This is a genomic window from Streptomyces sp. NPDC030021, from assembly GCF_055574035.1.
This window is the reverse complement of the sequence record NZ_JBVIAH010000012.1, coordinates 166,425-252,611: the sequence shown is the minus strand read 5'-3', so window position 1 is coordinate 252,611 and position 86,187 is coordinate 166,425. Positions and strand designations below refer to the sequence as shown.

Annotated in this window: 88 protein-coding genes and 2 pseudogenes (1 of these 90 cut by a window edge); 39 read left to right on the top strand and 51 right to left on the bottom strand. The window is 72.3% G+C overall.

Annotated features, from left to right (window positions below):
• Positions 1–1,461, bottom strand: a 1,461-nt coding sequence (locus ACZ4YL_RS24430) for a glycosyltransferase 87 family protein (RefSeq protein WP_468119315.1), incomplete at its 3' end; no start/stop codon positions are given.
• A 112-nt stretch (positions 1,462–1,573) separates the two neighbouring features.
• On the opposite strand from ACZ4YL_RS24430, the gene ACZ4YL_RS24425 reads away from it, so the two are divergent.
• Positions 1,574–2,716, top strand: coding sequence for a molybdopterin-dependent oxidoreductase (locus ACZ4YL_RS24425; RefSeq protein ID WP_468119314.1), 1,143 nt, complete (start codon positions 1,574–1,576; stop codon positions 2,714–2,716).
• Positions 2,716–3,126, top strand: coding sequence for a hypothetical protein (locus ACZ4YL_RS24420; RefSeq protein ID WP_468119312.1), 411 nt, complete (start codon positions 2,716–2,718; stop codon positions 3,124–3,126). The genes ACZ4YL_RS24425 and ACZ4YL_RS24420 overlap by 1 nt, the downstream gene beginning before the upstream one ends.
• A gap of 66 nt (positions 3,127–3,192) precedes the next feature.
• Here the strand turns inward: ACZ4YL_RS24420 and ACZ4YL_RS24415 are convergent, their stop codons facing one another.
• The 3 genes from ACZ4YL_RS24415 to ACZ4YL_RS24405 are packed head-to-tail and all read right to left on the bottom strand — an operon-like array spanning position 3,193 to position 5,194.
• Positions 3,193–3,849, bottom strand: coding sequence for a class I SAM-dependent methyltransferase (locus tag ACZ4YL_RS24415; RefSeq protein WP_468119310.1), 657 nt, complete (start codon positions 3,847–3,849; stop codon positions 3,193–3,195).
• On the bottom strand, positions 3,846–4,466 hold the full coding sequence (locus tag ACZ4YL_RS24410) for a TIGR04282 family arsenosugar biosynthesis glycosyltransferase (RefSeq protein ID WP_468119309.1): 621 nt from the start codon (positions 4,464–4,466) through the stop codon (positions 3,846–3,848). The genes ACZ4YL_RS24415 and ACZ4YL_RS24410 overlap by 4 nt, the downstream gene beginning before the upstream one ends.
• Positions 4,463–5,194: a glycosyltransferase family 2 protein gene (locus tag ACZ4YL_RS24405; protein WP_468119307.1), complete on the bottom strand. Its 732-nt coding sequence runs from the start codon at positions 5,192–5,194 to the stop codon at positions 4,463–4,465. Before ACZ4YL_RS24405 ends, ACZ4YL_RS24410 begins: the two co-directional genes overlap by 4 nt.
• A gap of 114 nt (positions 5,195–5,308) precedes the next feature.
• Between ACZ4YL_RS24405 and ACZ4YL_RS24400 the strand changes: the two genes are divergently transcribed.
• Both ACZ4YL_RS24400 and ACZ4YL_RS24395 read left to right on the top strand, forming a co-directional pair.
• Positions 5,309–6,121 (top strand): response regulator transcription factor, encoded by an 813-nt coding sequence (locus ACZ4YL_RS24400; RefSeq protein WP_468119305.1) that lies wholly within the window; start codon positions 5,309–5,311, stop codon positions 6,119–6,121.
• Complete coding sequence (locus ACZ4YL_RS24395; protein ID WP_468119303.1) at positions 6,114–7,226, top strand: sensor histidine kinase; 1,113 nt, start codon at positions 6,114–6,116, stop codon at positions 7,224–7,226. Before ACZ4YL_RS24400 ends, ACZ4YL_RS24395 begins: the two co-directional genes overlap by 8 nt.
• Positions 7,227–7,279: 53 nt before the next feature.
• Here the strand turns inward: ACZ4YL_RS24395 and ACZ4YL_RS24390 are convergent, their stop codons facing one another.
• Complete coding sequence (locus ACZ4YL_RS24390; RefSeq protein ID WP_468119302.1) at positions 7,280–8,221, bottom strand: LysR family transcriptional regulator; 942 nt, start codon at positions 8,219–8,221, stop codon at positions 7,280–7,282.
• A 133-nt stretch (positions 8,222–8,354) separates the two neighbouring features.
• Here ACZ4YL_RS24390 and ACZ4YL_RS24385 point away from each other — a divergent pair, with 133 nt between their 5' ends.
• Entirely contained in the window at positions 8,355–8,819 is a 465-nt protein-coding gene (locus ACZ4YL_RS24385) for a cupin domain-containing protein (RefSeq protein ID WP_468119300.1), read from the top strand.
• 57 nt (positions 8,820–8,876) lie between these two features.
• Here ACZ4YL_RS24385 and ACZ4YL_RS24380 read toward each other — a convergent pair whose 3' ends face one another.
• From ACZ4YL_RS24380 to ACZ4YL_RS24370, 3 genes are all read right to left on the bottom strand, one after another.
• On the bottom strand, positions 8,877–9,473 hold the full coding sequence (locus ACZ4YL_RS24380; protein WP_468119298.1) for a hypothetical protein: 597 nt from the start codon (positions 9,471–9,473) through the stop codon (positions 8,877–8,879).
• A 108-nt stretch (positions 9,474–9,581) separates the two neighbouring features.
• Positions 9,582–10,628 carry an NAD-dependent epimerase/dehydratase family protein gene (locus ACZ4YL_RS24375; RefSeq protein ID WP_468119297.1) on the bottom strand — a complete coding sequence of 349 codons (1,047 nt, stop codon included), beginning with the start codon at positions 10,626–10,628 and terminating at the stop codon, positions 9,582–9,584.
• A 96-nt stretch (positions 10,629–10,724) separates the two neighbouring features.
• Complete coding sequence (locus ACZ4YL_RS24370; RefSeq protein ID WP_468119295.1) at positions 10,725–12,128, bottom strand: serine hydrolase domain-containing protein; 1,404 nt, start codon at positions 12,126–12,128, stop codon at positions 10,725–10,727.
• A 280-nt stretch (positions 12,129–12,408) separates the two neighbouring features.
• Between ACZ4YL_RS24370 and ACZ4YL_RS24365 the strand changes: the two genes are divergently transcribed.
• Positions 12,409–12,729: a DUF6400 family protein gene (locus tag ACZ4YL_RS24365; protein WP_468119293.1), complete on the top strand. Its 321-nt coding sequence runs from the start codon at positions 12,409–12,411 to the stop codon at positions 12,727–12,729.
• Positions 12,716–12,973, top strand: coding sequence for a hypothetical protein (locus tag ACZ4YL_RS24360; RefSeq protein ID WP_468119291.1), 258 nt, complete (start codon positions 12,716–12,718; stop codon positions 12,971–12,973). The genes ACZ4YL_RS24365 and ACZ4YL_RS24360 overlap by 14 nt, the downstream gene beginning before the upstream one ends.
• A 15-nt stretch (positions 12,974–12,988) precedes the next feature.
• Here ACZ4YL_RS24360 and ACZ4YL_RS24355 read toward each other — a convergent pair whose 3' ends face one another.
• From ACZ4YL_RS24355 to ACZ4YL_RS24345, 3 genes are all read right to left on the bottom strand, one after another.
• Positions 12,989–13,786 (bottom strand): 3-hydroxybutyrate dehydrogenase, encoded by a 798-nt coding sequence (locus ACZ4YL_RS24355; RefSeq protein WP_468119290.1) that lies wholly within the window; start codon positions 13,784–13,786, stop codon positions 12,989–12,991.
• 159 nt (positions 13,787–13,945) lie between these two features.
• Positions 13,946–14,644 carry an HAD family hydrolase gene (locus tag ACZ4YL_RS24350; RefSeq protein WP_468119288.1) on the bottom strand — a complete coding sequence of 233 codons (699 nt, stop codon included), beginning with the start codon at positions 14,642–14,644 and terminating at the stop codon, positions 13,946–13,948.
• A gap of 53 nt (positions 14,645–14,697) precedes the next feature.
• Positions 14,698–16,110: a L,D-transpeptidase gene (locus ACZ4YL_RS24345; RefSeq protein WP_468119286.1), complete on the bottom strand. Its 1,413-nt coding sequence runs from the start codon at positions 16,108–16,110 to the stop codon at positions 14,698–14,700.
• A gap of 218 nt (positions 16,111–16,328) precedes the next feature.
• Between ACZ4YL_RS24345 and ACZ4YL_RS24340 the strand changes: the two genes are divergently transcribed.
• The 5 genes and pseudogenes from ACZ4YL_RS24340 to ACZ4YL_RS24320 form a co-directional block, all read left to right on the top strand.
• On the top strand, positions 16,329–16,835 hold the full coding sequence (locus ACZ4YL_RS24340; RefSeq protein ID WP_468119284.1) for a GNAT family N-acetyltransferase: 507 nt from the start codon (positions 16,329–16,331) through the stop codon (positions 16,833–16,835).
• A 65-nt stretch (positions 16,836–16,900) separates the two neighbouring features.
• Entirely contained in the window at positions 16,901–17,449 is a 549-nt protein-coding gene (locus ACZ4YL_RS24335) for a GNAT family N-acetyltransferase (protein ID WP_468119282.1), read from the top strand.
• A 439-nt stretch (positions 17,450–17,888) separates the two neighbouring features.
• Positions 17,889–18,326 (top strand): hypothetical protein, encoded by a 438-nt coding sequence (locus tag ACZ4YL_RS24330; protein ID WP_468119280.1) that lies wholly within the window; start codon positions 17,889–17,891, stop codon positions 18,324–18,326.
• 106 nt (positions 18,327–18,432) lie between these two features.
• Positions 18,433–19,068 (top strand): VOC family protein, encoded by a 636-nt coding sequence (locus ACZ4YL_RS24325; protein WP_468119279.1) that lies wholly within the window; start codon positions 18,433–18,435, stop codon positions 19,066–19,068.
• Positions 19,069–19,207: 139 nt separating this feature from the next.
• Positions 19,208–19,675 (top strand): annotated as a pseudogene (locus tag ACZ4YL_RS24320) (IS5 family transposase); the annotation flags it as partial.
• Between the two features lie 247 nt (positions 19,676–19,922).
• Here ACZ4YL_RS24320 and ACZ4YL_RS24315 read toward each other — a convergent pair.
• Positions 19,923–20,393, bottom strand: coding sequence for a hypothetical protein (locus tag ACZ4YL_RS24315; RefSeq protein WP_468119277.1), 471 nt, complete (start codon positions 20,391–20,393; stop codon positions 19,923–19,925).
• Between the two features lie 185 nt (positions 20,394–20,578).
• On the opposite strand from ACZ4YL_RS24315, the pseudogene ACZ4YL_RS24310 reads away from it, so the two are divergent.
• A pseudogene (locus ACZ4YL_RS24310) lies at positions 20,579–21,559 on the top strand (NAD-dependent epimerase/dehydratase family protein); the annotation flags it as partial.
• Positions 21,545–21,841: a CPCC family cysteine-rich protein gene (locus tag ACZ4YL_RS24305; RefSeq protein WP_468119333.1), complete on the top strand. Its 297-nt coding sequence runs from the start codon at positions 21,545–21,547 to the stop codon at positions 21,839–21,841. The pseudogene ACZ4YL_RS24310 and the gene ACZ4YL_RS24305, both read left to right, overlap by 15 nt.
• 18 nt (positions 21,842–21,859) lie before the next feature.
• Here ACZ4YL_RS24305 and ACZ4YL_RS24300 read toward each other — a convergent pair whose 3' ends face one another.
• The gene (locus ACZ4YL_RS24300) at positions 21,860–22,537 is read right to left on the bottom strand and encodes a MerR family transcriptional regulator (protein ID WP_468119276.1); all 678 of its coding nucleotides are present in this window, start codon (positions 22,535–22,537) and stop codon (positions 21,860–21,862) included.
• Between the two features lie 90 nt (positions 22,538–22,627).
• Between ACZ4YL_RS24300 and ACZ4YL_RS24295 the strand changes: the two genes are divergently transcribed.
• Positions 22,628–23,143: a DUF4188 domain-containing protein gene (locus ACZ4YL_RS24295; protein WP_468119275.1), complete on the top strand. Its 516-nt coding sequence runs from the start codon at positions 22,628–22,630 to the stop codon at positions 23,141–23,143.
• An 18-nt stretch (positions 23,144–23,161) separates the two neighbouring features.
• Here the strand turns inward: ACZ4YL_RS24295 and ACZ4YL_RS24290 are convergent, their stop codons facing one another.
• The 3 genes from ACZ4YL_RS24290 to ACZ4YL_RS24280 all read right to left on the bottom strand — a co-directional run bounded on the left by ACZ4YL_RS24290 (position 23,162) and on the right by ACZ4YL_RS24280 (position 27,332).
• Positions 23,162–24,004, bottom strand: coding sequence for a class I SAM-dependent methyltransferase (locus tag ACZ4YL_RS24290; RefSeq protein WP_468119274.1), 843 nt, complete (start codon positions 24,002–24,004; stop codon positions 23,162–23,164).
• Positions 24,005–24,126: 122 nt separating this feature from the next.
• Positions 24,127–26,178 carry a prolyl oligopeptidase family serine peptidase gene (locus ACZ4YL_RS24285; protein WP_468119272.1) on the bottom strand — a complete coding sequence of 684 codons (2,052 nt, stop codon included), beginning with the start codon at positions 26,176–26,178 and terminating at the stop codon, positions 24,127–24,129.
• A gap of 71 nt (positions 26,179–26,249) precedes the next feature.
• A complete protein-coding gene (locus ACZ4YL_RS24280; protein WP_468119270.1) occupies positions 26,250–27,332 on the bottom strand; it encodes an AI-2E family transporter in 1,083 nt (360 codons plus the stop codon).
• Between the two features lie 132 nt (positions 27,333–27,464).
• On the opposite strand from ACZ4YL_RS24280, the gene ACZ4YL_RS24275 reads away from it, so the two are divergent.
• Entirely contained in the window at positions 27,465–28,757 is a 1,293-nt protein-coding gene (locus ACZ4YL_RS24275) for an MFS transporter (RefSeq protein ID WP_468119269.1), read from the top strand.
• A gap of 13 nt (positions 28,758–28,770) precedes the next feature.
• On the opposite strand, the gene ACZ4YL_RS24270 is transcribed toward ACZ4YL_RS24275, so the two are convergent.
• Complete coding sequence (locus ACZ4YL_RS24270) at positions 28,771–30,111, bottom strand: DUF2252 domain-containing protein (RefSeq protein ID WP_468119267.1); 1,341 nt, start codon at positions 30,109–30,111, stop codon at positions 28,771–28,773.
• Between the two features lie 93 nt (positions 30,112–30,204).
• Positions 30,205–30,378, bottom strand: coding sequence for a hypothetical protein (locus ACZ4YL_RS24265; RefSeq protein ID WP_301373390.1), 174 nt, complete (start codon positions 30,376–30,378; stop codon positions 30,205–30,207).
• Positions 30,379–30,966: 588 nt separating this feature from the next.
• Between ACZ4YL_RS24265 and ACZ4YL_RS24260 the strand changes: the two genes are divergently transcribed.
• A complete protein-coding gene (locus ACZ4YL_RS24260; RefSeq protein WP_468119265.1) occupies positions 30,967–32,376 on the top strand; it encodes a nucleobase:cation symporter-2 family protein in 1,410 nt (469 codons plus the stop codon).
• 86 nt (positions 32,377–32,462) lie between these two features.
• Here the strand turns inward: ACZ4YL_RS24260 and ACZ4YL_RS24255 are convergent, their stop codons facing one another.
• The 3 genes from ACZ4YL_RS24255 to ACZ4YL_RS24245 all read right to left on the bottom strand — a co-directional run bounded on the left by ACZ4YL_RS24255 (position 32,463) and on the right by ACZ4YL_RS24245 (position 36,208).
• Complete coding sequence (locus tag ACZ4YL_RS24255; protein ID WP_468119263.1) at positions 32,463–33,185, bottom strand: helix-turn-helix domain-containing protein; 723 nt, start codon at positions 33,183–33,185, stop codon at positions 32,463–32,465.
• Between the two features lie 278 nt (positions 33,186–33,463).
• Entirely contained in the window at positions 33,464–34,969 is a 1,506-nt protein-coding gene (locus ACZ4YL_RS24250) for an alpha/beta hydrolase (RefSeq protein WP_468119262.1), read from the bottom strand.
• Positions 34,970–35,248: 279 nt separating this feature from the next.
• Positions 35,249–36,208 carry an aldo/keto reductase gene (locus tag ACZ4YL_RS24245; RefSeq protein ID WP_468119260.1) on the bottom strand — a complete coding sequence of 320 codons (960 nt, stop codon included), beginning with the start codon at positions 36,206–36,208 and terminating at the stop codon, positions 35,249–35,251.
• A gap of 114 nt (positions 36,209–36,322) precedes the next feature.
• Between ACZ4YL_RS24245 and ACZ4YL_RS24240 the strand changes: the two genes are divergently transcribed.
• Positions 36,323–37,282, top strand: a complete 960-nt coding sequence (locus ACZ4YL_RS24240; protein ID WP_468119259.1) for an endonuclease/exonuclease/phosphatase family protein — start codon at positions 36,323–36,325, stop codon at positions 37,280–37,282.
• Here ACZ4YL_RS24240 and ACZ4YL_RS24235 read toward each other — a convergent pair.
• The 3 genes from ACZ4YL_RS24235 to ACZ4YL_RS24225 form a co-directional block, all read right to left on the bottom strand.
• Positions 37,266–38,801 (bottom strand): hypothetical protein, encoded by a 1,536-nt coding sequence (locus ACZ4YL_RS24235; protein ID WP_468119257.1) that lies wholly within the window; start codon positions 38,799–38,801, stop codon positions 37,266–37,268. The genes ACZ4YL_RS24240 and ACZ4YL_RS24235 overlap by 17 nt on opposite strands.
• On the bottom strand, positions 38,794–42,561 hold the full coding sequence (locus ACZ4YL_RS24230) for a bifunctional glycosyltransferase/CDP-glycerol:glycerophosphate glycerophosphotransferase (protein ID WP_468119331.1): 3,768 nt from the start codon (positions 42,559–42,561) through the stop codon (positions 38,794–38,796). Before ACZ4YL_RS24230 ends, ACZ4YL_RS24235 begins: the two co-directional genes overlap by 8 nt.
• Positions 42,562–42,920: 359 nt before the next feature.
• Positions 42,921–44,066 (bottom strand): hypothetical protein, encoded by a 1,146-nt coding sequence (locus tag ACZ4YL_RS24225; RefSeq protein WP_468119256.1) that lies wholly within the window; start codon positions 44,064–44,066, stop codon positions 42,921–42,923.
• A 321-nt stretch (positions 44,067–44,387) separates the two neighbouring features.
• On the opposite strand from ACZ4YL_RS24225, the gene ACZ4YL_RS24220 reads away from it, so the two are divergent.
• The 3 genes from ACZ4YL_RS24220 to ACZ4YL_RS24210 are packed head-to-tail and all read left to right on the top strand — an operon-like array spanning position 44,388 to position 46,774.
• Positions 44,388–45,593 carry a sensor histidine kinase gene (locus tag ACZ4YL_RS24220; protein WP_468119255.1) on the top strand — a complete coding sequence of 402 codons (1,206 nt, stop codon included), beginning with the start codon at positions 44,388–44,390 and terminating at the stop codon, positions 45,591–45,593.
• A complete protein-coding gene (locus ACZ4YL_RS24215) occupies positions 45,590–46,255 on the top strand; it encodes a response regulator (protein WP_468119254.1) in 666 nt (221 codons plus the stop codon). Before ACZ4YL_RS24220 ends, ACZ4YL_RS24215 begins: the two co-directional genes overlap by 4 nt.
• A 45-nt stretch (positions 46,256–46,300) precedes the next feature.
• Complete coding sequence (locus ACZ4YL_RS24210) at positions 46,301–46,774, top strand: NUDIX hydrolase (RefSeq protein WP_468119252.1); 474 nt, start codon at positions 46,301–46,303, stop codon at positions 46,772–46,774.
• 107 nt (positions 46,775–46,881) lie between these two features.
• Here ACZ4YL_RS24210 and ACZ4YL_RS24205 read toward each other — a convergent pair whose 3' ends face one another.
• The 4 genes from ACZ4YL_RS24205 to ACZ4YL_RS24190 all read right to left on the bottom strand — a co-directional run bounded on the left by ACZ4YL_RS24205 (position 46,882) and on the right by ACZ4YL_RS24190 (position 52,261).
• A complete protein-coding gene (locus ACZ4YL_RS24205; protein WP_468119250.1) occupies positions 46,882–47,490 on the bottom strand; it encodes a DUF6529 family protein in 609 nt (202 codons plus the stop codon).
• 121 nt (positions 47,491–47,611) lie between these two features.
• Positions 47,612–51,238 carry a WD40 repeat domain-containing serine/threonine protein kinase gene (locus ACZ4YL_RS24200; RefSeq protein ID WP_468119248.1) on the bottom strand — a complete coding sequence of 1,209 codons (3,627 nt, stop codon included), beginning with the start codon at positions 51,236–51,238 and terminating at the stop codon, positions 47,612–47,614.
• A gap of 101 nt (positions 51,239–51,339) precedes the next feature.
• Positions 51,340–51,705 (bottom strand): ArsR/SmtB family transcription factor, encoded by a 366-nt coding sequence (locus tag ACZ4YL_RS24195; protein ID WP_468119329.1) that lies wholly within the window; start codon positions 51,703–51,705, stop codon positions 51,340–51,342.
• Positions 51,706–51,886: 181 nt separating this feature from the next.
• On the bottom strand, positions 51,887–52,261 hold the full coding sequence (locus tag ACZ4YL_RS24190; RefSeq protein WP_389115120.1) for a hypothetical protein: 375 nt from the start codon (positions 52,259–52,261) through the stop codon (positions 51,887–51,889).
• A 297-nt stretch (positions 52,262–52,558) separates the two neighbouring features.
• Here ACZ4YL_RS24190 and ACZ4YL_RS24185 point away from each other — a divergent pair, with 297 nt between their 5' ends.
• Positions 52,559–52,834 carry an SHOCT domain-containing protein gene (locus ACZ4YL_RS24185; protein WP_468119246.1) on the top strand — a complete coding sequence of 92 codons (276 nt, stop codon included), beginning with the start codon at positions 52,559–52,561 and terminating at the stop codon, positions 52,832–52,834.
• Here the strand turns inward: ACZ4YL_RS24185 and ACZ4YL_RS24180 are convergent.
• Both ACZ4YL_RS24180 and ACZ4YL_RS24175 read right to left on the bottom strand, forming a co-directional pair.
• Complete coding sequence (locus tag ACZ4YL_RS24180) at positions 52,815–53,033, bottom strand: hypothetical protein (protein ID WP_468119245.1); 219 nt, start codon at positions 53,031–53,033, stop codon at positions 52,815–52,817. The two genes, ACZ4YL_RS24185 and ACZ4YL_RS24180, sit on opposite strands and share 20 nt — an antisense overlap.
• A gap of 110 nt (positions 53,034–53,143) precedes the next feature.
• Positions 53,144–54,127, bottom strand: a complete 984-nt coding sequence (locus ACZ4YL_RS24175) for an ArsR/SmtB family transcription factor (RefSeq protein ID WP_468119327.1) — start codon at positions 54,125–54,127, stop codon at positions 53,144–53,146.
• A gap of 112 nt (positions 54,128–54,239) precedes the next feature.
• Here ACZ4YL_RS24175 and ACZ4YL_RS24170 point away from each other — a divergent pair, with 112 nt between their 5' ends.
• Positions 54,240–55,142, top strand: coding sequence for an oxidoreductase (locus tag ACZ4YL_RS24170; protein ID WP_468119243.1), 903 nt, complete (start codon positions 54,240–54,242; stop codon positions 55,140–55,142).
• Between the two features lie 144 nt (positions 55,143–55,286).
• On the top strand, positions 55,287–56,318 hold the full coding sequence (locus ACZ4YL_RS24165) for a hypothetical protein (protein ID WP_468119241.1): 1,032 nt from the start codon (positions 55,287–55,289) through the stop codon (positions 56,316–56,318).
• A 166-nt stretch (positions 56,319–56,484) separates the two neighbouring features.
• Here the strand turns inward: ACZ4YL_RS24165 and ACZ4YL_RS24160 are convergent, their stop codons facing one another.
• From ACZ4YL_RS24160 to ACZ4YL_RS24150, 3 genes are all read right to left on the bottom strand, one after another.
• Positions 56,485–56,811, bottom strand: coding sequence for a hypothetical protein (locus ACZ4YL_RS24160; RefSeq protein ID WP_468119239.1), 327 nt, complete (start codon positions 56,809–56,811; stop codon positions 56,485–56,487).
• A gap of 126 nt (positions 56,812–56,937) precedes the next feature.
• Positions 56,938–57,186: a hypothetical protein gene (locus tag ACZ4YL_RS24155; protein ID WP_301373347.1), complete on the bottom strand. Its 249-nt coding sequence runs from the start codon at positions 57,184–57,186 to the stop codon at positions 56,938–56,940.
• Between the two features lie 36 nt (positions 57,187–57,222).
• A complete protein-coding gene (locus ACZ4YL_RS24150) occupies positions 57,223–57,729 on the bottom strand; it encodes a hypothetical protein (RefSeq protein ID WP_468119237.1) in 507 nt (168 codons plus the stop codon).
• A 229-nt stretch (positions 57,730–57,958) separates the two neighbouring features.
• Here ACZ4YL_RS24150 and ACZ4YL_RS24145 point away from each other — a divergent pair, with 229 nt between their 5' ends.
• Complete coding sequence (locus tag ACZ4YL_RS24145; RefSeq protein WP_468119235.1) at positions 57,959–58,825, top strand: S1 family peptidase; 867 nt, start codon at positions 57,959–57,961, stop codon at positions 58,823–58,825.
• A 68-nt stretch (positions 58,826–58,893) separates the two neighbouring features.
• Positions 58,894–59,277 carry a toxin Doc gene (locus ACZ4YL_RS24140; RefSeq protein WP_373039895.1) on the top strand — a complete coding sequence of 128 codons (384 nt, stop codon included), beginning with the start codon at positions 58,894–58,896 and terminating at the stop codon, positions 59,275–59,277.
• Between the two features lie 11 nt (positions 59,278–59,288).
• Here the strand turns inward: ACZ4YL_RS24140 and ACZ4YL_RS24135 are convergent, their stop codons facing one another.
• The 10 genes from ACZ4YL_RS24135 to ACZ4YL_RS24090 all read right to left on the bottom strand — a co-directional run bounded on the left by ACZ4YL_RS24135 (position 59,289) and on the right by ACZ4YL_RS24090 (position 66,993).
• Positions 59,289–59,675 carry a hypothetical protein gene (locus ACZ4YL_RS24135; RefSeq protein WP_468119233.1) on the bottom strand — a complete coding sequence of 129 codons (387 nt, stop codon included), beginning with the start codon at positions 59,673–59,675 and terminating at the stop codon, positions 59,289–59,291.
• Positions 59,676–59,986: 311 nt separating this feature from the next.
• Positions 59,987–60,904 carry a MurR/RpiR family transcriptional regulator gene (locus tag ACZ4YL_RS24130; RefSeq protein ID WP_468119231.1) on the bottom strand — a complete coding sequence of 306 codons (918 nt, stop codon included), beginning with the start codon at positions 60,902–60,904 and terminating at the stop codon, positions 59,987–59,989.
• 66 nt (positions 60,905–60,970) lie between these two features.
• Positions 60,971–61,603, bottom strand: coding sequence for an NADPH-dependent FMN reductase (locus ACZ4YL_RS24125; protein WP_468119326.1), 633 nt, complete (start codon positions 61,601–61,603; stop codon positions 60,971–60,973).
• 159 nt (positions 61,604–61,762) lie between these two features.
• Complete coding sequence (locus ACZ4YL_RS24120; RefSeq protein ID WP_030384553.1) at positions 61,763–62,104, bottom strand: TcmI family type II polyketide cyclase; 342 nt, start codon at positions 62,102–62,104, stop codon at positions 61,763–61,765.
• A gap of 20 nt (positions 62,105–62,124) precedes the next feature.
• Positions 62,125–62,604 (bottom strand): SRPBCC family protein, encoded by a 480-nt coding sequence (locus tag ACZ4YL_RS24115; RefSeq protein ID WP_468119229.1) that lies wholly within the window; start codon positions 62,602–62,604, stop codon positions 62,125–62,127.
• A 1-nt stretch (position 62,605) separates the two neighbouring features.
• A complete protein-coding gene (locus ACZ4YL_RS24110) occupies positions 62,606–62,860 on the bottom strand; it encodes an acyl carrier protein (protein WP_030725715.1) in 255 nt (84 codons plus the stop codon).
• Between the two features lie 18 nt (positions 62,861–62,878).
• On the bottom strand, positions 62,879–64,105 hold the full coding sequence (locus ACZ4YL_RS24105; protein WP_468119227.1) for a beta-ketoacyl synthase N-terminal-like domain-containing protein: 1,227 nt from the start codon (positions 64,103–64,105) through the stop codon (positions 62,879–62,881).
• The gene (locus tag ACZ4YL_RS24100; protein ID WP_468119226.1) at positions 64,102–65,373 is read right to left on the bottom strand and encodes a beta-ketoacyl-[acyl-carrier-protein] synthase family protein; all 1,272 of its coding nucleotides are present in this window, start codon (positions 65,371–65,373) and stop codon (positions 64,102–64,104) included. Before ACZ4YL_RS24100 ends, ACZ4YL_RS24105 begins: the two co-directional genes overlap by 4 nt.
• Entirely contained in the window at positions 65,370–65,813 is a 444-nt protein-coding gene (locus ACZ4YL_RS24095) for a cupin domain-containing protein (RefSeq protein ID WP_468119224.1), read from the bottom strand. The genes ACZ4YL_RS24100 and ACZ4YL_RS24095 overlap by 4 nt, the downstream gene beginning before the upstream one ends.
• Before the next feature lie 82 nt (positions 65,814–65,895).
• Positions 65,896–66,993 (bottom strand): SchA/CurD-like domain-containing protein, encoded by a 1,098-nt coding sequence (locus ACZ4YL_RS24090; RefSeq protein ID WP_468119222.1) that lies wholly within the window; start codon positions 66,991–66,993, stop codon positions 65,896–65,898.
• Positions 66,994–67,269: 276 nt separating this feature from the next.
• Between ACZ4YL_RS24090 and ACZ4YL_RS24085 the strand changes: the two genes are divergently transcribed.
• On the top strand, positions 67,270–68,901 hold the full coding sequence (locus ACZ4YL_RS24085; RefSeq protein ID WP_468119220.1) for an FAD-dependent oxidoreductase: 1,632 nt from the start codon (positions 67,270–67,272) through the stop codon (positions 68,899–68,901).
• Between the two features lie 50 nt (positions 68,902–68,951).
• Here ACZ4YL_RS24085 and ACZ4YL_RS24080 read toward each other — a convergent pair whose 3' ends face one another.
• Complete coding sequence (locus ACZ4YL_RS24080) at positions 68,952–69,161, bottom strand: acyl-CoA carboxylase epsilon subunit (protein WP_390800598.1); 210 nt, start codon at positions 69,159–69,161, stop codon at positions 68,952–68,954.
• 218 nt (positions 69,162–69,379) lie between these two features.
• Here ACZ4YL_RS24080 and ACZ4YL_RS24075 point away from each other — a divergent pair, with 218 nt between their 5' ends.
• From ACZ4YL_RS24075 to ACZ4YL_RS24060, 4 genes are all read left to right on the top strand, one after another.
• Positions 69,380–69,601, top strand: a complete 222-nt coding sequence (locus ACZ4YL_RS24075) for a hypothetical protein (RefSeq protein ID WP_468119218.1) — start codon at positions 69,380–69,382, stop codon at positions 69,599–69,601.
• A 366-nt stretch (positions 69,602–69,967) separates the two neighbouring features.
• Positions 69,968–71,398: a glycoside hydrolase family 16 protein gene (locus ACZ4YL_RS24070; protein ID WP_468119217.1), complete on the top strand. Its 1,431-nt coding sequence runs from the start codon at positions 69,968–69,970 to the stop codon at positions 71,396–71,398.
• Positions 71,399–71,527: 129 nt separating this feature from the next.
• Positions 71,528–72,052 (top strand): pyridoxamine 5'-phosphate oxidase family protein, encoded by a 525-nt coding sequence (locus ACZ4YL_RS24065; RefSeq protein WP_468119215.1) that lies wholly within the window; start codon positions 71,528–71,530, stop codon positions 72,050–72,052.
• 88 nt (positions 72,053–72,140) lie between these two features.
• On the top strand, positions 72,141–72,977 hold the full coding sequence (locus tag ACZ4YL_RS24060) for a class II glutamine amidotransferase (protein ID WP_468119213.1): 837 nt from the start codon (positions 72,141–72,143) through the stop codon (positions 72,975–72,977).
• Positions 72,978–72,996: 19 nt separating this feature from the next.
• Here the strand turns inward: ACZ4YL_RS24060 and ACZ4YL_RS24055 are convergent, their stop codons facing one another.
• Entirely contained in the window at positions 72,997–73,449 is a 453-nt protein-coding gene (locus ACZ4YL_RS24055; RefSeq protein WP_468119334.1) for an MBL fold metallo-hydrolase, read from the bottom strand.
• On the opposite strand from ACZ4YL_RS24055, the gene ACZ4YL_RS24050 reads away from it, so the two are divergent.
• Both ACZ4YL_RS24050 and ACZ4YL_RS24045 read left to right on the top strand, forming a co-directional pair.
• Positions 73,433–73,819 carry a MarR family winged helix-turn-helix transcriptional regulator gene (locus ACZ4YL_RS24050; RefSeq protein WP_468119211.1) on the top strand — a complete coding sequence of 129 codons (387 nt, stop codon included), beginning with the start codon at positions 73,433–73,435 and terminating at the stop codon, positions 73,817–73,819. The two genes, ACZ4YL_RS24055 and ACZ4YL_RS24050, sit on opposite strands and share 17 nt — an antisense overlap.
• Before the next feature lie 89 nt (positions 73,820–73,908).
• A complete protein-coding gene (locus tag ACZ4YL_RS24045) occupies positions 73,909–74,967 on the top strand; it encodes a LacI family DNA-binding transcriptional regulator (protein WP_468119209.1) in 1,059 nt (352 codons plus the stop codon).
• A 72-nt stretch (positions 74,968–75,039) separates the two neighbouring features.
• Here the strand turns inward: ACZ4YL_RS24045 and ACZ4YL_RS24040 are convergent, their stop codons facing one another.
• Positions 75,040–75,702, bottom strand: a complete 663-nt coding sequence (locus tag ACZ4YL_RS24040) for a DUF4360 domain-containing protein (RefSeq protein WP_468119207.1) — start codon at positions 75,700–75,702, stop codon at positions 75,040–75,042.
• A 262-nt stretch (positions 75,703–75,964) separates the two neighbouring features.
• On the opposite strand from ACZ4YL_RS24040, the gene ACZ4YL_RS24035 reads away from it, so the two are divergent.
• Positions 75,965–77,845 (top strand): galactose oxidase-like domain-containing protein, encoded by a 1,881-nt coding sequence (locus ACZ4YL_RS24035; RefSeq protein WP_468119205.1) that lies wholly within the window; start codon positions 75,965–75,967, stop codon positions 77,843–77,845.
• Here ACZ4YL_RS24035 and ACZ4YL_RS24030 read toward each other — a convergent pair.
• Both ACZ4YL_RS24030 and ACZ4YL_RS24025 read right to left on the bottom strand, forming a co-directional pair.
• The gene (locus tag ACZ4YL_RS24030) at positions 77,842–78,459 is read right to left on the bottom strand and encodes a HutD/Ves family protein (protein WP_468119204.1); all 618 of its coding nucleotides are present in this window, start codon (positions 78,457–78,459) and stop codon (positions 77,842–77,844) included. The genes ACZ4YL_RS24035 and ACZ4YL_RS24030 overlap by 4 nt on opposite strands.
• A gap of 5 nt (positions 78,460–78,464) precedes the next feature.
• On the bottom strand, positions 78,465–78,902 hold the full coding sequence (locus ACZ4YL_RS24025; RefSeq protein ID WP_033225812.1) for a MarR family winged helix-turn-helix transcriptional regulator: 438 nt from the start codon (positions 78,900–78,902) through the stop codon (positions 78,465–78,467).
• Between the two features lie 154 nt (positions 78,903–79,056).
• Between ACZ4YL_RS24025 and ACZ4YL_RS24020 the strand changes: the two genes are divergently transcribed.
• Positions 79,057–80,577 (top strand): MFS transporter, encoded by a 1,521-nt coding sequence (locus ACZ4YL_RS24020; RefSeq protein WP_468119202.1) that lies wholly within the window; start codon positions 79,057–79,059, stop codon positions 80,575–80,577.
• Between the two features lie 98 nt (positions 80,578–80,675).
• Entirely contained in the window at positions 80,676–81,194 is a 519-nt protein-coding gene (locus ACZ4YL_RS24015) for a mycothiol transferase (RefSeq protein ID WP_468119200.1), read from the top strand.
• A 78-nt stretch (positions 81,195–81,272) separates the two neighbouring features.
• On the opposite strand, the gene ACZ4YL_RS24010 is transcribed toward ACZ4YL_RS24015, so the two are convergent.
• Both ACZ4YL_RS24010 and ACZ4YL_RS24005 read right to left on the bottom strand, forming a co-directional pair.
• Positions 81,273–81,623: a hypothetical protein gene (locus ACZ4YL_RS24010; RefSeq protein WP_468119198.1), complete on the bottom strand. Its 351-nt coding sequence runs from the start codon at positions 81,621–81,623 to the stop codon at positions 81,273–81,275.
• Between the two features lie 213 nt (positions 81,624–81,836).
• Positions 81,837–83,198, bottom strand: coding sequence for an FAD-dependent oxidoreductase (locus tag ACZ4YL_RS24005; RefSeq protein WP_468119196.1), 1,362 nt, complete (start codon positions 83,196–83,198; stop codon positions 81,837–81,839).
• A gap of 208 nt (positions 83,199–83,406) precedes the next feature.
• Between ACZ4YL_RS24005 and ACZ4YL_RS24000 the strand changes: the two genes are divergently transcribed.
• The 3 genes from ACZ4YL_RS24000 to ACZ4YL_RS23990 all read left to right on the top strand — a co-directional run bounded on the left by ACZ4YL_RS24000 (position 83,407) and on the right by ACZ4YL_RS23990 (position 85,239).
• The gene (locus ACZ4YL_RS24000; protein ID WP_030384532.1) at positions 83,407–83,598 is read left to right on the top strand and encodes a DUF5302 domain-containing protein; all 192 of its coding nucleotides are present in this window, start codon (positions 83,407–83,409) and stop codon (positions 83,596–83,598) included.
• A gap of 167 nt (positions 83,599–83,765) precedes the next feature.
• Positions 83,766–84,179: a rodlin gene (locus tag ACZ4YL_RS23995; protein WP_468119194.1), complete on the top strand. Its 414-nt coding sequence runs from the start codon at positions 83,766–83,768 to the stop codon at positions 84,177–84,179.
• Between the two features lie 145 nt (positions 84,180–84,324).
• Positions 84,325–85,239 (top strand): glycoside hydrolase family 19 protein, encoded by a 915-nt coding sequence (locus tag ACZ4YL_RS23990; RefSeq protein WP_468119192.1) that lies wholly within the window; start codon positions 84,325–84,327, stop codon positions 85,237–85,239.
• 36 nt (positions 85,240–85,275) lie between these two features.
• On the opposite strand, the gene ACZ4YL_RS23985 is transcribed toward ACZ4YL_RS23990, so the two are convergent.
• Positions 85,276–86,187, bottom strand: partial view of a helix-turn-helix transcriptional regulator gene (locus ACZ4YL_RS23985; RefSeq protein ID WP_468119190.1) — the final stretch only. The gene runs 1,857 nt beyond the window's last position; only the last 912 of its 2,769 coding nucleotides appear in the window; its start codon lies off the right edge, out of view; the stop codon is at positions 85,276–85,278.

The window sequence follows — 86,187 nt, the reverse complement described above, 5'->3', positions numbered from 1 at the left end:
CCCCCCCCCCCCCCCCCCCCCCCCCCCCCCCCCCCCCCCCCCCCCCCCCCCCCCCCCCCCCCCCCCCCCCCCCCCCCCCCCCCCCCCCCCCCCCCGCCGCCGGACCGCCGGGGCCGCCAGGATGACGAGGACCGCGGCGCCGTACGCGGTTGCGCTCAGCGCCGGCCGGTGGCCGAAGACCGGTGCGAGGAGGTAGACGGCCGCGCCCGCGAGGGCGACGCCGAGCCATTCCCAGCGTCCGTCCAGGGCCACGAGGGCGATCAGGAGCAGGGCGTACCAGGAGTAGCCGGGGGTGAGGAGCGCGAAGGCCCACCCGGTGACCAGGAGGGCGCCGCTCCACGGGCGCCGGGGGTCGCCGCGCCGCATCACGTACAGGGACACGCCCGCCATGGCGGCGAGGAGCACCGGGAGCGCCCAGCTGTCGGGCAGGAGGAGGCGGAGCAGGGCGTAGCGGGAGCCGGCGGAGGGGTCGTCGTAGCCCTCCTCGTCCACGTAGCCGCCGAGGTAGCCGAGGACGGAGTCGTGCGAGAGGAGGACGTAGGGCAGGTAGGCGAGCAGGGTGAAGGCAGCGGCGGGGACCAGGACGGCGGCCGCGTCGCGGACCCGGCGCACCCCGGACAGCGCGCCGGGCAGGACGACGGCGGGCATCAGTTTGGTGGCGACGGCGGCGCCGAGGACCAGGCCTCCGGCCGCCCGGCGGCCGAGGCCGCGCCCCGCGACGAGACCGAGACCGATCACGGCGAGCAGCACGCCCAGTACGTCCACGTGCGCGTTGTTCACGGCTTCGATCGGTACGGCGGGACACCAGGCCCAGTACGCGGCGCGGCGCAGGTCCTGGCCCCGGCGGCGCAGGATCAGCAGCAGCGCGCCCGTCACGCCGAGGGAGAGGAGGCCGGCGCCGGTCTGGAGCGGCTTGTGCCGGGCTCCGTGCGGGGAGAGCTGGTCGACCGCCAGGAAGTACGCCTCGGCGACGGGCGGGTAGATGGTGTGCACGGCGGGCCGGTTGATGCGGGTGCAGTGCGGGACGGGGCCGCCGCCGGGAAGCGGGGCGCGGTCCGGGCCCACGCAGGCGGCGCCCGTGGGAAAGAGCCAGGGGTCGCGCAGCCGGGCCGGTCCCGGGTCCTGCGGGGCGTGGTCGTACGGGGAGATGCCGGCCGACTGGACCCGCCCGTCCCAGGCGTAGCGGTAGGAGTCGGTGCTGGTCCGGGGCGGCGCCACCAGCCCGGTCGCGGCGACGGCGAGGGCCCCGGCGAGGAGCAGGGGCACGACGCGGGCGGCCGGGACCCTGCGCAGGGCGAGCAGGGCGAGGGCGAACAGCGCCCAGCAGGCCGCGTACCGGAGGAACAGCCCCGCGGCGTCGGTGAAGTAGCCGTCGTGGCGGATGGTGAGGACGAGGGCGGCGGTCAGGGCGGCGAGGGCCGCGAGTGCGGTCGGGACGGTCGGGACGGTGCGCGGTTTCACCCCCGCAGCGTTCCAGCATCGGGTCCGGAAGTGGCGTGCGCCGTCCCGCACGTCCGCATTCCGTAAGGTGTTCAAACCGCCCTCCGCGGCGTCGGCGGGGTGTCATGGGCTCATGCGCTTCACTCCGCCCCCGGGCCCGCCGATCACGTTCACGGCGCGGCTGCACGACGCCCGTACCGCGACGGTGATCGGCCGCCTGCTCGGGCTCGCCATCGTCGTCTGTTTCGCCACCGGTGTGCTCAGCCACTTCCTCCAGCACCCGCCGGCCTGGCTCGCCGACCGGCTGCCGAGCCGCCCGTACTGGGGCTACCGGTTCACCCAGGGCCTGCACGTGGCCTCGGGCACCGCCGCGGTCCCGCTGCTGCTCGCCAAGCTGTGGACGGTCTACCCGCGGCTCTTCGCGTGGCCGCCGGTACGGTCCGTGCGGCACGCGCTGGAACGCCTCTCGGTGGCCGTGCTCGTCGCCGCCGCGGTCTTCCAGCTGTTCACCGGGCTGCTGAACACGTTCCAGTGGTACCCCTGGCCGTTCTCGTTCGTGCCCGTGCACTACGCCGTCGCCTGGCTCCTGCTGGGAGCGCTGCTGCTGCACGTCGCCGTTCAATGGCCGCGGATCCGCGACCACTTCACCCGCCGCTCCCCCGGCACCCTGGCGCTGCCCGAGGCCGACGGGCCGGACCGGCGGCAGCTGCTGGCGGCCGTCGCGGCGGGGGTCGGCGCGGTCACGCTGACCACCGTCGGGCAGTCCGTCACCGCGCTCGGTCCGCTGGAGCTGTTCGCTCCGCGCAGCCCGGCCCACGGTCCGCAGGGGCTGCCGGTGAACCGTACGGCCGCCGCGGCGCGCGTCACCGCGGCCTCGCTGGACGGCTGGCGGCTGACCCTGGCCGGGCCGCGCCCGGCCACCCTCACGCTGGCGGAGCTGCGCGCGCTCCCGCAGCACGAGGTGACCCTGCCGATCGCCTGCGTGGAGGGCTGGAGCAAGTCCGCCCGGTGGACGGGGGTACGGGTACGTGACCTGCTGGAGCGGGCCGGAGGGGGACCGGACGCACGCTGCCGGGTGGTGTCGCTGGAAGTGGCGGGCGCGTACCGGGTGATGGAGATGGGCCGCCTGTACGCGCAGGACCCGCTCACCCTGCTGGCGCTGCGCCTGAACGGTGAGGTGCTGTCCCTGGACCACGGCTACCCGGCGCGGATCATCGCCCCGAACCGGCCGGGCGTGCTCCAGACCAAGTGGGTCGGCCGACTGGAGGTGGCGTGATGGCCTTCCGGTACGCGGTCGGCGGCTTCGGCCTGGCCGTCATGGCCTTCGGCGGCTTCCTGCTGGTGCGGGAGCCCGAGCCGTGGCGGATCGCCCTGTGGCTGGCGGGCGGAATCCTCGTGCACGACGGGTTGATCGCCCCGCTGATCATCGCGGTCGGGGCGCTCTGCGCGGCGGCGGGCCTGCGCCTGCGCGGGGTCCCGCGCGCCGCGCTGGTCGTCGCGGGGTCCCTGACGGTGATCGCCCTGCCGCCGCTCCTGCGCCCCGGTGGCGTGGCCAACGCGTCGGTGCTGCCGCTCGATTACCCACGGAACTGGCTGCTGGCCATGGCCGCGATCGGCGTGCTCACGGCCGGGTACGCGGGAGCGCGCGCGTGGTCGCGGCGGCGACGTGCGGCCCTCCGGCGCTGAAGAGGGGGATGACCGAAGGGGGAGTTGCTGCCGGTGCGGCAGCGACTCCCCCTTCGTCCTGCCCGGTCAGCGCCGCAGGTCCACGAAGCTGCGGCCCGCGGCCTGCCAGGTGGTGGCCCGGGTCCAGCCGGCGTCCGCGGCACGGCCGCACAGGGCGCGGGCGCCGAGCCGGGCCCACCAGAAGGGCGCCCCGTGCCCGCCGCGGCCGTCGTCGACGTGGACCTCTACGCGTTCGTCCACGTCGGCGGTGGTCACCTCGACCAGCAAGGAGCCCTCCGGGGCGGCGAGCCGTGCGGCGCGGGTCAGCAGAGCGGCCGGGTCCCCGCCGATGCCGATGTTGCCGTCGATGAGCAGGACCGTGCCCCAGCGTCCCTCTCCGGGCAGCGGGTCGAAGACCGACCGGCACAGGGCGCTGCCGCCGGCCCGCGTCGTACGGGCCACGGCCTCGGGGGTGACGTCCACGCCCAGCGCCCGGTGCCCGCGTGCGGCCAGGGTGGCGACGAGGCGCCCGGGGCCGCAGCCGATGTCCAGGACGGGCCCCGTGCAGCGGGCGAGGACGCCCTCGTCCGCCTCGTCCGGTTCGGCGCACCAGCGCTCCACCTCAAGCGGCAGCAGCCAGCCGTCCGCGCGCCGCAGGTAGAGGGGGCCCTGGCCGGCGCGCAGCGCGTCGGCGTAGGGGTCGGCCCGCCAGGCGAGGGCGGGTTCGGCGAGCTGTGCGGTCATCGTGTCACCGTGCGGAGGCCGGAGTGCAGGGCGGCGAAGCGGGTACCGGGCACGGCGGCGGCGACCCGCGCCGCGTCGGCCGGGGTGTCGACGTCGCACAGCTCGGGCAGGTCCCGTACCGCCCGCCCGGAGGCGGTCAGCCGGCCGCGCTGCAGTTCGCCCGTGGTCGGCAGGGACATCGGTACGCCGAGGAACAGGGCCGGGTCGGGCTCGGCCAGGCCGAGCGCCCAGAACCCGCCGTCGTCGGCGGGGCCGAACCAGGCGTCCGTCTCGCTGAAGTCGAGGCCGCGGGCGAGGAGGTCCGGGGTGACCTGCGGAGTGTCCATGCCGATGAGCAGGGCCGGTCCGGCGGCCCGGGCGAAGGCCGCGGCCAGCCGGGCGTCGAGCCCGCCCGCGCACTGCGGCACGACCTCGATGCCGTGGGGCAGCCAGGGTCCGGGCGCGCCGTCGAGTACGAGAACGCGCCGCCGGGCCGGGGTGTCGAGTACGGCGGCCAGGGTGTCCTGGAGTGCGGCGCGCGCCAGCCCGGCGGCCTGCTCGGGGGTGAAGTGCGGGGTGAGGCGGGTCTTGACCCGGCCGGCGACGGGGGCCTTGGCGATGACGAGGAGGGTGCTCATGCGGAAACCCCCTCCCCTTCGGTGGGCGCGGACCGGATGCCCGGGGGCTCGGCGAGCACCTTGCGCATGTCCCGTACCGCCTGCCAGGTGCCCCGCCAGGTGCCGGTGACCTTGGACTTCCCGGAGCGGGGCAGGTACGGGACGTCGGTCTCGGCGACGCGCCATCCGGCGTCGGCGGCCCGTACGACCATCTGGAGCGGGTAGCCGCTGCGCCGGTCGGTCAGTTCCAGGCCGAGCAGCGCCTCGCGGCGCGCGACCCGCATCGGTCCGAGGTCGTGCAGCCGCAGTCCGGTACGGCGGCGCAGCATCCGCGCCAGCGCGAGGTTCCCGGCACGGGCGTGCACGGGCCAGGCGCCGCGCCCCTGCGGGCGGCGGCGGCCGAGCAGCAGGTCGGCCTCGCCCGCGACGACGCTCGCCGCCATGGCGGCGAGCAGCCCGGGGTCCATGGAGGCGTCGCAGTCGCAGAAGCAGACCAGGTCGGCGCGGGCCGCGAGGAGTCCGGCGTGGCAGGCGGCGCCGAAACCGCGCCGGTCCTCGTGCACGACGGTGGCGCCCAGGCTCCGGGCGATCTCCGCCGAGCCGTCGGTCGAGCCGTTGTCGACGACGATGGCGCGCCATCCGGCCGGCACACGGGCCAGCACCCAGGGAAGCGCCTGCGCCTCGTCGAGGCACGGCAGTACGAGGTCCGCGCGGGGCGGAGCACTAGCTGATGAAGTCACCCTCCACACCGTAGGAATCGGGACCGGGGAAAAGGGGCCCGCAGACCTTACGAAACGCGGACGCCGTCCCACGGGAGGGGGTCCGCGCCACACCTGGGTCCGGGCAGGTGACAGCCTGGGGGCATGGCAGTGAGCAATGTGGACAGTACGAACGAGGGGCCCGGCGGCGCCCAGGGCAGCATTCTGGTCGTCGACGACGATCCGACCGTCTCGGAAGTCGTGGCCGGGTACCTGGAGCGGGCCGGATTCACGGTGCGCCTGGCGGCGGACGGCCCGTCCGGCCTGCGTGCCGCCCAGGAGCACCGCCCCGACCTGATGGTCCTCGACCTGATGCTCCCCGGGATGGACGGCCTGGAGGTCTGCCGCCGGCTACGCGCCGGGGAGAACGGCGGCCGGCCCGTCCCCGTCATCATGCTCACCGCACGCGGCGACGAGGACGACCGGATCCTGGGCCTGGAGATGGGCGCGGACGACTACGTGACCAAACCCTTCAGCCCGCGGGAGCTCGTGCTGCGGGTGCGCTCCGTACTGCGCCGGGCGCAGGCCGGTACCCCGGCCGGTGGCCCGGAAGGCGGTCCGGAGGGCGGTCCGCGGCTCTCGGTGGCGGGCCTGGTACTGGACCCGGCGGCTCGCCGGGTCCACAAGGAGGGCCGGGAACTCGCGCTCACCCTGCGGGAGTTCGATCTCCTCGCCTACTTCCTGCGCCACCCCGGCCAGGTCTGCGACCGGGAGCGGCTGATGCGCGAGGTCTGGGGCTGGGACTTCGGCGACCTGTCGACGGTCACCGTGCACGTCCGGCGGCTCCGCGGCAAGATCGAGGACGATCCGGGGAGCCCGCAGCTGATCCGGACCGTCTGGGGGGCCGGCTACCGCTTCGAGCCGGCCCCGGACACCGCGGCCGAGCACGCCTTCCGGACGGAGGACGGCCATGCGTGACCTTCTGCTGATCGCCCTGTACGCACTCCTCGGCGCGGGTGCCGCCGGGCTGCTCGGGGCCGTGGCGCTGCGGATACTGCGCCGGCGCAGCGTCGCCGTCTCCCTCGCGATCGTCGCCGCGGTCGCCGTGTCCGCGATGCTCGCCGGAACGCTGACCGTGGCGTGGGCGATGTTCCTGTCCTCCCACGACCTGACCGTCGTGACCATGGTCGTCGCGACGGCCGCGGCCGTCTCGATGGCCACCGCGCTGCTGCTGGGCCGCCAGGTCGTCCGGCGCTGCCGGGAACTCGTCGGCGCGGCCCGGGCCTTCGGGGAGGAGGGGACGTTCGCGGCGCCGACCGTGCCCGCTCCCGCCGAATTCACGGCACTGAGCCACGAACTGGCTCTCACCAGCGAACGGCTGGCCGCGTCCCGCGAGCGCGAGCGGGCCCTGGAGGCCTCGCGGCGCGAGCTCGTGGCCTGGATCTCGCACGATCTGCGCACCCCGCTGGCCGGGCTGCGCGCCATGTCGGAGGCGCTGGAGGACGGCATGGCGGCCGATCCCGCCCGCTACCACCGGCAGATCCGTACCGAGGTCGACCGCCTCAACTCCATGGTCGGCGACCTTTTCGAACTCTCCCGCATCCACGCGGGCGCGCTGTCCCTCACCCTGACCCGGATGTCCCTCCACGACCTGGTGGGCGACGCCCTGGCCGGCACCGACGCGCTCGCCCGCGAGCACGGCGTACGGCTGGTCGGCGAGGGGGTCGCCTCGCTGCCGGTGGAGGTGGACGGCAAGGAGATGACCCGGGTGCTGTCCAACCTCCTGGTCAACGCCATCCGCCACACACCGGCCGACGGGACGGTCGCGATCGCCGCCGAACGCCGCGCGGACTCCGTGGTGCTCTCGGTCACCGATGCCTGCGGAGGCATCCCCGAGGAGGACCTCCCGCGCGTCTTCGACACGGGCTGGCGCGGCACCCCGGCCCGTACCCCTCCCTCGGGTGCGGGCCTGGGCCTCGCCATCGTCCGGGGCATCGTCGAGGCCCACGCGGGCCACGCGAACGTCCACAACGTCTCCGGCGGCTGCCGCTTCGAACTGACCCTGCCGGCCGCTGCCGGCTAGGGCCGGCAGACTTGCGGGTTCCTCCCGCTGTGGCAGCTGAACGCAGCGGACGGTTACAACTGGCCCTGAGGACGGTGTGCCGGCCGGGGGCGTGCAAGGTCCACCGCATCGGCCGTGCGGGCCCCGGCCTCCGGTGCGCGGGCGGCCGTCGCCGCCAGCAACTGGCGCAGCGCCGGTCCGGGAGGCCCCGGCAGCACCGCCAGGTATGTGGTCAGGGCCGGCCGGGTCAGCGGCCGGATCGCGGTGCGCGGGAGCTTCGGCAGCGGCCCGACCTCGTAGAACACCGTCCAGGACGGGTCCAGGGGGCTCTCGCCGATCGACGTCAGTGTGGCGAGCAGGTCGGTGAAGGGCGGCCCGGCCGGTGCTCCGGCCAGCGGGGCGACCAGGTCGTGGAAGGGCGGGTTGGCCTCCCGCGCGGCCAGCCGCAGCGGCAGGTGTGCCAGCTGCTCGGGGCCCAGCTCCGCGGCCCGGGCCAGCGGATGCCCGCCCGGCAGGGCCGCGTACAGCCGGTCCCGCCACAGCGGCAGCAGCTCCAGGCCGGGCGCCTCGGGCCGGGCCCGGACCAGCGCCGCGTCCAGCTCCCCGGAACGCACCGCCGCGAGCCGCTCGGTCACCGGCAGCCGCACCGGCCGCACCCGGAGCCGGGGCGCGCGGGCCGCGAGCTCCTCCAGCAGCCGGTGGACCCGGTCCCCCGGCCCCTGCACCGTGCCCAGCCTGAGCACACCGCTCGCGCCCGCCGCGATGTCGGCGGCCACCTCCCGGGTGCGGGCGGCCGCGGCGAGCACCGCCCGCGCCTCCGGGAGCAGCCGCTCCCCGGCGCCGGTGAGGCCCACCCGGCGGGTGGTACGGGTGAAGAGGACCAGGCCAAGTTCCCGCTCCAGCAGGCCGATCTGGCGGCTCACCGCGGACTGGACGGTGTGGAGTCGCTCGGCGGCCCGGCCGAAGCCCCCTTCCTCGGTGACCGCCACGAAGTACCGCAGCTGACGCAGTTCCATCCGCGGCCCTCCCCGCCCCGACCCATCACGATCGGAGATGACTGTACGTGCGAAACGGCGCTGGTTCGGCGGCTGTTGCCCTGCTCGAATGGAGCGGTCGGCACGACGGGCGGAAGCGGCGGAAGGACAGCGGATGGGACGGCACCAGGGACAGGTCGCGGGCACGGCGCTCGTGGTGCGGGCGGCGGACGCCGAGGAGGTGCCGCTGCCCCGCGCGGGGGCCTTCCGGCTGCTGGCCGACGGTGGCGCGGCCGGTGTGAACCGGCTCAGCCTGGGCGCGGGTTCGGCCGGGGCGCCGCGGCACTTCCACACCCGGTCCACCGAGCTCTTCTACGTGCTCGGCGGGGCCGCGGACTTCCTGCTCGGCACCGAGCCCGTGCGGGTGGCGGAAGGCGGGCTGGTCCTCGTACCGCCCGGGCTGACGCACGCGTTCGGCCCGGCGCCGGGCGGGGGCGCCGAACTCCTCGTCGTGCTGACCCCCGGGGTGGAACGCTTCGGCTACTTCCGGACGCTGGGACGCATCCAGCACGGGCTGGCGGGGTTCGAGGAACTGCTGCCCCACCAGGACCGCTACGACGTCCACTTCCCCGGAGCCTGAGGCCGGGCGGGGCGGGTGCCGGCCCCGGCCGTCGTGGCCGGGGCCGGCACCGGACCGTCAGCCCAGCTTCCAGACGACCTCGGCCGCGGTGCCGGTCTCGTGGCTCGGGGAGCGGTTGTCGCGGTCGCCCTGGAAGCCGACGAACGCGGGCTGCACGTTCTCCGGAACCAGGTAGATCTCGCAGGTGGTGACGGACTTGCCGGCGGCCAGGGGCAGCTCGGACTCGGAAACCTCCTGGCAGGGCTCGAACTTGGCCCCCCAGGCAGGGGCGAAGAAGTACGCGCGCTGCTGGTCGGCGCCGTGCAGCAGCAGCTTGAAGTTGAAGCTGCCTGTGTCCGGCGCACCGCCCTTGTGCGTGTAGGTGGTGGTGACGTAATAGGGCGTCTTGCCCTCCAGCAGCCCGACGCCGAGCTTTTCCACCGCGGCCTTGTCCCCCTTGACGACCGAGACCGGGGTGACGCTCAGCTGGGTCTTGGCCTGGTCCGGGAAGTGGGTCTCGGACACGTCCGCCGGCGTCTTCAGGGCGAGCGGCTCGGCGAACGTCCCCTTCTGCGTGGCGGCGGGGCCGGCGTCGTCCTCCGGCCCGCAGGCGGTGAGCGCCAGGGCCGTCAGCGCGATAGGCACGGCAGTGCGGAGCAGACGGTTGGTCAGCATGATGTGGATCCCCCGAGGTTCGCTGTCTACAGTGCCCGGCGGCGCCCCAGGCGCCGACAGGCAGGGCGACTCTATCCCCTCGGATGATCAAGGTCTGCCACGCCTGTGTCACGGTCCCGTCGCAAAGGAAACGCCCTGGCCCGTGGCCAGTTCGGCCATGCCCGCGGCGAAGGGGACGGCCGGCCGCCAGCCCAGCTCGTGGCGCAGGCGCGCCGAGTCGGCGGTGATGTGCCGGACGTCGCCGAGCCGGTACTCGCCGGTGACGACCGGAGCCGGGCCACCGCACGCGGCAGCCAGCGCCCCGGCCATGTCGCCGACGGTCCGCGGGTCTCCGCTGCCGACGTTGTACGCGGTGAAGCCCACGGCCCCGGACCCGGACCCCGCGCCCGCGTCCGTGCCCACCCGGGCCAGGGTCTCCAGCGCCACCGCGTTGGCCGCGGCCACGTCCCGCACGTGGACGAAGTCCCGGCGCTGTCCGCCGTCCTCGAAGACGCGCGGCGCCTCGCCCCGCGCGAGCGAGGACGTGAACAGCGCCGCCACCCCCGCGTACGGGGTGTCGCGGGGCATCCCCGGCCCGTAGACGTTGTGGTAGCGCAGCGAGACGACGCGTCCGCCGGTGGCCCGGGCCCAGGAGGACGCGAGGTGTTCCTGGGCGAGCTTGGTCGTGGCGTAGACGTTCCGGGGGTCCGTCGGGGCGTCCTCCGTGACCAGCCCCGGCGCCAGGTCGGCGCCGCAGACCGGGCAGCGCGGCTCGAACCGCCCGGCCCGCAGATCGCTCTCGGCGCGCGGGCCGGGCCGGACCGTGCCGTGGGCGGGGCACTCGTAGCGTCCCTCGCCGTAGACGACCATCGACCCGGCGAGCAGCAGCCGCGGTACCCGCGCCCGCGCCATCTCGGCCAGCAGCACCGCGGTGCCCAGGTCGTTGGCCGACACGTAGCCGGGCGCGTCCCCGAAGTCCTTCCCGAGCCCCACCCTGGCCGCCTGGTGACAGACCGCGTCCACGCCTGCCAGCGCCTGTGCCACGGCATCCGGGTCCCGTACGTCCCGTCCGTCCTCGGCCAGGTCGAAGACCACCGGCTCATGGCCGCGGCCGATCAGCTCGGCGACGATGTGCGAGCCGATGAAGCCCGCGCCTCCAGTCACTAGTACGCGCATGCCCCGACGCTATGCCGCGCACGGCCCGGCGAGGCGCGTACCGGGCCGCACGTCACGGATCCGTAAGAACCCGGACGGCGGCGCACGTGCGGCCGATCAGCGAACGGGACCCGACAGCGGTGCGGGGAGCGCCGGCATGATCGGGGGCAGTACGCGCGGAGCGGCCGGGGCCCCGGCCGACGGGGCCTGGGCCGACGGGGTCTCGGCGGAGCGGTTCTTCACGGCCGGGTCCGGGGTGCGCGGCGCCGTGGTGCCGCAGAGGGACCGGTCGCGGTAGTCCCGCATCGCTGCGTCGGCCGGATGCGGGTCGAAGGCGGTGCCGGCCGCGTTGACACGCTGGTACTTCATCAGGTTGTACCCGATGGCGAACTGACGGCTGCCGTCCGGGCTGGACAGGGCCCAGGTGCCGGCGCCCCAGACTCCCCCGTCGTGGCCCCAGGCCGGGCCGCACGGCGTGTCCACGGAGTAGATGCCGAGGCCGTAGTGCATGACCACGGCGCCCGTCTCGCCCTTGACGTCGACGGTGGTGCGCATCTGGTCCAGCTGGCGGCGCGGCAGGATGTCGCCGCCCAGCAGGGCGCGGTAGAAGGTGTTGAGGTCCTGCGGAGTGGAGACGAGGGCCCCGGCGGTGCCGGCCCAGGTCATGTTGTAGTCGCTGTAGTCGCGCGGGGGGTCGATGAGCCCGTAGAAGCTCTCGTACATGCGGGCGTGGGCGCCGCGGATGCGCGGGTCCGTACCGGGGAAGTAGGTGTCGCGCAGCCCCACGCGCCGGATCACGTCCCGCGTGATCACCTGCTCCGGGTCCTGGCCGGTCACCTTGCGGAGCACCTCGCCGAGCAGCACGTAGTTGGTGTTGGAGTAGGACCAGTCGGTGCCGGGTTCGAACCGCTGCGGCCTGGCCACCCCGTAGCCGATCAGCTCGGCGGGCGTGATCGTGCGGTACCGGTGCTCGTCCAGGCTCTCCGTGGTCCCCTTCAGGAGGGAGGGGAAGGCATCGCCGACGTAGTCGTGGATGCCGCTGGTGTGGTTCAGGAGCATGCGTACGGTCACCTTGCGGCCGCGCTCGCCGGGCACCAGCTCGGGCACGTAGTCGCCGACCGGCCGGTCCAGGTCCACCCGGCCCTTCGCGGACTGCTGGAGGACGGCCACGGCGGTGAACGTCTTGGTGACGCTGCCGACGCGGTGCCGGAGGTCGGGCCGGACCTTGCGCCCAGTGGCGACGTCGGCGAGGCCGGCGGCGCCGTCGAAGCGCTCGCGGCCGTCGCGGACCCCGGAGTGGACGCCGTACACGCCCGCCTCCTGGATCGCGTTCAGCCCCGCCTGCAGCCGGGTCCGGTCGAGGCGCCGGCCGGCGTCCTGGCCGTAGGCGCTCGGCGCGTCCTGGACAGCGGCGCTCGCGGCCGGCGCGAGGCCCGCCAGCAGGGCTATGGCGACGGCGGTGGCCGAGGCGGCGCGGCGCAGTCGCGGTGCGGGACGGTCGGCGGGACGGGTGTGGGGCACGGCGGCTCCTCGGCGGTGGCCCGGTGGGGCCCGGCGATCTTGGTCCCTTCAATTGTTCGTTCCCGACCCGCGCCGCGACCTCCTCCGCCAGGACGAACCGGGCATCAACCTCCAGACTGAGAAGCACCTTGACAGCCCATTACATTTGTCACGTCACACTCCCGGGCCCGCCTCCCCGCCCGGTACGGCACCCCCGGGCCCGCACACCCCCTGACCAGCGGACTGTGACTCCGCCCACCCTCCCTTGACCGGAGAAGGAAGGGCTACCTAACTTCGATGTATGGCCTCCCACGACCCCACCCCTCCCTCCGACGCCTCCGGTACCCCCGGTACCCCTGGTGCCTCCGGTACCCCTGGTGCCTCCGACGCGTCCGAGCTGGTCGATTTCGCCGTCGACCTCACCTCGCAGGAGGTGCTCCGGCGCGCCCAGGTGATGGCTGCCCTCGGCCCGGACTGGGATCCGATGGAGGTGCTCCTCGGTGAGGAGGCCGCGTACGACCTGCTCTATTCCGGGCTCGACGCGGAACAGCAACGCCTCTACGACGACCTGGTGGCGGCCGGTGTGCTGCCCGCGCGCGGAGACGGCCGTGCTGCCGCTTGACCCGCAGGCCGACCCCGGGCGCCGTGCCTGGGTGGCCTGCCCGAAGTGTGCGGACGCGCGTGGCTGCGAACCCTGTGAGCAGCGGCGCACCTGTTCCACCCACTGGCGCTACCTGCTCACCAACACCGGCAGCATGCTCCACCTCCAGTGCCCCGGGTGCACCCACGTCTGGGTGCACGAGAGCGGCTTCGGAGCCACCCGCTCCCTGTGGGACCGCGTCACGGGCGCCCGGCCCGGCTCCTGACCACCGCGCCGGGGGTCAGGTGGCGGTCCAGCCGCCGTCCAGGGGGATCGAGGCACCCGTGACGTAGCCGGTGTGCGGGCCGCAGAGCCACAGGACGGCTGCGGCGACCTCCTCCGGTTCGATCAGCCGCTTGAGCGCGGAGCGGCTCAGCAGCACCTCGGACACCACCTGAGCGGCGTCGATGCCGTGAGCGGCCGCCTGGGCCTCGATCTGCCGCTCGACCAGTGGTGTGCGGACGTAGGCGGGGTTCACGCAGTTGCTGGTGACGCCGTGCGGAGCCCCTTCGACGGCCGCGACCTTGCTCAGCCCTTCGAGTGCGTGCTTCGCCGTCACGTATCCGGCCTTGAACGCACTGGCGCGCAGCCCGTGCGCGCTGGAGATGTTGACGATGCGGCCCCAGCCGCGTGCGCGCATGTGGGGCATGGTCCGGCGGATCAGCAGGAACGGCGCGTGCACCATCACGCGCTGCATGAGTGCGAAGCGGTCCGGCGGGAACTCGGTCAGCGGGGCGACGTGCTGCAGCCCGGCGTTGTTGACCAGGATGTCGATGTCGGCCGGCAGCTCCCCGACGGTCTCGTCCCGGGAAAGGTCCACCACGTGCGCCTGCCCGCCGATCCTCTCGGCGACGGCCTTCGCGGTGGCGGCGTCCATGTCCACCACGTGTACGTGGGCCCCGGCCGCGGCGAGCGCCGAGGCGCAGGCCCGCCCGATACCGCCGCCGGCGCCGGTCACCAGGGCGGTACGGCCCGCCAGGTCGATGCCCGCGGCGGCGGCAGCCGGTCCGTGGGGCACGGGAGGGTATCCGCTTGTCATGCCCGGAATCATCCGGGACACCCGTGGGCCGCTCCCATGTGCGCGGCCGCCACAGTCGGGCCGCGAGGTGTGTCGGCCGTCGCCAGGGCCTCTGCGGGCCGGCCCGCGCAGGCCCACGGAGGCTCGTGGGGCCCGCGGAGGCCCGCACGGGCCCGATCGCTACGCGGGCCCGAGCAGGTCCAGGAGCCGGGCCAGTGCGCCGGGCCGCCGGTCGACCGGGAGGTGGTCGACGAAGTGCACCGGGCAGCCGAGCGCCCGCGCGCCGCCGTCCGCCTCACGGCTGTCGCCGACCATCAGCACATCGGCGGGGGGCAGGCCCAGCCGGTCGCAGGCGGTCCGGAAGATCACCGGATCGGGCTTCTGGGTGCCCAGCTCGAAGGAGAGCACGTAGGCGTCGACCAGCTCGTCGAGCCCGTGCGTGCGGAAGACCGGCCGCAGGTCCCATCCGATGTTGCTGACCACGGCCACCGGGAGCCCCCGGCGGCGCAGTGCGCGCAGGGTGGGCCCGGTGTCCGGGTAGGGGCGCCAGGCGGCGGGGGCCATGTGGCGGTCGTAGAGCGCCTGCGCCAGCTCCGGGTCCGTGATCCCGGCAGCGCGGGTCAGGCCGCCGTAGGCGGCCCGGTGCTGCTCGGCGCTGAGGTCCCGCTGGTCCCACAGGGTTTCGAGGTGCGCCGGCATGTGCTGGGGCGACGGTCCGCCGGGCAGTGCGCCGTACTCGGTCAGCCGCCGCGCCGTGTCGCCGAACTCCTCTTCGGCCAGCGGGATGCCGGTCTCCGCGAGGGCGGCGGCGAGCCACTCCTCGGTCGACTCGACGCGCAGCAGTGTGCCGGAGAAGTCGAACATCACTCCCTTGATCATGTGGTGATCGTAGTCCGGTCCGGCCCGGCCCGAGCCGACTCCTGGGGGCCGGCTCAGGTGGTCGGGTGCAGCCTGGACGCGACGGGGGCGGCCGGTGAACTCTCCGGACTTCCGTCGACGGCGGCCAGGGCGCTGCCCGCCAGCCAGGTCCGCCAGTCCACGTTCCAGTCGCCGAAACCGTTGTCGAAGGGGGCCATCTTCGCCCCGCCGCTGTTGACCACCTCCACGATGTCTCCTTCGCGGACGGTCTCGAAGAACCAGGCGGCGTCCTCGGTGCTCATGCCCGTGCAGCCGTGGCTCACGTTCTCCTCGCCCTGCGACTCGACCGACCAGGGCGCGGCGTGGATGTACTCGCCGCTCCAGGTCACCCGGGTCGCGTAGGAGACGGGCAGGTCGTAGAACTCGCTGGTGCCGCGCTTGATGCCGACCGTGTCACCGCGCATCCGGACCTTGGGCTCCTTGCGCAGCACGACCTTGATGCCGCTGCGGGTCCTGAAGCCCGCCTTGCCGGTGGTGACCGGGATCGTCCTGATGACCCGCCCGTTGCGGCGTACGGTCATCCGGTGGGTGGCGGAGTCGGTGACGGCCTCGATCCGGTCCGCGATGGTGAACTGCACCGGGTCGGAGGCGCCGCCGTAGTCGTGGTCCCCGACCTCGATCCCGTCGAGACCGCTGCGGACGCGGACGACGGTGTGGGCGGGCCAGTACGTACGCGGCCGGAAGTGCAGGGTCGATTCGTCGACCCAGTGCCACGCGCCCTCGACATGCGGCTCGGAAGTCACCTGCAGTGCCTGCTCCAGCCGGGCGCGGGCCGGGAGGTCGTCGGCGGGCACCGGGCGGCTGAGGCTCGCCGTCACGATCTCCCCCGCTCCGTACGTGCCGGGGCCCGGTCCGAACTCGACCGTCAGCCTGCCCCCGTCCGGGGGCGGCGCGGTCCGGAACGCCATGGTCACCCCGACCGCGGTCCCCTCCGCGTCCAGGGCGCCGACCTGCACGGTGTAGGTCTCGCCCGCCCGCAGCGGCTCGCTGTTCAGCCAGCGCTCGCTGTGCGGGGCGAGCTCGCCGGCGAGATGGCGGCCGTGCCCGTCGCGTACGGTCACGTCCGTGAGGCGGCCCTGCTCCGCGAGGGCGATCTGGAGCGGCCCGCCGGAATCCGTGGGGAGCACCTCGGTCCGGGCGGTCCGCGCCGCGCCGCCGAGGGAGGGCTCCTTCACGACGGATCCCACCCCGCGCGCGGTGGCCCGTACCCGTTGTTCCTGCCAGCCGCTGCACAGCCCGGGGCGGAACATGCGCACCGCGCACGGCCCGTCGCCGGATCCACCGCCCTCCTCCAGCACCCTCCCGACCAGCAGGGTGACCGCGGCCACTCGCGGCGGGCCCGCGAGGGTCCCCTGCGCAGTGTCCGCATCGGGCGCCCGGCCCGGCGCTGCGGCGACGACCAGCATGGCCCCCGTCACCGCAGCCACGGCGCCCCACGCCTTGGTCGGTTGTCTCCGTCGCATTCGTGGCATATCCGTATCAAAGCGATGCGGCGCCGAAATGATGATCATTCGCTCGGCGCTGCGGCCGAACGGGCACCCAAGAGAACTCGGACGGAGCACTGAACCCGGCCCGGGCGAGCGGGGCGCGGACGGAGATCCGATAATCGGATGCCCTCGGGCGGGCCACCCACGACAATGCGGCCATGGCCATCCGCACAGCACGCTTGGACGAGCTGTCCCTCCTCCAGGACATCGAGAGGGCCGCCGGGCGCTGCTTCCGGGACATCGGCATGCCGGAGATCGCCGACGACGAGCCGCTGACGCTCGACGAGCTCGCCCCCTACCAACGGGCCGGGCTGGCCTGGGTGTCGGTCGACGGGGCCGATGCCCCGGGCGCCTACCTGATCGCCGAGCGCGTCGAGGGCAATCTGCACGTCGAGCAGGTGTCCGTCCATGCGGACCGCGCGCGCCGCGGGCTCGGCCGGGGCCTGCTGGAGCACCTGGCGGAGTTCGCCAGGCGCGAGGGCGCGCCCGCCCTGACCCTCACCACCTTCACCGAGGTCCCGTGGAACGCCCCGTACTACGCGCGCTGCGGCTTCCGGCCGCTGGCGGACGCGGGGCTCACTCCCGGACTGCGGGAGATCCGTGAGCGCGAGGCGGCGCACGGCCTGGACCGGTGGCCCCGCATCTGCATGCGGCGGGACCTGTGACGGCGCCTCCGACCGGTGCGGGGACAGCCAGGCTTGACGATTGGCACTTCGATGAGGGATACGTGATGTTCGAGGGAAACTTGGTAAGGCTGCGTGCGCTGCGCTCCGAAGACTCCGAGCATTATCTTCGGTGGCGCAACGACCCGGAGGTGGTGCACTGGGCGGCAGCCGGTGATCCGTGTTTCGGCCCGGTCACGGCGGAGGCGGTCGGGCTCAGCTTCGAGACCATGCTGCGCCTGAGCCCGAGGGAGTCGGCCGTGTTCACGGTCGAGGACCTGGCGGGCGGACGGGTGATAGGCATGGCCGACTACCGGGACCTGGACCCGTACGACGGAGTCGCCACGCTGGGCGTCACCATCGGCGAAAGGGAGCTCTGGGGGTGCGGCCACGGCAGTGACGCGCTGCGGCTGCTCACGGGCCATCTGTTCGGCGCGTACGGCCTGAGCCGCCTGGAACTGGACACCTGGAGCGGCAACGAGCGCGCCGTGCGCGCCTTCACCAGGCTGGGCTTCCGCGAGGAAGGCCGCCGCCGGTCGGCCGTGCTGGTGGAAGGGAAGCGCTACGACCGCGTGCTCTTCGGGATGCTTCGGGAGGAGTGGGCGAACCCCGCATGAACGAGGCCGCGCGCGTGGCGGAGCACGCCGGTTTCGGTGTGATGCTGGCGTGGTTGCTGGACCACAGGGACCTCCGTGTGCAGGAGCCGGCCGATCGCGCCGGATCGATGACGAACGAGGTCCGAGCCGTGCTCGCGGGGGAAGCCCCCGGCGCGGAGCTGCTCCGGCGGATCGCGCCTGTCCTGGGCTTCCAAGCGGTCGATCTGTTCATCCTCGCGGGGCTGGCGGTCCCGGACGACATGGCACCGTTGGACGCCGTGGCCGAGCGATGGGCGCCGTCCATCGTGATGCATGCAGTGCACCTGCAGTGCACCTCCCTGCTTCGGAACGGCGTGAACTCCTGCAGCTCGTCCGCTCGCTGCCGCAGGAGGAACGGCCTTCCGTCTTCGCCTCGAAGCGGCTCGCATCCCATGCCGGTCCGGGCGGTCGGGTCATACGCATGCTCCAGTACCGCAATCTGGAACGGCTGGGCATGGCGAAGCTCCTGGCGGTGGTGACGCCCACGTACCTGTCGGCGCCCACCTACAGCGTGATCGGCTCCGGTGGCGCGGAGTTGACGCCCCGCCTGGTGACGGATTTCGCAGCCGTACTGGGGATCGACGCCCGCGAACTGGCCGGGCTGACGGGCGTCGATCTGCGTGAGGTGCCACCGCCTCCGGCCCCGGAGGCGGTGGACGCCGCAGCCCGGCTGTGGGAGGCGCGGCGCCTCTCCGCAGCCCAGGCACAGCGCGTCTGCGAGCTGGCGCCATGCGCGGGGACTCCGCCAGGGGGTACTTCCTCAACCTGGCCAGGCCCTGACACCTGCTGGTCCTGCGTCCGCCGGCGCACTCCGGAGGAACCCCGGCCGAACAATTGTGATCTTGCCCGGTCGGGGTGAATGCCCTGCGCCGACGGCGCTGGGCGGGGGCCTACCGTACGCTCCGGGCCGGGGGCGGCGGGCGTGGCGTCGGGATTTGTGCGGGTTGTCGGGTGATGATGGCGCAGTGCTACTTGATCACGTGTCCTATGCGGTGGCCCGCGACAGCTTCGTCTCGACCGTCCAGTGGATCGGATCGGCCCTCGGCGCCGGGTTCGTCGACGGGGGCGTGCACCCGCGATTCGGCACCCGCAATTTTATTCTCCCGCTGAGCGGCGGCACCTACGTCGAGGTCGTCACCACACTCGACCACCCCGCCGCCGACCGCGCACCCTTCGGCCAGGCGGTCGCGCGCCGCGCCGCCGAGGGCGGCGGCTGGCTCGGTTGGGTGGTCTCCGTCGACGACATCGCCCCGGTCGAGGCCCGCCTCGGCCGCACCTCGGCCGAGGGCCACCGTGTCCGCCCCGACGGGTTCGACCTGAGGTGGAAGCAGATCGGCCTGCTGGAACTGCTGGAGGACCCGCAACTGCCCTACTTCCTTCAGTGGCTGGTCCCCATCGAGGAGCGCCCGAGCGCCGACCCGCGCACCTCCAGCACCATCCACGGGGTCTCCATCGCCGGCGACGCCGCCTCCATCGCCGAATTCCTCGGCGAACCGGCCGACCACCCCCTCGACCAGATCGACGTCACCTGGGTCGAGGATGAGGAACCGGGCCTGGTCTCGGTCGAGTTCGCCACCGCCCACGGCCCGGTCACGATCTGACCAGGGCCCGGCCGCCCCGCAGGGAGCAGCCGACTGGGGTCTCCTGGCCGGCGCGTGTCTCCTTGATGGGATGGTCGGTTGATCGGATGTGTCTGCCCGATTAGTGATCGCTGATGCCAGCGAGCCCGCCGACCACTCCCTCGGACGCTCACGCGGTGGCCTGAGCACCAAGGTCCACCTGGCCGCCGACGACCGTGCACGGCCCCTGGCCCTGACCGTCACCGCGGGCCACGCCGGCGACGCACCCGCCTTCGAAGCGGTCATGGCCCGCATCCGCATGCCACGAAGCGGGCCCGGCAGGCCCCGAACCCGGCCGTTGGCCGCGCTCGCGGACCGGGCCCGCTCCTCCCGTGCCATCCGGTCCCACCTGCGACGACGCGGGATCCGCGCGGTCATCCCGCAGCCGTCCGACCAGATCGGCCACCGCCTGCGGCGAGGACGCCGAGGCGGCCGCCCGCCCGGCTTCGACGCCGAGATCTACAGGCAGCGGAACAGCGTCGAACGCTGCATCAACGGCCTCAAGCAGTGGCGCGGCCTGGCCACACGATGCGACAAACTCGCCATCGCCTACCAGGCGGCACTCCACCTCGCCGCCATCCTCATCTGGGCACGACGCTGGCCAAGGAGACAGAACCTAGTGCTGTGGCCGGAAAGGTTTGCCGGGTTGCGGCGTCCGGTGCATGGGGTCTCCCCAGGCCCGCAGGGCCTAGGGGAAGCATGGCAAGGCGGAGGGGCGCGGCTCGTACTGGACGTACTTGCGCGGTCCGACAACCTGGGGGTCCCCCCGGACGGAGTCTGGGGGATGAGGTGCCGTGCCGGGCGTCGCAACCCGGTGAACCTTGCCGGTCACAGCACTAGACGCCGGCCGAGGCCATTTCGATGATCGATCGGTAGTGGGCGGCTGCGGACACCACGCACGCGCGGTAGGTGCGGTTGTCCCTGACCACCAGGAAGTAGTCCCTGATCTGCTTCCAGTACTGGCGCAGGTAGCGGAGGCCCGGCACGAAGCCCGGGGGCCTGGGTACCAGGGCGAAGGCTTCGGAGCATTTGAGGATGCCGCCGGTGACCTCCGACAGGACGTCCGCCACATCGGCGTTCATGTTCCAGCCCGCGGCCAGCTGCGGGGTCCAGATGGAGCCGGCGATCTCCCGCAGCCGCTCCTGTTCCTCCGGGGTCGGGTCGCTCGGGGCGACCGGGGCGGCCGCGGTGACCGGGTGGCCGCCGACGGCTCCGGCCGCGTGTGCGGGCCCCGCGGCGCCCACCCCCAGCAGAGCCCCCGCCGCGATCAGCGCGACCGCCGAAAGCCTGAGTGAATGTACCGCCATGTCCGCCCCTCCCGCGTTGCCGGAAGTCCCGCCCCCGGACCGGGCGTCGAGATTTCCATGGCTCCCGCACGCGGTCAACGGCGCCCGGAAGGCCATGGCCGGATCCGTGCGCGTACGCACCCGCGCGCCTTCGCCGAGCGCGAACCTGCGTCGCGGCGGTGCTCGCGATGTGCTGAGGTGGCCTGATGGATCTTCTTGTACTGGGCGGGACCGCATGGCTGGGACGTGAGATCACGCGGCAGGCACTGGAGCGGGGGCACGCGGTGACCTGCCTGGCGCGCGGCGAGAGCGGCGCCGTCGCGCCCGGTGCGCGGCTGGTGGCGGCGGACCGGAACCAGGAGTCCGCCTACGCGGAACTCCTCGACCGCGACTGGGACGCCGTGATCGAGGTGTCCTGGCAGCCGGCCTTCGTCCGCGGCGCGCTCGCGGCCCTCGCGGGGCGGGCCCGGCACTGGACCTACGTCTCCTCTATCAGCGCCTACGCCGACCACGGCACGGTCGGCGCCGACGAGTCGGCCGCGCTGCTGCCTGCCGCCGAGGCCGACCACGTGGGGCGGGAGGAGTACGGGGAGGCCAAGGTCGCCTGCGAGGAGGCTTCGCGCGCCGTGGTGGGAGACCGGCTCGTCATCGCCCGGGCCGGCCTGATCGGCGGCCCGGGCGACGCGAGCGGACGGTCGGGGTACTGGGCGGCACGCTTCGCCCGTGACGTGGACCAGCCGGTGCTCCTCCCCCGGTCCCCCCAGGTGCCGACCCAGGCGGTCGACGTGCGCGATCTGGCGGGCTGGCTGCTGGACCTGGCCCAGGAGGGGACCACCGGGACCTTCGACGCCGTCGGTCCCGTCGTCCCCTTCGACGACTGGGTCGGCCTGTCGGCACGCGCGGCCGGGTACACCGGACCGGTGGCGGTGGCGGAACCGCAGTGGCTCCTCGATCAGGGCGTCGGGCCGTTCATGGGCCCGGAGTCGATGGCCATGTGGATGCCGGATCCGAAGTGGGCCGGCTTCTGCGCCCGCAGCGGAGCCGCGGCGCACGCGGCCGGGCTGCGCGACCGCCCGCGCGCGGAGATGCTGGAGGACCTCCTGCGGTGGGAGCGCGCCGAGGGCCTGGAGCGCCCCCGCCGGGCCGGTCTGAGCACCGCCCGCGAGCGGGAGCTGCTCACCGCACTCGCCGACGCGCCGGCCGCGGGCCCGTTCCCGTGCGTCGTCTGCGGGAACCTGACCGTCGGGGTGCCGGGGCACCACGAGATCTGCCCCGTCTGCGGCTGGCAGGACGACGGCGGGGACTACCAGGACCCCGATCACTACGTGGGCGGCCCCAACCACGTGACGCTGCGCGGGGCCCGGGAGAACTACCGAGCCTTCGGAGCGAGCGAGCGGCGGCGCGTCGACCGGGTCCGGCCGCCGCTGCCCGCGGAGGTCCCGCCCGCGGACGGGACCGCGGCCCCCTGACCCACGGTTGACCGCGGCTCACTCCAGTCCGTACCGCCGGGCCGACTCCTCCTCCTGGGCCAGCCGGTGCAGCGCCTTCAGCACCGGCTGGAACAGGATGGTCGCCGCCACGGCGGTCTCGGCCTTCTCCGCCTCCGAGGGGAAGGTCTCCACGAAGTCCAGGTCCCGCACGGCCACTTGGTGCATCAGCCGCGCGTAGGGGGCCATGAGCCCGGCGTCCCAGGGATAGCCGAGCCGCGTCAGCGTGGCCACCGCCGCCACGAGCGAACGGTGGACCGGGGAGAGTTCCCCCAACTCCCGTGCGGTGGACCAGCCCAGCGTCCGCAGCAGCTGGTCGACCTCGGCGCGCGCGGTGGCCGTGGCCTCGTCCTCACTGACACCACCGTCGCCGCCGTCACCTTTGCCGTCGGCCGGTTCGGGCTCGTGGGGCAGGGCCCACAGGGCCGTGCCCAGGCGCATCGTCCGGCCCAGGGACTCGTCGTCGACGTGCCCGAGCACCATCCGGACCCTTGCCACCGGCACCTGGCCGACCTGGATCATCGCGCGCACCAGCCGCAGTCTGCGCAGATGACCCTCGTCGTAGTCGGCGGTCGTCGCGCTCACGCGGCGGCCCGGCGGCAACAACCCTTCGCGCAGGTAGTACTTGATCGTGGCGATGGCCACGCCGCTCCGCTCACTCAGTTCCGCGAGCCGCAATCTCTTGAACCTTCCCTTGGCGAGTGTCACTATCCAATCATGTGACGGTTGGACAGCAGCGCTATCCAACAAGGCGATCGGGAGGCCGGCGTGTTCGCGAAACCCTTACCGGGCCGTACCACCGCAGCAGCCGAGGGGGACGTCGTCGTCCTGCTCATCGGAATGCGCATCAACCACTTCTGGGCCGTGCACCACTGGGTCCCGGTGATCCTGGCCATGCCGCGCATGCTGCGGGAGCTCGCCAGGCATCCCACCCGGGGGCTGCTCGGCCACGTCCTGCTCACCGCCTCGCCCCGCACGTACTACGTGGTCCAGTACTGGGAGTCCAAGGAGAAGCTCTACGCGTACGCCGCGGCCCCGGACATGCTCCACCACAAGGCCTGGTCGATCGTCAACCGCAAGGATCGCGCGGGGCAGTTGCGCCGCCACGTGGGGCTCTGGCACGAGTCCTACATCGTGCCCGAGGGCTCGTACGAGTCGATCTACTTCGACATGCCGCCCTTCGGGCTGGCCGCGGCCACCGGGGTGCTGCCCCTGGAGAGCCGCGGCCGGCGCGCGGCCGACCGGTTCGCGCACCGCTCGCCCGCGGCCGGGCCGGATCAGTGAGCGGGGCGCGCGGTCAGCTCACCGCCGGGGCCTGGTCGCGATGGTGGCGGCGACGGTGACCGTCCGGGTGCAGGTGCCGTCGGGGTAGCGGTCCAGCAGTGCGTGGCGCAGCTCGGACTCGAAGGCGTCCTTCCGGTCGCCGAACAGGGCCGGGCTGCAGCAGGCCCGGGAGAACTGCAGGCCGATCATCTGGTCCACCGTGCAGCGCGTGGACCGCTCCCACGTGGTGGTCTCGACGCGGGAGAACACCGACTTCGCGAGATGGTCCTCCACGTCCCGCAGTTCCTCCATGTCCGCCGGTTCGTCCGCCGGTTCGTCCGCCGGTTCGTCCGCCGGTTCGTCCGCCGGCCGCGTCGTCACCTCCGTGCCGTCCGCCGTGCCGTCGCCGGGTCCGAGGAAACGCGTGCGCACCTCGTCGACGACGGACGGCCAGGCCGCCGCCACGGAGGTGACGACGGCGATCCCGCCGCGCGGTGCGAGCACGGCGTCCAGGTCGGCCGGCACCCTCACCCGGTCCATCCGGTGGAACGCCCCGCCGATGACGCACAGGTCGATCCGGGGCAGGCACAGCCGGCCGATGCCTGCGGCGTCGCCGCGCAGCCAGGAGATGTTCCTGCGGCCCTGCTCCTCGGCGAGGCCGCACCCTTCGGCGAGCATGGCCGGCTCCGGGTCGACGGCGTAGACGTGCTCGGCCAGCGGAGCCAGCGGCAGGCTGAGCGTGCCCGGTCCGGCGCCGAGGTCCAGCACGGTCTGGGAGCCGTCGAGCGCGAACCGGTCCGCGAGGAGCGCGTAGAGCTCCGCCGGGTACGGCGGCCGGTAGCGGGCGTAGTACGGGGCGGCGGACGCGTACGGGGTACTCATGGGATCCTCCCTGGCCGGGGTTGCATCCGCCGATCGTGGAGCACAACCCGGCCCTCGGCAGCGTCTGACCCCGCAAATCCCCCGTACGGATGCCTGCCGTTCACGTACGACCCGGTATCCGATCACTTCTGCGGGGTCAGCCGCTCCCACAGGAAGGTGTGGACGAGGGCTTCGTTGAAGGCCGTCTGCCGGTGGTCGGTGGCCCCCGCGTGGCCTCCCCCGAGGTGCTCGTGGAAGAGGACGGGATGCCCGTACTCACGCAGCCGCGCGGCCATCTTGCGGGCATGGCCGGGGTGTACCCGGTCGTCGCGGGTCGAGGTGAGCAGGAGCAGCGGCGGGTACGCGGGCCCGTCCGCCCGGATCTGGTGGTACGGGGAGATCCGCTCCAGGTGCGGCCGGTCGGCCGGGCTGTCGGGATCCCCGTACTCGGCGATCCAGCTGGCCCCGGCGAGCAGCTTGTGGAAGCGCAGCATGTCCAGCAGCGGCACGTGCGCCACGACCGCGCCGAAGAGTTCCGGGTCGCGGGTCAGCATGGCGCCCATGAGCAGCCCGCCGTTGCTGCCGCCCTCGATGCCCAGCTGGGCGGGGGTGGTGATGTCCCGGGCGGTGAGGTCCCGGGCGACCGCGGCGAAGTCCTCGTAGGCCCGGACCCGGTGCGCGCCGAGGGCCGCCTTGTGCCAGGCGGGCCCGTACTCGTGCCCGCCCCGGATGCCCGCGACGACGTACGTGCCGCCGCGCGCGAGCCAGGCCCGTCCGGTGACCGCGCTGTACTGCGGGACCATGGAGATCTCGAAGCCGCCGTACCCGTAGAGCAGGGTCGGGCCGGGGCCCGGGCGGTCCTCGGGTCCGACGACGAAGTACGGCACCCTCGTGCCGTCCGCGGAGGTCGCGAAGTACTGGCGTACGGCGAGACCGGCGGTGTCGAAGAGCGCCGGGCTCTGCTTGAGGCCCTCGCTCTCGCTGCCGTCGCCGGCCGTGCCCCGGTAGAGGGTGGAGGGCTGGAGGAAGCCGGAGAGCTGGTGGAAGTACTCGTCGCCGACGTCCGGGTCCGTGTCGGTGACCGAGGCGGTGGACAGCGGCGGCAGGCCCGGCAGCGGTGCACGGTGCCAGCCGCCCGGACCCGCGCCCTCGCCCTCGCCGGTGGCCGGGGTGAGGAGCTCCATCCGGGAGGAGACGTCGGCGCGGGTGCTGAGGATGAGGTGGTTGCGGGTCCAGCTGTACCCGGCGAGCGCGGTGCGCTCGTCCGGGGTGAACAGCACCTCGGCCTCGCGCTCCCCCGCCAGGAAGGCGTCGAGGTCGAAGGCGAGCAGACTGCCCGCGCCATGGCCGAGCCACGGCGACTTGGTGGTGACGGTCAGCCACCGGCGGTGGACGGAGGCGCCGGCGTCGTCCGGGACGTCGATCTTCAGCGGCGGGCCGGCGGAGTCCTCCTGAAGCAGGAAGAGCTCCTGGTTCCAGAAATCGATCTGCCGGTGGACGAAGTCCCGTTCGAAGCCCGGGGTGTCGTCGTGCCATCCGGAGGCGGACAGGTCCGTCGGCCGGCCCTCGTAGACCAGCTCGGCGTCCGCGAGCGGCGTGCCGCGCCGCCAGCGGCGTACCTGGAGCGGATAACCGGACGCGGACATCGAGCCGGCGCCGAAGTCCGTGCCGATCCAGACCCGGTCGTGGTCGATCCAGCCGATCCGGGTCTTGGCCTCGGCGACGGTGAACCCGTCCTCGACGAATGCCAGGGTCTCCAGGTCGAACTCGCGCACCACGCAGGCGTCCGCGCCGTCCCGGGACAGCAGGACGAGGGCGTGCCGGTGCTCGGGGGCCAGGACCCGGCTGCCCGCCCAGGCCCATTTCTCGCCCTCGGCCTCGGCGAGCGCGTCGAGGTCCAGGAGCACCTCCCAGGCCGGCCGGTCCGTCCGGTACTCCTCCAGCGTGGTCCGCCGCCACAAACCGCGTACGTGGTCGGCGTCCTGCCAGAAGTTGTAGAGGTGGCCGCCCCGGCGGACGGTGTAGGGGATCCGGCCGTCGTCGTCCAGCACCTCGCGCATCTCCTGCTCGAGGACCTTGAACCCGGGTGAACCGGTCAGCTCGTCGACGGTCTCGGCATTGCGCTCCCGCACCCAGGCGAGGGCGGCGTCGCCGGATACGTCTTCCAGCCACAGGTAGGGGTCTTCATCGCTCATCAGGCGATTGTGCAGGAAGCGACCGGCGGGTGTCCGCCGTCCGGCCCCTCCCAGCCGCAGCCCGGCCCCGTTCAGCCGTCGTCGGCCGTCGGACCGTCCGCCGTCGGGCCGGTGGCCGTGGGGCGGGCGTCGCGCAGCGCCGTGTGCACCGACCAGGTCACCGAGACCAGCGGGACCGCGACCACCGCGCCGACCACCCCGGCGGCGATGGCCCCCGCGACCACCGAGATCGCCACCACCAGCGGGTGCAGACTCACCGCCCGGCTCATCACCAGAGGATGCAGCAGATGGCCCTCGATCTGGCCGATGACCACGATCAGCGCGACCACGAGGCCCGCGACGAACGGCCCCTTCGCGGCCAGCGCGACCACCGCGGCGACGGCCAGCGCGACCGGCGATCCGACGAGCGGGACGAACGCGGCGAAGAACTCCAGCAGGGCCAGCGGCACGGCCAGCGGAACCCCCAGGAAGTACAGCGCCACCCCGACCAGGACCGCGTTCGTCGCCGCGACGAGGACGATCCCGCGGGTGTAGCCGGTGAACGTGCGCCAGGCCGCGCCCCCGGCGATGCCCACGCGGGCGCGTACCGACGGGGGCAGCTGCGCGCAGAACCAGGACCACTGCCGGTCGCCGCCGTGCAGGAAGAAGAAGGAGGAGAAGGCCGCGAGGGCGAGCACGGTCAGGACCTGCACCAGGCGCCCGGCTCCGCTGAGCGCCTGGCTGAGCAGCGTGGCGCGGTGGCGCGACAGGTACGCGCCGAGGCGGGACTGGAGGTCGGAGAGCGCGTTCGGGTTCAGCCGGAAAGGCGGCCGCTCCAGGTACTCCTCGATGCTGGCGAGTCCCTCGCGGAACTCCCGGGCCAACGTGGTGCTCTCCCCGGCCACCGCCGTACCGACCAGGGTCAGCACGCCCAGCAGGAGCAGGGCGCTGCCGAGGAGGGTGACGGCGACGGCGACCGAGCGGGGCAGGACGCGCGCGAGGCGCCGGGTGGGCCACCACAGCAGGGCGGTGACGACGAGCCCGAGGAAGAGTGCCACGGTGATCTCGTGGAACCGGCCGAGCACGGCGAAGAGCGCGTAGACGGCGGCGCCGACCACCAGCAGGCGCCAGGCGTACGACGCTGCAGTACGCAGGAACGCTGACACCGGCGGCATGACCCATGGGTGCCACACCGGGCCCGTGATGCCACGCGCCGGGCTCCGGATTCGCCCGTCCGTGATCGGTACGGGGCCGATGCCCACAAAATCCGTTGCCCCGGCCGGGACGTCCACGGACGATGGCATCTCGTGAGCACTTCCCGATGGACCGCCGTGCTGCCCGATTTCGCCCCGTTCCGTTCCGGCCGTGACTTCCGGCTGCTGTTCTACCAGGGCACGGTGACGTACTTCGGCTCGTTCATGGCGATGATCGCGCTGCCGCTGCAGATCAAGCACTTGACGGACTCGCCGATGGCGGTCGGTGCGATGGGTGCGGTGGAGCTCGTTCCGCTGGTGGTCTTCGGGCTGTACGGGGGCGCCCTCGCCGACGCGGTCGACCGGCGGCGGATGATCCTGCTGACCGAGGCCGGGCTCGGGGTGCTCGCCCTGGTGCTCCTGGTGAACGCGCTGCTGCCGGATCCGCTGCTGTGGCCGCTGTACGTGGTCGCGGCGGGGGTGTCGGCCCTGAGCGGGCTTCAGCGGCCGGCCCTGGACTCGTTGATGGCGCGGATCGTGCCGCACGAGCAGCTGACGGCCGCCGCCGCGCTGAACGGGCTGCGCTACCAGTTCGGGGCGATCGCCGGTCCGGCGCTGGCCGGTGTGGTCGTCGCGTTCGCCGGTCACGCCGCGGCCTACTCCGTCACCGTGCTCGGGTTCCTCGCCTCCGTGCTGCTGTGCCTGCGGCTCAGTCCGGCGCCTCCCGTGAAGGGGGCCGAGCGTCCGTCGCTGCGCGGGATGGCGGAGGGCGCGCGCTACGCGTGGAGCCGGCCCGTACTGCTGGGGACGTACGCCGTCGACCTGGCGGCGATGTTCTTCGCCTTCCCGAACGCGATCTACCCCTTCCTCGCGGACGAGCTCGACGCGGTCTGGGCGCTGGGGCTGATGTACGCGGCCGGGGCGGTGGGCTCGCTGGTGCTCGGCATGACCAGCGGCTGGATGTCCCGGGTACGCCGGCACGGGCTGCTGGTGGTGTGCGGTGCGGGGGTGTGGGGCCTGGCGGTCGCGGGGGCCGGCGCGTCCTCCGGCATCTGGCTCGTGCTGCTGTGCCTCGCGGTGGCGGGTGCGGGCGACATGGTGAGCGGGCTGGGCCGGGCGACGATATGGAACCAGACGATCCCGGAGGAGCTGCGGGGCCGGCTCGCGGGCATCGAGGTGCTCTCGTACAGCGTGGGACCGCAGCTCGGGCAGGTCCGGGCGGGCACGATGGCCGGCTGGACCGGTACCCGTTCGGCCTTCTGGGGCGGCGGGCTGGCCTGTGTGGCGTCGGTGGCGGTGCTGGCCGCCCTGCTGCCGAAGCTGATCTCCTACGACGCCGACACCGACGAGGACGCACTGCGCCGCCGGGCGGCCCGGGAGGCGGAGCAGGCGGGCGCGCCGGCCTGAGGCCGGGACCGGTTCAGACACCGCTGGTGGCGGTGATCCTCCCGTCGGCGACGGCGGCGGTCAGCAGTGCGTGATCGGCGCGGGTCCGGTCCGCGTAGCGGAGCGCGAAGCCGGCCACGGCGCGGTCGAAGGTGTCGGAGCCGCCGAGGTAGCCCGCGATGGCGATGCGGTCGCCGGTGCGGGCGTGGGCGCGGGCCAGGGCCCTGCCGCACAGCTCGGCGTACCGGCCGAGCAGGCCCGGGGGCATGCCGGTGACATCGGCCGACCCCTTCATGTCGCGCAGCTGCCGGCCGTAGAAGTGGCGCCCGGCGGGTCCGGTCGTCCAGCCGAGGAAGATGTCGCCCGCGGCCTGCATGCGGCGCTGGCCCGCGACCACCCGGTGCCCTTCGTGATCGTGTCCGTCGTCCGGGAGGTGGCCTTGCAGGACGGACGGCACAGCTTCCTTGATCTGCAGGAAGAGCGGGTCGTCGGCATCGCGTCCGAGGAGCAGCACGATGAAGCAGCGGGTCCCCACGCTCCCGACGCCGACGACCTTGCGCGCCGCGTCGGCGAACCGGAAGCGGTCCAGCAGGAGGCGGCGTTCCTCGGCGAGGGTGCTGCGGTACCTGGCGAAGATCTGGTCGACCTCCCGCGCGTCCGCCCGGGCGAGCGGCTCCAGCAGCGGCGGGTCGTGGATGATCCGCCGGCGCCCGTCGCGGACCTCGGTGAGCTTGCCGAGCGCGCGCAGGCTGGTGCGGCGGCGGGCGCGCGCCAGGTTGGCCTCCACCCGGTCGCGCTGTTCGGGCTTGCGGATGAGGGGCAGCAGCTCGGCGGTGTCGATCCGGTGGTACCAGACGTCCAGCTCGCGGTGTCCGGCGAGCTCCCGGATCGTCTGCCGGTAGGCCCGGGCCGTGCCGAGGGCGGCTCTCGCGGCGCGGTCGTCGCCGTGCCCGTTGTCGCGGGCGGCCACCGCGACGCTCGCGGCGAGCCGTTTGACGTCCCATTCGAAGGGGCCGGGGAAGGTCTCGTCGAAGTCGTTGAGGTCGAAGAGCAGGGCGCGTTCCGGAGAGGCGAACACGCCGAAGTTCAGCAGGTGCGCGTCCCCGCACAGCTGGACGGTGAGGCCGGTCTGCGGTGCGGCGGCCAGGTCGGCGGCCATGACGGAGGCCGCGCCGCGCAGGAAGGCGAGCGGCGATGCCGCCATCCGGCCGTAGCGGATCGGCAGCAGCTCGGGCACCCGGTCGGCGCCCTGCCGCTGGAGTACCCCGATGGGGTCGGGCCGGTCCGGGGAGGCGGTCCACCGCCCGTGCGCGGCCCGGCCGGTGATCTTGCGGACGGCCCGTCCGCGCCGGATCCGCTCAGCTGGACTGGTCATGCGCCGCTCCTCGTCGCCGGTCCCTCCTCATCCTCGTCGCACGGCTCCGGTCCCGCATGTCGCCGTCCCCGGAGCGGTCCGGGGCGGCTCGGGTCAGCTCTCGTTCTCGGCGAGGATCCGGTCGGCCGCGTAGTGCGGGCAGTTGAGGGTGTGCCAGGTCACCGAGAGTGACCCCGCTCCGGTCCGCAGGGTCCGCACCACGCCGTCGGCGGCGGTGGCCTTGCAGAAGGGGCACATGACGGTCTCCGGGCGTAGTAGATCGAACATGCCGTGTCCTTCCCGCAGCTTTCTCACACCGGACCAGTCCAGAACTATCAAATCCGGCGCCATTCGGCCGCAGTACCCACAAGTACGGATGGATATCGGGGGCCAAGACCACACGGAAAGTGCGTGGGACGGGAAGCGGGAGGCATCCGCGGGCGGCCACCCCGGCAGGCGAGGAGCCTTGTGGCGGCCCGGAATTCACCCTCGACCCCGGTGCGGGGCGGCCGGGCCCGCCGTCACCCCGCGAGGCGGGTGACGTCGTACGGGTTGCGCGGGACCGGGGCGGTGACGGGGCGCGGCCCGGCACCTTGCCGGGAGGTTACTCGCGAGGAAACGCGACCATTGGCTATGGTGAGCGCCCTCCGGTCGAGACCCCTTCGGATCCAATGATCAAATACGGATCTGTCATGTCGATCGAAGGATGTCCCGCATCCGGGACATGACTATGCAGTGCAGAGCGACGCGATGTCGGCAACACCGCCCGGCGTCGGCTCGGTACGAGCCGGCCTGCCCTCGCCCTGTCATCCAGGGCTGGAGGGCGGCGGTCTTCTCATTCACCTACCTCGCGAAGGCAAGGCAGAGATGTCAGGAATGCCCCGTCGGTCCACCCGGTCTCAGACGCACCCGGTCGACGAACGACTCCCCCTCCCCAAGCTCGCCCTGTACGGCTTCCAACACGTCCTCGCGTTCTACGCGGCGGCCGTCATCGTCCCGGTCCTGCTCGGGAACGCACTGGGCCTCTCCCGTCAGGAGCTGGTCCACCTCATCAACGCAGACCTCCTGACCTGCGGCGTGGCCTCGATCATCCAGGCCCTCGGGGTCTGGCGGATCGGCGCCAGGCTGCCCCTGGTCCAAGGCGTCACCTTCACCGCGGTCTCCCCCATGATCGCCATAGGCACGGGAGCCGGCGGCGGTACCGCCGGTCTGCTCGTCGTATACGGGGCGGTGATCACGGCGGGCATCGCGACCTTCCTGTTCGCCCCGCTCTTCAGCAGGCTGGTGAAGTACTTCCCGCCGGTCGTCATCGGTACGATCCTCACCATCATCGGCATCACGCTGATCCCCGTGGCCCTGCAGGACGCGGCGGGAGGCGCCCACCTCATCGGCACCCCCGCGTACGGCGACCCCAAGAACCTGGCCTACGCACTGGGCACGCTGCTCTTCATCCTCACCATGGTCCGGATCGGCAAGCCGTTCCTCAGCAGCCTCGCCGTCCTGCTCGGGCTCGTCGTCGGCACGGCGGCCGCCTGGCTCTTCGGCGACACCGATTTCGCCGCGGTGCGCGAGAGCGACTGGTTCGGGATCACCACGCCGTTCCACTACGGCATGCCGAGGTTCGAGCTGCTGCCGATCGTCGCCATGCTCGTCGTCGTCCTGATCACGATGGTGGAGACCACCGGTGACGTCTACGCGATCGGCGAGATCACCCGCAAGGAGGTCGACGCCGACACGGTCGCCCGGGCCCTGCGCGCCGACGGCGCGGCGACGGTGCTCGGCGGCGTCCTCAACTCCTTCCCGTACGTGGCGTTCGCCGAGAACATCGGCCTCGTGCGCATGTCGAAGGTGATGAGCCGGTACGTGGTCGTCGCGGCCGGTGTGTTCATGGTGGTCCTGGGGCTGCTGCCGAAGGCCGGCAGCCTCGTCGCCTCGATCCCGCACCCCGTGCTGGGCGGGGCGGCGATCTCCATGTTCGGCATCGTCGCCGCGGTCGGCATCCAGATCCTGGGGAAGGCGGATCTGCGCGAGGAGCGCAACACCCTGATCCTGGCGGTCAGTCTGGGCGCCGCCCTGCTGCCGGCCACCGTCGGCCCGTTCTTCGACCGGATGCCGGACGACCTGCGGGCGGTGCTCGACAGCGGGATCACACTGGGCGCCCTGACGGCCATCACGCTGAACCTGCTCTTCAACGTCTTCACGCGCCGCGGCACGATGGAGATCGACTGGGACGACATCGGCGAAGAGGGCCCGGCCGAACCGCACTTCGGCGCGCCCGCCCGCTGAAGCGGCCCGCCGGCCGGGCGCTCCGCGCGCCCGGCCCGTGGCCCGTGGTCCGTGGTCCGCGGCCCGTCTGCCGTGGCCCGTCCGGGTCAGCGCCCGGCCGCGGGGAACGGCGGCGCCTCGCCCGCCTCGCCGATCAACTCCCAGAAATGATCGACCAGTCGGCGCAGGTAGGCGGCGCGCTCGGCCGCGATCTCCTTGAGCCTGGCGTCGTCGTTGCGGGCGACCAGGTGTCCCATGTACCGCTCCGAGAAGGCGGCGAACTCCGCGTGCATCGTGCGCAGCGCGTCGCCCACGCTCGTCGCGTCCACGACCACGATCTCCGCCACCGGGTCCACGTACGTCTTCCACCGTCCGGCGACGGCCGAGCGCAGGTGCTCGGCCAGCTCCTCCACCCGGCCCATGATTCCGATCAGTTCGCGCAGCGACAGCCCGAGGGCCTCCACGAGCGCCCTGGTCTGCCAGGTGTCCCCGCTCCAGAGGCGCGCCGATTCGGCCGCGCGGTACTCGGCGGGGTCCATGCCTATGCGGTACGCCAGCCGCTCGACGGTGAGCCGGCGGGCCAGCCGGTGCTCGGCAAGGGTGCGCGGTTCGATGCCCATCAGTGTGGTGGCGTCGCACCACAGGACGTCGGCCAGGGCGAAGAGTTGCCGGTCGGAGGGCGCCTGGGCGCCCTGCTCCCAGGCGAGGACGAGCTGGGGGTGGACGGGGGTGCCGCAGGCGGCCATGGAGTGGGCCACCTGGGTCGTGGTCAGGCCCATGCGGGCGCGCGCGGATCTGGCCTCGGTCGGGGAGAAGGGAGTGCTGTGCACGTACGAGACACCTCGCAGCCCCCTCGGGCGCGCGGCGGTCGAGGGGAGGACGGATTGATGGATGAACACCAAGCGCGGGCACACTAACAGATGTTCAGTGGGGCGTATCCGTCCATACCCCTACGAATCCAAGGCTACGCGGGGCCTCCGGGCTCGAAGCCCGCGAGCATCTTGCTCCAAGGGTCTGATTTTCGCGCTCTGTGACCACAGACCCGGGGGGGGGGGGGTGGCCCCCTCCCTCCATCGTGGCGCCCCCCTCAGGTGCCCGCGCGACCGGCTCAGTTCGCACAGTCCGTGTCCCGGGCCGGACGGCGGCCGCTTGTGAGGAACTCGGTGACGGCGTGGTCGCCGCACGCGTTGCCGTTGCCGAGGTACAGCCCGTGGCCGCCCTGCTCGACCGTCACCATCCGGGCCCGGTCGCCCAGCGCCTCGCGCATCTTCAGGCCCCCGGAGAGCGGGGTGGCCGGGTCCCGGCGGCTCTGGAGCATGAGGATGTTGGACGGACCGTCGTCGGTGATCCGGGTCGGCTTCTGTGTGGGGGTCTGCCAGAAGGAACAGGGCAGTACGTTCACCGGCATGCCGGCCGTGAGCGGGTACCGGGCGCGGTCGGCGTCGACCGCCTGCCGGTACGAGGCCATGGGCACGTCCGGCCACGCCACGTCGTTGCAGATGACGCTGACCATGAGTGCGGCGTCCTCGTTCCGGATGGGCGCGGCGAGCTCCTTGGGGAGCACCGGGGTCCCCGCCGGGTCCTGCGCCGTCCGCACGAGCCGGGCGAAGGAGGCGAAGGCGGCGTCGGCGTAGAGCGCGTTCTGGAGGGCCTGGCGCAGCCCGTTGCCGGTCAGTGGCACTCCGGGGGTCGTCGTCGCCATCGGCTCGCGGTCAAGCCGGGCCGCGAGCGAGACGAGGAGCGGCTCCACCTCCTGCGCCGCCGCGGCCAGTCGCAGGCCGTCGCGGTCCCGGTCGGGGTGGGTCGCCCAGGCCGCGAGGTCGGGGAGGCGGTCCGCCGCGCCCTGCGACATGTTCGCCAGCCAGCCGCGGGCGACCCGCTTCGGGTCGGGGTCGCCACTGCTGTCGAGGACCCAGCGGTCGGTGTGCCGGGGGTACTTCTGCGCGTACACGGCGCCCACGTACGTCCCGTACGAGGTGCCCCAGGCGGAGAGCTTGCGCTCGCCGAGCGCGACGCGGAAGCGGTCCATGTCGCGGACCTGGTTGGCCGTGGTGAAACTGCGCAGCTCGGGGCCGCCGCCGGCGGCGCAGGCGTCGGCGATGCGCCGGGACCTGGCGATGTTCTCGGTGATGTCGCCGTCCGGGCCCGGCCAGGACCGCAGGCTGGTCAGGTACCGGTCCTCGGGGGCGAGGTCGCAGCTGGCGGTGGTACTGGCGCCCACTCCGCGCGGATCGAAGGCGACGAGGTCGTAGGCCCCGGCGAGCTCCCGCCGCAGGGCGTCGCCCTTCTGCGTCAGGCGCTGCACACCGGATCCGCCCGGTCCGCCGGGTATCACGATCAGCGTGCCGCGCCGGGCCCGGGGGCGGTCGCTGCGGATGCGGGAGACGGCGACGGTGAGCTGCCGGCCGTCGGGGTCGTCGTAGTCGAGCGGGACGGGCAGCTCGGCGCACTCCTGGGCGGCGGGCGCGTCCGGATGGGTACAGCGGTGCCAGTCGAGCTGCGGGCCGGCGGTGGCGGGGCGGGCCGCTGCCGGTGCGGCGGTCGCGGTCAGACCGGCTGCCACGGTGGCCGTGGCGAGGGCGAGGAGCAGGGCCTTGTGCGGGTAAGTCGTCATGGCGCAAGCCTTGTCGACCTCCGCTCGGGGTCCCATCCGGCTTGCCGGTCGGCCGCCGGTGGGGCTAACCCCCTGCTCCCCCCTAGTCCTGTCGTCAAAGTGGCGTCGGTCCTGCGGCACCCTGGCACCGCACCTCGCCGCGTTGTCGGGGCGCCCGAGTACGTCCAGTACACGGGCGCCCCTCCGCCTTGCGATGCTTCCCCTAGGCCCTGCGGGCCTGGGGAGGCCCCATGGCACCGGACGCCGCGGGCCTGACCGACGCTACTTTGACGACAGGACCTAGGGCAGCGGCACGCCCCGGGCCGTGATCCAGAGCTCGTACCACTCCTCGTGCGTGAGCTCGGGCTCGCGCAGCGCCGCGTCGCGGCAGGCACGGATCCGGTCGGGGCGCGCGCTGCCGATGACCGGCGCGATGGCGGCGGGGTGCCGCATCAGCCACCACAGCAGGACCGACTCGGGCGTCGTGTCCTTCTGCCGGGCCAGCCCGGCCAGCAGCTGCGCGGTGGCCCGCTCGGCGGGCGTCTCCTCGCGGCCGGTGAAGCGGCCCTGTGCCAGCGCGCCCCAGGCCTGGAGGCGGATGCCGTGGTCGCGGCAGTGCTCCAGCGTGCCGAACGGGAACCCGTTCTGCGCGGATTCCGGAGTGTTGAGGAGGACTCCGGCCTCGACCCAGGCACGGCTGTGCAGGCTCATCTCCAGCTGGTTGGCCGCCAGCGGCACGTCGAGCCGGGCCTGGAGGTGGGCGATCTGCGCGGCGCCCATGTTGGACACGCCGAAGCCCCGTACGAGGCCCTGGCGGTGCAGGGAGGTCAGTGCGGAGGCGATCGAGTCCACGTCGGCCAGCGGGTCGGGACGGTGCAGCAGGAGGACGTCGATCACATCGGTCCGCAGCCGGGTCAGGCTCTCCTCGACGCGCCGCGTGATGCTCTCCCCGCGCAGGTCGTACATCCCCTGGCGGTCCTTGTCGCCCAGCCGGATCCCGCACTTGGTCTGGAGGGTGATGCGCTCGCGCAAGCCCGGTGCGCGCGCGAGCACCTCGCCGAAGACGGCCTCGGCCTTCCCGTGCCGGTAGATGTCGGCGTGGTCGAAGGTGGTGATCCCGCTGTCGAGGGCGGCGGCGACGGCCGCTTCGGCGGCGTCGATGTCCGCGGGCCCGTACGGGTCGGGGTCCCAGCTCCCGCCCAGGCCCATGCACCCGTACAGCACCCGGTCGCCGCTCAAGCTCGTACTCGCGTTCGTCACCACCCCACCCTAGAGGGTGTCCGGCGGGTGCTTCACGGCATGCGCGGGGGGTGCACAGCGGTTCGCACCGGGCCCGATGCACGGTCTGACCGGCTCATACCCAATGATGTCCGAATGCAGAGACACATGGAGACCGGGCGGTGGTCGCGACAGCGGTCGCTCCGCCGCCGGTTCGGCCGCACGGCGGCGACCCTGAGCCTGTTGACCGCGGTGGCGTGCACGTCGGGGCACACACCGGATTCGGCCACGGGTGCCGGTGCGGGCGCCGGGACGGCCGACGAGGTCTCCGTGGCCACCTGGAACATGTGCGGGGTGCGGCAGTGGAACTGCGAGAAGACCGGGGGCCCGAAGGAGAAGCTCCAGCAACTGCGCGACCTGATCGCCGATTCGGGCGTCCAGGTCCTGCTCCTGCAGGAGGTGTGCTCCGAAGACCTGCTCTCCTTCGCCCGCAGCCTCGGCCCGCAGTGGCATTCGGCGTTCGAACCGTACGCCGAGGTCGACTCGGCGGGCCGCCGTTCGCCCGTCGACTGCACCGGGCAGGGTCGGGGCCAGGCGGGCTACGGCCTGCTGGCCGGCTCCCCGCTCACCGACGTGGAGGCGATACCGACCGAGCAGCCGACGGTGGGACTGCACCGAGGGGTCCTGTGCGCGCGGGTCCCGGCCCAGCGGGTGCGGGTGTGCAACGCGCACCTGTCGCTGCGGGAGAGCGACGACGAGCACCCGGACTGGGACTTCCGCGACGACCAGCTGAGCTCGCTGGTCGCCGCCGCGGCGACGGACGCCGCCACGGTCTTCGGCGGGGACTTCAACTCCCCGCCGCCGGTGGGCGACCGGAACACGTCCGCCTGGATCTGGCCGTCGGAGGCGTACACCACGTACCGCGAGTGCGACCAGAAGGGCGACTCCCGGAAGGGCAAGGCCACCCACAAGGACGGCACGAAGATCGACTACCTGTTCACGCAGCTCCCCCGCACGGCGTGCGAGGTGGTGGACACCAAGGCGTCGGACCACCGGCCGCTGGTGATGCGGGTGAGCCGCCCCGAGAACCCGGCCACGATCAGTACCGTGGGTTGAAGAACGCCCCCTGTGCGGGCACGGGGTAGGAGTTCACGATCAGGGTGAAGGGGACGGCCGTCCAGGGGGAGGCGTTCCCGACGGCGTCCACCGCGATGGCCTCGACGAAGTGGTCGCCCTGGTTCCAGGCCCAGCCGGGCTCCCACACCCAACTGCCGTCGGCCCGCACCTCGCACGTCCCCAGGGCCGCTCCGCCCTCCTGGAATTCCACGCGGACGGCGCCCGGGGCGTAGCCGGCGAAGCCGACGGCGGGGCCCGACAGCTGCTGGTGGGCGGCCGGGGCGGTCACCGACAGCACGAGGCGCTGCGCCGCCCTCGGCGCGGGCGCCGGCGTCTGCACCGGCACCGGGGCTTGCACCGGCTCCGCCGCGGAGCCGGGCAGTGACGCGTGCGCCACGGCCGTGAAGATCACTTCGGTCCGTTCGGACTGGTAGTTGCTGGCGTCCGCCGCGAAGACCCGGACGGTGTGCTTCCCCGCGGCCCACGGCTTTTCACGCTGCCAGGCCCAACTGCCGTCGGCGGCGACGGGCGACGCGCCCTGGTACTTTCCGTTCTCCCAGAAACTGACACGAACGGCGCTGAGAGGGGCCGTTCCCGTGAAACGAACGGCGTTCCCGGGCACTTGACCATTCGCCAACGGCATCGAGATCACCGGTCGGGGGAACGAGTTGCCCCTCACCTGGGAGGTCTCCTCAAGATACGCGTCAATGCCGGAGGTGTCCCTCCTCGGCTGCTCGTAGCCGTAACTCACGGCACCTATGCGGGGGGTGATGCCTTCGACGACGAGGTTCAGCAGACCCATGATCGTGGGGAGGTTCCGCGGTACGACGCTGCTGTGGTCGGCGACGAGGGGAGAGTCGTTGAAGAGGAGGTTGAAGTTCTCGTACCCCTGGAACAGCCCGAGGAAGGGTTCCACCTCGCGCGTGTACTGATCGTCCTGCGCGGAGGTGGTCAGATAGATGTTGGCCCCGCGGTTCGCCCCGCTCCGCACCAGATCGGGCAGGACCGAATCGAGGAAGTGCACGTTCTGGTCGGTCACCTCGCCCATCATCAGACGCGCAGCGCTCGGGATGCCCGCCCTGACGTACGACCCGATCAGGAACTGGGGCACGCTGGTCACCACGTTCTTGAGGCCGTACTTCAGCCCGAAGTAGAGGGCAGCACTGCCGCCCTTCGAACTCCCGATGGTCGTGCAGTCCGCGGGCGTCAGGGACAGCGCGTTCAGGACCCGAGAGATGAGCCCGGCGACGGACTGTTCGAGGGAGAAGTCCATCCCCTTGCACAGGTAGTAGCTGTTCGCCCCGTCGAACTTGTCACGGATCCAGAGGATGTTCGAACGGACCTTGTCGAGAACGCCGTTGGACATCCCGTACTCGTCGGGGGCAGTGAAGTTGGCGAAGACGACGAGCAGATGGCGGTTCCCGTTCCTCGCGTGGGAGAACCGGTACTCGATCGGCACCGCCCCGGAGCTGTCCACGCCCGTGAAGACGGCGCGCGCGTTCTGGGCTGCTTTAGACATGCTCGGAATCCATTCTTCTCACCGGCTGGCGCGGCACCTGGCCGAGGGTGCCCCTGTTCGAGAAACCCGCCTGCCCCGGCTGCCCCGTATGGCCGGGGGCGCGGCCGCCCGCCGCTCCGACGGCCGGGGCCTGCGCCCGGGCGGGGTCGAGGTCCCCTCCGGCGATCAGGATGCGGTCGGTCAGCCTGGCCGAGGCGTAACCGTCGTCGAGGTCGCAGAATTCCTGCTGGAACCAGCGGTAGCGGGCGGCGTAGCCCTGCTGGATGCGGTCGATGTTGCGGATCGCCCCGATCAGCTCCGGGGAGGAGTACACGAGGGGGCCGGGGGCGGACTGCTCGAAGTCGAAGTAGAAGCCGCGCAGGGTGTCGCGGTAGTGGTCCAGGTCGTAGGTGAAGAAGAGGATCGGCCGCCCGGTGTTGACGAAGTCGAACATCAGGGAGGAGTAGTCCGTGATCATCACGTCGGCGATGAGCGAGAGGTCCGCCATGTCCGGGTAGTCGGACACGTCGAAGACGAAGCCGTCGCCGGCGCCCGGTACGGGGTCGACCACGTTGGGGTGGCGCCGCACGAGCAGGACGTGGTCGTGGCCGAGCTGCGCCTTGGCCTCGTCGAGGTCGATACGGAAGTCGAGCTTGTACTTCCCGGGTGCGTAGAACTGGTCGTCGCGCCAGGTCGGCGCGTACATGATGGCCTTCTTGCCCGGCGGCAGGCCGATGCGGCGGCGCACTTCGGCCGCCCGCTGCCCGGAGTCCGCGCGGCGCAGGATGTCGTTGCGGGGATAGCCGCTCTCGACCATCTCGCCGGGGAACTGGAAGGCCCTCTTGAGGATCGGGGTGCTGAAACTGTTCGGGGACACCAGCATGTCCCAGTTCTGCACCTCCTTCTCCACGCGCTCCAGGTACCGCTTGTCCGCGAAGTGCACGGCTTCGATGTCGTGTCCGATGCGCTTGAGCGGGGTGCCGTGCCAGGTCTGTACGACGACCTGGCCCTCGCGCTTCTCGAACCAGTCCGGGAGGTGGTTGTTGGCGACGACGTACTTCGCCCGGGCCATGGCCTCGTACCAGTCGGGGGACCACATGCGCACGGGCCGCGCGGTGGGGGGAACGTCCACCTGGTCGTCGCGCACCACCCAGAGGTGTTCGAGGTCCAGGCCGCGGCGGACCATCTCCTCGTGCAGCGCGCGCGGGCTGTCGGAGTACTGGGTCCCCTTGAAGGCGTCGAACAGCACGGCCTGGGTGACGGGCTTGCGGCGGGCCGCCGGATACGTCTTGGTGCGCATCAGCTTCTGCCGGTAGGGGCCGCGGGCCTCGTCCGGCATCGCCGAGTGGACCAGCAGGGAGAGCCGGTCGTAGGCCTCGGACTGGAGCTCGTAGCGGCGCTCGTTGCTGGCCATGTCCTGCGGCAGGGTGGGGATCAGATCCTGCGTCATCTTGACCATGAGGTCGCCGGTGCGGTTCTCCGGGGTGACCGCGGAGGGGTCCTGGCGGCGCAGGAAGAAGTCCCAGCGGCCGGCGGCGAGCGGGATGTCACCGGCCAGGGTGCGCATCGCGGCGGGGGTGACGACGAAGCGGAACTCGTCGCCGTGCCAGGTGATCGGGACGACGCGTTCCGCACCGTGCGCGCGGGACCGAACGACGACGTGCGCCATGGCGTACTCGGACCCGTCGAGCATGTCCTGCGCGGCGTAGCCGACGACGACCTCCAGCGAGCCGTCCTCGCGCCAGGTGGCGGACTTGGCCAGCGGCAGGGTGTCCCGCTCGAACAGGACCACGTAGCCGGAGCCGTTGCGGTGCACGAAGACCTCGCGGTCCCCGCCGTCGGTCTGCAGTCCGGCCGGCATCCGGTAGTGGCCGTCGGTGGTGTCCTCCGCCATCACCGGATAGATGGCGGCCTTGCGTCCCTCGACGTGGAAGGTGGTCTTCCAGCCGTTGGCGCCGGTGTTCCAGGTCTCCGGGATCCCGTCCGAGGAGCTCGTGCGGTGTCCGGGGACGAGTGCCTTGACCGGGATGCGCGTGACGAAGCGGAACCAGCCCTCGCCGCCGGGCGTGAAGTGGACCCACGAGTCGTGCCGGCCGGCGCCGCTCATGCTGGTCACCCGGAACTTGCCCCACTCGGGGAGCTTGTCGCCCAGGTAGACGCCGCCGAGTTCGATGTGGTCACCGACGACCCGGTGCCGGGTGATGCGGCACCGCACCCGCTCCACACGGAGCTTGAGCTTGCCCTGCATGAAGAGCGGCACCACGCGGGTGTTCTTCTCCACGTAGCGGTAGGGCGGATTGGCCGCGCTGCCCGCGCCGCCCCGGGCTATGCCCTTGTATCGGAACAGGCCGCGGCTCAGTACGCCGGCCGCCACGTCCCACGTGCCCTCGACCCACTCGCCCTTGCGCTTGAGCCGCGTGGTGTCGAAGCTGACCTGGAAGCCGGACCAGTCGTAGCAGTAGCGGCTCTGGTTCGAGTACTCGGTGGCTTGCGGGTAATAGGTGGTCTTCGCCTTGGCGACGACGACGCGGCCCTGCTTCTTGTTGCGCAGCGCGATCGCCTTCATCGACATATGCCGCTTGTGCACGTTGATGAAGCGGACGTACGCGGACCCCTCCAGGGTCAGGTGGTCGTCGTCGTCCCAGGTCGCCCGGTTCAGCGAGCCGTGGAGCGAGAGTTCCTTGTCGAGCCGGTAGGCGCTCTTGTCGAGGCCGATCGAACGGTCGCCGAGGTAGGGGTAGTTGAGGTAGCGGTGGAAGCGGCGCTGCACGGGCAGGGGCCCGCCCTTGCGCTCGAACTCGACGACGTCGAGCAGTTCCTTAAGGCGTCCCTCGCGCACCAGGAGCCACTTGACCCGGGCGTCGGCGGGAAGTTCCTGGATGATGTCCGTGTCGGCCTCGTCCAGGAATTCGTTCGCCCACTGCATGAAGGCGTCCTGGTACTCCTCGTCGGCGTCCGGCAGCACCTTCAGATGCAGCATCAGGTCCGACTTCAGGCAGGCCAGGTCGTACTTGCGCTTGTGGTCCGAGTAGGACCGCGCACGGTGTCCGGCGAGGAAGCGGCTGACCGATCGGACCGCGGAGACGCGGTCCTGGAGGTTGCTGAACTCGGTGTGCCGCTGGGTGATCGAGGGGGCCGCGCCGCCCTCGCGCCGGCGCCAGAAGTAGACGATGTCCGTGAGGATGTCGACCTTGGCGGCCCGGAAGTGGGCGAACATGTTGACCCAGGAGTCCTCGTACATCACGCCCTCGGGGAACGCGATGTAGTGGTAGTCCCAGAAGGAGCGCCGGAAGAGCTTGTTCCACACCGTCCGGTCGTAGATGAGGTCCGGCACCTTGGTGATGTGCGTGCCGCGCCTGCTCTTCTGCATGGGCGCCTTGTGCAGGGGGGACTGCCACCTCTTGGTGGAGTTCATCATCTGCACGTTGCCGGACACGAAGTCGGAACCGGAGGCCTCGAGGGTCTGCACGAGCAGCTCGTAGGCGTACTCGGGTATGACGTCGTCGCCGTCGACGAAGGCGAGGAACTCGGCCTGCGAATTGGCGGCCCGAATGCCGACATTGCGCGCATGTCCCGGTCCCATGGACTCCTGGCGCAGAAGCTTGAACCGGGGGTCGCGACGGGCGAAATCCGCCGCGATCGCCGTCGAGGAGTCGGTCGAGCCGTCATCGACCATGATCACTTCGAGCGCCGAGAACGTCTGCCTGGCTATCGATTCCAGACATTCCTGGAGGTATATCTCGACGTCCTGGAAGGGCACGACAACACTCAGGCGGGGCATACCTGCCACTCAGAAAGCTCCTCGATAGACACACTTGTCACGGCGTACCGGGAGTTGTCGCAGCACGCCACCAGACCCGCCCCTGAATCCGGCCACCCGCCGCTCCCCGAACCCTCGACCCGCCCCCGCTGCCCCCCGACCGCACACTTATACGGCTTTGACAGCGCCTGGGCAGCGTAGGGCAATCACTTAATGGCGAGCAAGTATTCACGAGCGGTTCACACCCTCAAAGCTTCACACCTGCGAATGAGCAGAGCCCCTCCGCGCCTGCGGGGGAGGTCAACTCCGCCTGCACCCAGGGTGCGGCACACGGAAGCATTGCTTCAATCGCCACAGCACGGGTGTTGAGGTGAGGTGGATCACCCCACCCGACACCACGGACCGAATGCCAGGCCCGGGTCCGTCTGATCCTGCCGGGCGATGAGCAGTCCGCCGTCCATGTCGATCATCGCGATCGCGACCGAGCCGCGGGCGTCGAGCGAGATGGCCGGCAGCCCCGCGCACCGGTCTCCGACGGGGGCCCACCAAGTGCCGTACTGCTCGCCCTCCGTCGGGTAGGCGGCGATCTCCGGGTAGCCCTCGGCCCCCCGCTGCAGCAGGACGGTGCAGTCGTACCCGCCGATGCGCGTACGGCTGACGTCCACCGGGCCGACGCCGCCCGCGCCGCCCAGCGGCATGAGCGCGGGCGACACGCCGGCGGGGGCCTGCGGGCGGTAGGCGATGACGCCGCCGTCCGCCGGGTGGCGCCAGAAGTAGGTGCCGGTGCCGGGGCCCGTCTCGTAGGCGCTGTACGTTCCCTCGACGGAATCGGCCTCGACGCGCCCGAGCCACCTGAAGGCGCTTCCCGGCGCGTCCTGACCCCAGTACGAGGCCCCACCCCGGAAGGGGGCCAGGAATTCGGCCCGACCCTGGGCCGTCACCAGGGAAACGACAGCCTCACGGGCCCACTTACCCTGATAGTCGACCCAGTCGCCCCATTTACCGTCGCCGTGCCGGGATCGGCCCCAGACTCCCACGCCGAACCGGGTGGTGAGGAGGTGGAGCGACCCGGCGCCGTCCGGGAGCAAGATCGGATCTCCCGGCGCAGGCAAGGGCTCCCCACCGTCCCGCTCGCGTTCCGGGAACGGGTTGCCCACCGCGCGCCACTCGGCGAGCGGGCGGCCGGTCTGGTACTGGGTGGCGATGATCAGCTCGCGGCCGCCCGGCGCCCCGTCCCGGTGGCGAGTGCCGGCGAACCAGACGAACCCGTTGGAGTCCTGGGCGAGCGTGAACCGGCCCGCCCATCCTTCGACGGGGAACAACTCGGGGCCCTGCCAGACGTCGGAGCCGGGCGCGGACTCGGTCCAGCGCACCAGGCCTTCGGAGCAGCTCGCGTAGGCGGTGAGCCGCCCGTCCCGTCCCAGCCGGAGCCAGCCCCGGGCCGCGCTCCCGCCGTCGGCCGCCGCGGCTATCTCGGAGCCCGGCACCGCGGGCGCGGCGGAAGTGGCACCTCGGTCCGCTTCCATACGTCCGCGTCGCGCCATGTCCTGCCCACACCTGCCCCAACTCGTACCTTTTGCCCGGCCTTACCCGGCGAGCCGTTGGACAATTTACGGCAGTGGGGCAACCGGCGGATGCCGGGGGCGGATGCCCCCGGCGGCCTCCGCTTCCGTGCAACCTAGCCTGATCCGCCCGCCTCCACCACCAGGTGTCGATCACACCTCGCCACCGGTCGGGCCGTCGTCCGCGCGGCCGAAAAGTCGGGTACGGGTACTACGTGGGGAGTACGCCTGAAACGCTACGCGGGGGTGACGCGGGTGACGGCGGACGCCGTCTAGCGTGGCTGTATGGAAGAGCTGCGTGAGCGCCCGGGTCCCCCGTGGCGGCGGTGGGTGGAGCGGACCGGGCGGGGCCCGGCCTGGCGCTCGGCGCTGCTCGTGGCCGTCTTCGCGCAGATCGGCGCGGGGTGGGCCGCGCATGCGCAGAGCGGGCGGGTGGCGCTGGACGGCTTCGCCCGGCTCCTGCTGCTGATCGGGCCCGCCCTGCTCGTGGTGCGGCACCGGTACCCGGTGGCCGTGGCGTACGGGGTCAGCATCGTCACGCTGGTCTATGTGGGTGCCGGATACCCGTACGGCCCGGTGTTCCTCAGTCTCGCCCTGGCCTGCTTCGCCGCCGTCGTCGCCGGGCACCGCCGGGCCGCCTGGGGCGCCGTCGGCCTGTTCTGGGCCGGGCACCTGCTCATCGGGCACTGGCTCTACCTGTGGCTCCCGCCGGCCGGGAACGGCCCGACGTCCTGGACGCAGGAGGTGGGCGTCACCGCATGGGTGCTCGTGGTGCTCGCCCTCGCGGAGCTGGTGCGCGTCCGCCGGGAGCAGTGGGCCCGGGAACGGGCCGAGCGGGCGGCGGCCGAGAGGCGCCGGGTGGACGAGGAGCGGCTGCGGATCGCGCGGGAACTGCACGACGTCCTCGCCCACAGCATCTCGGTGATCAATGTCCAGGCGGGCGTCGGACTGGCCCTGCTCGACTCCGATCCCGAGCAGGCCCGTACGGCGCTCGCCACCATCAAGGCGGCGAGCAAGGAGGCGCTGGGCGAGGTCCGGCAGGTCCTCGACACCCTGCGCTCCCCCGGCGAGGCACCGCGCTCCCCCGCGCCCGGTCTGGACCGCCTCCCCGAGCTCGTGGAGCAGGCCGCGGCGGCCGGGCTGACCGTGGAGGTCTCGGCCGAGGGGGAGGCCGGGGCGCTGCCCCCCGGCGTGGATCTCGCCGCCTTCCGCATCCTGCAGGAGGCACTGACCAATGTGATGCGCCACTCCGGGTCGCGCACCGCCCGTATCCGCCTCAGCTGGCAGCCGCACGCCCTCGAACTACGGGTGGACGACGACGGCCCGGCCACGGGCGGCACCCCGGGCGGCAGCGGTAACGGGCTGGTCGGGATGCGCGAGCGGGCCTCGGCGCTGGGCGGCACCGTCGAGGCCGGTCCACGGCCGGACGGCGGCTTCCGGGTGATCGCCGTGCTCCCGCCGAAGGCCGACGCGTTCGAGGAGGACCTGTGATCCGCGTACTGCTCGCCGACGACCAACTGCTCGTCCGGGCCGGGTTCCGGGCACTGCTCGACGCCCAGCCCGACATCGAGGTGGCGGGCGAGGCCGCCGACGGCGACGAGGCCGTACGGCTGGTCCGGGAGCTGCGCCCCGACGTCGTGCTCATGGACATCCGGATGCCGGTGCTGGACGGACTCGCCGCGACCCGCCTGATCGGCGAGGACGGGTCCCTGTCCGCCGTGCGGGTGGTCATGCTCACCACCTTCGAGCTCGACGAGTACGTCTTCGAGGCGATCCGGTCGGGCGCCTCCGGCTTCCTGGTCAAGGACACCGAGCCGGAGGAACTGCTGCGGGCGGTCCGGGCGGTGGTCGCTGGCGACGCCCTCCTGTCCCCCGGTGTCACCCGCCGGCTGATCGCCGAGTTCGCGGCCCGCTCGAAACAGCCCGCCTCGGCGGCCGGGCTGGGCCGGCTCACCGACCGGGAGAGGGAAGTGATGGCCCTGGTGGGCATGGGCCTGTCCAACGAGGAGATCGCCCGCCGCCTGGTCGTCAGCCCCCTCACCGCGAAGACGCACGTCAGCCGCACCATGGTGAAACTGGGCGCCCGCGACCGCGCCCAGCTGGTCGTCCTGGCCTATGAATCCGGCCTGGTCCGCCCCGGCTGGCTCGGCTGAACGTTCTCCGTGTTGGTCATGGCGTGGTCAAGTAGGGTCAAGGCTGTGGAGACGTCACATCGGCCCGCCGTGCGGGTGATCTGCCTGGATGCCGCCCAGCGCCTGCTCCTGCTCCACTGGCGTGATCCGTTCGACGGTGTGATGCTCTGGGAGCCGCCCGGCGGCGGTATCGAACCGGGCGAGACACCGCTGACCGCGGCCCGGCGGGAACTGGCGGAGGAGACCGGCCTGGACCCCGCTGCGGTCCGTGACCGGTCCGTGTCGGTCCCGCGTGACATCCGGTGGAACGGGAAGCGGTATGCCGGGCCGGAGGATTTCTTCGTGGCCCATTTCGCCGAGGAACGGCCCCCGTTGAGTCCGGCCGGTCTCCTCCCCGATGAGCAGGCCGACTTCCACGGACACGCCTGGGTCAAGTGGTCCGACCTGAACACGTTGCCGGATCGAATCGAGCCGCCGTCCTTGACGTCCGTTCTCCGCGCCCTGGTACCGGGCGGCCCTTGGCGCGACCTGGCGCGTTGACGCGCCACGCGTCAGGGACGCCGGGGCCCTGTGAGAGCGGCTTCGACGGACTCACCCGTCATTGCGGGTGAAGAGCTTCGCGCCCGGCAGCCGTCACTGTCCGATCGTCACATCTGTCCCGGTGGCAGGTGGTGGTGTCCGAGCGACAGCACCGGCACGCTGTTTCCGTTGAAGTACCACAGCGCACTCGTGTACCAGAGGACCACCACCACGACCACCAGCGCGCCCCCCGCCAACGGCAGGGCCCAGCCCGGCAGGCGCCGGCTCCGCACCAGCAGGACCTTGGCGGCGAAGGCCCCGTAGAAGAAGCAGCCCGCGATCGAGTGCACTGCCGCACGCGAGCCGTTCAGCTGCACGCCGTACGCCTGGATGCAGTGCACCGTGATCGGGACGGTGAGGGCGAACAGGAGCACCCCGGCGATCCGGTGGGTGATCGGCACCGGGCCCGGCACCTGTCGCACCCCGGGCAGCCGGCCGTACATCCACAGCGCCAGCAGCAGCTGGAGGACGCCCAGCGCCAGGACGCCGGTGGCGAGCTGTGCCTTGAGACGCACGGCATCGGTGTCCGCCTGGCCGAACAGTGTCGCGGTGTAGTCCGGCGTGTTCGCCCGGCCGACCAGGAAGACGGTGACGAAGACCGCGGCGGCAGTCGCGAACGCCAGTGCGAGAGCGAGCCCGGCTTCCGGGCGGCGCAAAGCAGGCCGGGCGTGCGACATGGTGCTCCTCGTCTCGGAACGCTGAGGGTTTGCGGTTCGCCATCCCTTGTACTCGCCCGGTGCGGCAGACGGCGGCCGACGCGGCCGTAGCGAGCTCGACTCCTCGTCGGCGTGCCGGGCGTCAGCAGACCGAGCGGTAGGGCAGGTCGGGCACGTTCTGCTCCCACTGCGCGGGGGTGAGGTCCCAGCCGACCCGCTCGCACAGTGCCCGCGCCACGGTCTTCGGTTCGAGGTCGAAGACACGGTGCGGGTGCTTCGAGGACGAGACGTGCAGCCGCCCCCGGGAGTCGAAGGCGAGGGCACGCAGCAGTCCGGCGGACCCGCGCAGCGGATCGCCGAGGCGGCGCCGGGCGGGTACGTCCCACAGCTGGACCCGGCTGTCGCCGACGATCGCGGCCAGGGTCTTGCCGTCGCGGGAGAACCGCAGCCCCGCCACCCGCCCGCCGAAGTCGTCGCCGCGGGTGGCCGCCGTACTCGACAGGCCTCCCAGGCGGCGGCGTCCGTCGCCGTCCCACAGCGTGACCGTGCCCTGCAGGAGACTCACCGCCAGCACCGAGCCGTCGCCGCTGAACTCCAGGTCCTGGATGACACCGGGGCCGAGGACACCGCGCTCGACGGCCCGGGTGGCGAGGTCCACGCGCTCCCCCGCGGAGGTGACCAGGAGGGAGCCGTCGGGGCTGATCGCGAGGTTGGCCGCGCCGGCGTCGGCGATCTCGTACTCCTTGCGGCCGGACCCGATGTCCCACATCTGCAGGGCGCGCGTGACGGGGCCGGACCCGTCGTGCCCGGTGACCGCGACGGCCAGCCGGGTGCCGTCGGGGGTGAACGCGAACCCCCTGATGGAGATGACGGGTTCGGGCAGGGTGAGCTCCGTGCGCAGCCGGTTCTCGCGGGTGTCCCACACCGTCACCCGCTGCTTGCGGTCCTCGTGCCAGGAGGCCGTGGCGAGGAGCCTCCCATCGCGGGAGTAGGCGGACGAGCCGTCGTCGTCCTCGTCGTAGGAGTCCGGGATGGTCGGCATGACGGGGTGGTGCGGCAGCCTGCGTTCCTGGCCGTCGGCGGTGCTCCACAGCCGGAAGCGGTCCTCCGCGTCGCTGTCCGTGGCTCCCACGGTCGCGAGTGTTGCCGCGTCCGGGGCGAAGACCGCCTCGTGGACGTTCGCCTTGGCGGCCGCGTCCTGGAGTCCGTACGTCAGGTCCAGCGAACGGACCTGGCGGTCCCTGGCCACGTACCGCAGCAGCCGGCTGTCCGCGTCGAAGGCGACGGACAGGTTCATGGCCCGGCCGTCCGTGTCCAGCCGGGGATAGCCGAGCAGGACGGACGAGGTCGAGGTCCCGGTGTCGGCCCACAACTTCAGCTGGGTCCCGGTGATCTCCACGGCGAGCGCCCCGTCCGGGCTGAGGGCCGCGACCGAATCCGCGCCGAACTCGCGTACGGCGGTGCGCGAGGCTACGTCCCACAGGGTGGAGGTGCGTCCGGTTCCGGTGTGGATCAGGCGCTTGCCGTCCGTGCTGAAGGCCAGGCTCTGGCCGGTCTCACAGGTGATCGTGGGATAAGGGGACTCCCGGCGCAGTTCGGCCGTCCGCCCGGTGGCCGTCGAGTACAGCTGAACGGGCCTGCCCGGCGGGCAGTAGGCGTAGGTCGCACCGTCCGGGGACAGGGCGTCGGCGGTGCTCACCGCTGGGCGCAGCACCGCCCGGCCGGAGCGGCCGTCGACGAGGACCACCTCGTCGGGACCGGTGGTACTGATCACGACCCAGGTGGCCTCCCGGGCCATCGCGAGGACCTTGGGCGTCGGGCTGTCCGGCAGGAGCAGCGCGCCGGCCTTGCCGGTCCTGAGGTCGATCAGCCGGACCCCGTGGCTCATCGGCTGCGCGGCCAAGGTCCCTGCGGGGTCCACGGCGGCCGGCAGGTCGGGGGTGCCCGGGGGCAGGTCGGCCCGGCCCGTGCGCTTGCCGCTGACCACGTCCCAGATCTCCACGCTCGTCTGGGCGTCGAGTACGGCCAGGGTCCGGCCGTCGAGCAGGAAGTCCGCGTGGTCGTCGTAGTAACCGGTCGAGACCCGGGCGAGGTTGTTGGCGACGCCCCGCTCGTCCTGGCCCAGGGATCCGTACAGGGCGGCCCGTGCGTCGTCGACCGGGGCGATCCGCCAGGCCGCGACGCTCAGCAGGGCGGCCATTTCGGGGTCCGAGGTGCGCAGGCTCTCGGCGATGGAGGCCATCGTACGGGCGGACGCCTGGCGGGCCCGTTCGTCGCTGACGCTCTTCTGCTGCCAGGCGACCAGGCCCGCCACGAGCGCGAGGGACAGCAGGGCCGCCGCTCCCGCGCGCAGCCGCCGGGTACGCCTCCGGCGTGCTGCGGCCGCCTGGCGGCACGCCTCCAGGAACGCGCCCTCCAGTCGGCTCGCGCGGTGCCAGCCCGGCGCCCCGGCGACGCAGGCGCGGGCCGCCTCCGGGGCGTTGCCGGCCGGGAGGTCCTCGGCCCGCCGGCCCTGCCCGTCCCAGTGCCCGGCGGCCGCGGTGAGCCAGCGCAGCAGGAGCAGGGCTTCGCGGTCGCGGTCCACCCAGTCGCGCAACCGCGGCCAGGCGCGCAGCAGGCCGAGGGAGGCGAGGCGTGCGGTGTCGTCCTCCAGGACGAGGAGCCGGGCGACGGCGAGGGAGTCGAACGCGTCACGCAGCGCCCTGCGTTCCTCGTACGGGCGGCCGTCGAGCCATTCCGCGGTGGCGGCGGTGCGGAGGGTGTCCTGGGAGCCGTCGGTGGCGGCGCCGGGGACGATCAGGCGGAGCGTGATCTCCCGTACGGCCTGCCGGACCGGTTCCGGCAGGCGCTGGTACGTCGTCTCCGCGGCGGCGCCGAGGGCGGGCTCGGCCGCGTCGGCGGTGGCGTCGCGCAGGCGACCGGCGTTCTCCCGCCCGGCGGCGAGCAGGGCCGCGTCGGCCGCGTCGGCCGGTCCGCCCAGCATCCTGAGCAGGAGCCCGGTGGCGGTGGGGCGGTCCGCCGGAGCCTTGGCCAGGGCCTCACCGACCAGTTCGCGCAGCGCGGGAGGCAAGGGGGTGAGGTCCGGGTGGTGTTCGGTGACCCGTACGACGACCTCGCCGATGTTCTCGCCACGGAAGGGATCGCGTCCGGTGGCCGCGAACAGCATCACCGCTCCCCAGGCGAAGACGTCGGCGGCACCGTCGGCGCGGCGTCCGGTGAGCACCTCGGGGGCCATGTAGCCCGGTGTGCCCATCAGGTGTCCGGTATCGGTGAGCGACATGTCCGCGGTGCGGGCGATGCCGAAGTCGATGACGCGGGGGCCGTCGGGGCCGAGGAGGATGTTGTCCGGTTTGAGGTCGCGGTGGACGACACCCGCGCGGTGGATGGCGGCCAGGGCGGTGGCGGCCCCGGTGGCCAGCCGCACCAGCGCGTCGCCGGTGAGCGGGCCCGAGTCGCGGACGGCCTTGCGCAGATCTCGCCCGGGGACGAACTCGCTGACGATGTAGGGTCGTTCGCCGTCGGTTCCGCTCTCCAGGACCCGTGCGGTGCAGAAGGACTCCACGCGCTGCGCGGCGAGCACCTCCTTGGCGAACCGGCCGGCGATGTCGGGGCGGGCGACGAGTTCCGGGCGCAGCACCTTGACGGCGACGCGCTGCCCGGCCTCGTCGTAGCCCTCGTACACCGTCCCTTGGCCACCCGCGCCGAGCCGGGCGGCGAGCCAGTACCCGGCAATCCGTTCCGGATCCTCATTGGTGAGCAACTCGGCCATTCTTCCCCCTGGTTCAGCGTCCCCCGGTGCGCGCGCGGAGGGTACCAAGCGATGCGGCGACCGGGTAGGGGCCCGTGGTCCAGAGGCTAGACCGGCCGGTGTCAGCGGCCGATGACCTTGTCCGGGCAGTCCGACTGCGGCCCCAACTGCTTCAGTTCGGCAAGGAGTTCGCTCTGACCCGTCAGGAGCTCGGTCAGGATGCGGCGCGCCGCGCGCAGGAGGTCGGCCACGTCGCCGCCGGCGAGGGCGTAGCTGACGGTCGCTCCGTCGCGGATGGAAACGACGATGCCGGATCGGCGCAGGACCGCCAACTGCTGGGAGAGGTTCGATGCCTCGACGTCGATCGCGGCCAGCAGGTCGCGTACGGGTACGGGGCCGTTCTGCAGGAGTTCCAGGACGCGGATGCGGACGGGGTGTCCGAGCATGCGGAAGAACTCGGCCTTCGCCTGGTAGAGGGGGACCTGCATTCCCATGAGTGCTCCTGCTGTTGCTTCAGACCTTGCTTGGGGGCGCGGGGCTTCCAGTCGGCCGACCACCCATACATTCGTACGGAAGGGCCCACGCACGCCCGGGGATTACCTGTTTCAGATGTGCCGGATTGAAGAATTCTTCAACTCGTGGGCATGCGTGGGCGCGAGAATGCAGGACTCAGAGCTCCAGAGCGGCCTCGATGCGCTTGAGCTGGTGACGGGCCATGGCCAGGTTGGACTGGGACTTGTCCAGTACGACGTACAGGAACAGTCCGCCGTGACCCCGGCCCTTGAGCAGCCGGATCAGGTGGTACTGGCCGCCGAGGGTGATCAGGACGTCCTCGATCTCGTCCTTCAGGCCCAGCATCTCCATCGTGCGGACCTTCGCCCGGATCACGTCCGTGTTGCCCGCGGCGGCGACCGTGAGGTCAAGATCCTTGCCACCGCCGAGGGTCCCCAGCGCCATACCGCTGGTGTAGTCCACCAACGCGGCTCCCATCGCGCCCTCGATCGACGTCATCGTCTCCTTCAAAGAGACCTCAACGTTCGCCATCGGCATTCGCTCCCTTGCCTTCTACGGACTCCGCCCGGTGCTCAGTGCCTGCCATCACCGGACTGCTTGTGATCCCGACGCTACCGAGCGTGCGTGGCGGCGTACGGGGAACGGGGGATTGCGTGAAATGTGCGCATTGCCCTCTGCTGTCCCACACGTACCGGCTCGCACGGCTGCACCCCGGGTACTCCCGCGGAAGTACCCGGGGTGCAGCCGGCCGTACGACGACCAGAGGGCGTTTTCCGAGGAGCCTCGGGGTGAGACGAAACGTCCGTGCTTCCGAGGAGATGAATCGAGATGGATACCTTCACCACCCTCGCCTACGACGGGCCCGGGCCCTGGGTCCTGTTCCTTCCGCTGATCTGGGCGGCGGTCGTCGCCGGTGTCGTCACCGTGCTGCGCCGTACCGTCTGGCGCGGGCGCCGCGGGGCGGCGGCGTACGGTGAGCGGTCGCCGATCGCGATCCTGGGGCGGCGCTTCGCCACCGGGGAGATCGACGAGGACGAGTACTGGCGGCGGCTGTCCGTCCTGGACGAGCAGTTCGGCCGGTCCCTCAAGGACGGTGCCGCGTGACTCCGCCGAAGCCCGCCGCAAGACGGTCCAGGGCCGTGCGCATCCCGGCGCGGTTGACCGCGATGCGCCGGTCCGGGCCGGTGCCGGCGAACACCGTGCCGAGCGGCGCGGTCAGGCGGGAGCCCCGGCCGGTGCGCAGGTCCCGCCAGGTCTCCGTGACGCTCGTGCGCTCGCCCTCCGGTTCGAACCGGTAGCCCAACGCGCGACCGGCAGCCCGAAGATGCCGACGTCGAAGGTGAACCCACCGGTTCCGTCCGGCGCCTGCGCCGGCGCGCGCAGGGCTGTGATCCGGCCTCCACCGGCGCACGCTCATGGTGCCCCTCCCTGTGATCGTCCCCGCTCCACGCCCGGAGCGCAGGCAGCGAGGAGGGCCTCGGCGACGGCGGTGCGGGCGTAGAGCACGGAGCGGCCGGCCCGGTGGGCACTGACCAGGCCCGCTGCGCGCAGCGCGGTCAGGTACTGGGACACTCCGGCGGCCGAGAGCCCCGTACGGCGGGCCAGTTCGGTGGTGGAGGCCGGGGTTTCCAGTTCGGTCAGCAGCCGGGTGCGGGAGCGGCCGAGCACGGCGGCCAGAGCCTCGGTCCTGCCGGCGGGCCGAGGTTCCCACAGGGAGCCGGTGCCGCGCGCCGGATAGGCGAGTTGCGGCGGTTCCGGGGGCGTCACCCGGGTGAAGGGGACCGGTTCGATGAAGACCGAGGGGATCAGCAGCAGCCCGGCACCCGCCGTTCCGCGGGACAGGGGCCGATGCCGGCGGGACAGCCGGAGCGCGTTGTCGCCCCAGCTCACCGAGGGGTGGAGGTCGTTGAAGAGGCGGCCCGCGCCGTGCTCGGCGGCCTGCCGGGCCCGGTGGAAGACATCGGCGTCCAGTACTGCTCGGATCCGTGCCCAGTAGGGCGCCAGGGCCAGCTCCCAGTAGGTCCCGATCTCTTCCGCGACCCGGACGAGGCGGGCCCGCGGGTCGGCGTACAAGGTCCGCGTGCGCGGGCCGAGGCGCCCCTGCTCCTGTCGCAGGCGGTCGAGTTCGTGGCGGACCCGGGAGGCGGGCGTGGCCTGGATCCTGGCCAGTTCCTCCGTCAGGGAAGGAGCCGGACCGGTGGGCGCCGGGTTGAGGAAGTCGGGTACGTACCCCGAGGGCGGGATCAGTTCGGCCAGCCAGCCCCGGTCGAGGCCGGCGGCCGCCAGCCGTGGCCTCACCTGCCCGGTCCAGGGCCGGTGTACGGGGGACGTGGCCCCGGAGGCCAGCAGCCGGTAGCTGGGCCCGACCTCCCACATCGGTGAGACGGCGAACCGCATCTGCGCGAGATCGCTCACGGAGAATGCCAGTTCCGCCAGCACGGTCACTCCAACGATTCAGTCATGCCTTAATCAATGGCCTGGCAGCCTACCGGGTGGGGATCATCCGGGCATGACCTCACAGACGATGACCGCGGACGCCGCGGGCACCTGGAACCTCGGCGATCTGAAGATCAACCGGATCGGATTCGGCGCGATGCGCCTGACACAGACCGGCGAGGCGTTCGCCGACGACGCCGTGCCCCGGGACCGCGGCCAGGCGATCGGCGTGCTGCGCCGGGCGGTCGAGCTCGGGGTGAACCACATCGACACCGCCGCGTTCTACTTCTCGCCGCTGCGCTCCGCCAACGAGCTGATCAACACGGCGCTGGCCCCCTACCCGGAGGACCTCGTGATCACCACCAAGGTCGGTCCGGGCCGGGACCCGTCCGGCGCCTGGCTCGAACACGCCACCCCGGAGCTGCTGCGCGGCCAGGTCGAGGAGAACCTGCGCCAGCTCGGCCGCGACCACCTCGACGTGGTGAACCTGCGCATCGTCGGGACCGATTCCATCGCCGAGCGCTTCGGCGCGCTGGCCGACCTCCGCGACGCGGGCCTCATCCGCCACATCGGCATCTCCAACGTCACCCCCGAGCACCTCGCCGAGGCCCGGGCCATCGCGCCGGTGGTCTGCGTGCAGAACATGTACGGGATCGGGGTGCGGCCCGAGCACGACGGGTTCGTGCGCACCTGCGGTGAGCAGGGCATCGCGTTCGTGCCCTTCTACTCCATCGCGGGGACCGGTCGGCAGGCGGGCGCGAGCGGAGCCGAGCGCGAGGAGGTGCGTGCCGTCGCCCGGGCGCACGGCGCGAGCCCGGCGCAGGTACGGCTGGCGTGGACGCTCCGGCGGGGACCGCACGTACTGGCCATTCCCGGCACGGGCGACCCGGATCACCTGGACGCGAACGTGGCCGCCGGGTCCCTGCGCCTGTCGGAGGAGGATCTGGCCGTCCTGGAGGCGGTGCACCACAGCTGACGGTGCGTCGTGCGGGACGGCAGGCCGGCGCGTGTCGTGCACGGCGGTCCGGGATCCCGCTCGGAGGTCGCTCCCCCGGCCGGGGGAGGGAGATCGTTCCGGCGGCCGACGCCACCCCGCCCCGGTCGGTGCGACGTTCAGAACATGACCGGTGTCGAACGGACGATGAAGGCGCTCTGGAGCGCCTGGTGGCAGCGATGGCCGCGCTGGGTGGCCTGGGCAACGATGCTGTGGGGGGTGCTGTATGCCGGCTTCGGCCTGGCGTGCGCGCTGAGCGGGACCCCGTTGCCCTACCACGGGGGTGGTTCGGGGATCCCCGGACTGGGTTGGGCGGTCGTGGCGCTGGGTGCGCCGGCGGCGTCGGCCGGCGGAGCGGTGGTGCGGTACGGGCTGCTGCCACCGTTGCGGGTGCTGCTCCGGGTGCTGTGCGGGCTGGCGGGGATCACCGCGTTCAGCCTGCTGATGGATGTGATCACGCTGATGCTCGGTCAGGGGGTGGACAGCCGGGCCTCCGCTGCGAACAAGGCCCTCGCGGCGGTCGGGGCGGTCCTGCTCGCGGCAACGGCCCGGTCCGACCGCCTGCCCGCCGGTACTGCCGTACGGGCGCCGTCCGCTGCACCGCAGCGCCTCCGACTCGCCGCCTGGGCAGGGACGCTGGCCTTTGTCCCGTACGCGGCGATGAAGCTGGTCTGGGCGTCCGGCGGGACGTTCGCGGGGATCACCGGTGAGGAGACGCTCGCGGTCTCGGAACGAAACGGCGCCTCGGGGATCTTCCTCACGCTGGAGTCCTGGGGCCTGGACCCCACCGCGCTGCTGGCCGCGCTCGGCGTTTTCCTGCTGTGGGGCCTGGTCCGCCCGTGGGGGCAGGTCTTCCCGCGCTGGACGCTGTTCCTGCGCGGCCGGCGGGTGCCGCGCTGGCTCCCGCTCACCCCGGCTCTGCTCGGTGCTGCCACGCTCGCCCCGTACGGCGTTCTGGGGGTCGGATACCTGGCCCTGGCCACGGCCGGGGTGGTGACGATGCGGCGCGGCGACTTCCACTCCTCGGGCGACGCGCTGCTGGTCGGCTGGATCGGGATGGCCGCCTTCGCCGTTTACGGCATCGCCCTGACCGTCGCGGCCCGCTCGTACTGGCTTCGGACGCGTCCCGTCTGCCGGACGGGTGCCGGCACGGAGTGACGTCCGCGGCCGGCCGGATCCCCGCCGACGGGCCACCGGCTCGCCGTGTGCGTCCGCGATGCCGACGGTGCTGCTCTACCACTCTTCGGCGGGTTCCTCCGGTACCTCCCCCGTCCGGTACTCGGCTTCCGCGCCGTGTCCTGCCACCACCCGCCGATACCGGGGATCACCCCCCGGTCCCCGGCGAAGCAGGGTCGCTTCCAGCGGCGAGGGTGACTCGGGCGGTCCATGACCAGGGCTCCTGGGGCGGGTCCCAGCTCACCTCCACCTCGGTGTCGTGGAAGTCGCTCGCGAGTTCCGTCACCATCACCGCCGCCGCGTCCCGCGCGTCCTGTGGGCCGGTGCCGATCGGCACGTCCAGGCGCCCGCAGAGCATTCCGGGGTCCACGGTGAGGACGCTGATGCGCCAGCCCTCCGGCGTGGCCAACAGGACGATCCCCTTCGGAATGCCGAAGGCGGGGCGCTTCCCCTTCTCCTTCTTGCGTCTCGCCATGCCGCTATCCAACATCGTCATGGTTCACGGCGGTGAGTCCGGGTGGGACCGGGCCGCGCCGCCGCACCACCTCGCCCCGGGCAGGGTGGAACCGCAGGCGGACACCGCTCCGGCCTGCAACACCCTTCAGGGGAGGTCGTCGGTCGGCGGGTCGGCCTCGTACACGTGGGGGGTGTCCCACTCCCAGTCCAGCAGCTCGGCGCCGCCGAGGACCACGTCGTCGGGGTCCGGCATGCCGGCCCGGCGCAGGAACTCGATGACGTCCTCGTCCGAGCGGGCCAGGCCCAGGGACTCCTCTCCGTTCGAGGTCCGCAAGGTCACCTGCCGGCCCCCCGACGGGAAGATCCGGTGCACGACGACGGGTGCATGATGCATACCCCCAGCCTCGCCCCGTCGGCCCGGCCCGGCACCTCAGGGGGTGTGGCCGGCCGTGGCGGCACGGTCGGCGCGCGTGGGGATGCGGAACGTGGAGGGGTCGGGGTAGGTGGCCTTCTCGGCCTGTACGACTTCCTCGATCGCGGTCTTGAAGGCGGGCTCGAAGAAGTCGACGGCCAGCAGCAGCCTCAGTCCCTCCAGGGTCGGATCGAGCAGCGGGCGGCCCATGCGGGCACCGCCGCCCGAGATGCCGGGGAAGCCGGCCCGGGCGGTCTCCGGTCTCTCTCCCGCACGCGCCTCAAGGCCGGCGGCCGCGTAGCCGGCGATCAGCGCGAGCTCGGCGAGGTACTTGCGGGCCCCGAGGGCCATCTCCTCGGCGCCCTGCAGCGTCTGGACCGAGCCGCCCGCCACTTTGAAGTCGTCGCTGATCCTCTTGAGGCCGCGCGCCTCGTACACGGCGCGCGCCTCTTCGAAGAGCCGCCCCGCCTCGTCGACCGCCTTCATCGCCGTCACCAGCTGGTCGATGTCGATCTCGCGCTTCACGTTGCCTCCTGGTCCGGAACTGTGCTGCACCGACCGTAGGAGGCAAAGCCACCGGTGCGGAACACCCGTGCGCGGACCGTTATCGGTGCACTCTGCGCCGTCCGGGACCACTCCCCCGGCACCCGCGTCAACTCGCCACGCGGTCTTGCGACTTGCAGCCGAGGTCCCAACAATGCACATGACAACCGGAGGATCTTCGGTCGCATTGTCATCAGAGGGGAACCCCCACATGAACAAGCCTCTCACCGGCGCCTTACTCTCCCTGCTCCTGCTGGGAGCGGCGGTCACCCCCGCCGTGGCCGCGCCCACCGCACCCACCGCCCCCGCCACCGCCCCACCCGCCGCCTCCGAAGCCACCGCCGTCGCGGTCGACTTCGCGGGCACCGTGGCCCTCAGCAACTGTTCCGGTTCCGTCGTCCGCGCGCCCGGCTCCCAGCCGAACGACCTCGCGCTGGTCCTGTCCAACGGGCACTGCCTGGAGTCGGGCTTCCCGGCGGCCGGCGAGGTCGTCAAGGACCGCCCGTCCAGCCGCTCGTTCTCGCTGCTCAACTCGGCCGGATCGAAGGTCGGCACGCTCCGCGCGAGCAAGATCGCGTACGCGACGATGACCGACACCGACATCTCGATCTACCAGCTGACCCGGACCTACGCCCAGATCCAGAGCCAGTACGGCATCACCGCGCTGACACTCGACGGCGCACGCCCGGCCCAGGGCTCGGCGATCAAGGTGGTCTCGGGCTACTGGAAGCGGATCTACAGCTGCAACGTGGACGGCTTCGCCTACCGCCTCAAGGAGGGCGCCTGGACCTGGAAGGACTCGGTCCGCTACACCTCCGCCTGCAACACCATCGGCGGCACCTCCGGGTCACCGGTTGTCGACACGGCGACCGGCAAGGTCGTCGCCGTCAACAACACGGGCAACGAGGACGGCGCCCGCTGCACGGACAACAACCCGTGCGAGGTCGACCAGAACGGCAACGTGACGGTCCGCCAGGGCATCAACTACGCGCAGCAGACGTACATCGTCGTCCCCTGCATAGCGCCCGGAAACAAGATCGATCTGAACCGCCCCGGCTGCGTGCTCCCCAAGCCGTAATCCCGCGCGCATCCCCGCCCGACCGGAAAAGCCCCACGGCCGGGCCCCGGGCGGGGATACTCGGAGGCGTGGAACTGCACATCGATCACCGCTGGCTGCTGGAGCGGCAGGAGGCGCTGTTCAAGGACGTGGCGGTGGCCGACCACTCCGCCCTGGTCGCCGCCGTGGCCCGGCACCGGGTGAACACCCCCAGCCTGGAAGTGGACGACCCCGACGCCTACTGGCGGGCGGCCGCCCTGCTCGACGCGATCGTGCTGCTCCGGCCGCTCCCCGACTCCAACGAGTACTTCGCCTACGGGGTCGCCGTCGCGTACATCGAGGCCTCCGGCAAGGCGGTGGACGCCACCTACGAACAGTGGCGCGACCTCATCACCGACATCCGCATGCTGCGCGCCACCGTCTTCGACGTGGCCGCCCGGCTCCGCTCCTGGCAGCCGACCCAGACGGTGTAGGGCGCCGCGGTTCAGCGCCTGCGCTGGGCGGGGGTGCCGACGAGGAGCGCGTCGGACACCAGGCGTGCGCCGCGGGCGAGCCGTCCCAGCTGCTCCAGCTCGATGGCGTACATCCTGATCGAGTTCTCGATGACCGACTCGGCGATGCCCAGGGTGGGCAGCTCGGCGCGGCTGGTCTGCAGGGCCGCCCGCACCGCGCGCATCTCGTGCTGCAGCTGGAGCTGGACGTGCCGGGCCAGGAGCGCGTGGTGGCGGGTGAGCGTCAGGTAGCCGCCGTAGCGGGCCGGGAGCAGATCCCGCAGCCAGCGTGTGGCCGTGCGCTCCCAGTCGTGCGTACCGGGCGCCTTGACCTGCATGGGCCAGTCAGGGCTGAGGGTAAACGTGGCCGTCTGAGGCATTCTCGTCACTTCCGAGTGGTGTCGAACTCTGATCGAGACGTTCTGAGGGGCGGCCTCGGCCCAGGGGTTGACCGAGGCCGCCATGGGCGCTCTGCGGGGATCCAAAGCCTGGACCCGACACGCGGTCGCGACCTGAGGAGGTTCGTCGTACCGCGAGTACGTTCGGGAGGACATGGGGGTCCTCCTTGGCATCTGGTGGATCCGGAGCGCCGTCGTCAGTAAACATATATACCGTCGAGTAAGCAAGGGTATGAAAAATTTCATGCACCTCAAGGGCTGAATATCGCCTGGTGAACCGGGGCCGGAACGGGCTACAGGAAGAAGCCGTGCTGGTCGGCCACGTGCTCGTAGCTCTCCAGACGGGCCTGGGTCCGCTCCGGGTCCGCGTCGGCCATCGCCTGCAACAGGGCCGCGGACAGCATTCCGGGCGCCGCGTACGAGTCGAAGACCAGCCGGGATCCGGTCCCCGCCGTCAGGGCCACGTCCGCCTCGTCCACCAGCGGCCCCAGGGTGGGGTCCGTGATCAGGACCACACGCAGCCCCGTACTGCGGGCGGCGCGGATGGCGGCCAGGGTCTCCTTGGCGTGCCGCGGCATGGCGAAGGCGAGCACCCAGGTCCCGCCGGCCGCCCTGGACTGCAGCAACGCGTCGAAGGCGACGCTGCCGCCGCGGGTCACCAGGCGTACGTCGGGGTGGATGCGCCGGGCCGCGTACGCGAAGTACTCCGCGAGCGAGACCGAGATGCGCAGGCCGAGAACGGTCAGCGGCACCGAGGCGGCCAGCTCGCGGCCGATGTCCAGCACCTGGTCGGTGTCGGCGAGCAGCCTGCGGACGTTCTCCAGGTTCTCGATCTCGGCGTCGACGGCTTCCTGCAGCTCGTTGCGGCGGATCTGCGCGCGGGTGTCCGGGGCGCCGGCGACGGCGCTGAGCGCGATCGGCTGCAGCACGTCACGCAGGGCAGGGTAGCCGCTGAAGCCGAGGGAGGCGGCGAAGCGGGTCACGGAGGGCTGGCTCACGCCCACCCGCTCGGCCAGTTCGGTGATCGAGAGGAACGCGGCCTCGGTGAGGTGGTCGATCAGGTACTGGGCGATGCGGCGCTGGCCCGGTGACAGGCGGCGTCCGTCGAAGAGCGCGAGGAGCCGGTCGGCCGGAGGACGGACCTCTTCGGACGACTGACCCCCTGGTGTGATCGCAGCCGCTTGTGCGCGTGCCTGCTGCCCCGATGACACTCGAGGGCCTCCCTAACTCATGTCACTCGCGCTCCAACATAGCTCACCCCCTGTGGCCGATGATGATCAGTCCTGGGCGCGCGAAGTCACGGGGGCGTCGGTGCGGTCGCCCAGGAACTCGTACCAGCGGCGCTGCAGGCACACGTAGCGGGTGTCGGCCTCGACGAGGTCGAGGAAGGAGCCGATCGTACTGGTGAGGCGCTCGCCGAGGCCCCCGTCGGTGAGGGCGCCGTCCTCGGTGAACGCCTGGTGCGCGCCCGCCAGGCTGAACATGTCCGGGTAGACGCGCGCGCCGAGGTGTTCCAGCGGTACGCGCAGGGCCCAGAGCCCGCGGTTGCCGCCGACCATCGAGGGCGAGGCCGACACCAGCAGGGTCTGCTTGTCCTTGAAGGGCTGCGGGCGGTAGCGGGAGACCCAGTCGATGGCGTTCTTGAGCACGCCCGGTACGGAGGCGTTGTACTCGGGGGAGGCGATGATCAGCGCCTGCGCGGCCTCGATCCGGGCACGCAGGGCCAGGGCTCCTTCGGGCAGTCCCTCGTCGGCCTCCGCGTCGCCGTCGTACGGGGGCATCGGGAAGTCGCCGAGCGTGGCGGCCTCTGCGGTGGCGCCGGCCCGGGACACCAGGGCGGCGACCAGGGTGCCGAGGCGGGCGTTGACCGATCCGGTGCGGGAGGAACCGGACAGGACGAGTACGTGCAGGGAGGCACGTGCGGGATCGCCGTCGTGCGGACGGCCCGGATCCGCCGGGAAGTGGTCGGTGTCGGTCGGGTTCATGCCGTCTCCTCCTGCTCTCGTGCGATCGGCCACACGCGGCGGGACCCGCACACTTCGGTGTGCGGGTCCCGTCCGGGCCGCGGGTCACTTCGCGCCGGGGTTCTCCCAGCGGTAGAACTCGTGGGCCATGGCGTCCTTCGGGCTGCGCCAGGTGTCCGGGTTGTGGGGGCTGATGTAGGCGGTCAGCCGGTCGCTGAGGTCCCGGAACTCCGGGTGCTCGGTGACCTTCGCGATGGCCGGGCCGGGCGGCCGGTCCGACTCGATGAGGTGCAGGTAGACGTCGCCGAACTGGAACAGGCTGCGGCGCGTGACCCCTACCAGGTGCGGGAGTTCACCCGCGTCCGAGCCCGCGAAGAGGTCGGCGATGTCCGGCGCCGATCCCGGCGCCATCCGGGCGACGATGAGAGCGCGGTGCGTCTGGTTCATCCGGGTGCTTGCCTTTCGTCTCAGACTCGGCTGACGGCGGGGGCACGGCCCTCGCGCTGGCGCTTCTCGATCTTGTCCCGGATGAGCGCCATCTGGATCGGGGAGTTGCGGTTGATGTTGTCGGTCATCCACGCGTCGTCGACGGGGGCGTCCGGCTTCATCGCGAAGTCCTGGGTCCACTTCATCCGGGTGCCACCGGGCACCTTGAAGTACTGCCAGTGGATGTCCATGTGCGCGAACGGGCCGGTCTCCACGCGCCGGGCACGGACCGTGAGGCGCTTGCGGTCGACGGTCCGCTCCGAGACCCAGCTCCACACCTTGCCGTTCTCGTCGGGGTGCATGGTCAGGCGGAAGCGGGTGGTGTCGCCCTTCTCCTCGATGATTTCGAGTGAGGCGTACTCGCTGAACAGCTGCGGCCAGCCGGGGAGATCGTTGGTCATCTCCCATACGACGTCCACGGGCGCGTTGACGGTGATCTCGTTCTCGGTGTGTCCTGGCATGTCAGGCTCCTGTCATCAGACTGTGGTTGACGAGGTCGAGGAATTCCCCGGGGGTCTTGCAGCGGTCGGCGTGGGTGGGCAGTGCCCGCCCCCGCCGGTTCTCCAGTTCGCCGACGATCCCGAGCAGGCCCAGCGAATCGAGGCCGTACTCGTCGAACGCGGAGTGCGGGCGGCTCGCCAGCTCGGTGGGATCGACGGTGATGCCGGCCTTCTTCATGAGGGCCGCCAGTTCCTCCAGGGTCAGCCGGTCGGACATCTTGGTTCTCCCTTCTTCCTACGAGCCCTTGCGGACGACCAGCGCGGAGTTCGACCCCATCCGGCCGCGGCTGAGCACCAGCGCGGTGCGCAGCTCCGCCGCGCGGGCGCTGCCGGTCACCACGTCGAGGTCGTGGCACACGTCGTAGACGTTCGGGGTCGGCGGGACGATGCCGTGCTCCAGGGCCAAGGCCGCGGCCGCGGTGTCGAGGGCGGGCGCCGCGCAGTACGCCCTGCCCGTACCGGACTTGGGCGCCGTGACCGGCACCTTCCGCCCGTACGCGCCGAGGGCGTCGGCGATGGCGGCCGCCTCGGCCGCGTCGGCCTCCGGGGTCCCGATGGCGTCGGCGAAGACCACGTCGATCTCCTCGGGCGCGCAGCCGGCTTCCCGCAGGGCGCCGCGGATGGCGTGGGCCAGCCCCTCGCCGGACGTGTCCCGTCGCCGGGTGCCGGTGAAGGTCGCGGCGTGGCCGGCCAGGACGGCCCGTACGGTGGCGCCGCGGCGGCGGGCCTCGTCCTCGTCTTCGACGACGAACATCGCGCCGCCCTCGGCGGGGACGAATCCGCAGGCCTTGTCGGTGAACGGCCGGTAGGCACGCTCGGGGTCCTCCCCCGTGCTCAGCCCCTCGTACTCCAGCTGGCAGACGATGGAGTACGGCGCCAGCGGCGCCTCCGTCGCCCCGACCAGCATGGCCCGGCTGCCCTGGCGGATCCCGCGGACGGCGTGCGCGAAGGCGTCCAGTCCGCCCGCCTCGTCGCTGGCCACGACCCCGCAAGGGCCCTTCAGCCCGCGCCGGATGGAGATCTGGCCGGTGCTCGCCGCGTAGAACCAGGCGATCGACTGGTACGGGCCCACGAAGCGCGGCCCCTGCTCCCAGAGGTGCTGGAGCTCGCGCTGGCCGAACTCGCCGCCGCCGGATCCGGCGGCGGTGACGACGCCCACGGAGAAGGGGTCGCCCTCGTAGTCGGCCCGGCCGAGCCGGGCGTCCTCCAGGGCGAGGTCGGCCGCGGCGAGGGCGTGGTGGGTGAAGCGGTCGGTCTGGACGAGGAAGCGGTCCTCGACCATGGCGCCGGGGTCGAAGCCCCGGACCTCGCCCGCGACGCGCAGCGGCAGGTGCTCGCAGCCCGCCCTGGTGACCCGGTCCAGCACGCTGAGTCCGGACTGGGTCGCCTTCCAGAAGGCGTCGGCGCCCACGCCGTTGGGCGCGACGACTCCGATGCCCGTGATGACCGTACGGCTGGTCACGAGACCTCCTCCTTCGGCCGGGTCATGACCACGGCGGACTGGAATCCGCCGAAGCCGCTGCCCACCGAGAGCACGCTGCGCAGCTTCCGGCCGCGGGCGACGCGGGGTACGTAGTCCAGGTCGCACTCGGGGTCGGGCGTCTCGTAGTTCGCCGTCGGCGGTACCACCTGGTGGGTCATGGCGAGTACGCAGGCCGCGAGTTCGATGGCGCCGATCGCGCCGAGGGAGTGCCCCACCATGGACTTGATGGAGGTCATCGGCGTCTTGTAGGCGTGGTCGCCCAGGACCCGCTTGACCGCCGCGGTCTCGTGGCGGTCGTTCTGCTTGGTGCCGGAGCCGTGCGCGTTGACGTAGTCGATCTCGTCGGGGGCGACGCCGGCCTCGGCGAGGGCGGTTTCGATGGCCCGGGCCATCTCCAGGCCCTCGGCGGTCAGCCCGGTCATGTGGTGGGCGTTGCCGAAGGTGGCGTAGCCGCCGATCTCGCAGTAGACGGTCGCACCGCGGGCGCGGGCGTGTTCCAGCTCTTCGAGTACGAGGACGGCTCCGCCTTCGCCGAGGACGAACCCGTCCCGGTCGGCGTCGAACGGCCGGGAGGCGTGGGCCGGGTCGTCGTTGTTCGGCGAGGTCGCCTTGATGGCGTCGAAGCAGGCCACGGTGATCGGCGATATGGGTGAGTCGGAGGCGCCCGCGATGCACACGTCCATCCGGCCCTCCGCGATGGAGTGCACGGCGTACCCGATGGCGTCGAGTCCCGAGGTGCAGCCGGTGGAGACCGTCTGGACCGGGCCCCGCGCACCTGTCTGCTCCGCCACGGCGGAGGCGAGGGTGGCGGGGGTGAACGCCCGGTGCAGGAACGGGCCGGCCCGCTTGTGGTCCACGTCCCACCAGGATCCGGACTGGCTGACGGCCACGTAGTCGTGCTCCAGCCGGGTGGTGCCGCCGACGGCCGTGCCGAGGGAGACTCCGGTCCGCCAGGCCTCGTCCGTGGTGAGGTCGAGGCCCGCGTCCTTCACCGCCTCCCGGGCGGCCACCAGGGCGAACTGGATGTAGCGGTCGGCCCGGTCCGCCTCGCCGGGTTCGAGGCCGTGCGCGGCGGGGTCGAAGTCGACCTCGGCGGCTATCCGGGAGCGGAACCCGGCCGGGTCGAAGAGGCTGATCCCGCGTGTCGCCGTACGGCCGTTGGAGAGCAGGTCCCAGAAGTCGCGGACGCCGATCCCGCCGGGCGCGACGACACCGACTCCGGTGACGGCCACCCGCCGGCGGGTCACGAGACCGCTCCCGTACGGTCCGGAGGCTGCTCCCACGCGGTGCCGTCCGGGTGCGGGGCCTGCTCGGTGTCCACGTGGCCGAGCTCGGGGCGCGGGGCCAGCGGGCCGAGGTGGAAGACCATGCGGGCCTCGGTGTCCCCCACGTTCCGGAAGCGGTGGCGCGTGTTGAGCGGAACCAGGAGTCCCTGGTCGGTGCGCAGCGGGTGGGCCTCGCCGTCGAGGTCGACCTCCAGGCGGCCGCTGACCACGTACACGAACTCCTCGGAGTACGGGTGGTAGTGCTCCGCGATCGACTCCCCGGGGGCCATGATCGCCAGGCCCATGAAGCCGCTGGTGGAACCCACGGAGGTCGGAGTGAGCACCGCCCTCAGGTCGCCGCCGCGCCGACGGTTGGGGGGTGTCTCGCTGAGGTCCACGATGCGTGGGCGCTGTTGGGTCATGGCGGGTTCCTCCTGCGTGTGGGGAGAGCCTGGTGCGGATGGATCGGGATCGGGGGTGGAAATGGGGGTGGGCCGGGGAGGATCAGGAATCCGCGGGTGCCCGGCGGTCCGTGATCAGGTTCATGGTGTGGCCGGCGGTGCGGACCCGCCTGCCGGCCCGGGCCGTCAGCCGGTCGAGCACCGCCGCCTTGCGCGGTCCCGAGACGCCGAAGGTGGTGTCGGGCTCGGCGTCGAGCGGGCCGCGGACGTCGATGAGCCGGACGACGATGTCGTCACGCTGGAAGATGCTGCTGCTCCGAACGGGGCTGGCCGGGTGGTGTGCGGCCGCCTCGTCCTGCCGGGCCAGGAACTTGGCGAGCGCGGCTCCGCAGCCGGGCTTGGCCGGGTAGAAGAGCGCGTGCCGCTGGACCTCGGCGGACTCGGGCTCGGGTGCGGCGATGTGGTGGACCGCCGGGAGCGCCGCGCGCATGAAGAACATGCGCGCGGACTCCCGGTCGTTCAGGTTCCGGTCCTGTTCGAGGTAGGGGTTGATGGCCTCCTCGACGGCGCGCACCTCGGGCTGCTCGGAGACGTGCCGCAGGGCCGCCATCAGGTCGCCCTGGACCTCCACCGTCCGTACGACCCGGTTGCCGTGCATGAACAGGGACGTGCGGCACAGGCGGGTGTGGTCGTCGACCCGGGCCGCCGGGGAGGCGTAGCTGGAGAGGATGGACGCGACGGCCTTCTCGCTCCCCGGCTTGACGGTGAAGGTCAGGGCGTGGCGCACGATGCCGGCGCCCAGCCGGGGGCTCTTCTGCAGGCGTGCCGTGGCCGGGCGGGACTCCTGGCCGTAGCCGCGGCCGGTCTCCCGCAGGACGGTGAACTTGAGCGGGCGCATGGCACGGGCGCACGCGCCGAGCGGCTTCACCTGTTCGGCGTGGTGCTCGCTGTTGACCCATGCGAGGTACTGCGGGGCACTTTCCCACTCACTGGTGATGAGCCATTGGGAGGGATTCTCGAAGGACTGGCACAGCTGGTCGCTGATGTGGCCCGGAACCGACGCGATGTCGTGGCGGAGCTGTTCGTACGCCTCGAAGAACTGCTGCTGGGTCCCCTCGTGGAGATCCATCAGCAGGACGACCCGGAGCATGGAGCCGTCGAAGGCTGACTGCGACACCCGTTCGGACAGGGTGGTTGTCATCTACTCACTCCTTCATGAGGGGGTGGAGATCCATCGCGTACGGACCCCTCGTCCGTCACCGGTGGCGTCCGCCCGGGCCGGCGGCCGTCTCTGGTGGGGAACGGCAGGCCGGCGCGTCTCAGGGGGAGCCGCTGTCGCTCATCGTCATCCGGGTGGGGACGTACCGCTACATGTCCGGATCAAGCGGGTGACAACCGGCGAATCAACTGGGCCTCATCCCGGATCGGGGGCATAAAGACTCCACTCCCCCACACAGAAAACAGGAGCCCGCAGCTGATGGAAGACAACGCCGATGTTCGCGTACCGGTTCTCGTCGTGGGCGGCTCCCTCGTGGGCCTGTCCACCTCGCTTTTCCTGAGCCGCCACGGAGTGAGGCACCTGCTGGTCGAGAAGCACTCCGGCACCTCCGCACACCCGCGGGGCCGTGGCATCAACGCCCGGACGATGGAGCTGTTCCGCACGGCAGGGGCGGAGCGCGCGATCCGCCGGGCGGCGTCCGTACTGGAGGGAAATCAGGGCATTCTGCAGGCCCGGTCGCTGACCGACGGCGACCACAACTGGCTGGTCAAGTCGATCGATCCGGCCGGGGCGCTGGCCCGGTTCAGTCCGACCGGCTGGTGTCTGTGCAGCCAGAACAACATCGAGCCGGTGCTGGCCGAACAGAGCCGCGAGATGGGCGCCGACGTGCGGTTCTCCACCGAGCTGATGAGCTTCGACCAGGACGCCACGGGGGTGAACGCCGTGGTGAAGGACCGGGAGACGGGCGAGCACATCACGGTGCGCGCCGACTTCCTGATCGCCGCGGACGGGCCGCGCAGTCCCGTCAGGGAACAGCTGCGGATCCCCCAGACGGGCAATGGCGAGCTGTTCCACAACGTGAGCGTCACGTTCCGCTCGGAGAAGCTCGTCGAGGTGCTGGGCGACCTGCGCTTCATCGTCTGCTACCTGATCCGCCCGGGGGCCGACGGAGCGCTGCTGCCCGTGGACAACAAGACGCAGTGGGTCTTCCACGCCCCGTGGCACCCGGAGCAGGGCGAGACCCTGGAGGACTTCACCGACGAGCGGTGCGTGGATCAGATCCGCGACGCGATCGGCGTACCCGACCTGGACGTGCAGATCGGCGGCAAGGCCCCGTGGCACGCGGCCGAACGGGTGGCGCAGCGGTATTCGTCCGGTCGGGTGTTCCTGGCCGGGGACGCGGCCCACGAGATGTCCCCCACGGGGGCGTTCGGCTCCAACACGGGCATCCAGGACGCGCACAACCTGGCGTGGAAGATCGCCGCGGTACTGGACGGCTCGGCCGGCATCGGGCTGCTCGACACCTACGAGGCCGAGCGGCTGCCGGTGGCCAGGGCCACCAGCGAGCGGGCGTCGGCCCGTTCGGCGGAGCACAGCCACCCGGGGTACGCGCCGCCGCCCACCATGGGCGGCGGGCCGGGCAGCGGGGTCCTCACCACCGCCATGGGCTACTGCTACCCGAAGGGCGCGTTCGTCGGCGGCGACCCCGTACGGCCCGTCATCCCGGAAACCCTGCGACTGGTCGGCGACACCGGGACCCGGGCCCCGCACATGTGGGTGACCCGGTCGGGTGAGCGGATCTCCACCCTGGACCTCTACGAGCGCTCCTTCGTGCTGCTCAGCGGTGCGGGGACGCCGTGGCAGGCGGCCGCGAAGCAGGTCGCCGGGCAACTGCAGGTGCCGCTGGACGCCTGCACCATCGGCACCGGGCCGGATGCGGACCTCGTCCAGGAGGGGCGCTCCGACTGGACCGAGGTGCACGCGATGAGCGCCGAGGGCGCCGTGCTCGTACGGCCGGACGGGTTCGTGGCCTGGCGCTCGGAGGGAGCCGTGGCCGATGCCACGGCGACGCTGCGCGAGGTCCTCTCGACGGTGCTGCGCCGGGCGTGACCACCTCGTCCCCGCTTCCGCCGGCCGTGCGTGCGGCCGGCGGAAGCGGTTCAGCGGCAGGCCCAGCAACCTGCCCAGCAGCCGGCGGCCGGTACGGCGGTACGCCGGCGGCCGGGCCCGGCACCTCCGGCCGTGTCGCCGCCGCCGGAGGTCCGTTGGGCGTAACACGCGACGACGACCGCGATCGCGGCCAGTTCCTCAGGGGCGGCGACGCCCCTCTCCACACGCAGCAGGCTCGCTATCGGGACATCCTTCGACATCGGCACGGCCTCTCTCACGGGGGCTGCGCGTGCGCCCGGTCGCTTCGCGAGGGGCGGACCGGCTCGGCTCCGGCGCGGGCGGCACACGGGTGGCTCGGCGCACCGACGGGACGTGTTCCGCGTGAGCGAACCGGCCTGCGGACTCCGGTGGGATCACCTGGAATCCTGTCGCGACCGACGCTACAAGAGCGTGCCGTGCGCGGCACTCCGGACCGGCCGTGGTGACCGGCCACCGGCCGCTGCTGTGCCGGGGCTGTGCCGGCAACCTGTACGCCGTCTGCACCATGGATCACGCGCGCGGGAACACGGTAGGGCAGTGGGAGGTCGACCACGAGATGCCCGTGCCGTGTCCCCTGTCCGGCCTGCTGCCGCTGACCGGGACGGGGGCCTCCGTCCATGACCTGCCCGGCGCCGAGGAGGTGCTCGGTCCGCCGGTGTGACGTACGGCGGGTTGGTCCGTACGGGTGAGCGCCCTGCCGCCGCCGGCCGCCGGACGGCGGCAGTCCGGGACCCCGGCCGGCGGTCGACGTGCCGTCGACCGGGGCACCCCAGGGGGTGACCCGCCGATCAGGCCGGGCTCGCGGCGTCCGGCACGCCCTGATCCGACCCGACCGACAAGACACCCCCTGGCGTTCACTGATTGAACTCGTCCTGCTCCCAAATGCTTTGCCGGTTCCATCTCTTGACGGCCCGTGAGGGTGCGGAGGACAGTGTCCAGCGGCGCGGCTTGAGAGCGCTCTCAAGTCGCGCGACCCGCTGACCCTTCCCCCCGCACCGCGCCTCGGCGCGCTTCAGAGAGGGCACCCATGCACGAGATATCCGGCAGGAAGCGGCCGACGGTCCGGCGGGCCGTCTTAGCCGCGCTCAGCACGATCGCCGTGGTCGCGGCAGCCGCCGCGGGCGTGGTCCTGCCCGCGAGCGCCGCGGCTCCCCCCGCACCGGCGGGCTGGTCCCGGGTGTTCCTCGACGACTTCGACGGGCCCGCGGGGTCCGGGGTGAACACCGCCGACTGGCAGTACACCACCGGCACTTCCTACCCCGGCGGACCCGCCCGCTTCGGTACCGGCGAGATCGAGACGATGACCGCCGACCCCTCCAACGTCTCCCTCGACGGCACCGGCAACCTGCGCATCACCCCGCGCCGGGACGCCGCCGGCAACTGGACGTCCGGCCGCGTCGAGACCCGGCGGGCCGACTTCGAGCCCCCGGCGGGCGGCAAGCTCCGGTCGGAGGCCCGGATCCAGATGCCGAACGTGACGGGCCCGGCCGCCAAGGGCTACTGGCCGGCCTTCTGGATGCTCGGCGCCCCCTACCGGGGCAACTGGTGGAACTGGCCGGGCATCGGCGAGATCGACATCCTGGAGAACGTCCAGGGCCTCAACAACGTCTGGGCGACCGTGCATTGCGGCACGAGTCCGGGCGGCCCCTGCAACGAGACCTCGGGGATCGGCGGCCAGCGCGTCTGCCCCGGCGCCGGCTGCCAGGCGGGCTTCCACACGTACGCCGTCGAGTGGGACCGCTCGACCGCGGTCGAGGAGATGCGCTTCTACGTCGACGAGTTCAACTTCCATACGGTGCGGGCCGATCAGGTCGACGCGAAGACCTGGACCGACGCCACGAACCACGGCTACTTCATCATCCTGAACGTCGCCATGGGCGGCGGCTTCCCGGACGCCTTCGGCGGCGGCCCCGACGCGGGCACCCAGCCCGGACACGCGATGGTCGTCGACTACGTGTCCGTCCTCCGGTCGGCCGGAGGCACCACACCGCCCACCACGCCCCCGACGACACCGCCCACCACCCCGCCGACGACACCGCCCGGTCACCGCGACGCGTACACGGCGATCCAGGCCGAGTCCTACGACGGCCAGTCGGGCACGGCCAAGGAGAGCACCACCGACACCGGCGGCGGCCAGAACCTCGCGGCGATCGGCAACAGCGACTGGGCACTGTTCCGGGGCGTCGACTTCGGCTCCACGCCGGCCCGGCAGTTCTACGGGCGCGTGGCCGGCGGTGCGGCCGGCGGGGTCAGCGGGCTGGTCGAGGTACGGCTCGACAACCCGGCCTCGGCTCCGGTCGGCAGCTTCTCGGTCGCGTCGACCGGCGGCTGGCAGAGCTGGCGCACGGTGCCGACGAACATCACGGCGGTCACGGGCACGCACGACGTCTACCTGACCTTCACCAGCGGCCAGCCCGCCGACTTCGTGAACGTCAACTGGTTCGACTTCGGCCATTGACGAGCGGCGGCGCCGTCCCCGCGGGACTCCGCGCGGACGGCGCCGGGCGCGGCCCCCGGTGGACGGCCGGGGCGCCGCGGGACAGGCTGGTGCCTGACCGCAGCCGGAGGCCGCACCAGGAGGACAGCCATGCCCGACGAGGAACCCCGCGAGGAGCCCCGCGCCGAGCTGGACCCGCGGTACAGCGACGAGCGGGCGGCTGCCGTGCCGTGGCGGGAGGCCGTCACCCGGCTGGCCGCGGCCGAGCTGTACTGGCTGACGACCGTACGCCCCGACGCACGGCCGCACGTCACGCCTCTGATCGGTGTCTGGGCGGACGGCGCGCTGCACTTCTGCACCGGGCCCGAGGAGCGCAAGGCCAAGAACCTCCGCGGCAACGCGCACGTCGTCCTCACCACCGGCACCAACACCCTCCACGAGGGATTCGACCTGGTCGTCGAGGGTGTGGCGGCCCGGGTCACGGATCCCGGCCGGCTGCGCCGGCTCGCCGCCGCCTGGGAGGCGAAGTACGGCGCCGAGTGGCATTTCGAGGTGGGGGACGGTGTGTTCGTGAATCCCGACGCGGGCGAGGCCCTGGTCTTCTCGGTCCGCCCGGGCACCGCCTTCGGTTTCGGCAAGGGCGGCTACAGCCAGACGCGCTGGCTCTTCTCCTGACCCGCGGCCGCCGCGGACGGCCTGTCCCGCGAGAACCCCGACGTCGGCGGGGTTAGGCTCGGAGCAGGTCGCGAAGGGGATGGTGCGCATGTGTCGCTGGCTCGCCTACTCAGGTTCGCCCATGCTCCTCGACACCGTGCTCTACCGCCCTGAGCACTCGCTGATCAACCAGAGCCTCCGGGCCAGGATGGGCGCCGAGCCGACCAATGGCGACGGTTTCGGCATCGGCTGGTACAGCGCTGACGGCGACGGCACCCCGGCGGTCTTCCGGGACGTCGGCCCGGCGTGGAGCAGCCGCAATCTGCAGGAGCTCGCCGCGCACGTCCGCTCGCCGCTGTTCTTCGCGCACGTCCGCGCCTCGACGGGGTCGGCCGTCCAGCAGTCCAATTGTCACCCGTTCCGCCACGGACGCTGGCTGTGGATGCACAACGGAGCGATCGCGGACTTCCACCGGCTGCAGCGCGATCTGTGCATGGCCGTCGACCCGGCGCTCTTCCCGTCCATCGAGGGCTCCACGGATTCCGAGGTGATGTTCTACCTGGCGGTCACGTTCGGTCTCGACCAGGACGCCCCGGGTGCGGTGGCCAGGATGGCGGGGTTCGTCGAGCGCCTCGGCAAGGAGCACGGTGTGCCGGAACCGCTCCAGATGACGGTGGCGGTGAGCGACGGCGTGCACGTCTGGGCCTTCCGCTACTCCAGCCAGGGAAAGTCCCGCTCGCTGTTCTACAGTTCCCGGGCCGAGACCGTCCGGCATCTGCACCCGGAGGTGCCCTACCTGAGGGAGGTCTCGGACGAGACCCGCCTCGTGGTGTCCGAGCCGCTCGGAGACCTGCCCGGCGTGTGGAACGAACTCCCCGAGAGCAGTTATGCGGTGATCCCCTCCGGTCCCCACTCGGACTACCTCCCCTTCGTCCCCGAATTCTGACCGCCGCCGGGCCTGCGGGTCACGCGTCGGCGTCCCCGATGGCGATCAGCCGGCGCCCGCCGCCGGCGATGACGTACTCGGCGTGTCCGACGGTGTGGCCGGGGGTGGTCCGTACGCGCACGCCGGGGAAGATCTCCTGACCGTCGGTGACCGCGCGTACGCGCGGTGCCAGGGACGCGACCTGCTCGGCCATGCCCTGGGCCTCCAGGGGGTCCCGCCGCTCCCATTCGGGCTCGGACATCAGGTACTCCGCGTGGGCGAACACCGGCCGTCTGCGCCGGGCGCGGGGTGGCAGGGCGCGGCCGCCGTGCTCCACGAGCAGTCCGCCGACGCTCCCCACCAGGTGGCGCGCGGGGCCCAGGTATTCCGGATGCGCGGCCCACACCTCGTCGGTGCTGTCCCGGAGCAGCCGGGGCGGCCGGAGCCGTACGTCACCGTCCGGCACGTACGACACCATGTGTCGCCCAGCCATATCGAGCGGATTCCCGCCGGACGGGGCAGTCGTACGTCCTGCGGCCACCCTGGACCTCACGCCGTCACAGGCGGCCGCGCTGCGGGAGATGAGCGGGCCGATGACCGTGCGCGAGCTCGCCGAACGCATGAGCTGCGAGCACTCCAACACCGCCGTCGTCGTCGACAAGCTGGGGAAGCAGAGCCTGATCGGGCGCCATCCGCACCCCACCGACCGCCGCGCGAAGCCGCTCGTCCTCACCGCCGAGGGCACCGCCCCGCGCGAGCGCCTCCTCGCGCTCCTCGCCGTGGACTCCCCGCTGTCCGGCCTCGCCCCGGAGGAACGGCGCGTCCTGCGGGCCCTGCTGGAGCGGGCCGCCACCCGGCCGTAACCCGCCTACGGGGCAGCGACCGGAGGCGATCACCGGTTACCCTGCTGCCCGTCGAGGCCACCGTCCGTGGACACCGTGGAGGAGCATCCGTGACCGAGCCGCGTCCCGGCAGCCGCCCCACCCTGGAGGCCGTCGCGGCGCACGCCGGGGTGTCCCGGGCCACCGCGTCCCGCGTGGTCAACGGCGGCGACGGGGTCCGCGCACATCTGGTGGACCGGGTGCGTACGGCGATCCGCGTGCTGGGCTACGTCCCCAACCACGCGGCCCGCACCCTCGTCACCCGGCGCACCGGGGCCGTCGCGGTGATCATCGCCGAGCCGGAGATCCGGATCTTCTCGGACCCCTTCTTCTCGCGCCAGGTCCGCGGCATCGCCAAGGAGTTGACCGCGCACGACACCCAGCTCGTCCTGCTCCTGGTCGAGGACCGCGGCGACTACGACCGGATCGAGCGCTACCTGGCGGGCGGCCACGTCGACGGGGCCCTCGCCTTCTCCCTGCACACCGACGACCCGCTGCCCGCCATCACCCGCCGCATCGGCATGCCCACCGTCTACGGCGGCCGGCCCGGCTGGACCACCGGGACCGGGGAGGGCGAGGGTGCGGGCGAGGGCGTGGCCTATGTCGACGCCGACAACCGCGGGGGCGCGCGGGAGGCCGTGCGCTATCTGCTGGCGCAGGGCCGGAGGCGGATCGCGCACATCGCCGGCCCGCTCGACCAGACCTCGGCGGCCGACCGGCTGAGCGGCTACCGGGACGCGCTGGCGGCCGCCGGCCCGGAGCTGTTCGCCGAAGGGGACTTCACCCCGGCGGGCGGGGCCCGCGCGATGGCGGAACTGCTGGACCGGGACGCCGGTATCGACGCCGTCTTCGCCGGGAACGACCTGATGGCGACGGGCGCCCTGCGCGTGCTGCGGGAGAGCGGCCGGACGGTGCCCGGGGACGTGGCGCTGGTCGGCTTCGACGACGCCGAACCGGTGGCGGAGAGCGCCGACCCGCCGCTGACGACCGTACGCCAGGACATCGAGGGCATGGGCCGCCTGATGGCACGGCTGCTGATGAACCGCCTGAACGGCGGTCCGGACGGGCGGCGGGCCGCACCCGATCCGGTGATCACCGCCACGGCGCTGGTGCGGCGCGCGTCGGCCTGACCCGGCACCGGACACGCCACAGGGGCCCGCCGGACGGCGGGCCCCTGTGAACGGGGAGCGAGCACTCCCGGATCAGTGCTCGACCGGGCACTCCTTCCAGGAGAAGTGGTACACGCTGTTGATGCTGCCGTCCGTCGAGTCGAGCGCCATGAAGCTGGTCTGCGACGGGTCCGAGGTGCCCACTTCGGCCCGCAGCTCGGTGTTGATGTTGAAGTTGCGCTGCTCACCGCAGGGCGCGAAGACCAGGGCTTCGATACCCGTGGTGTCGGTCGCCTGCCAGTTGTCTTCGAGCTCGCCGTTGAACTTGTGGGTCCGGTACGCGGTCTGGCTCATGCCCTGGAAGTAGTAGCTGGCCTTCTGCGTGCCGACCGCGCCCGGCGCGAGGCTGCCGAAGCCGCGGTAGTCGGCCTTGGCCACGGCGTAGGTGTACCCCTGGGGGACGTGGACGTCGAGGGATAGGAGACAGTTCTTGCGGCCTTCGACGGCGGGGGCGCCCCCGCCGGCCTGGGCCAGGTATTCGCTGTAGGTGACGGTGAAGGCGGTGTTGTCCGGCGACACGGCGACGGTGGCACTGCCTGGACGGCAGCCCGATCCGTTCACGGTGGCGACGTCCACGGTCACCTGGTCGGTGGGGGCCGAGGGCGCCGAGGACGAGGCCCCGGCGGCGGGGGTGAGCGCGACGAGGGTCGCGGTCACGGCGGCTGCGGTGAATCCGGTGCGGAGGAACTTGATCACATCGCCATGGATAGCGGTCCGCGGCGGCCCCGGCCGGGCGACGGGCACGCGGTCTCACCTCGATGGCGGAAGCCCGTCACCGCAGAAACGATAAATCTACCCAAACCACCCCGCCGGATGGCCCCAGGTGGCGCGGAGCGCCGAGTCGGACCGTTCGCTCGTTCCGATTTTTCCTAATATCGGCGAGGTCTTTCAGGTAATCAGCGGGTTCTGGAGCCGGCCGGGGCGCCGGGTGCCGGGCCCTCCTGCGGTGAGGAGTCCCATGTCCCGCGCAGCACGCTCGTCCCGCGCAGCAAGCCCATCCCGCGCACCACGCTCGTCCCGCGCGTCATGGCCACGCCCGGCCGTTCTGTCGGCACTGGCGCTCGCCTCCGTCCTGGCCGTCGCCCTGGCGGGACCCGGCCCGGCCTTCGCCGCGGCCCACCACGCCGGCGACGAGGCCGGGGTACTCGGCGAGGAGCACGCCCGCGCGCACGCACGGCTGCGCGAGGCCGCCAAGGGCAATCAGGGCTATCCGCAGTCGAAGCGCACGTCGAGCCTGGCCTCGCTGGAGGAGTCCCAGCGCAAGGGCAACGCGAAGTTCGACGCGGCCCGGTTCGGCCGGTTCACCCAGTTCTTCCCCTCTCCCGACTTCGGCGTCCACGTGGCCCAGCTGCCGACGGGCAAGGTGCTGCTCTTCTCCTTCGAACGCGTGGAGGCCGATCCCACCAAGGAGACCGGTCCCACGAACACCGTCGGCCGGACCAACGCGGGCCGCGCCTACCTCTGGGACCCCGCCAGGGGGACCGGGGCCAGGGCCTTCAAGAACGTGCCGCCCCCGGTGGTGCTGATGCCCGACGGCGCCTACGCCCCGCGCCCGGCGCCGTTCTTCTGCGCCGGTCACTCCTACCTCCCCAACGGAATGGTGGGGGTGTTCGGCGGCAATGTCGGCGGGAAGGGCGGCAGCGGCGCCAAGCTGTCCTTCGTGTTCGACCCGTGGACCGAGAAGTGGTTCCGCAACCGCGACATGTCCGTGGGCCGCTGGTACCCCTCGGTGGTGACCGGGCCGGACGGCCGGCAGATCATCATGTCCGGCCAGTCCGAGCGCGGTACGGGCACGCCCACTCCGGTGGTGGAGCGCTTCCCCGCGCTCGGGCGGCCCGTGCCCTGGCGTTCGTACGACATCCCGGCGAACGTCCCCGCGGAGCGGCTCCGCTCACAGGCGCCCTTCCGGAACGACTATCCGCACCTCTTCTCGCTGCGGGACGGGAAGATCTACGGGCTCGGCCGCGACGCCGACCAGCAGTGGCTGTTCGACCCGGTCGAGGACACCCGCACCGACCTGCCCCGGCGGCCCGCCGACTTCCGGGGCTACGGTTCGGCCGTGCCCCTGCCGGCCGGTTTCCGGGGCCCGGACTCCGTCCTGGTGCTCGGCGGCGACCCGCGCGACCCGCTCACGTACCGGCTGTCCGGCGGCCGCTGGAGCATCGAGGAGCCGAGGGCCTTCGGCCGCACCCAGGACGGGACCCTGATCCTGCCCGACGGAACCCTGATCACGGTGAACGGCGCCCTGGACACCCGGAACTACGGGAACGGGCCCTTCAACCCGAAGGCCGACCTGAAGTACCGGCAGATCGAACTGCGCGACGCGCGCGGCCACTGGAAGCTGGGTCCGGCCCAGCGGCTGCCCCGCGGCTACCACTCCAACGCCCTGGTCCTGCCGGACGGCCGGATGATGGTCACCGGGGACGAGCTCCAGCAGATCGCCAACGATCCCGACATCAAGGACGGGATGGACGGCAGCATCGAGCTCTACGAGCCCGCCTACCTGCACCGGGGCGCCCGTCCGGCGCTCGACCGGACCCCGGCGGGCGACCTCGGCCACGACGCGGCCTTCCAGGTCACGAGCTCGACGGCGAAGGACGTCAGACGGGCCGTGCTGCTGGCACCGACGACCGTCACCCACTCGGTGAACACCAGCCAGCGCCACCTGGACCTGCGGATCACCGGCGTCCACGGCTCCACGATCGGGCTCCGGACGCCGCCGAGCGCGGCCGACGCCCCACCCGGGTACTACATGCTCTTCCTGCTCGACACGAAGGGCGTGCCCAGCACCGCGAAGTGGATCAAGCTGGGCACCCGCAACCGCAACCGCACCCGCTAGAGCTGGGCCGGGGCCGGGGCCGGGGCCGGGGCCGGGGCGAACCGTACGACGGCCGCGCGCCCGGCCGTACGGACCCGGCAGTCGAGCGGTCCGGTCAGCAGGGCCGCGTCGTACGGGAGCAGCTCGGCGTGGTCACCGGCCCGTTCGAGTACCGCCGGTCCCTCCAGCGCGGCCACCAGCAGTGTCCCGCCCGGCGGGACCGCGAGGGCGAGCGCGCCCCGTACGACGGCGGTCTGCGCCTCCACCGCGCCCCTGCGGTACATCACGTTGAAGTTCACGACGGGGCCGGAGAGCAGCCGGCAGTCGGTCGGCTCGTCCCCGGGGAAGTCCTGCGGCGCGAACCGCTCGTCCACGAGCCGGCGTACGCCCGCCACCGTGAGGTCCATGCCTGCGCCCTCGGCGAGGGTCAGGGTGCGCCCGATGCCGGGGAAGGCCGAGAACGGCCCGTCGGCGGCGACCTCGGCCAGGCTCACCCGCCATCCGAAGCCGTCCATGTCCGCGCCCTCGGGCCAGGCCGCGATCTCCCGGGTGACTCCCCCGCCGTTCTTCCAGACGGTGGCGGTCCGGTCGGCCGCCCGCAGGAGCCGGATCCCGCCACCGCTCGGCGCGTCCACGGCGATCAGGCCTTCTCCATCGAGGGGCGCAGGCGGCCCAGCAGGGCGTAGAGCGTCGCGCTCTCGGCCTCGTCAAGGGTGTCCAGCGCGCCGTGCATGGCCTGCATCTCCTCGCGCACGCGGCGGATGACCTCGCGGCCCGCGTCCGTCGCGACGACGTTCTTGACGCGGCGGTCGGCGGGGTCCGGCTCCCGGCGCACCAGCTCGCGGGCCTCCAGCCGGTCGACGATGCCGGTCACGTTGGAGGCGTCGCACACCAGCAGGGTGGCGAGGCCGCGCATCGGCACGGGGCCGTCGAGCTGGGCGAGGACCCGGGCCTGGGTGGAGGTCAGGCCGTGCTGGGCCGCGGCGGCCGCGAACTCACGCCATTGGGCGGTGCCGATCGCGGCGAGCAGCTCCAGCAGCTGGAGCTTGGTGGGGGTCTGCGTGGCGGTGTCGCTCATACCTGGAGCGTACTCAGGATGCTTCACATTATCAATTGTTTACTTGACCACCTTAACTATCGACGTCTACCGTCGTTCGAGTTACTTGAGAAGGTCAAACATCTGCGTTCCGAAGCTCTTCAGCTCCGAAACACGAAGAAGGTTCATCCCAGCCATGAGCACCCCCTCCCCCGCCACCCCGGCCTCCGGGCACCGGAACGAGACGGTCATCGTCTTCGCCCTGAGCCTGGCCGCCATGGTCGTGTCGATGATGCAGACCCTGCCGGTCCCGATCCTCGGCCTCATCCGTGAGGACCTCGGCACCACCACGGCCAACGTGAGCTGGGTGACCACCGCCACCCTGCTGTCGGCCGCGGTCTTCACCCCGCTGCTGGGCCGGTTCGGTGACCAGCACGGCAAGAAGCCGACCCTGGTCGCCGTGCTCGGCGTCATGGTCGCCGGTTCCGTCATCGCCGCGCTGGCGTCCTCGCTGCCGCTGCTGATCCTGGGCCGGGTGCTCCAGGGAGCCGCCACCGCGATCTTCCCGCTGGCCCTGTCGGTCCTGCGCGAAGAGGTCCGGCCGCAGAAGCTGCCGGGTGCGATGGCCCTGGTCAGCGGCACGCTCGCGTTCGGCAGCGGGCTCGCGCTCGTCGCGACCGGACTGCTCACCTCCGGCTCCGGCGCGGACTACCGCAACGCCTTCTGGATGGCGACCGGCTTCGCGCTGCTCGCCCTGCTCGCGGTGGTGTTCCTGGTCCCCGCGACCCGCCACAAGACCGGCGGGCGCACCGACTTCCTCGGCGCGCTGACCCTCGGCATCGCGCTGCTGCTGCTCCTGCTGCCGATCTCCCAGGGCCACGAGTGGGGCTGGGGCTCCGCCCGCACGCTGGGCAGCTTCGCCGGCGCCGCCGTCATGGCCGCCGTCTGGGTGCTCGTCGAGCGCAAGGTGCGCGAGCCGCTCGTCGACATGAAGATGTTCGTCCACCGCCCCGTGCTCATGGCCAACCTGGCCGGCGTCCTCGTCGGCTTCGGCATGTTCGCGAACTTCCTGGGCGTCTCGTACCTCGTCCAGATGCCCGAGGCCCTCACCGGCTACGGCTTCGACGCGTCCATCCTGCGCGCCTCCGTGCAGTTCCTGCTGCCCGGCGCCATCGTCTCGCTGCTCGCCTCGCCCGTGGGCGGCCAGATCGTGCGCCACCGAGGTCCCCGTACGGCGCTGGCCCTGGCCGCGGCCCTCGGCGCGGCCGGCTTCGCCTGGCTGGTCCTGGACCACCAGCACACCCTCTCGGTGATCGGCGCCGGGCTCGTCGTCGGTGCGGCCGTCAGCTTCGGCTACGCCGCCATGCCCGCCGTGATCATGTCCAGCGTCCCGCACCACCAGAGCGGCATCGCCAACGGCATCAACTCGATCTCCCGCTCCACGGGCAGTGCGATCGGCAGCGCCGTCGTCACCACGATCCTGGCCTCCAAGACCATCGAGCACCTGCCGGCGGGGGTCCCCCCGCTGCCCGCCGAGTCCGGATTCACCCTCACCTTCGGGATCGGTGCGGTGGCCTTCGCGCTGGTCGCGGTGATCAGCTGGATCGGTCTGCGGAGCGGGCAGGGCACCGTGGCGGCGGCCGCCGGGCAGCCCGCGGCGGCGACCGGGAAGACGGAGCAGGCCGAGAAGGCAGAGAAGGCGGACGCCACCCGCTGACCGGTCGTCCGTCCCGTCACCCGACCCGCCGGCCCGGCGGCCCGACCTCCGCGTGTCGCTCGCGGCGGTCGGGCCCCCGGGCCTTGCATGGTGGGTGCATGAAGGCTACGGACGTCATCGCCGACGGTTTCGGACGCATCCGGGAGATCGTGCACGAAGTCGTGGAAGGGGTCCCGCCGGAGCTGCTGAACGCGCGCGTGGACCCGGCGGCGAACTCGGTCACCTGGCTCGTCTGGCACCTGACCCGGATCCAGGACGACCACATCGCGGACGCGGCCGGCACCGAGCAGATCTGGGACTCCGAGGGCTGGTCGGACCGGTTCGCGCTGCCGCTGCCCGCCGGGTCGACCGGGTACGGGCACTCGTCGCGGGACGTCTACACCGTCCGGGTGGACTCGGGCGAGCTGTTGCTGGGGTACTTCGACGCGGTGCACGAGCGGACCGCGCGGTTCGTCCACGGGCTGGCCGCCGCCGACCTGGACCGGGTGGTCGACGAACGCTGGAATCCGCCGGTCACCCTCGGGGTACGCCTGGTCAGCGTGCTGGGGGACGACCTGCAGCACGCCGGGCAGGCGGCCTTCGTACGGGGCGTGCTGGAGCGGGACCGGGGCGTCTGACGGGCCCCAGGTGTCTTGCCGATCAGGCCGGGCTCGCGGCGTCCGGCACGCACGCTCGCCGCGTACCGGTGGGCACGGTCAGCACCGGCGATGCCACCACGCCGACTCCGGATCTGCCAGGGGCTCGTGGTGCGTTCGCCTGAGCAGCACCTCGTCCAGGCACTCGACCTGCACCCGCAGTTCGGCGGCGGCCTTCGGCGGCAGCATGGACAGAGCCTCTTGCAGCTTGTCCCGGGCCCAGCCTTCGCCGCAGCACGGGCAGGTGAACTCGGCCTCCCACGGTCTCCACCGGCGTTCGACGCCGTGGACGCGGACCGACCACACGCTCAGCGCGGCGGACACGATGCCCGGCGCCAGTCGACCCCGCTCAAGCACGCGGACGGCCGCGTTCGCCGCCCCCGACAGGCCGGGGACATCGCGATATCGCACCCAGGGGCTCCTCCGGCCGCATCCCTGCGGCCGAAGTGAAGCCGGCGTTCTACGCGGCACGGCCCCTTCGGACATCCCTCATGGACGGCATCCTCCCACAGCCAAGATCGCCCGGACCGAACCTGGTCCCGCCGCCCGGACAGCGGCGCCGCCGATCGCGCCGGGCGGCGTACGAAGGGCCGGTACCCCGTACTGGTCCCGGCCCCTCACGCGTTACGCTCCGCTCGCGTCCAGCATGTCCTCGCGCTCGACGATCTTCACGCGGTCGCGGCCCTGGGGCTCGCCGAGGGCCTTCTCGGCCGCGTCCAGCTTGTACCAGCCCTCCCACGTCGTGTAGCGGACGCTGCGCTCGGCGAGGAAGGCCTCGACGGCCTCCGGCGCCGGGGCGGCCGGCTCGCTCAGGCGGCCCTCCGCGTGGTCGGCGAGCAGGTTCGCGACGGTCTCGTTCGCGTCACCCTTGGTGTGGCCGATCAGGCCGACCGGACCGCGCCGGATCCATCCGGTGACGTACGTCGACGGCAGGTGGCCGCCGGCTTCGATCACGCGGCCGCCCTCGTCCGGGACCGTGCCGGACTCGACGTCCCAGGGGAGCTTGGGCAGCTCGTCGGAGAGGTAGCCGACGGCCCGGTAGACGGACTGGATGTCCCAGTCGGTGAAGTTGCCCGTGCCCTTGACGTTGCCCGTGCCGTCGAGCTCGGTGCGCTCGGTGCGCAGTCCGACGACCTTGCCGTCCGCGCCGAGGATCTCGGCGGGCGACTCGAAGAAGTGCAGGAAGAGCTTGTGCGGGCGCTCGCCGATGTCGCGGATCGCCCAGTTCTCCAGGGTCTTGGCGACCATGTCGGCCTGCTTGTTGGCGCGGCGGGTGGCTATGGAGCCCTCGTCGTAGTCGATGTCCTCGGGGTTGACGATGACCTCGATGTTGGGCGAGTGGTCCAGCTCCCGGAGCTCCATGGGGCTGAACTTGGCCTGCGCCGGACCCCGGCGGCCGAAGACGTGCACCTCAAGGGCCTTGTTCGCCTTGAGCCCGTCGTAGACGTTCGCCGGGATCTCGGTCGGAAGCAGCTCGTCGGCCGTCTTCGCGAGGATGCGCGCGACGTCGAGGGCGACGTTGCCGACACCGAGCACGGCGACCTTCTCGGCCTCCAGCGGCCAGGTGCGCGGGACGTCCGGGTGACCGTCGTACCAGGAGACGAAGTCGGCGGCGCCGTAGGAGCCGTCGAGGTCGACGCCCGGGATGGTCAGCGCGCGGTCGGCCGTGGCACCGGTGGAGAAGATCACGGCGTCGTAGAAGGACCGCAGCTCGTCGAGGCTGATGTCGTTCGGGTAGTCGACGTTCCCGAAGAGGCGCACCTGCGGCTTGTCGAGCACCTGGTGAAGGGCGGTGATGATGCCCTTGATCCGGGGGTGGTCGGGGGCGACGCCGTACCGGATCAGGCCGAAGGGCGCGGGCATCCGCTCGAAGAGGTCGATGGACACACCGGGCTCGACGGCTGCCTCGGACTTCAGCAGCGCGTCGGCGGCGTAGATACCGGCCGGGCCGGCACCGACGATGGCTACCCGCAGAGGGCGAGGCATGGCAGAGGTTCCCTTCGAGCGACGGCAAGGTGGATCAAAGGGAACCCTAAACGAAGGTAAACCTAACTCAGCACCCGGTGTCTCTTTATGACCCCATAATCAAAACTTATGACCTCCCCAAGCAGTCCTTGGAGCATAGGGGAACTCGCTGGTCAGCACGGACGTCACCTGACAGACTGAAACCGCTTGATCACCCCAGGAGGACAAAATGGCTGACGAAACCGACACCCCGCAGGACGAGTCCCCGGCCGACGCGGCCAAGCGCAAGTTCCGGGAGGCCCTGGACCGCAACGCCGCGAACGCCCAGTCCCAGCAGGCTCACCAGAGCCGGGCGAAGGTCCAGGGTGCCAGCAGCGGCCCCGGCGGCAAGAACAAGAAGGTCCGCCGCAAGACCGGCTGACCCTCGGACCCCAGGAGCTCGCCCCCGCCGCCGCGGCCGGGGGTGGCTCGATCCGCCATTGGGCCACTCGGGTGAGTGGGGATAACCCCGAGCGCCGTCGACAGTTGATCAGCACGTCCCGCCGAGGGCAGCCATCACATGCGACAGTGCGACAGAAGGATCCCCACATGTTCAAGAAGTTCATGGCCACCGCAGCCGCCACCGCCGCCGTGCTCGGCGCGGGTGCCGCAGTCGCCACCCCGGCGATGGCGATCGGCAACGACAACGGCGTCAACACCGTCAACGGCAACGGCTCGGCCCAGATCTTCGGCAACCAGGAGACCCACGGCAAGATGAGCCCGCAGCTGGGCGCAGTCCAGGGCTCGCTCAACAAGCTCTGCATCGGCCTGCCGGCCAAGGTCAACGCCCAGTCCCTGTTCGCACTCATCGCCAACGTCGGCGTCCAGGACGTCAACGTCCTGTCCAACCCGCAGAACCAGCAGTGCGCCGAGAACTCCACCCAGGCCAAGGGCGACGAGGCCCTCTCGCACATCGCCAGCAACATCCCGGTCCTCTCCGGAAACCTCTCCGCAGGCAGCTGATCGGCTCGATCCCGCGCCGGTGTCACGCGTCACGCGTGACACCGGCGCGTTTCATTTGGTCTAGACCTTGACAGGTTCAGACCATTTTCGCTTCAGTGGGCACCGTTGCCCCCACGGCAAGTCCCCCCACTGAAGGAGCAGTTACGTGATACGTGCGCTTCGCCTCCGCGCCCTCGCACTCACCGCCGCCGCGGCCGTCGCGGCCGGCCTCGCCCTCGCCCTCCCCTCCTCCCCCGCCGTCGCCGCGACCCCCTGCGCCGGCGCCTGGGCCTCCTCCGCCGTCTACACGGGCGGCATGAGCGCCTCGTACGGCGGCCACAACTGGCAGGCGAAGTGGTGGACCCAGGGCGAGACGCCCGGCACCACCGGCCAGTGGGGCGTCTGGTCGGACCAGGGCACCTGCGGCGGCGGGGGCCAGGACCCGGATCCGGGCAACCCCACCGGATTCGTGGTCTCCGAGGCCCAGTTCAACCAGATGTTCCCGAACCGGAACCCCTTCTACACCTACAACGGCCTGGTCGCGGCGCTGTCCGCCTACCCCGGGTTCGCCAGTACCGGCGACGACACCACCAAGCGGCGCGAGGCCGCGGCCTTCCTCGCGAACGTCTCCCACGAGACGGGCGGACTCGTGTACATCGTGGAGCAGAACACCGCCAACTACCCCCACTACTGCGACGCGAGCCAGCCGTACGGCTGTCCCGCCGGACAGGCCGCCTACTACGGCCGCGGGCCCATCCAGCTCAGCTGGAACTTCAACTACAAGGCCGCCGGTGACGCCCTCGGCATCAACCTGCTCGCCAACCCGTACCTCGTGGAGCAGGATCCGGCCGTCGCCATGAAGACGGCGCTCTGGTACTGGAACACCCAGAACGGCCCGGGCACGATGACCGCCCACGCCGCCATGGTGAACGGCGCGGGCTTCGGGGAGACCATCCGCTCGATCAACGGCTCCCTGGAGTGCAACGGCGGCAACCCCGCCCAGGTCCAGAGCCGCATCTCGAAGTACCAGAGCTTCACGCAGCTGCTCGGGGTGACCCCCGGGAACAACCTCGGCTGCTAGGGGGCGAGACACCCCCTGGCGGCGGTGCCGCGGCGGTCACCGCGTGCGCAGCGCGGTGGCCAGCTGGGCCCGTGAGCGGACGTCGAGCTTCTGGTAGATCCGGGTCAGCCGGGCCTCCACCGTCTTGACGCTGAGGAACAGCTTCGCCGCGGCCTCCTGGTTGCTGGCACCCTGGCTGACCAGCAGCGCGAGCCGGGTCTCGGCATCGGTCAGGGTCGCGGCCGCCGGTACCCGCGCACCGGCGCCGTCGCCGGGGGCCGGTTCCCTGGCGAGCTCGGTCCAGGGGGCGGCCCCGGCCCGGTCGAAGATCTCGGCCGCGGCCCGGAGTGCCGCACGGGCCGGCGCGCGCCGGCGTCGCCGGCGCTCCACCCGGGCGAGGGCGAGCAGCGTACGGCCGCGTTCCAGCGGCAGCCGCAGGACGTCGAAGCGCTGGGCGGTGGTCTCCAGCAGGTGCACGGCCGCGTCGGCGTCGCCCTGGGCGGACAGGCACAGCCCGCGGGCCCGGTCGAGCGCCGCGACGACCCCGGTACGGCCGAGGCCGACGGCGACCGTGCGGACGGAGGACAGCAGCCGGGCCGCCTCCTCGGGCGCGTCGGCGGCGATCAGGGCCTCGGCGAGCTCCCCGTGCCAGCGCAGGATCGAGGGGTCCACCACCTGCTGGGCGGCCTCCAGTTCGGCGACGCGGCGCAGGGTGGCGACGGCCTTCGCCGCTTCTCCCGTGGCGAGTTCGACGAGGCCGAGCGCGTGCAGGCTGCGGGAGAGAAAGACCTGGTCCTGCTCCTCCTGCGAGGCCTGGATGCCGCGCCGGGCGTAGCCGGCGGCCCGGGCGAAGCTGCCGCCCATGGCCTCGGCCATCGCGGCGACGTACCAGGCGGGGCCGGGCGAGAGACCCGCGTCGATCGTGAGCTCCAGGGCCCGGCGGGCGTGGGCGGAGGCGGCCTCGCACCG

What these genes read in the sequence shown, in the direction of transcription:
- ACZ4YL_RS24425 (WP_468119314.1), top strand. Translation starts at nt 1,574, where the DNA reads ATGCGCTTCACTCCGCCCCCGGGCCCGCCGATCACGTTCACGGCGCGG.
- ACZ4YL_RS24420 (WP_468119312.1), top strand. Translation starts at nt 2,716, where the DNA reads ATGGCCTTCCGGTACGCGGTCGGCGGCTTCGGCCTGGCCGTCATGGCC.
- ACZ4YL_RS24415 (WP_468119310.1), bottom strand. Translation starts at nt 3,849, where the DNA reads ATGACCGCACAGCTCGCCGAACCCGCCCTCGCCTGGCGGGCCGACCCC.
- ACZ4YL_RS24410 (WP_468119309.1), bottom strand. Translation starts at nt 4,466, where the DNA reads ATGAGCACCCTCCTCGTCATCGCCAAGGCCCCCGTCGCCGGCCGGGTC.
- ACZ4YL_RS24400 (WP_468119305.1), top strand. Translation starts at nt 5,309, where the DNA reads ATGGCAGTGAGCAATGTGGACAGTACGAACGAGGGGCCCGGCGGCGCC.
- ACZ4YL_RS24395 (WP_468119303.1), top strand. Translation starts at nt 6,114, where the DNA reads ATGCGTGACCTTCTGCTGATCGCCCTGTACGCACTCCTCGGCGCGGGT.
- ACZ4YL_RS24390 (WP_468119302.1), bottom strand. Translation starts at nt 8,221, where the DNA reads ATGGAACTGCGTCAGCTGCGGTACTTCGTGGCGGTCACCGAGGAAGGG.
- ACZ4YL_RS24385 (WP_468119300.1), top strand. Translation starts at nt 8,355, where the DNA reads ATGGGACGGCACCAGGGACAGGTCGCGGGCACGGCGCTCGTGGTGCGG.
- ACZ4YL_RS24380 (WP_468119298.1), bottom strand. Translation starts at nt 9,473, where the DNA reads ATGCTGACCAACCGTCTGCTCCGCACTGCCGTGCCTATCGCGCTGACG.
- ACZ4YL_RS24375 (WP_468119297.1), bottom strand. Translation starts at nt 10,628, where the DNA reads ATGCGCGTACTAGTGACTGGAGGCGCGGGCTTCATCGGCTCGCACATC.
- ACZ4YL_RS24365 (WP_468119293.1), top strand. Translation starts at nt 12,409, where the DNA reads ATGGCCTCCCACGACCCCACCCCTCCCTCCGACGCCTCCGGTACCCCC.
- ACZ4YL_RS24355 (WP_468119290.1), bottom strand. Translation starts at nt 13,786, where the DNA reads ATGACAAGCGGATACCCTCCCGTGCCCCACGGACCGGCTGCCGCCGCC.
- ACZ4YL_RS24350 (WP_468119288.1), bottom strand. Translation starts at nt 14,644, where the DNA reads ATGATCAAGGGAGTGATGTTCGACTTCTCCGGCACACTGCTGCGCGTC.
- ACZ4YL_RS24340 (WP_468119284.1), top strand. Translation starts at nt 16,329, where the DNA reads ATGGCCATCCGCACAGCACGCTTGGACGAGCTGTCCCTCCTCCAGGAC.
- ACZ4YL_RS24335 (WP_468119282.1), top strand. Translation starts at nt 16,901, where the DNA reads ATGTTCGAGGGAAACTTGGTAAGGCTGCGTGCGCTGCGCTCCGAAGAC.
- ACZ4YL_RS24330 (WP_468119280.1), top strand. Translation starts at nt 17,889, where the DNA reads ATGCTCCAGTACCGCAATCTGGAACGGCTGGGCATGGCGAAGCTCCTG.
- ACZ4YL_RS24315 (WP_468119277.1), bottom strand. Translation starts at nt 20,393, where the DNA reads ATGGCGGTACATTCACTCAGGCTTTCGGCGGTCGCGCTGATCGCGGCG.
- ACZ4YL_RS24290 (WP_468119274.1), bottom strand. Translation starts at nt 24,004, where the DNA reads ATGAGTACCCCGTACGCGTCCGCCGCCCCGTACTACGCCCGCTACCGG.
- ACZ4YL_RS24285 (WP_468119272.1), bottom strand. Translation starts at nt 26,178, where the DNA reads ATGAGCGATGAAGACCCCTACCTGTGGCTGGAAGACGTATCCGGCGAC.
- ACZ4YL_RS24280 (WP_468119270.1), bottom strand. Translation starts at nt 27,332, where the DNA reads ATGCCGCCGGTGTCAGCGTTCCTGCGTACTGCAGCGTCGTACGCCTGG.
- ACZ4YL_RS24270 (WP_468119267.1), bottom strand. Translation starts at nt 30,111, where the DNA reads ATGACCAGTCCAGCTGAGCGGATCCGGCGCGGACGGGCCGTCCGCAAG.
- ACZ4YL_RS24265 (WP_301373390.1), bottom strand. Translation starts at nt 30,378, where the DNA reads ATGTTCGATCTACTACGCCCGGAGACCGTCATGTGCCCCTTCTGCAAG.
- ACZ4YL_RS24260 (WP_468119265.1), top strand. Translation starts at nt 30,967, where the DNA reads ATGCCCCGTCGGTCCACCCGGTCTCAGACGCACCCGGTCGACGAACGA.
- ACZ4YL_RS24250 (WP_468119262.1), bottom strand. Translation starts at nt 34,969, where the DNA reads ATGACGACTTACCCGCACAAGGCCCTGCTCCTCGCCCTCGCCACGGCC.
- ACZ4YL_RS24240 (WP_468119259.1), top strand. Translation starts at nt 36,323, where the DNA reads ATGCAGAGACACATGGAGACCGGGCGGTGGTCGCGACAGCGGTCGCTC.
- ACZ4YL_RS24235 (WP_468119257.1), bottom strand. Translation starts at nt 38,801, where the DNA reads ATGTCTAAAGCAGCCCAGAACGCGCGCGCCGTCTTCACGGGCGTGGAC.
- ACZ4YL_RS24230 (WP_468119331.1), bottom strand. Translation starts at nt 42,561, where the DNA reads ATGCCCCGCCTGAGTGTTGTCGTGCCCTTCCAGGACGTCGAGATATAC.
- ACZ4YL_RS24225 (WP_468119256.1), bottom strand. Translation starts at nt 44,066, where the DNA reads ATGGAAGCGGACCGAGGTGCCACTTCCGCCGCGCCCGCGGTGCCGGGC.
- ACZ4YL_RS24220 (WP_468119255.1), top strand. Translation starts at nt 44,388, where the DNA reads ATGGAAGAGCTGCGTGAGCGCCCGGGTCCCCCGTGGCGGCGGTGGGTG.
- ACZ4YL_RS24205 (WP_468119250.1), bottom strand. Translation starts at nt 47,490, where the DNA reads ATGTCGCACGCCCGGCCTGCTTTGCGCCGCCCGGAAGCCGGGCTCGCT.
- ACZ4YL_RS24200 (WP_468119248.1), bottom strand. Translation starts at nt 51,238, where the DNA reads ATGGCCGAGTTGCTCACCAATGAGGATCCGGAACGGATTGCCGGGTAC.
- ACZ4YL_RS24195 (WP_468119329.1), bottom strand. Translation starts at nt 51,705, where the DNA reads ATGCAGGTCCCCCTCTACCAGGCGAAGGCCGAGTTCTTCCGCATGCTC.
- ACZ4YL_RS24190 (WP_389115120.1), bottom strand. Translation starts at nt 52,261, where the DNA reads ATGGCGAACGTTGAGGTCTCTTTGAAGGAGACGATGACGTCGATCGAG.
- ACZ4YL_RS24185 (WP_468119246.1), top strand. Translation starts at nt 52,559, where the DNA reads ATGGATACCTTCACCACCCTCGCCTACGACGGGCCCGGGCCCTGGGTC.
- ACZ4YL_RS24175 (WP_468119327.1), bottom strand. Translation starts at nt 54,127, where the DNA reads ATGCGGTTCGCCGTCTCACCGATGTGGGAGGTCGGGCCCAGCTACCGG.
- ACZ4YL_RS24170 (WP_468119243.1), top strand. Translation starts at nt 54,240, where the DNA reads ATGACCTCACAGACGATGACCGCGGACGCCGCGGGCACCTGGAACCTC.
- ACZ4YL_RS24165 (WP_468119241.1), top strand. Translation starts at nt 55,287, where the DNA reads ATGACCGGTGTCGAACGGACGATGAAGGCGCTCTGGAGCGCCTGGTGG.
- ACZ4YL_RS24160 (WP_468119239.1), bottom strand. Translation starts at nt 56,811, where the DNA reads ATGGCGAGACGCAAGAAGGAGAAGGGGAAGCGCCCCGCCTTCGGCATT.
- ACZ4YL_RS24155 (WP_301373347.1), bottom strand. Translation starts at nt 57,186, where the DNA reads ATGCATCATGCACCCGTCGTCGTGCACCGGATCTTCCCGTCGGGGGGC.
- ACZ4YL_RS24145 (WP_468119235.1), top strand. Translation starts at nt 57,959, where the DNA reads ATGAACAAGCCTCTCACCGGCGCCTTACTCTCCCTGCTCCTGCTGGGA.
- ACZ4YL_RS24135 (WP_468119233.1), bottom strand. Translation starts at nt 59,675, where the DNA reads ATGCCTCAGACGGCCACGTTTACCCTCAGCCCTGACTGGCCCATGCAG.
- ACZ4YL_RS24120 (WP_030384553.1), bottom strand. Translation starts at nt 62,104, where the DNA reads ATGAACCAGACGCACCGCGCTCTCATCGTCGCCCGGATGGCGCCGGGA.
- ACZ4YL_RS24115 (WP_468119229.1), bottom strand. Translation starts at nt 62,604, where the DNA reads ATGCCAGGACACACCGAGAACGAGATCACCGTCAACGCGCCCGTGGAC.
- ACZ4YL_RS24110 (WP_030725715.1), bottom strand. Translation starts at nt 62,860, where the DNA reads ATGTCCGACCGGCTGACCCTGGAGGAACTGGCGGCCCTCATGAAGAAG.
- ACZ4YL_RS24095 (WP_468119224.1), bottom strand. Translation starts at nt 65,813, where the DNA reads ATGACCCAACAGCGCCCACGCATCGTGGACCTCAGCGAGACACCCCCC.
- ACZ4YL_RS24090 (WP_468119222.1), bottom strand. Translation starts at nt 66,993, where the DNA reads ATGACAACCACCCTGTCCGAACGGGTGTCGCAGTCAGCCTTCGACGGC.
- ACZ4YL_RS24085 (WP_468119220.1), top strand. Translation starts at nt 67,270, where the DNA reads ATGGAAGACAACGCCGATGTTCGCGTACCGGTTCTCGTCGTGGGCGGC.
- ACZ4YL_RS24080 (WP_390800598.1), bottom strand. Translation starts at nt 69,161, where the DNA reads ATGTCGAAGGATGTCCCGATAGCGAGCCTGCTGCGTGTGGAGAGGGGC.
- ACZ4YL_RS24070 (WP_468119217.1), top strand. Translation starts at nt 69,968, where the DNA reads ATGCACGAGATATCCGGCAGGAAGCGGCCGACGGTCCGGCGGGCCGTC.
- ACZ4YL_RS24065 (WP_468119215.1), top strand. Translation starts at nt 71,528, where the DNA reads ATGCCCGACGAGGAACCCCGCGAGGAGCCCCGCGCCGAGCTGGACCCG.
- ACZ4YL_RS24060 (WP_468119213.1), top strand. Translation starts at nt 72,141, where the DNA reads ATGTGTCGCTGGCTCGCCTACTCAGGTTCGCCCATGCTCCTCGACACC.
- ACZ4YL_RS24050 (WP_468119211.1), top strand. Translation starts at nt 73,433, where the DNA reads ATGTGTCGCCCAGCCATATCGAGCGGATTCCCGCCGGACGGGGCAGTC.
- ACZ4YL_RS24055 (WP_468119334.1), bottom strand. Translation starts at nt 73,449, where the DNA reads ATGGCTGGGCGACACATGGTGTCGTACGTGCCGGACGGTGACGTACGG.
- ACZ4YL_RS24035 (WP_468119205.1), top strand. Translation starts at nt 75,965, where the DNA reads ATGTCCCGCGCAGCACGCTCGTCCCGCGCAGCAAGCCCATCCCGCGCA.
- ACZ4YL_RS24025 (WP_033225812.1), bottom strand. Translation starts at nt 78,902, where the DNA reads ATGAGCGACACCGCCACGCAGACCCCCACCAAGCTCCAGCTGCTGGAG.
- ACZ4YL_RS24020 (WP_468119202.1), top strand. Translation starts at nt 79,057, where the DNA reads ATGAGCACCCCCTCCCCCGCCACCCCGGCCTCCGGGCACCGGAACGAG.
- ACZ4YL_RS24015 (WP_468119200.1), top strand. Translation starts at nt 80,676, where the DNA reads ATGAAGGCTACGGACGTCATCGCCGACGGTTTCGGACGCATCCGGGAG.
- ACZ4YL_RS24005 (WP_468119196.1), bottom strand. Translation starts at nt 83,198, where the DNA reads ATGCCTCGCCCTCTGCGGGTAGCCATCGTCGGTGCCGGCCCGGCCGGT.
- ACZ4YL_RS24000 (WP_030384532.1), top strand. Translation starts at nt 83,407, where the DNA reads ATGGCTGACGAAACCGACACCCCGCAGGACGAGTCCCCGGCCGACGCG.
- ACZ4YL_RS23995 (WP_468119194.1), top strand. Translation starts at nt 83,766, where the DNA reads ATGTTCAAGAAGTTCATGGCCACCGCAGCCGCCACCGCCGCCGTGCTC.